Below are 108,577 nucleotides of genomic sequence, written 5' to 3' on the forward strand. Positions count from 1 at the left end.
AAGGAGTGACCAATTGAATGCCTTGCCGCCGCCGCCATAGCCTTCGACGTGGGCGTCGAGCAGGATGGCCTGGGCGCGTGAGTATTGGTGGGCGAATTGTACGAGGTCGAACGCCGGCGCGTGCGCGTCCAGGGGAATGCGGGCCGCGCGCACGAAGGGTCGCCGTCCCGCGCTCGCGGCCTCCTGGCAGGCCTCGGGGCTTTCGTCGCCGTGGAACTGCAGGGTGGCGCCGGGGACCTCGTCGCAGGCGGCCGCCACTTCCGCGGCTTCGGCATTCACGAACAGGAGCACGGGCGTGACGAAGGGAGGCAGGCGGCGCGCGAGCGCGGCGGCCCGCTGCACGGTCACCGCGCGCGGGCTCTTCGGATACATCACGAATCCCACCGCATCGGCCCCGGCCTGAACGGCGGCGTCCAGGTCCTGCTCGCGGGTGATGCCGCAGATCTTGATGCGCGTGCGCGGGGCTGGAGCGTCGCCGCGCCGGCTGTCCGGCAGGGGCGTGTCAGTGGCGGATGAAGGCTTGGGCGAAGACATGGAGGTATGCGGATGGGATGGCTGCAGGCGCATCTTCGGCCCGCCGCGGGGTCGGGCAGCGAAACGGCTCAGCCGCGGGGCGTGCCGTCAGGGCAGCCAATCATACGCAGCGGTGCGATCGGGCAGTCCCCAGGCCGGATCGTAGACCGGGCCGAGAAAGTACAGGCCGTCCGGGGAGAAGGTGGGCGCCGCCGCGTCCCGCGAGCGCGCCTGCAGCACGGCGTGCATCCAGTCCGCCGGGTGCTGTCCCTGGCCGACCGCCACGAGGCATCCCATGATGTTGCGCACCATGTGGTGCAGGAAGGCATTGCCCTCGAACTCGAATCGCCAGTAGCAGGTGGGTACGTCGCCACGGTCGCCCGAGGCCTGGCCTGCCGGCACCCCGCCCGTGCCGCGCTGCGTGATCTCGATGCGGCGCAGCGTCTTGACGGGTGACTTCGCCTGGCATGCGGAGGCGCGGAAGGAGGTGAAGTCGTGTTCGCCAAGCAGGTGCCGTGCCGCGGCGCGCATGGCGTCCCCGTCCAGGGCGTGGAAGACCCAGCCCACCCGTCCCGACTCCACGCTCGGGCGCACGGGCGACTGCAGCAGTACGTAGGCGTACCGGCGGGCCGTGGCGCTGGCGCGCGAATGGAAGGCTTCCGGCACGGGGCGCGCCCATTGCACGGCGATGTCCGGCGGCAGGAAGGTGTTGGTGCCGCGCACCCAGGAGAACGGCGTTCGCTCCAGCGGCGTGTCGAAGTGCACCACCTGCATGAGGCCGTGCACCCCGGCATCCGTGCGCCCGGCGCAGATCGTGGAAACCTCGTGCGTGGCGAAGCGCGCGAGGGCCGCCTCCAGGCGGTCCTGCACGGTCGTCCCACCGGGCTGGCTCTGCCAGCCGCGGTAGGCGGAACCGTTGTAGCTGACGCCCAGCGCCACCCTCATGGCCGCCCGCCCGTGCGCCGGGCCCGCCCGGTCGCGGACTGCCGGGCCATCAGCCCAGTTCGGCCAGCAGGCGCTGTGCCCGGGCCTTGAGCGGGCCCGAGGATTCCGCGATGACTTCTTCGACCAGGGTGCGCGCGCCTTCGGCGTCCCCGATCGCATTGAACTCTTCGGCCAGCGCCAGCTTGGTGGCCAGCGGGTCGTCCGGCAGCCCGGCGGCGTCGCCCATTGCTTCGCCAGGCTCCGTGGCGGCAGGGGCGGTTTCTGCTGCAGCGGTGGACGGCTCCATGCGGCCGGCGGAGGGCGCATCCAGGTCCAGCGACAGATCGCCCAGGTCAAATTCGAGGGGAACGGGGGCGGAAGCGGGCGCGGCCTCCGGCTCCAGCGAGGCGCGGGCCGAGTCTGCCAGCGACAGATCATCCGGGAAGTCCAGTTCCGGAGCCGGTGCGGACTGCGGGGCGGCGCTGCCGGCCATCGGGAGCGGAGAGGTGGGCGACGGATCGAACTCGAGCACCGGCTCCGCGGCCTCTGCAGGCGCCGCTGCGGTGCTGGCCAGAGGGGCCGTCGTGGCTGCAGCCGTCGCCGCTGCGAAGGCGCCGGGCGCCGCGGGCGGCTGGGCGGGCGCTTCGGTCAGGGCATCGTCCGGCAGGTCGAGATCCAGGTCCAGGTCGAGGTCGGGCGGCATCGCTGCCGCGGTGGCTGCCGCTGCCCCGGCTGCCGCTCCGGCGGCAGCGACGCCAGCAGCCGTACGGCCGTCGGTCAGCGTGCTGGGGAATCCTTCGGCGGGCAACGGGTGCGCGTCGTCGTCGTCCAGCACCGGGGGGCGGCCCCCCGGCTGGTACAGCGGATTCTCCGGATCGATGCTGCGGCCGAGGTCTGCGACACGGTTCCAGTCCATGCCTTGCCCGTCGGTCAGCCGGAACACGTCCTGCGCCACGGCGCCGAGCGCCTTGCGGTCCTGGCGCTTGGCGTAGATCTCTGCCAGTTTCACGTGCACCGCGGTACGGTCGGGGCTGTGGCGCAGGGCCTCCTTGAGAATTTCTTCCGCCTGCAGGTCACGGCCGTAGGCCAGATAGACATCGGCTTCGGCCACGGGATCCACGTCGCCGCCCGCGTCGAGCTGGCTGGGCGAGTACGCCATGGACGATGCGCCCGTGGTGAGCTGGCTGCTGGCAGTGTCCACCCGCTGCCCGCCGCTCGCGCCGAAGAAGGAGTCCGGCTGCAGCTTGCTTTCGAGGAAGGAGCTGTCCACCGCATTGCGGTTGCGCCGGTTCTGTACCGTCCGGTAGACGCCGTAGCCCAGCAGCAGTGCCAGCAGGCCGCCGCCGGCCAGCGGCAGCATCGGGTTCTCCAGCAGGGAATCCAGGAATCCGGGCTCTTCCGGCGGCGCGGCCGGGGGAGGCGTTTGCGGGCGTGCAGCCGGAGCGGCCGCGGGCGCTGCAGCGGCCGAGGCTCCGGACGCAGGAGCGCTGGCCGCCGCTGCTGCAGAGGCGGCCGTTTCCTGCGTCGGAGCCGGCGCCGGGGCGGATGCCGTTGCCGAAGCCGCAGGGGCAGCGGCAGCCGGTGCCGCGGAGGGGGCGCTGGCCGCCGGCGCTGGCGCAGGGACCGGCGCGGGCGCGGATGCAGCAGGTGCCGGAGCAGAGGCCGGGGGTGCGCCGACCGGCACGGCGATGCGGCCGGGCTGCGCGGCCGAGGCGGCTGCGGCCGGCGCGGGTGCGCCCGCCGGTGCGGACGCGGTCCCCAGCTTGTTCAGTTCGGAGATGTTCTTGGACAGCTCGGCCATGCGGGCGGAGTCCGCACCGGCCTGCTTGTCGCGTGCCAGCTGCTCCTCGGCGGCGCGCTGGCCGCGCATGGCACCCTTGGAGAGCGTGAGCTTGTCGGGCGCAGCGGTTGCTGCCTTGCGGTCTTCGACCTGCGTCTGCACGCGGCCGCTGGCAGAGCGTTCGGCTGCAGCCACCTCGGCGGAAGGGGCCGCACCCGCGAGGCGGCGACGGAATTCGTTGAAGTCGCGGCTTTGCGCGGCGATGATCTGCCGTGCTTCCGCGGGCGGCGTGGCGCGGGCCTGCGCCTCGCTCGGGATATCCAGCACGGCGCCCGACTTCATGCGGTTCACGTTGCCGCGGATGAAGGCGTCCGGGTTGGCACGCATCATGGCCACCAGCATCTGGTCCAGCGAGACCCCGGCAGGGCGGTAGGCGCCGGCCAGACGGCCGGCCGTGTCGCCGGGGCGCACCACCACGCTCTCGGGAGCTCCCGGGGACGTTGCGGGCGCTGGCGCCGCTGCGGTGGCCGGGCGTTGCGGGCGGGCCGCTGGCGGGGCGGCTGGCGCAGGCGCTGTCGCGGAAGAGGGTGGTGGCACCTCGGCGCGCGGCTGCTGCGCGGGTACTGCCGGGCGGGACGGGGCCGTGGCCTGCGGCACGGGCGAGGGGGCTGCGCCAGCCTGCGCGGTGGCGGTGGGGGCCGGCGCCTCGCGGCGGCTGGCAGGTGGATCGAGCAGCAGGGTGTAGCTGCGCACGAGCTGGCCCGCGTTCCAGCTGGTGTCCAGCACCAGGTCCACGAAGGGGTCGTTGACGGGGCGGCTCGTGGTCAGGCGCAGGGCCATGGAGCCGTCGGCCTTGCGCTGCAGCCGCACCTGCAGGTCGTTGAGGGTGGGAGAGAACTCCAGGCCCTGCGCACGGTAGGTCTGCGCGGAGGCCGGGGCGGCGCGCAGGGATTCCGCTTCGGCGGCCGTGATCTGAGGCAGGTCGATTTCGGCCCGCAGCGGCTCGCCCAGGGCCGACTGGACCGACAGGCGCCCGAGGGAAAGGGCACTGGCATCGGAGGTGTAGAAGCCGGTCGAGACGAGGGCCGCCGCGGCCAGAGCAGATAGTTTCCAACGATGCATGTGTGCCATCAGCCGATCAAGTTTGAGCCTTCGCGAAAAGCGCGGAAGCGGGACGAACCCGGTTCCGCGCCTGCGCGTGAAAATATGTAAAAAGCACCATAGCATCAATGTTTTGCAGTGACAAGCGAGGTACCGGGGCCCCCGCGATCACCTCCACGGGAGGCTCGCGAGAGGCCGTTTTTGCATGTTGCCGTAGGACAACGACTCGTAACAAAGCGTGCGTGAACCCCGTATCCCGGTTACGTCCAGCCCGGGGCGGGAAGGCGCCGCGGTCAGGCGTCCAGCAGGATGCGCAGCATGCGGCGCAGCGGCTCGGCGGCGCCCCACAGCAGCTGGTCGCCGATGGTGAAGGCGCCGATGTAGTCCGGGCCCATGGCAAGCTGGCGGATGCGTCCGACCGGGATGGTCATCGTGCCGGTCACGGCGACGGGGGTCAGGTCCTTGAGCGTCGCCTCGCGGGTGTTCGGCACCACCTTCACCCACTCGTTGTCGGCGGCGATCATGGCCTCGATGTCGGCCACGGGCACGTGCTTCTTCAGCTTGAAGGTCAGGGCCTGGCTGTGGCAGCGCATGGCACCCACGCGCACGCAGAAGCCGTCCACCGGCACGGCCTGGGTGCCGAAGCCTTCGCCCTGGCCGAGGATCTTGTTGGTCTCGGCCATGCCCTTCCACTCTTCCTTCGACATGCCGTTGCCCAGGTCCTTGTCGATCCAGGGAATCAGGCTGCCGCCCAGCGGCACGCCGAAGTTGGCGGTCTCGGCCTCGGAGAGGCTGCGCTGCCTGGCGATGACCTTGCGGTCGATCTCCAGGATGGCGCTCTTCGGATCGTCCAGCAGCGAGCGCACTTCGGCATTCAGCGTGCCGTACTGCGTGAGCAGTTCGCGCATGTGCTGCGCGCCGCCGCCGCTGGCCGCCTGGTAGGTCTGGGTGCTCATCCATTCGACGAGGCCGGCCTTGTACAGCGCGCCCACGCCCATGAGCATGCAGCTGACCGTGCAGTTGCCGCCGATCCAGTTCCTGCCGCCCCTGGCGAGCGAATCCTTGATGACGGGCATGTTGACCGGATCGAGCACGATCACGGCGTCGTCCTTCATGCGCAGCGTGGAGGCGGCATCGATCCAGTGGCCCTTCCAGCCGGCGTCGCGCAGCTTGGTGAAGACTTCCGTGGTGTAGTCGCCGCCCTGGGCGGTGAGGATGATGTCGCAGCGCTTGAGGGCGTTGATGTCGAACGCATCCTGCAGCGTGGTTTCGTTCTTCGCCTGCGCCGGGGCCTTGCCGCCCGCGTTCGAGGTGGAGAAGAAAAGCGGCTCGATGAGGCCGAAATCGCCCTCGGCTTCCATGCGTTCCATCAGGACCGAGCCGACCATGCCGCGCCAGCCGACCAACCCTACCAACTTGCTCATTTCAACGCCCTTTCGGTTTAAGAAAACAGTACCCGACCGGGACTGCTCGCCTGGCTCGTCAGGGCCAGGAAGGGCGCACGACGAACCAGGCTGGATCAGCCCTTAATGGTGGTCGTGGTTTTGGTGGTGATTGCGCGCGTGGCCACGCCTGCCAGGGCGGCAGAGGCGGTGTTCAGGGCGAACGGGCGGGCGGCAAACATGAAGAGCGATTTTAGCGGATGCACGGGGGAGCGGCGTACGCGGAGTTACGCATGCAGGCGGCAGGAGCCCGGTCCGCGTCGCGGCAGCGCCACACGTGGCCGCGCTGTTCACCCTCGCAGGACCGAGATGCCCCCGTCCACCAGCATCGCGGTGCCTGTGACGAAAGACGATGCGTCCGAAGCCAGGTAGAGCGCCGCCTGCGCGATTTCCTCGGGGCGCGCCAGCCGCCGCAGGGCGTGCAGCCGGGCCACCTGGGCCAGGGCCTCGGGGCTGCCGTTCATCTCGCGTGCCATGGGGGTGTCGGTGCCGCCGGGCAGCAGGGCATTGACGCGTATTCCTTCGCCGCCATATTCGGCCGCCAGGGCCTGCGCCAGCCCGATGAGGCCGGACTTGCTGGCTGCGTACGCCGCCACGCCCGCGAACCCGGCGGTGTAGCCGACGAAGGTGGAAGTGAAGATGACGGAGCCGCCGCCGCGCTCCCGCATGGCCGGGATCTGCTGCCGCGCGCCGAGGAATGCGCTGCCGAGATTGGTGTCCAGCGTGTGGCGCCAGTCGTCCGGATGGATGTCGGTCGTGGGGCCGAGGGGCCCGAGCGTGCCGGCGTTGTTGAAGGCGATGTCCAGCCCGCCGAACCGTCCGACCGCCTCCTGCACCAGGGCCTCGGCATATGCCGCATCGCAGACGTCGCCGGCCAGTGCGGTGGCCTGCCCGCCGGCGTCCCGGATCTCCGCCACGAGCCGGTCCAGTTCTGCCTGCCGCCGCGCTCCGGCCACGACGCGTGCGCCCTGCTGCGCGAAGAGCAGGGCGGCAGCCCGGCCGATGCCCGAGCTGGCGCCCGTGACGATGGCGATGCGGTGGTCGAGGGAAGGCATGCTGCGGACTCCGGCGCGGTGGTGGAACATGCACGGAAGTCTGCGCTTGGCTGCGCCGGCCGTCTGGCCGCATCCGGACCCATGATGCGCCGGGCGGCAGCCGAAAAAAAGCGGCCCTTGTGGGCCGCTGGTCGGGAAGTGGAACGGGTAGGTGTCAGCGCGCCAGGGCCTTCACCACCGCATCGCCCATCTGCGCCGTGCCGACCTTGGTCGTGCCCTCGCTCCAGATGTCGGGCGTGCGCAGCCCCTGGGCCAGCACGTTCTGCACGGCGGCTTCGATGCGCTGGGCGGCGGCTTCCTGGTTCAGGCTGAAGCGCAGCATCATCGCGGCCGACAGGATCGTGGCCAGCGGATTGGCCACGCCCTGGCCGGCGATGTCGGGTGCGCTACCGTGGCTGGGCTCGTACAGGCCCTGGTTCTTCGCGTTCAGGCTGGCCGAGGGCAGCATGCCGATCGAGCCGGTGAGCATCGAAGCCTCGTCCGAGAGGATGTCGCCGAACATGTTGCCGGTGACCACCACGTCGAAGGCCTTGGGCGCCTTCACCAGTTGCATGGCGGCGTTGTCCACGTACATGTGCTGCAGCTCCACATCCGGGTATTGCTGGCCCACTTCGGTGACCACGTCCTTCCAGAACTGGAAGGTCTCCAGCACGTTGGCCTTGTCCACGCTCGTGACCTTCTTGCTGCGCTTGCGCGCGGCCTGGAAGGCGACGTGGGCGATGCGCTCGATCTCGGGTTTCGAGTAGCGCATGGTGTCGAAGGCTTCCTCGGCACCGGGGAAGTGGCCGTCCACTGCCGTGCGGCGGCCGCGCGGCTGGCCGAAGTAGATGTCGCCCGTCAGCTCGCGGATGATGAGGATGTCCAGGCCCGCGATCAGCTCGGGCTTGAGGCTGGAGGCGCCCACCAGCTGCTCGTAGCAGATGGCCGGACGGAAGTTGGCGAACAGGCCCAGGTTCTTGCGCAGGCCGAGGATGGCCTGCTCGGGGCGCAGCGGACGGTCGAGCTTGTCGTACTTCCAGTCGCCCACGGCGCCGAACAGCGTGGCGTCGGCCTCCTGGGCGAGCTTCAGCGTGGCCTCGGGCAGGGGATGGCCGTGCGCCTCGTAGGCCGCGCCTCCGACCAGCGCCGACTCCATCTCGAACGGCAGGTCGAGCGCGTCGAGCACTTTCACGGCCTCGGCCACGATTTCCGGTCCGATGCCGTCGCCCGGCAGAACTGCGATTTTCATTGGGATGTCTCTTGGTAGGGAAAAAGGGGGCAGGGAGGGCCGGGGCTCAGCCTGGCATGGTGTGCGCGAGCCACGGCTTGGTGGCGAGCCGCTCGGCCTCGAAGGCGCGGATCTTGTCGGACTGGCGCAGCGTGAGGCCGATGTCGTCGAAGCCGTTGAGCAGGCAGTACTTGCGGAAGGCGTTCACCTCGAACGGGATCTCCTCGCCCTGGGGGCGCACGATGACCTGGCGCTCCAGGTCCACCGTCAGTTCGTAGCCGGGGAAGGCGTGCACCGCGTCGAACAGCTGGGCGACGGTGTCTTCCGGCAGCACGATCGGCAGCAGGCCGTTCTTGAAGCTGTTGTTGAAGAAGATGTCGGCGAAGCTCGGCGCGATGATGGCGCGAAAGCCGTACTGGTCCAGCGCCCAGGGCGCATGCTCGCGGCTCGACCCGCAGCCGAAGTTCTTGCGCGCCAGCAGGATGGAGGCGCCCGCATAGCGCGGCTGGTTCAGCACGAAGTCGGGGTTGGGCTTGCGGGCCGATTCCGGCACGCCGGGCTGGCCCGGCTGGTCCAGGTAGCGCCATTCGTCGAACAGGTTGGGGCCGAAGCCCGTCTTCTTGATCGACTTCAGGAACTGCTTGGGGATGATGGCGTCGGTATCGACGTTTTCGCGGTCCATGGGGGCCACGAGGCCCTTGTGGAGGGTGAATTTCTGCATGGCAGGTGTCCGTTGCGGTTCGGTTCGGATTACTTGGCGGCGCGCTCGATGGCGCTGCCGGCGCGCTGCACGTCCTGGCCCATGCCCTTGACGGTGTTGCAGCCGGCCAGCAGCAGGCCCAGGGCCAGCGCGATCAGGGCGGTGAAGGTTTTCATGGCGGATTCCTGGAAGGGCCGGCGGCGGTCAGGCGAACTTGCGGATGTCCACGAAGTGCCCGTGCACGGCCGCGGCGGCCGCCATGGCGGGGCTGACCAGGTGGGTGCGTCCGCCCGCGCCCTGGCGGCCTTCGAAGTTGCGGTTGCTGGTGGACGCGCAGCGCTCGCCCGGCTCCAGGCGGTCGGCGTTCATGGCCAGGCACATGGAGCAGCCGGGCTCGCGCCACTCGAAGCCCGCGGCCTTGAAGACCTGGTCCAGGCCCTCGCGCTCGGCCTGTTCCTTCACCAGGCCCGAGCCGGGAACCACCATCGCCACCTTGATGTTCCGTGCCACTTTCCGGCCCAGCTTCTTCACCACGGCGGCGGCCTCGCGCATGTCCTCGATGCGGCTGTTGGTGCAGCTGCCGATGAACACCTTGTCCACGAAGATGTCGTTCAGCGGCTTGCCGGGCTCCAGTGCCATGTAGGTGAGCGCACGCTCGATGGCGCTGCGCTTGTTCGGGTCCTTTTCCTTGTCCGGATCGGGCACGCTGGCGTCCACGCCCAGCACCATCTCGGGCGAGGTGCCCCAGGTGACCTGCGGAACGATGTCGGCGCCGTTCAAGGTGACGACGGTGTCGAAATGGGCGTCGGCATCCGAATGCAGCGTCTTCCAGTAGGCGACGGCCTGGTCCCATTCCACGCCGGTGGGGGAGAGCGGCCGGTTCTTCACGTAATCGATGGTCTTGTCGTCCACCGCCACCAGGCCCGCGCGGGCGCCAGCCTCGATGGCCATGTTGCAGACCGTCATGCGGCCTTCCATGCTGAGCGCGCGGATGGCGGGGCCCGCGAACTCGATGGTGTAGCCCGTGCCGCCGGCCGTGCCGATCCTGCCGATGATGGCCAGCACGATGTCCTTGGCCGTCACGCCGGGGGCGACCTGGCCCTCCACGCGGATCAGCATGTTCTTCGCCTTCTTGGCCAGCAGGGTCTGCGTGGCCATCACGTGCTCGACCTCGCTGGTGCCGATGCCGTGCGCCAGGGCACCGAACGCGCCGTGCGTGCTGGTATGGCTGTCGCCGCAGACCACGGTCATGCCGGGCAGGGTGGCGCCGTTCTCGGGACCGATCACGTGCACGATGCCCTGGCGCTTGCTCATGAACGGGAAGAAGGCGGCAGCGCCCACTTCGGCGATGTTCTTGTCCAGCGTGGTGATCTGTTCCTTGCTGATCGGGTCCTCGATGCCGTCGTAGCCGCGCTCCCAGCCGGTGGTGGGCGTGTTGTGGTCGGCCGTGGCGACGATGGAGCTGACGCGCCAGACCTTGCGGCCGGCCTGGCGGATGCCCTCGAACGCCTGCGGGCTGGTCACTTCATGCACCAGGTGGCGGTCGATGTAGAGGATGGCCGTGCCGTCCTCTTCGGTATGGACGACATGCTCGTCCCAGATCTTGTCGTAGAGGGTGCGTCCCATGGTGTGTTCTCTCGTGGGCTGGTTCAGGGTGGGGATGGGTGTGTGGATTCTAGGAAGAGGCCTTGCGTTCCGGCGGCGCCAGATGGTCGGCCAGCAACCGCGCCGTCACGGGCAGGCTGCCGAAGTCGCGCGCGACGAGCCGCAGCGAGCGTTCCGCCCAGGGCTCGTCCAGGGCGACCGGCTGCAGCCGGCCCACGCCGCGCATCAGCGCGAAGGCCCGGTCGGGGAGCAGCCCGATGCCGAGGCCGTTGTCGATCATGCGGCACATGGCGTCCAGGCCCGTGACCTGGATGCGCTGGCGCAGGGGGCGTCCGGCGCGCGCCGCACCGCGCCGCATGGCGAGGCTGATGCTGCTGTTGGCCTGCAGGCCGACGATGTCCCAGTCGAGCACGTCCTCGAACGGGACTGCGGACTGCCCCGCCAGCGGATGCCCCTCGGGCACCACGAGCACCAGCCGGTCGCTGCGGTAGGGGCGGCTCTGCAGTTCCTGCGGCTCGGCGCCGTCGCCGGTATGGCACAGGCCCATGTCGGCCGCGCCTTCGCGCACCGCGTGCAGGATGTCGGGACTCAAATGCTCCTGCAGGTCGATCTTGACCTGGGCGTGTTCCCTGGCGAAGGCCCCGAGATCCTCGGGCAGGAACTGCACGATGGCGGAAATGTTGGCGTGCACCCGCACATGGCCGCGCACACCGTCGGCGTATTCGCTCAGTTCGCCCTGCATGCGCTCCAGCCCGAAAAGCACGGTGCGCGCGTGGTGCAGCAGGCTTTCCCCTGCCGGCGTCAGCGTCACGCCGCGGCTGTGCCGGTACAGCAGCGCGGAGCCCACGGCCGCTTCGAGGTCCGACAGGCGCTTGCTGACCGCGGACGCCGCGATGAATTCCCGCTCTGCGGCGCGCCCGATGCTGCCCAGCTCGCAGACGGCCACGAACAGCTGCAGCGAGGTCAGGTCGATGCGGCGCGCGAAGTGGCGGTCTGGGCTTTTCATGGGGCAGGGTGTTCGGCTTCTTATAAGGAGAAGCCTGGGCGGGATTGTCCTCTGGATGGTGGGGTCTTGCCATCGCGAAACGCGACGTCGCACATCGCGATGGCGGACGCCGGGGGGGCGTGAAAAAGCCGCCCGGCGCGGTGCGCGGGGCGGCCTGCAATGGATGCGCCGGCGATCAGGTGAAGAGATTCTTCAGCCGGTCGGTCCAGCTCTCGCCGCTGGGCGAGTGCTTGGCGCCACCCTTCTTGAGGGATTCGTCCAGCTCGCGCAGCAGCTTGCGCTGGTGTTCCGTGAGCTTGACCGGCGTCTCGACCACGATGTGGCAGTACAGGTCGCCCGGGTAGCTCGAGCGCACGCCCTTGATCCCCTTGCCGCGCAGCCGGAACTGCTTGCCGGCCTGGGTGCCTTCCGGGATGTCGATGGCTGCCTTGCCCTGTAGCGTGGGCACTTCGATCTCGCCGCCCAGGGCCGCGGTGATGAAGCTCACCGGCACCTGGCAATGCAGGTCGTCGCCGTCGCGCTCGAAGATCTCGTGCTTCTTCAGGCGGATCTCGATGTAGAGGTCGCCCGGAGGCCCGCCGTTGGTGCCCGGCTCGCCGTTGCCGACGCTGCGGATGCGCATGCCGTCGTCGATGCCGGCGGGAATCTTCACTTCCAGCGTCTTCTGCTTCTTGACCTTGCCCTGGCCGTGGCAGGTGGCGCATGGCTCGGGAATGATCTTGCCCGTGCCGCGGCAGTGCGGGCAGGTCTGCTGCACGCTGAAGAAGCCCTGGCGCATCTGCACCGTGCCCGTGCCCGAGCAGGTCGTGCAGGTCTTGGCGCTGGTGCCGGGCTTGGCGCCGCTGCCGTGGCAGGTTTCGCAGTTCTCCCAGGACGGGATGCGGATCTGCGCTTCCTTGCCCTTGGCGGCTTCCTCCAGCGTGATCTCCATCGCGTAGCTGAGGTCGTTGCCGCGATAGACCTGCCGCCCGCCGCCGGCACCCCGGCGGCCGCCGAACATGTCGCCGAAGATGTCGCCGAACGCTTCCGCGAAACCGCCGAAGCCTTCCGCACCCGAGCCGCCGGGACCGCGCATGTTGGGATCGACGCCGGCATGGCCGAACTGGTCGTAGGCCGCGCGCTTCTGCGGATCGGAGAGCATCTCGTAGGCCTCCTTGGCCTCCTTGAACTTCTCCTCGGCCGGCTTGGCGGCATCACCCTGGTTGCGGTCCGGGTGGTGCTTCATCGCCAGCTTGCGATAGGCCTTCTTGATCTCTTCGTCCGAGGCGTTCTTGGGAACGCCCAGGACTTCGTAAAAGTCTCTTTTGGACATGGTGTTTCCGGGTCCTGTGGGAACACGAACGCCGCGCAGGCCCTCGGGGGGAAGGGCGCGGCGCGGCGGCTAGGGAAGGCTCGCGCGCCCGGTGGGTGCGCGCGGCGTCGTCAGCCCTTCTTGACTTCCTTCACTTCGGCGTCCACCACGTTGTCGTCGTGCGGTGCGGAGGACGCGCCACCCGCGGAGGATGCGGCCTGGCCAGCGGCCGGGCCGGCTTCCGCACCGGCACCCGCCGCGGCGGCGGCGGCCTGCGCATCGGCGTACATCTTCTCGCCGAGCTTCTGGCTCGCCGCCATCAGGGCGTTGGTCTTTTCCTCGATCGCGGCCTTGTCCTCGCCCTTGAGCGCGGCCTCGAGGTCCTTCACCGCGGCCTCGATCTTCTCCTTCTCGCCGGCCTCGAGCTTGTCGCCGTGCTCGGACAGGCTCTTGGTCACGCTGTGGACCGCGGCCTCGCCCTGGTTGCGGGCCTGCACCAGTTCCAGCTTCTTCTTGTCGTCGGCGGCGTTCAGTTCGGCGTCCTTCACCATCTTCTGGATCTCGTCCTCGGACAGGCCCGAGTTCGCCTTGATGGTGATCTTGTTCTCCTTGCCCGTGCCCTTGTCCTTGGCGCTCACGTGCAGGATGCCGTTGGCGTCGATGTCGAAGGTCACCTCGATCTGCGGCACGCCGCGGCCGGCCGGCGGAATGCCTTCCAGGTTGAACTCGCCCAGCAGCTTGTTGGCGCTGGCGATTTCACGCTCGCCCTGGAACACCTTGATCGTCACCGCCGGCTGGTTGTCGTCGGCCGTGGAGAAGGTCTGTGCGAACTTCGTCGGGATCGTGGTGTTCTTCGTGATCATCTTGGTCATCACGCCACCCAGGGTCTCGATGCCCAGCGACAGCGGGGTCACGTCCAGCAGCAGCACGTCCTTGCGGTCGCCCGAGAGCACCTGGCCCTGGATGGCGGCACCGACGGCCACGGCCTCGTCAGGGTTCACGTCCTTGCGCGGCTCCTTGCCGAAGAATTCCTTGACCTTCTCCTGCACCTTGGGCATGCGGGTCATGCCGCCGACCAGGATCACGTCATGGATGTCCGACACGCTGATGCCGGCGTCCTTGATGGCGGTGCGGCAGGGAGCGATGGTGCGCTCGATCAGCTCTTCCACCAGGCTCTCCAGCTTGGCGCGGGTCAGCTTGATGTTCAGGTGCTTCGGGCCCGACGCGTCGGCCGTGATGTAGGGCAGGTTGATGTCGGTCGCGGCGGAGGAGGACAGCTCGATCTTGGCCTTCTCGGCGGCTTCCTTCAGGCGCTGCAGGGCCAGCACGTCCTTGGACAGGTCCACGCCTTGCTCTTTCTTGAACTCGGCAATGATGTAGTCGATGATGCGCTGGTCGAAGTCCTCGCCGCCCAGGAAAGTGTCGCCGTTGGTGGACAGCACTTCGAACTGCTTTTCGCCATCGACATCGGCGATCTCGATGATGGACACGTCGAACGTGCCGCCGCCCAGGTCATAGACGGCGATCTTGCGGTCGCCCTTTTCCTGCTTGTCGAGGCCGAAGGCCAGCGCCGCAGCCGTCGGCTCGTTGATGATGCGCTTGACGTCCAGGCCCGCGATGCGGCCGGCGTCCTTGGTGGCCTGGCGCTGGGCGTCGTTGAAGTATGCCGGCACCGTGATCACGGCCTCGGTGACGGGCTCGCCCAGGTAGTCCTCGGCGGTCTTCTTCATTTTGCGAAGCACTTCGGCGCTGATCTGCGGCGGGGCCAGCTTGTTGCCGCGCACTTCCACCCAGGCGTCGCCGTTGTCGGCCTTGGCGATCGTGTAGGGCATGAGGTCGATGTCCTTCTGGACCTCCTTTTCCTCGAATTTGCGGCCGATCAGGCGCTTGGCGGCGTAGATGGTGTTCTTGGGGTTCGTCACGGCCTGGCGCTTGGCCGAGGCGCCGACGAGGATCTCGCCGTCTTCCTGGTAGGCGATGATGGACGGGGTGGTGCGGGCGCCTTCGCTGTTCTCGATCACGCGGGTCGTGTTGCCCTCCATGATGGCGACGCAGCTATTCGTGGTGCCCAGGTCGATACCGATGATTTTTCCCATGTTTTTCTCCGCGATTCTTGAAGGATTTGGATAGCCAGTAACTTGTGGATAACTTGTCCGGCTTCAAGCCGTCGGCCCCGGGAATTTCTTTCCGCGGCGCACCGGGCGGCGAGGGCCAGAGGGGCACGTCACTTCGGTGCCGCCACCGTGACGAGGGCCGGGCGCAGCACCCGGTCGGCGATGACGTAGCCTTTCTGCAGCACGGACACGATGGTGTTGGGCTCCTGTTCGGCGGGCACCATGCTGATGGCCTGGTGCTGGTGGGGGTCGAACTTCTCGCCGGCGCCCGGCTGGATCGCCAGGACCTTGTTGCGCTCGAGGGCGGAGGTGAGCTGGCGCAGCGTGGCGTCGGTGCCCTCGCGCAACTGTTCGATCGTGGCGTCCTTGATGGCGAGTGCCGCCGTCAGGCTGTCGGCCACGGGCAGCAGGCTCTCGGCGAAGCTCTCGATGCCGAACTTGCGGGCCTTGGAGACTTCCTCGTCCGCGCGGCGGCGGGCGTTCTCGGCTTCGGCCTTGGCGCGCAGGAACTGGTCGGCGAGGTCGGCGCTCTTGGCCTTGAGCTCGGCCAGTTCGTTCTGCAGGCGGCCCAGCTCGTCCGCCGCATGCGCGGCCATGGTCGCCTCCACGGCTTCGGGGCTGTCGGACGGAGACGCCGTCGTCGCGGCGTTCTGGGGGGCTGGATGCTGTTGATCGGACATGTCGGTTGTTCTGGTGTAGGTGAATGAACGATGGACGCACGGCACCTGGGTGCAAAGGGAGGGATTTCAAGCGAAGTCCCGCCAAATTCCGGCATCTGTTGCCCGGGCGGGGCGCGAAGTGCACATGCCGGCGCAAGGAGTGTACAAGCCGGCGACGCTAGGGCTATAATCGCCGGCTTTGCCTTGCCACACTGCTTCACATGACGCGGCGGGTGGCTCATCCCAGAAGGAGATTACATGCGTCACTACGAAATCATCTTGCTGATCCATCCGGATCAAAGCGAACAGGTTCCAGCCATGCTGGAGCGCTACAAGGGCATGATCACCGCCGGCGGCGGCAAGATCCACCGCGTGGAAGACTGGGGCCGCCGCCAGCTGGCCTACATGATCAACAAGCTCGCCAAGGCCCATTACCTGTGCGTGAACATCGAGGCCGACCAGGCCGTGATGGCTGAACTGGAGCATGCCTTCAAGTTCAACGACGCCGTGCTGCGCCACCTGACCGTGGTGAAGAAGAAGGCCGAGACCGGCGCTTCCTCGATGATGAAGACCGTCGAGCGCGAAGAGGCACGCAAGGCCAGCCAGGCCGAGTTCGCCGCCGCCAACGAGCGCTGATCCGACCGCTTCCCCGGGAGCCGTGGAACCCCGCAACAGCGTGACGCTGACGGCCTGCATCGCGGAGACCAAGCCTCTGCGGTACACCCCGGCCGGTCTGCCCGCCCTGGACCTGAAGCTCGAGCACGGCTCGAAGCAGTCCGAGGCTGGCGTGCAGCGAGACGTTGCGGCGGTCGTGAAGGCGGTGGCCTTCGGCGCATTGGCCGAACGCCTCGCCCGGCAGGCACTGGGCAGCCTCTGGACCTTCCAGGGCTTCCTCGCCACGCCGCGCAACGCCAAGGGTCTGGTGTTCCACATCCAGGACATTCAACAAGATTAATTTTCAAGAGGCTTACAAATGGCCACGTTCAAGAAGTTCAACAAGGACAAGCGTCCGAAGCGCAACACCCAGTCGCTGCTGTTCAAGCGCAAGCGTTTCTGCCGTTTCACGGTCGCCGGCGTCGAAGAGATCGACTACAAGGATGTCGACACGCTGCGTGACTTCATCGCCGAAAACGGCAAGATCATCCCCGCGCGCCTGACCGGCACGCGCGCCATCTACCAGCGTCAGCTGAACACCGCCATCAAGCGCGCGCGCTTCCTGGCCCTGGTGCCCTACAGCGACCAGCACAAGATCTGAGGAGCAAGAGCCATGCAAATCATCCTGCTCGACAAAGTGGTCAACCTCGGCAACCTGGGCGAAATCGTCAAGGTCAAGGACGGCTACGCACGCAACTTCCTGATCCCCTCGGGCCGCGCACGCCGCGCCACCGAAGCCAACAAGGCCGAATTCGAAGCCAAGCGCGTCGAACTCGAAAAGGCTGCAGCCGCCAAGCTGGCTGAAGCCCAGGGCCAGGGCGAAAAGCTCGGCGGCACGACCGTCAAGCTGACGCAGAAGGCTGGCGTGGACGGTCGCCTGTTCGGCTCCGTCACCAACCACGACATCGCCGAAGAGCTGAACAAGCAAGGCTACAAGATCGCCAAGTCGCAGGTCCGCCTGCCGAACGGCCCGATCAAGACCGTGGGCGACTCCACGGTGAGCGTGGCCCTGCACACCGACGTGGTGGTGGAAGTCACCGTGTCCGTGTACGGCGAAACCGCCTGATCGGCCAGAAAGCCGGAGCGCTTTCCACCCCGGCAAAAGCCGCCTCCCGAGGCGGCTTTTGCGTTTTCTGGCGCCGCATCCATGCACCGCCAGCCCACCGGCTGTGAACGGCTTTTCCACAGACTTGTCCACTGACCGACAGTTTCCGGCCCCGCCGCGGTACCGGAAGCGCAAGGATCGATTGCCATGAGTTCCGACTTCCCTCCGCTGCACGAATCCGATTTCGCGTCTGCCGTCCCGGCGGACCAGGAGGTGGCCCGGCTGCGCATGCCACCGCATTCGCTGGAGGCCGAGTCCAGCGTGCTGGGTGGGCTGCTGCTCGACAACATGGCCTGGGACCGTGTGGGCGACCTGCTGGTGGATGGGGATTTCTACCGGCACGAGCACCAGCTCATCTATTCGGCCATCGGCAAGCTGGTGAATGCCAGCAAGCCGGCGGACGTGATCACGGTCTTCGGGGAACTGCAGAGCCTGGGCAAGGCCGAGGAGGTGGGCGGGCTGGCCTATCTCAACAACCTGGCGCAGTACGTTCCCAGCGCCACCAACATCCGCCGCTACGCGGAGATCGTGCGCGAGCGCTCCATCCTGCGCAAGCTGGTCACGGCGAGCGACGAAATTTCCACGACGGCCTTCAATCCGAAGGGAAAGACGGTCGAGAAGATCCTGGACGAGGCCGAATCCAAGATCTTCGCCATCGGCGAGGAGGGCTCGCGCAACAAGCAGGGCTTCCAGTCGCTCGACACCCTCGTGGTGGACCTGCTGGACCAGGTGCAGGAGATGGCGGACAACCCGATGGACGTGACCGGCGTGCCGACGGGTTTCGCCGACCTGGACCGCATGACCTCGGGGCTGCAGGCCGGCGACATGATCGTGCTGGCTGCGCGTCCTTCGATGGGCAAGACCTCGTTCGCCGTGAACATTGCGGAGCACGTGGCGCTCAACGAAGGCCTTCCCGTGGCCATCTTCTCGATGGAAATGGGGGCCGCCCAGCTCGCCGTGCGTATCGTGGGCTCGATCGGCCGCGTGAACCAGGGCAACCTGCGGACCGGCAAGCTGACCGACGAGGAATGGCCGCGCCTGACCGAAGCGATCGAGCGCCTGCGTACCGTGTCGCTGCACATCGACGAAACGCCGGGCCTCACCCCGGGCGAGCTGCGGGCCAACGCCCGCCGCCTGGCCCGCCAGTGCGGAAAGCTCGGCCTGATCGTGGTGGACTACCTGCAGCTCATGAGCGGCTCGGGCGCGGGCAGCGCCGACAACCGGGCGACCGAGCTGGGCGAGATCTCGCGGGGGCTGAAGATGCTGGCCAAGGAACTGCAGTGCCCGGTGATCGCGCTCTCCCAGCTCAACCGCTCGGTGGAGCAGCGCACCGACAAGCGCCCCATGATGTCCGACCTGCGCGAATCGGGCGCCATCGAGCAGGATGCGGACATCATCATGTTCATCTACCGGGATGACTACTACAACAAGGACTCCAAGGAGCCCAACGTGGCCGAGGTCATCATCGGCAAGCAGCGGAACGGCCCGACAGGCACGGTGAAGCTGTTCTTCCAGAAGAACCAGACGCGGTTCGAGAACCTGGCCATGGGGTCGGGCGACGATTTCTGACGCCGGGCAGGGCGGGCCTGCGCCACCCTACGCCCTGGCGACGGTGTAGACCACCATCCCCAGCAGCACCACGCCCAGCACCCCGCAGGCCACCACCAGGCGCTGCGCGCCGGTGCGCAATGCGCTCACGGTGGCGACGAGCTGGGCGTTCTGCTGGGCCAGCTGCTCGATGACTTCCAGGGCCTGGCGTTGCGACTGCTCCAGCGCCTGCACCTGGTCCTCCAGGGCGCCGATGCGCTGCAGGGCCAGTTCCTGGGGCGACGGGGCGGTGGATGCCGCCAGGCGTGCGGCTTCCTCGTCCGCCTGTGCCTGTTCGGCCTCCCGGGCGCTCCGGCTGCGCAGCAGCCCCTTCGCGGCCTTGATGAGCTGCGGAGAGGCCTCGATCACCTTGTCCCATGGGACCAACTGCAGGGCGGTGATCCAGCTGATGGCCATGCGTCAGAGCACTTCGCTGGCGAAATCCGCGAGGCGCGAGCGCTCGCCGCGCGCCAGGGTGATGTGCCCGCTGTGCGGCCAGCCCTTGAAGCGGTCCACCGCGTAGGTGAGGCCGGAGGAGCCTTCGGTCAGGTAGGGCGTGTCGATCTGCGCGAGGTTGCCCATGCAGATGATCTTGGTGCCCGGGCCCGCGCGCGTGATCAGCGTCTTCATCTGCTTGGGCGTCAGGTTCTGCGCCTCGTCGATGATGACGTACTTGTTGAGGAAGGTGCGGCCGCGCATGAAGTTCATGCTCTTGATCTTGATGCGGCTGCGGATCAGCTCGTTGGTGGCCGCGCGGCCCCACTCGCCGGCGTTGCCGCCGTCGCCCTTGGCGAGGAATTCGAGGTTGTCGTCCAGGGCGCCCATCCAGGGGCCCATCTTCTCCTCCTCGGTGCCGGGCAGGAAGCCGATGTCCTCGCCCACGCTCACGGTGGCGCGGGTCATGATGATCTCGGTGTAGCGGCGCTCGTCCAGCACCTGCGTGAGTCCGGCGGCGAGCGCCATCAGGGTCTTGCCGGTGCCGGCCGTGCCGGTGAGCGTGACGAAATCGACCTCCGGGTCCATGAGCAGGTTCATCGCGAAGTTCTGCTCGCGGTTGCGCGTGTTCACGCCCCAGACGGTGTTCTTGGCCGAGCCGTAGTCCTTGAGGGTCTGCAGCACGGCGGTCTTGTCGCGGATCTCGGTCACCCGCGCGAACAGGCTGGGCTCGCCGGGGGCCTCGAAATAGACGAACTGGTTGATCATGAGCTGCGGCACGATCGGCCCGCCGATGCGGTAGTAGGTGTGCGCGCCGCTCTGCCAGCTCTCGACGTTCTTGCCGGTCTTCGTCCAGAAGTCGGCCGGCAGGGCCAGCACGCCGGAGTACAGCAGGTCGCCGTCTTCCAGGGCCTTGTCGTTCTGGTAGTCCTCGGCGGTGAGGCCGAGCGCGCGCGCCTTGACGCGCATGTTGATGTCCTTGGACACCAGAACGACCTCGCGCGGCGCGTACTTGTGGCGCAGCGCTTCCACCACGCCCAGGATCTGGTTGTCGGCCTTGCCGGGGGGCAGGCTGGTGGGCAGCTGGTAGTCCAGCGGTTCGGTCTGGAAGTACAGGCAGCCGCCGGCGGCGCGCTGGCCCGTGGCATCCAGCTTGAGGCCGCGGGCGATGTCGGCACCCTGGGTGGCGGCGAGCTGGTCGAGCGTGCGGCTCGCCTGCCGGCCGTTGCGCGCCACCTCGGTCATGCCCTTCTTGTGGCCGTCGAGTTCCTCCAGCACGATCATGGGCAGGAAGATGTCGTGCTCTTCGAAGCGGAAGAGGCTGGTCGGGTCGTGCAGCAGGACGTTGGTGTCCAGCACGAACATCTTCGTGGGGCCGGTGCCGCGGCCCTTGCGGGGACGGGCTGCTGCCTCGGGCGCGGGTGCGGCCGCGCGGACGGCAGGCAACTCGCGCCGGGCTTCAGGCGCCACGGCCTGGATGGGGGCCGGCGCCGTGGCCGGGGCGGTGCGCCTGGCGGTGCGCCGGGATGCTCCGGGCGCCGTGGCGGGGGGCGCAGCCGTCGGCGCCGGGGCCTGTTCCACGGCGGCAGGCGCCTCGGCAGTGCGTGAGCGGCCCGTGCTGGCGGCGGTAGTGCCGCGGGCGGGTTTCCTGGCTGCCTTGCGTGGCGCGGAGGTATGGCCGTCCGGCAGCACTGCCGGGCTGGCTGTTTCCAGGGATTCCTCGGTCTGCGGATCTTCCATGCGGGATCTGGCGGTGGCGCGGAAGGCATCCGGAGAAAGCAGGGCGGCGCGTTTCGTCGGTGCGGGGGGCAGGGGCATAGTGCGGGCCTTGGGAGGAGGACGGGAGGGAGTCAGAAAGCAAAAAGCCGCCTGGAGACCGAGGCGGCTTTGTGGGGGTGGGGGAGCGTTGCGTCGTGCAGCAGCATTGAAACCATTATGCACGGTTGCCGTGGCACTCCCTGCATGCCGCGCGCAGCGCGGCTGTAGGCGCTTACGCCGCCTTCTTGAGGGCCTTGATGGACTTCACGGCCTTGAGGACCTCGTCCACGTGGCCGGGCACCTTGAGGCCGCGCCATTCCTGGACCAGCACGCCATCGGGGCCGATGAGGAAGGTGCTGCGCTCGATGCCCTTGACCTTCTTGCCGTACATGATCTTGTTCTTGACCACGCCGAACATGTGGCACATCTTCTCTTCGGTATCGGCGATGAGCTCGAAGGGCAGTTCCAGCTTTTCCTTGAAGTCGTCGTGGGACTTCATGTTGTCCCGCGACACGCCGAACACGGCGGCGCCGGCCTGGGCGAAATCCTCGTACTTGTCGCGGAACTGCATGGCCTCGGTGGTGCAGCCGGGGGTGTTGTCCTTGGGGTAGAAGTACAGGATCAGGATCTGGCCGAGGTGCGATGTGTTGGAGACCTTGATGCCACCGGTCGCGTTGGCTTCGAATTCGGGGAGGGGTTTGTTGACAACGATCGCCATGGCACTTCAATCTTTGATGTAGTCGTTGAAAAGCCGGAGGAGTTGTGTGTTATTGCTCTTGGAAGGCCTCCGACCGCAACCCGTAATTTTACCTTGAAACGGACTCTTTCGCGAATCGCAGGTCTGTAACCAAGATCCACGCGCGTTTCACGCCTTGGGTTCCAGCAGCAGCGCGGCGACCACGTGGCGGCCTTCCCCCGCCAGGATGTTGTAGGTCCGGCAGGCGGCCTGGGTGTCCATGGTTTCCAGGCCGATGCGCCGCGCCATGAGGGGCCGAAGCCACGCCGGCGGAGGGAAGCGGTTGCGCTGGCCGCTGCCGAAGATGACCACTTCGGCGTCGAGCTCCGCGAGCAGCGCGAAATGCTCGGCGTTGAGGTCCTCGAAGCGGCTGCATTGCCATTCCCGCCGCTCGCCCCGGGAGCCGATCACCACGCTGCCGGTGAGCTTTTCCCCGTCGACCGCGATCCAGTCCGGGCCGTAGGCGCTGATGGTCTGGGCTTCGGAACGGTCGGGCTGGAATTTCATGGGAGAGGCGCCTTCGGGAGTGCGTTGCGGGCCGGCACGGCACCCGGCGGAGCGGGGCGGGGATCCACCGTGGAACTGTGGTCAAATTATAGGTTTCGCCAGAGGCTGCGCCGCCTGGCGGGGTATCGGAGCGTTCTCCGGCGCCTTACCGTTCACTCTTCCTGGCCCCGCGGCGTGCGCCCCGGGCCTTTCGCATGATGAAGACGATCCACAAGTCCGCGAAGCTGAATAACGTTCTCTACGATGTGCGGGGCCCGATCGTGGATGCGGCCAAGCAGATGGAGGACGAGGGCCAGAAGATCATCAAGCTCAACATCGGCAACCTGGCGCCGTTCGGCTTCGATGCTCCTGAAGAGATCCAGCAGGACATGATCCGCAACCTGCCGAACTCGGCGGGCTATTCGGACAGCAAGGGCATCTTCGCGGCACGCAAGGCCGTGATGCACTACAGCCAGCAGCAGGGCGTGAAGGGCGTGACGCTCGACGACATCTACCTGGGCAATGGCGCGAGCGACCTGATCACCATGGCCACCAACGCGCTGCTCGACGACGGCGACGAACTGCTGGTGCCCGCGCCCGACTATCCGCTCTGGACCGCCGCGGCGAGCCTGTCGGGCGGCCGGCCTGTGCACTATCTCTGCGACGAGGCGAACGGCTGGATGCCGAACCTCGACGACATCCGCGCCAAGATCACCCCCCGCACCAAGGGCCTGGTGGTGATCAACCCGAACAATCCCACGGGCGCTCTCTATTCCGACGAGTTGCTGCGCGCACTGGTGCAGATCGCGCGCGAGCACGGCCTCGTGCTGCTGGCCGACGAGGTGTACGACAAGGTGCTCTACGACGGCGAGCGCCACACGGCCATGGCGAGCCTCTCGACCGACGTGCTCACGCTCACCTTCAATTCGCTTTCCAAGGCCTACCGCTCGTGCGGCTACCGTGCCGGCTGGATGGTGGTGTCGGGCAACAAGGCCGTGGCCCGCGACTACATCGAGGGCATCAACATGCTCGCCAACATCAAGCTGGGCTCCAACGTGCCCGGACAGTGGGCGATCCAGACCGCGCTGGGTGGCTACCAGAGCATCAATGACCTGGTTCGCGAAGGCGGGCGCCTCTGCCGGCAGCGCGACCTGGCCTACGAACTCATCTCGGCGATCCCGGGCGTGAGCTGCGTGAAGCCCAAGGCGGCCCTCTACATGTTCCCTCGCCTCGACCCGGCCATGTACCCGATCGCCGACGACCGCCAGTTCTTCATGGAAGTGCTGCGCGCCACCCGCGTGATGCTGGTGCAGGGATCGGGCTTCAACTATCCCGACCAGCAGCATTTCCGCATCGTGTTCCTCCCGCACGAGGACGACCTGCGCGAGGCCATCGGCCGCCTGGCGGACTTCCTGGCGCTCTACCGCCAGAAGCACGCGGCCGCGTGACGCGCGGCGGCACCCTGTTCCTTCCGAGTTCCAACCATTGCCGGCAGCGCAGCACATACCGCGCCGCGGCACCTTCTGACTGAGATTTCCGACCATGAAACCGATCCAAGTGGGCCTGCTGGGCATTGGCACCGTCGGCAGCGGCGTGTTCAACGTGCTGCGACGCAACCAGGAGGAGATCCGCCGCCGCGCGGGCCGCGGCATCGAGATCGCCATGGTGGCGGACCTCGACGTGGAGCGCGCCCGCTCCGTCGCGGGCAGCAGCGTGCAGGTGGTGAACGACGCGCGCGCCGTGATCGCCAACCCCGACATCGACATCGTCGTGGAGCTGATCGGCGGCTACGGCGTGGCCAAGGCGCTGGTGATGGAAGCCATCGCGGCCGGCAAGCACGTGGTCACGGCCAACAAGGCCCTGCTGGCGGTGCATGGCACGGAGATCTTCGCGGCGGCATCGGCCAAGGGCGTGATGGTGGCCTTCGAGGCCGCGGTGGCCGGCGGCATCCCGATCATCAAGGCGCTGCGCGAGGGCCTGACGGCCAACCGCATCCAGTGGATCGCGGGCATCATCAACGGCACGACGAACTTCATCCTCTCGGAGATGCGCGACAAGGGTCTCGACTTCGACGTGGTGCTCAAGGAGGCGCAGCGACTGGGCTACGCCGAGGCCGACCCGACCTTCGACATCGAGGGCGTGGATGCGGCGCACAAGGCCACGATCATGAGCGCGATCGCCTTCGGCATCCCGGTGCAGTTCGACAAGGCCTACGTGGAAGGCATCACCAAGCTCGCCGCGGCGGACATCCGCTATGCCGAGCAGCTGGGCTACCGCATCAAGCTGCTGGGCATCGCCAAGCGGCGCGAGGGCGGGGTGGAGTTGCGCGTGCACCCGAGCCTGGTGCCGTCCAAGCGGCTGATCGCCAACGTCGAGGGTGCGATGAACGCCGTCGTGGTGCAGGCCGATGCGGTGGGCACCACGCTGTACTACGGCAAGGGCGCGGGCAGCGAGCCCACGGCCAGCGCCGTGATCGCCGACCTGGTGGACATTGCCCGCCTGGCGGCAGCCGACCCTGAACACCGCGTGCCCCACCTGGCCTTCCAGGCGAACACGCTCGACGAGGCGCGCGAGGCGCTGCCCGTGCTGCCCATGGCCGAGGTGGTCACCAGCTACTATCTGCGACTGCGCGTGGCCGACGAGGCCGGCGTTCTGGCCAAGGTGACCGGGCTGCTGGCCGGCGCCGGCATCAGCATCGACGCCGTGCTGCAGCGCGAGGCCGACGAGGTGGGCGGCGAGGGCGCCACGCACACCGACCTGATCATCCTCACGCACGACACGCGCGAGGGTACGATGAACGAAGCGATCGCGCAGATGCAGGCCCTGCCCACGGTGCTGGGGCCGATCGTGCGTGTCCGCAAGGAGGAGCTGAACTGATGCGATACCTCTCCACCCGCGGCCACGCGGACCGCAAGCGCTTCTGCGAGATCCTGCTCGAGGGCCTGGCGCCCGACGGCGGCCTGTACCTGCCCGAGCGCTACCCGCAGATCGACGACGCGGCGCTGACGCGGCTGCGCGCGGCCTACCACGAGCAGGGCTATGCGGAGCTGGCATTCCAGATCCTCTCGCTCTACATCGACGACATTCCGGCGGCCGACCTGAAGCGCCTGTGCGAGAAGACGTACACCGCCGAGGTGTTCGGCACGGGCGAGATCGTGCCGCTGCGCCACCTGGAGAACAGCCTGTGGCTGGAGGCCCTGTCCAACGGCCCCACGCTCGCGTTCAAGGACATGGCGATGCAGCTGCTCGGCAACCTGTTCGAGTACGAGCTGGGCCGGCGCGGCGAGGAACTGAACATCCTGGGCGCGACCAGCGGCGACACGGGCAGCGCGGCCGAGTACGCGATGCGCGGCAAGCGCGGCATCCGCGTGTTCATGACGAGCCCGCACGGCCGCATGAGCGCCTTCCAGCAGGCGCAGATGTTCAGCCTGCAGGACGCGAACATCTTCAACATCGCCATCGAAGGCGTGTTCGACGACTGCCAGGACATCGTCAAGGCCGTGAGCAACGACCTGGAGTTCAAGCGCCGCTTCAAGATCGGCACGGTGAACTCGATCAACTGGGCGCGGCTGCTCGCCCAGGTGGTGTATTACTTCGCGGGCTACGTGCAGGCCACCGAGTCGAACGACCAGAAGGTCAGCTTCACGGTGCCGTCGGGCAACTTCGGCAACGTCTGCGCAGGCCACGTGGCCCGCATGATGGGCCTGCCCATCGACAAGCTCGTGGTGGCGACCAACGAGAACGACGTGCTCGACGAGTTCTTCCGCACGGGCATCTACCGCGTGCGCGGCAGTGCCGACACGCACGAGACTTCCAGCCCGTCGATGGACATCAGCAAGGCCAGCAATTTCGAGCGCTTCGTGTTCGACCTGCTGGGCCACGACGCGCAGGCCACGCGCCAGCTGTTCGGCGAAGCCGTCGTGCGCGAGGGCCGGTTCGACCTGAGCCGCGATCCACGCTTCGCCGAGGCCGCGTCGCGCTATGGGTTCGTGAGCGGGCGCAGCACGCACGCGGACCGCATCGCGACCATCCGCGACACCTTCCAGCGCTTCGGCATCACGATCGACACGCACACCGCCGACGGCGTGAAGGTGGCTCGCGAGCACACCGAGCCGGGCGTGCCCATGCTGGTGCTGGAAACCGCCCTGCCCATCAAGTTCGCCGAGACGATCCGGGAGGCGCTGGGCCATGCGCCCGAGCGCCCCGCGAAGTTCGATGGCATCGAGAGCCTGCCCAAGCGCGTGCAGGTGATGCCGGCCGACGTGGATCTGGTGAAGGCCTATATCACGCGCCACTGCGACGGGACGGCCACGGCGGCCTGACCGCCGGGCATGGCCCGGGTGGCGCGCTTCCGGCCTCGGCACATCCACGGAGGGCATGCATGAAAGTCGTCGGCTTCGCCGGTTTCTCCAACAGTGGCAAGACCACGCTCGTCGAGCGGCTCATTCCGCTCATGCGCGCGTACGGGCTGCGGGTGTCGGTGGTCAAGCATGCCCACCACCGGTTCGACATCGACCAGCCCGGCAAGGACACGTGGCGGCACCGCACGGCGGGCGCCTACGAGGTGGTGGCCTCGTCCGACCTGCGCATGGCGCTCATGCGTGAATACGAACAGCCGGCGGAGCCGGTGGTGCACGACCTGATCGCCCGCCTGGATGCCTCCGTGGACTGGGTGTTCGTCGAAGGCTTCAAGGAGAGCGACCTGCCCAAGATCGAAGTGTGGCGTTCGCCGTCCGGCGACTATCCTGACCAGCCCCTGCGGTTCCCCCACGATCCCCGCATCGTGGCCGTGGCGGCCGATGTGCCGGGCGAGCGCCTGCCGGTGCCGCCCGGCGCGTTGCCGGTCTTTGACGTGAATGCGCCGGCCGTGCTGGCCGACTGGCTGCGCGGCAGCGGCGAGCGCTGCGCGTACCGCGGTGCGGAGGCCCGGGCATGAACGCCGCGGCCACCCCCTCCCGGCCACCGCTCAGGCCCCTGGACGATGCGCTGGCGGAACTGCTCGCGCAGGCCGCCCCGCTTCAAGGCACGGAGGACGTGGACACCTTCGAGGCCGACGGCCGCGTGCTGGCGACCGACGCGATATCTCCGCTGCGGGTGCCGCCGCACGACAACAGCGCCATGGACGGCTATGCCGTGCGCCGGGCGGACGTTGCTGCAGCGGGTGCATCCCTTTCCATCGAACTGCCGGTGTCCCAACGCATCGCGGCGGGCTCCGCGCCGCAGCCGCTGGAGCCGGGCACGGCCGCGCGCATCTTCACGGGCGCGCCCCTGCCCCCCGGCGCGGATGCCGTGTGCATGCAGGAGGACTGCGAGGCGCTCGATGGCGGCGTGCGCGTGCGCATCCGGGCCGTGCCCCAGCCGGGCCAGTGGGTGCGCCGTGCGGGCGAGGACATCGAAACCGGCGCGACGGTGCTCGCGGCCGGTACGCGGCTCACTCCGGCCGCGCTGGGGCTGGCAGCCAGCATCGGCCTGGCCCGGTTGCGCGTGGCACGCCGGCCCCGCATCGCGCTGTTTTCCACGGGCGACGAACTGGTGATGCCGGGCGAGGTGCCGCCGGAGCACATGCCGCCGGGCGCCATCTACAACAGCAACCGCTTCTTCCTGCGTGCGATGCTGCTGCGGCTGGGCTGCGAGGTGTCGGATTTCGGCATCGTGCCCGACCGGCGCGATGCCACGCAGCAGGCGCTGGCCGACGCCGCTGCGGCGCATGACCTGGTGCTCACCAGCGGCGGCGTGTCGGTGGGCGAGGAAGACCATGTGAAGCCCGCCGTGGCCGCGCTCGGGCGCATCGACCTCTGGCAGGTGGCGCTCAAGCCGGGTAAGCCGTTCGCCTATGGCCGCATCGGCGAGCGCGTGCATTTCATGGGACTGCCGGGCAATCCGGTGTCCAGCCTCGCCACCTTCGCGATCCTCGTGCGGCCGTTCCTGCTGCGCCTGCAGGGCGTGCAGGACGTCACGCCGCGCGCCGTGGATGCGAGGGCGAATTTCCACTGGCCGCGGGCCGACAGGCGGCGCGAGTTCCTGCGCGTGCGCCGCGGTGCCGATGGTGGGTTGGAATTGTTCCCGAACCAGGGTTCGGGGGTGCTGACCTCCGCGGCCTGGTGCGATGGACTGGTGGACAACCCGCCGGGCCGCACCATCGCCCGTGGCGACACGGTGCGCTTCATCCCCCTGTCCGACCTGCTCGCATGACCTCCGGCACGACCCCTTCATCCTCTACCGCCGTGACGGTCACCGTGCGTTACTTCGCGTCCATCCGCGAGGCGGTGGGGCAGGGCAGCGAGACCCTGTCCACGCAGGCCGGCACGGTGGGTGCGCTGCGCGATGCGCTGATCGCGCGCGGCGGGCCGTGGGCGGAAAGCCTGGCGCGCGGACGCGCTGTGCGCACGGCACTGGACCAGGTGCTGTGTGCCGAGGACGCCCTGCTGCCGGACGGTGCCGAGGTCGCGTTCTTCCCCCCTGTGACGGGCGGCTGAGTCCGACGTATCAGGCCATGGCCTGGTCCAGCGCCTGCAACTGGCGGGCCTGGGCGCGCGCCGCCTCCTGCAGGCGCAGGGCGAGCGCGGCGGAGGCCGGTGCCATGGGCGCGCGCAGGGCGCCGTCGATCCATCCCTCCGCTGCGAGGAGGGCCTTGACCGGGGCAGGATTGGGCTCCGCGAAGAAGGCCTCGATCAGCGGCAGGAGGGCGCGCCAGAGCTCCCGTGCCCGGCCGAGGTCGCCGCGCTCGATGGCTTCCAGGCATTGCACGAGGCGCGCGGGCTGCCAGTGGGCGCTGGCCGCGATGGCCCCGGCCCCGCCCAGCGCGGCGGTGGTGAAGATATGTGCGTCCTCGCCTGCCAGCACCTGCAGCGCCCCATCGGCGATCAGTGCCTGTGTCTTGGAGGCATTGCCGCCACAGTCCTTGAGGGCCCGGATGTGGGGATGGGCCGCCAGGGTGCGCAGCGTGCCCAGTTCCAGCGTGGCGCCCGTGCGGTACGGAATGTCGTACAGGATGAGCGGCACGGCGCTCGCGTCGGCGATCGCGTGGAACCACTGCAGCAGCCCTTGCTGGGACGGCCGGATGTAGTGCGGCGCGGGCACGAGCAGCCCGGCCAGCGGCAATGCGCCGAGGCGGCGGGCGCGGTGCACCGCGTGGTCCAGGTGGTGGCCCGACAGGCCCATCACCACCGGGAGGCCGCCGGCCGCGTCCAGGATGGTGGCCAGTACCGCGTCCTGCTCTTGCTCGTCCAGCGCCGCGGCTTCACCGGTGGATCCGCAGGCCACGAAGCCCGCGATGCCTTCGCCCCCGAGCCGGCGGACCATCGCGTCCAGCCCGGCATGGTCCACCGCGTCGCCGGACGGGCTGAAGGGCGTCACCAGGGGGATCCACAGGCCGGAGAAATCGCCGCGGGCGCGCTGCGGCCGCGGCATTGAGGGAGGAGACAGCGCTGGGTCGAGGGGCATGCGCCGCAGTGTATCGACGGCGCCGTAAAAGCGTTGTCAATAAGTGCCGTGGCGCGTTTCAAAGTGCGCCCGCCGGGCGTGCAGCCCGTGAGGGGACACACTGCCCGGCGAGGGACAGGTTTCAACGCGAATTGTGAAATGGGTACGTCGGGCTCATGTGGCCGGAAGCATCGCTGTCGCTTCCATCGTCGCTCCGGATGTCGTCGGATATCGGGATGTTGTTCCAGGACGGCTGCGCCGTTGCGGCCTGCCGGGGCGTTTGATAGACCACCTCGGGTTCCGTGAAGGGCTGGGCGCCTTGCAGCTGCTGCCTCAAAGCGTTCAGCCGTGTGTCGAGCCGCTCGACCTGATCTCCCAGCGGCAGGGCTATTGCGATTTCCTCCTGCAGTCGGCGGAGCTCCTCTTGCTGCGCTTGGAAGGCCGGGTCGTTGACCGTCCGGTTCAGCATATCGCTCACCTCGACGTAGGCCTGCTGGAGTTGCGCGGGCGTCTGCTGCGGCTGCGCGCTACGGCGCCGCAAACCGCCCAGCGCTCCTCCACCAGAGAATACGGAGGAGTTGCGCGGGGTCTGCGCCTCTGGTGCAGCTTGCGTGTGCGGGCGGCGAGAAGGGCTGCTGGTGGAGGAGGAGCCTCTGATGCAGTTATTTCCCATGGTGGATATCTCCAAAATCCATGAGGATCGTCCTCCAGTGGCCTGGGCGGTGCTTTGGGTGCGAAGACAGCCTGCCTGGAACGAAAACCCGGACGGCGCACGCCTGTTGGTACTAACCGGAAGACAAAGGCACCTCGGGCAGTTCGGGGCTGCGCCAGTTCAGCAGCTCCGCCAGGCGCAGCGTGATCCACCGTGCCTCGATGAGTGACACGCCGGCACCCGGGGTGCACAGGCCGGCGTGGATGCGCGAGAGGATTTCCGCCTCCGAGGGCGCCTGCACGTGGTAGAGCGTCTGCGCCTGCTCCACGAGGTGGTTGGCAAGGTCCTCGCACAGTTCGTAGCGTTCGCGTATTTCGGCTGCGGGCGCGGTCAGGCGCTGGCGCGCGTCGCTGTAGAGCGCGGTGAAGGAGGGCGGGACGTGGATCTGGTTGTCGTCGTGCATGGGCAGTGCTGGGCAGGGGCGGCCGGCCGCGGTTCAGTCGGGGGTGAAGAGCCGCTCGAAGCGCCGGGCGTCGTCCGCCTGCTCGAAGGTGACCAGCTGCCCCATCTTGTTGTCCTCGCGGCGGCACGCGGCGAACAGGCTGGCCGGGCCGGCCAGGCCGTAGTCCGGCAGGTGGATGAGCGCATACGGATGCGGCACGAAGACCTGGTGTGCATATACGCCGCGGTGCTGGTTGCGCGGCGAAGGGAACAGGACGTAGAGTTCGGTGGTGATGGTCTGCGTGGCCATGGGCGGCCACTGTAGCAAACCGGTCGCGCGGCAGCCGTTCCCGTGGACAATCCGGCCTGGACATCACGCACACGAGCACGAGGAAGACCGCATGGCACGCCAGGACAAGAACGCATGGGCCGCGAAAGTGTTCGCCCTGATCCGGGGCGGGCAGACGCAGGCCGCCATGGCGCAGATCAAGGTCGCGCCCTCGGCGGGCGACGTCGCGCGGCTGCAGGCGTTGCTGTCGGGCGTGCCGTCCGATACCGCGGTGCGCCGCCAGCTCGATGCTTTCATCGAGGAGGAGCGCGCGCTGCTTGCCGCGCCCCGCCTGCACCGGGCGCCGTGATCGCCATGGCCGGGACGCTGTCCTCCCTTCCTCCGGCCTGCGCGGAAGGCTGCGCCCGGGTCTCCATCCAGCCGCAGGACTTCGATGTCTCGGCCGAACTGGCGGCGCTGCGTGCGCAGGACGGACGCGTGGGCGCCGTCTGCTGCTTCGTGGGCACGGTGCGCGACCGCAGCGACGGCGACGCCGTGGCGGCGATGGAGCTGGAGCACTATCCCGGCATGACGGAGAAATCCATCGAGGCCATGGTGGACGAGGCCCTGCGGCGCTTCGACATCTTCGGCGCGCGCGTGGTGCACCGGGTGGGCCTGCTGGCGCCGCAGGACCAGATCGTGCTGGTGGCCGTCACCTCGGCCCACCGCGGGCAGAGCTTCCAGGCCTGCGAATTCCTCATGGACTACCTCAAGACCCAGGCGCCCTTCTGGAAGAAGGAAGCCACTGCGCAGGGTGCGCGCTGGGTGGACGCACGCGTCAGCGACGACGCGGCGCTGGCCCGCTGGGGCATCGTGTCGGGCCACAACGCCTGATCGGCCTGTGCCGGTCGCGACGGCCGGCACGCGAAATCCCTGCGCCGTCTCGCCGTCACGAGTATGGGTGCTCCTCTTTTGGTAGCAAAAATGCTGCGCGTGGGTTGCGTGGGCCGCGCTGGCGGCTTGAAAACTGCGGGCAGGCCCCCCAATTGCCCACTAGTTCCGGAGGACCACAGACCATGCGTCTCGACAAACTCACCACCAAGTTCCAGGAAGCCCTCGGCGATGCGCAATCGCTCGCGCTGGGCAACGACAACGCCTACATCGAACCCGTGCACCTGCTGGCCGCCATGCTGCGGCAGCAGGAGGGCCCGCGCGCGCTGCTGCAGCGCGCCGGCGCCAACGTGTCCGCCCTGCAGACTGCGGCCGAGAACGCCATCAAGCGCCTGCCCCAGGTGCAGGGCCAGGACCAGGTGCAGGTCGGCCCCGAGCTGGGCCGCCTGCTGCAGGCCACCGAGAAGGAAGCGATCAAGCGCGGCGACCAGTTCATCGCGAGCGAGCTCTTCCTGCTCGCGCTCGTGGACGGCAAGGGCGACACTGCCCAGCTGGCGCGCGAGCACGGCCTGACGCGCAAGAGCCTCGAAGCCGCGATCGACGCGGTGCGTGGCGGCGCCCAGGTCAACAGCGCGGAGGCCGAAGGCCAGCGCGAAGCGCTCAAGAAGTACACGCTCGACCTCACCGAGCGCGCCCGGGCCGGCAAGCTCGACCCGGTGATCGGCCGCGACGACGAGATCCGCCGCGCCATCCAGGTGCTGCAGCGCCGCAGCAAGAACAACCCCGTGCTGATCGGCGAGCCCGGCGTGGGCAAGACCGCCATCGTGGAAGGCCTGGCGCAGCGCATCGTCGCGGGCGAGGTGCCCGAGAGCCTGAAGGGCAAGCGCGTGCTGTCGCTGGACATGGCCGCGCTGCTGGCGGGTGCCAAGTACCGCGGCGAGTTCGAGGAGCGGCTCAAGGCCGTGCTCAACGAACTGGCCAAGGACGAGGGCCAGACCATCGTCTTCATCGACGAGCTGCACACCATGGTGGGCGCGGGCAAGGCCGAGGGCGCCATGGACGCGGGCAACATGCTCAAGCCGGCCCTGGCGCGCGGCGAGCTGCACTGCGTGGGCGCGACCACGCTCGACGAGTACCGCAAGTACATCGAGAAGGACGCCGCGCTGGAGCGGCGCTTCCAGAAGATCCTCGTGGGCGAGCCCAGCGTGGAGGCGACCATCGCCATCCTGCGCGGCCTGCAGGAGCGCTACGAACTGCACCACGGCGTGGAGATCACCGATCCGGCCATCGTGGCCGCGGCCGAGCTCTCCCACCGCTACATCACCGACCGCTTCCTGCCCGACAAGGCGATCGACCTCATCGACGAGGCCGCTGCCAAGATCAAGATCGAGATCGACTCCAAGCCCGAGGCCATCGACAAGCTCGACCGCCGTCTGATTCAGTTGCAGATCGAGCGCGAGGCTGTGAAGAAGGAAAAGGACGAAGCCTCGCAGAAGCGCCTGGCGCTGCTGGAGGAGGAGATCGGCAAGCTGCAGAAGGAAATCGCCGACCTGGAGGACATCTGGACCTCCGAGAAGGCGCAGGCCCAGGGCAGCCAGCAGGTCCGCGAGCAGGTCGAGAAGGTGAAGCTGCAGATCGAGGAGCTCAAGCGCAAGGGCGACTTCAACAAGGTCGCGGAACTGCAGTACGGCAAGCTGCCCGACCTGGAGCGCCAGCTCAAGGAAGCCCAGGCCAAGGAAGAGGGCACCGATGGCACCGCCACGCCCAACCGGCTGCTGCGCACCCAGGTGGGCGCGGAGGAGATCGCCGAGGTCGTCAGCCGCGCCACGGGCATCCCTGTCTCGAAGATGATGCAGGGCGAGAAGGACAAGCTGCTGCAGATGGAAGACAAGCTGCACGAGCGCGTCGTGGGCCAGGACGAGGCCATCGCGGCCGTGGCCAACGCCATCCGCCGCTCGCGTTCGGGCCTTGCCGATCCGAACCGGCCGATGGGCTCGTTCCTGTTCCTCGGCCCCACGGGCGTGGGCAAGACCGAGCTGTGCAAGGCGCTGGCGGGCTTCCTGTTCGACAGCGAGGAGCACCTCGTGCGCATCGACATGAGCGAGTTCATGGAAAAGCATTCCGTGGCCCGCCTGATCGGCGCGCCGCCCGGCTACGTGGGCTACGAAGAGGGCGGCTACCTCACCGAGGCCGTGCGCCGCAAGCCCTACAGCGTGCTGCTGCTCGACGAGGTCGAGAAGGCGCACCCGGACGTGTTCAACGTGCTGCTGCAGGTGCTCGACGACGGCCGCCTGACCGATGGCCAGGGCCGTACCGTGGACTTCAAGAACACGGTGATCGTGATGACGAGCAACATCGGCTCGCACCTGATCCAGGCGATGGTCGGCCAGGACGCGGAGGACGTGAAGGAAGCGGTCTGGGGGGAACTCAAGAACCATTTCCGGCCCGAATTCCTCAACCGGATCGACGAAACGGTGGTGTTCCATGCGCTCGACGCGAAGAACATCGAAGCGATCGCACGCATCCAGTTGCAACTCCTGGAAGCGCGTCTGGCGAAAATGGACCTGCACCTGCAGGTGTCCCCCGGCGCGTTGTCCGAGCTGGCCAAGGTGGGATTCGATCCGGTGTTCGGCGCCCGCCCCCTCAAGCGCGCGATCCAGCAGCGCATCGAGAATCCGCTCTCGAAGCTGCTGCTGGAAGGCCGCTATCCGCCCAAGAGCGTGATCCCGGTGAACGTGGATCCCGTACAGGACCCTGGGGTCTTCCATTTCGGCGAAGCGGCTGCGGTGGGGTAAGTTCGATGTCGTGTGAAAGGATGTGCCTTGAATGATTTCCTGGCCGGCGTGATCCGGTGGATCGTGCGCCTCGCGGTCGTGGCCGTGGGGGCGGTGTTTTTCCTGAGCCTGCTCATCGCCGTGGCGCTGCTCGCGGTGGTGTGGGGCGTGCGCTCCCTCTGGGCGCGGCTCACGGGCCAGCCCGCCACGCCGTGGACCATGCGGATGGACCCGCGCGAAGGCTGGAGCACGGTGTACCGCAGCACCGCGCGCTGGTCGGCCGCCGGCCGGCGGGGCCAGGCCGCCGATGGGGAGCCTGGTTCGCTGCGCTCGGCCGAACTGCCGGGTGCGCGCGCCGACGTCGTGGACGTGCAGCCGCGCGACCTGCCCGGCAAGGTGTGATGTGACCGGCCGGCGCCGCCAGGTCAGGCCGGCGCCCCGCCCGCATGGGCTCCCCCTGGCTTTTGGAGACGCCCGTTTACATGGCGTTGCGAGGGCCCTCCCTATGATTGCCGCATGACGCCAGACGACATCCGCCACCACTTTCAACTCCAGCGGCAGGCCAGCCGGGAACAGCCCGAGACGCCGCTGCTGGTGCGGCGGGAACGCCTGCTGCGCATGCGCAAGCTGCTGGACGAGCACGGGCCGGCGCTCGCGGCGGCCGTGCAGGCCGACTTCGGCATCCGCTCGCCGCGCCTGACCGAGGTGGCCGACCTGTTGGTGCTGCGCACCCAGCTCGCTCACACGCTGCGGCACCTGGCGCGCTGGAGCAAGCCACGGCGCGTGCATACCCCGCTGCACCTGCAGCCCGCGCACGCCTTCATCCAGCGCCAGCCGCTGGGCGTGGTGGGGGTGATCGCCCCCTGGAACTACCCCGTGCAGCTCGCGCTCGGGCCTGCCATCTGCGCGCTCGCGGCGGGCAACCGGGTGATGCTCAAGCCCAGCGAACTCACCCCGCATACCTCCGCCCAGCTCGCATCGCTGGTGGCGCAATTCTTCTCGCCCGACGAGTTCTGCGTGGTCCAGGGCGATGCGGCCGTGGCCGCGCTGGTGGCTTCGCTGCCCTTCGATCATCTCGTCTTCACGGGGTCCACGGCGGTGGGGCGCAAGGTGGCGCAGGCCGCCGCCGCGCACCTGACGCCCACCACGCTGGAGCTGGGCGGCAAGTCGCCCTGCATCATCGATGCGGACTGCGACATGCAGGATGCCGCGCTCAAGATCGCGCACGGCAAGCTGTTCAACGCCGGGCAGACCTGCGTGGCGCCCGACTACGTGCTGCTGCCGCGTGGCAGCGAGGGGGCGTTCGCCGAGGCGTACCGCGCCGCCGTGGCGAAGCTGTTCCCGTACTTCGAAGGCAATCCCGACTACGCTTCCATCATCCATTCGCGGCACCTCGCGCGCCTGCGCACCATGCTGCAGCAGGCCCAGACCCAGGGCGCGGAAGTGCACGTGCTCGAACCCGTGCCGGGTTCGCCGCCACCGCCTCCGCAGGGCATCGGCGATGGCGTGGCGCGGCAAATGCCGCCGGTACTGGTGTTCCATGCCACGCTGCAGATGCAGATCATGCAGGAGGAGATCTTCGGGCCGGTGCTGCCCGTGCTCGGCTACGACCGCCTGCAGGACGCCATCGACCACATCAACTCCGGGCCGCGTCCGCTGGCGCTCTACTGGTTCGGCCGCAGCGAGGCGGCGCGCGACGACGTGCTGCGCCGCACCGTGAGCGGCGGCGTCACCGTGAACGACACGCTGCTGCATGTCGCGCACGACAACCTGCCGTTCGGCGGCGTGGGCGACAGCGGCTGGGGGGCCTACCACGGGGAGCACGGATTCCTGCGCTTTTGCCACCAGAAATCCGTGCTGGTGCAGTCCCGCTGGTCGCTCGGCAAGCTGCTGCATCCGCCGTACGGCGCGCGTTTCGACCGGGCTCTCGAGTTGCTGCGGCGCTGGTTCTGACAGCTTTTTCGCCCCGCGGCGGCCCCTGCGCCGAGCACCTTGTGGCGGGCTTTGCGGCCGCCGCCCAAGGGCTCGTACAGGGGTCTGTACCACCCGGGGTCTGGAGCCCGAAAACCAATTGCGCGACAATCGTGGGTTTTGCGTTCCGCACCTCTTTTTTCTTCTTCTGTTCCGTTCGTTCCCAATGTCCAGTATTCAGGCCAGTATTCAGGTCCGTCCCGCCACGCTCCGCGATGCCAAAGCCATCGCCCAGATCCATACGCAGTCCGCGATGGAAGCGTACCGCGGCCTTGTTCCCGACGACCAATTGAAAGCCATGTCTTCGGTCGAGAAACGCCAGGCGTACTGGCGTGAAGCCATCGAGTACTGCGAGCCCCAGGTGCAGGTGGCGGTGGAAGGCGACAAGATCGTCGGCTTCGTCGGTTTCGACCGTTCGCGCGATGCCAAGTCCCGCCCCACCACCGGCGAGATCTGGGCCATCTATGCCGCGCCGTCCCACTGGGACCAGGGCGTGGGCGTGGCCCTCTGGGATGCCGCGCGCGAAGGCCTGCAGCAGGAAGGCTGCACCAACGTGACCGCGTGGGTGCCCATGCGCAACGAGCGCGCGCTGCGCTTCCACGAGCTCGCGGGTTTCAAGCGCGAAATGTCCACCGCCAAGACCGCCGTCATCGGCGGGGTGAAGATCGAGGAAGTGCGCCTGCAGCGCCCCCTCAACTGATCCGCCAGAGCCCTTGCCCGGCATGATCCGCTGGAACCACGGCGGCCAGGACCGCAGCGCGCAATGGCACTCGGAGGCCGGCGCCGCCGTGCCGCGCCGCGTGGTGGTGGCCGACGACACGCTGCCCGCCGATGCGGCCTACCGCATGGCCTGCGAAGGCACGGCGCTGTTGTGGCAGGGGGATTTCCAGAATGCCCGGCACCTGCTGCAGGCGCTGATGCGCCGGGCCGACGGCCGGGGCCGGCCGCGCGGCGGCGCGAAGGGCCGCGGCAAGGCGGCTGCCACGCCGGCCACCGCACCGGCCCAGGCCTTCCACCTGCACCGCCAGGCCCAGGCCCAGCGGGCGCGGGTGCTGGGCATGCTGCTCATTCCCGTGGAAGGCGACCATGGCATCGCGCTGCGGCGTGCACCCGACTGGCGGCCGGCGCTGGCCGAGGCCTGGGGCGTTCCCGACGGTACGCCCCGCGTGGCCTCGCTGCGCGAGCTGCTGGGCCTCGTGGGTGCGCACGAGTGGCGCAAGAAGGGCGTGGAGATTCCCGCCCTGGGGGCGCCGCCGGACAACCGCATTCATCCGCACTACGGGGTGTTCTCGCCCGTGCGCGGCGAATACATCGATCTCGTGGCGCAGGTGCCGCTGCCCGCGGGCGCGGCTGCGCTGGCCTTCGATATCGGCACCGGCACCGGCGTGCTCGCGGCCGTGCTTGCGCGGCGCGGCGTGCGCCGTGTCGTCGCCACCGACCAGGATCCCCGGGCCCTGGCCTGCGCGCAAGAGAACCTGCAGCGCCTGCGCGTGCTGCCGGCCGTGGACATCCTCCAGGCCGATCTCTTTCCCCCGGGCCGTGCGCTCCTGGTGGTGTGCAATCCACCGTGGGTGCCGGCCCGTGCTGCCGCTCCCGTCGAGCGTGCGGTCTATGACGAGGACAGCCGCATGCTGCGAGGCTTCCTCGGCGGCCTGGCAGAGCACCTGGAGCCGGGCGGGGAGGGGTGGCTGATCCTCTCGGACCTGGCGGAGCACCTGGAACTGCGCCCGCGCGCCCAGTTGCTCGGCTGGATCGAGGCTGCGGGCCTGCGGGTGCTGGGCCGGCACGACGTCCGGCCGCGGCACGGGAAAGCCGCCGATGCGTCCGATCCGCTGCATGCGGCGCGAGCGGCGGAGGTCACCTCGCTCTGGCGGCTCGGCGCCGCCTGACGCCCGCCGGGCTTTCCGGCGCGCCGTGTCAGGCCGGCATGGGCAGCAACTGCTCCATGCGCTGGCGCACGATGGCGGCCCGCTCCGGGCCGGCCAGCAGTTCGATTTCTTCCAGCAATGCCTCGCTGACATCCATCATGCTGTCGCGGTCGCGCGCGCCGCGCAGCGCCTCGAGGAAGTTCTGGGCCAGCGCGGGGTTGCGTCTCGCGAACATGCGCTCGCAGATGTCGAACAGGTACATGCGAGCGCCCGCGAGCGAGCGCAGCGCGTTGGACGGTGCGGGCGGGGCTTCCTGCTGGGCCCCGGATGGCGCCTGGCGCGGCACGGCGGCTGCGGGCGGCGTGGCGGCAGGGGACGGGGCTGCCGCACCGCCGGCCTGTGCGAGGTAGCCGTCCGCCAGCAGGCGGGCCACGATGTCCTTGCCGGCGCCGTGGTAGAGCGCTTCCAGCTCGGCCGCGGGCCGGCCGTCGGCCAGCAGCAGCAACGAGCGTTCGCGCAGGCTGAGGGTGCGCACGCCCGGGGAGAGTTCCAGGCGGGCCTTGTCGGTCTTCAAGAGCAGCATGGAGTGTGGAGAGGGCGGGACATTGGCGACAATGGAAGGCTGCATTCCACCGCATTCCGATGACGCCGCGATGACGCGGCCTCCGGTGCGGCGCCCCTGCCCCGATGTCCCATCCTCCCCTGCTGCTGCTCGCCCCCATGGAGGGGCTTCTCGACTTCGTCCTGCGCGACGTGCTGACGCGCGTGGGTGGCGTGGACCGCTGCGTCTCCGAGTTCATCCGCGTGACCGGCACGCTGCTGCCGGACAAGGTGTTCCTGCGCTACATCCCCGAGCTGCGCAACGGCGGGCGCACGGCGGCGGGAGTGCCGGTGCGTGCCCAGTTGCTGGGGTCGGACCCTTCCAGCATGGCCGAGAACGCGGCGCGGCTGGCCGCGCTGGGACCGGAGGGCATCGACCTGAATTTCGGCTGCCCGGCCAATGTGGTGAACCGCCACGGCGGCGGTGCCGCGCTGCTGCGCGAGCCCGAGCGCATTGCTGCCGTGGTGGCCGCGGTGCGCCGCGCGGTGCCGGCGGAGATGCCGGTGTCGGCCAAGATGCGGCTGGGCTACGACGACACCTCGCTGGCCCGGGCGTGCGCCCAGGCGGCGGAGGCCGGCGGAGCCTGCGAACTGGTGGTGCATGCCCGCACCAAGGCCGACGGCTACCGGCCGCCCGCCTACTGGGAACTCGTCGCGCCGCTGCGCGCGGCCGTGCGCATTCCCGTGATCGCGAACGGCGAGATCTGGACGGTGGCGGATGCGATGCGCTGCCGGGCGCTCTCGGGCGGCGATGCCCTGATGCTGGGCCGCGGCATCGTGGCGGACCCGGGCCTGGCCCTCGCCATCCGCGCGGCCGATGCGGGCCGTGCCGATGCCCCTGCGCTTGCCTGGGAGGCGCTGCTGCCGCAGCTGGGCGTGTTCTGGCGCACGGTCTGCGACGACCTGGAGCCGCGCCAGCGCGCGGGGCGGCTCAAGCAATGGCTCAATCTGCTGCGCCGGCGGTTTCCCGAGGCGGAGGCCGCCTACCAGCATGTGCGCACCGTTACCGACCAGCGCACCATCACCGCCTGGGTGGAGGCGCAGACCGGCGGTGCCTGAGGCCCTGCGCGCCGGCAGAGGGCCTGCCTACAGCAGGTGGTCCGGCGCCAGCGGCCCCAGCAGCCGCAGCAGCATCCTCAGGCCCAGGCTGGCGTCGGGTTCGTGCGTGGCGTCCGGCAGTCCGCTGCCCTGCGGGGCCCGCCAGACGAGGCTGCCGTCCGGCAGGCGCTCGACGTGCCAGGCATCCTCCCGCAGGGCGGTCTCGATCTGCGCCGAAGCCATGCGCGACAGGCCGCGGCTCTGGATCAGCAGGGCGATCTCGGTGTTCTGCAGCTGCGAGCGCATGTCCAGGTTCATGGAGCCCACGACGATCAGCCGCCCGTCCAGCACCAGCACCTTGGAGTGGAGCATCGCGCGGGATTTGCCGGTGGCGTTGGCGCCGGAGTCGCCGAACGCGGATTTCACGCCGGCCTGCTCGCTGCGCAGTTCGTAGAGCTCCAGGCCCATCGCCAGCAGTTCCTCGCGGTGCCGCGCGTAGCCCACGTGGGCGATCGGTGCGTCGTTGGAGGCCAGCGAGTTGGTGAGCACGCGGATGCGCACGCCCCGGGCACGGGCTTCCGAGAACGCGCGCTTCATGTCGTCGCCGGGCACGAAGTAGGGCGAGATGACCAGCAGGTCCTGGCGCGCCTGGCCGAGCAGGTGGAGCAGGCCGTCCACGACGGTGTCGCCCGCGGCCGGCGGGGGCGCGGCGGGCACGGCACGGCCGGAGACATCGTCCCGGGACCCCGGTGCGCCGAGCACGTCCAGTGCAGTGCCGGGCGGGGTGCTCCGGGTGTTTGCAGGTTCCCCCTCGGCGGCGATCTTGGCCGGACGGTCCGCGAGGAGGACCGCCGGCGCCCAGACGAAGGCGGCTGCGCCCAGGTCCATCGGCTGCTCGTTCCAGATGCGCGCGCGCTTTTCGGCGGAGGGCCCGCCGGGTGCGGGATGCGGTTCCCCGTCGGGTGGCCGCGGGCCGTCGCCGGCCGGAGCTTGGGCAGGGGCTTCGTCGTCGCCGGGCACCCGGTCGTCGGGAGCGTTGCCGGAGTCGCCCCCGGAGGTGTTGCGCTCCGGATAGCGGTCGAGCGTCTGCTGCCGCAGGCGCTGCAGTTCCTCGCGCGTGATGAGCGACTGCACCGGGTAGGCGCGCGGGTTGTTCCAGTAGGCGTCGAAACTGCGCGACATCTCCGTGACGATGGGGCCGGCGGCGAGCACGTCCAGATCGACGAAGTTGCCGGAGTCGGCCTGCCCGAAGTAGGCGTCGCCCAGGTTGCGCCCGCCGGTCACCCCCATGGTGTTGTCGGCGATGAAGAGCTTGTTGTGCATGCGCTGCTGCACGCGCGAGAAGTCGGTGAGCGACCCCCACAGCCGGCCCACCATGGAGCCGCGCGGGCCGGCGACGGGGTTGAACATGCGCATCTCGATGTTCGGCTGGAATGCCAGGCCCATCACGAGCGCATTGCGCCCGGTGCTGTGGAAGTCGTCGAGCAGCACCCGCACGCGCACTCCCCGCCGCGCCGCCGCGACGACGCCGCGCAGCAGCCGCTCGCTGCTGGCGTCCGCGTGGATGGCGTAGTACTGCAGGTCCAGTGTCTTGCGGGCCGCCTCCACCAGCGCCAGGCGGCTGCCGTAGGCATCCTGCGGCCCGCTCAGCAGCAGGAAGCCCGAGGCATGGCGGCCGCCGGCCGCCTGCCTGCGCTCGTCCACGATGCGCGCGAGCGGGGTGTCCGCCGCGGCCGTGGCGGGCAGGGCACTGGATTCCGGACGCTCCACGTTCTGTGGCAGGCCGCTGCAGGCGGCAGTGGCCAGGGCGAGGGCCAGGATGGCACCCCAGCGCCCGAAGGCAGCGCGGGCGCGCGGAAAAAGGGCGGCGGAGCCGTCGGGCATGGGAATCCTGCGGTGCATGGAGGGCGGGGTGCCCGAGGTATAGCGCGGCCCCTGCCGCCGAGCTGTCGGACAACGCCCCGGCGGTGGCGTCGATCGCCATGGCGTGGCCGAGGCGCCCGCAAGAAACCGTGCTCAGCGGCGGGCGTAGCCGAGGCAGGCCCCCGCGTTGGGCAGCCCCCTGCATTCCCGGATCAGCCGGCGTTCCCGCTGGGCGGGCGTCTCGGCAGAGGACGAGGGCGGGCTGCTGCGCACGCGCGGTGCCTTGGCCCGCGCCCGGGATCGGGCTCCGGCCTGACGCGGGGACGTGGCTGACGGATCGTTGGCGCCCAGGGGAGCCGGCGCGCTGCCGCTGGCCGCGGCCGCGGTGCCCACGGCCAGGACGCCCGCGAGCAGCACCACGGCGGCGCGGGCAGGGTTTTTCTTCGATTGCATGGGAGTTCCTCCGGCTCGACAATGTAACGTTTCGCCGCCCTGACATTCCATGCGCCATACCCTCGCCCACCTCGAAGAATCCAAGATCCGTGAAGTCGCCAATGCCGGGATGGGGCGGCCCGATGTACTCGCATTCTGGTTCGGCGAAAGCGACGAGGCCACCCCGGACGTGGTGAACGAGGCCGCGATCGCCTCGCTGCGTGCCGGCGAAACCTTCTATTCCCACAACCTCGGCCTGCCCGCGCTGCGCGAGGCGATCGCCGCCTACATGGCACGCCTGCACGGCCCGGCCATCGACGCCGGGCGCATCGCCGTCACGTCCGGCGGCGTCAGCGGCCTCATGCTGGCGGTGCAGGCCCTGGTGGACCCGGGCGACGAGGTGGTCGCCGTCACGCCCGTCTGGCCCAACCTCGTGGCGCAGCCGCGCATCCTGGGGGCGCGCCTGCAGTGCCTGCCGCTGCGCCCGCGCGAGGACGGCGCCTGGGCGCTGGACATGGACGCCCTGAAGCGCGCCGTGACGCCGGCCACGCGGCTGCTGGTGGTGAACGCCCCGAACAATCCGACGGGCTGGACGCTGTCGGCGGCCGAGCAGCGCGAGATCCTGGAGCACTGCCGCGCCACGGGCACCTGGATCCTGGCCGACGAGGTCTATGAGCGCCTGTATTACGAACCGACGCCCACCGGCTGCGCGCCGAGCTTCCTCGACCTCGCCGCGCCGCAGGACCGCCTGGTGGTGGTGCACAGCTTCTCCAAGAGCTTCCTGATGACGGGCTGGCGGCTGGGCTGGCTCGTCCTGCCGCCGGCGCTGGCGGCCCACATGGGCAAGCTGATCGAGTTCAACACCTCGTGCGTGAGCGTCTTCACGCAGCGCGGCGGCATCGCGGCGCTGCAGCACGAGGCGGAGATCGTACCGCGCGTCACCGCCCACATGCGCCTGTGCCGCGACACCCTGCTGCCGCTGCTGCAGGCGGTGCCCGGCGTGCATGCCCATGCGGCCAGCGGTGGCATGTACGCCTTCTTCCGCATGGATGGCCACGGCGACGCGACGGCCACCGCCAAGCGCCTCGTGGCGGAGGCAGGCCTGGGCCTGGCGCCCGGCAGTGCCTTCGGCCCGGAAGGGGAGGGCTGGCTGCGCTGGTGCTTCGCCTCGCGCGACCCCGCGCGGCTGGTGGAAGGGGTGGCGCGCCTGCGGAAATGGCTCGAAAAGGCCGGCGCGGTATAATCCGGGGGTTTTGCATGGTGCAAGACGCACGCCGCCGGCCGTTCCAGCCCGCGGCGCAAGTCAAAACCTGGGGCCGCAGCCTTGCCACACGCGAGGCCCGCCGGCTCCGACACTCAAGGAAAAACCAATGATCGCATCCTCCGTCAAGGCCGAAGTCATCAAGGACAACGCCCGCGCCGCCAACGATACCGGCAGCCCCGAAGTGCAGGTGGCCCTGCTCACGGCCCGCATCAACGAGCTGACGCCCCACTTCAAGCAGCACGCCAAGGACCACCACGGCCGCCGCGGCCTGCTGCGCATGGTGAGCCGCCGCCGCAAGCTGCTGGACTACCTCAAGGCCAAGGACGCCGACCGCTACACGGCCCTGATCGCCAAGCTCGGCCTGCGCAAGTAAGCGCATTCGCATGCAGGAACGCCTGGGTTAGCACGCTGACTCAGGCGTTTTCTACTTCGGAGCCGCAATAGCAGAGCGAAGCTGTGTCATTCCAATGGCCCTGGGGCTGCCCGCCCGGGTCCCAGGTCCACTGGAATGGCATCGTGTTCTGAATTGCCCTCCGGCCCCCGCCGGCCTCGCGTGGCCGGCATCCACACCGAAGCACAGGAAACACGCATGTCCATCTTCAACAAAGTCACCAAGTCCTTCCAGTGGGGCGACAAGACCGTCGTCATGGAAACGGGCGAGATCGCCCGCCAGGCCAACGGCGCCGTGCTGGTCGAGATCGACGGCACCGTCATCCTCGCCACCGTGGCGGCCTCCAAGTCGGCCAAGCCCGGCCAGGACTTCTTCCCCCTGACGGTGGACTACATCGAGAAGACGTACGCCGCCGGCAAGATCCCCGGCAGCTTCTTCAAGCGCGAAGCCAAGCCCAGCGAACATGAAACGCTGACCAGCCGCCTGATCGACCGCCCGATCCGCCCGCTGTTCCCCGAAGGCTTCCTGAACGAAGTGCACGTGGTCGTCCACACCGTGTCGCTCAACCCCGAGGTCGATGCCGACATCGCCGCCATGATCGGCGTGAGCGCTGCGCTGGCCATCTCCGGCATCCCGTTCAGCGGCCCCATCGGCGCCGCCCGCGTGGGCTACATCAACGGCGAATACGTGCTGAACCCGGGCCAGACCGCCCGCAAGAATTCGCAGATGGACCTCGTCGTCGCAGGCACCGAAGCCGCCGTGCTGATGGTCGAATCCGAAGCCCAGCAGCTCAGCGAGGAAGTCATGCTGGGTGGCGTGGTGTTCGGCCACGAGCAGGCCAACATCGCCATCAACGCCATCCATGACCTGGTGCGCGAAGCCGGCAAGCCCGTGTGGGACTGGCAGGCGCCCGCCGAAGACGAAGCCTTCGTCGCCAAGGTCAAGGGCCTGGCCGAAGAGAAGCTGCGCGCCGCCTACCAGATCCGCAGCAAGCAGGCCCGCACGCAGGCCCTGCGCGAAGCCAACGCCAGCGTGATGGAAGCCCTCAAGGCCGGCGGCGAGCCCTTCGATGCCGGCAAGGTCGGCGACCTGCTGTTCTCCATCGAATCGAAGATCGTGCGCAGCCAGATCCTGGCCGGCGAGCCCCGCATCGACGGCCGCGACACGCGCACCGTGCGTCCCATCGAGATCCGCAGCTCCGTGCTGCCCCGCACGCACGGCTCCGCGCTGTTCACGCGCGGCGAGACGCAGGCGCTGGTGGTCTCCACGCTGGGCACCGAGCGCGACGCGCAGCGCATCGACGCGCTGGCCGGCGAGTTCGAGGACCGCTTCATGTTCCACTACAACATGCCTCCCTTCGCCACCGGCGAAGTGGGCCGCATGGGCTCCACGAAGCGCCGCGAGATCGGCCACGGCCGCCTGGCCAAGCGCGCGCTCGTCGCCGTGCTGCCGACCAAGGAAGAGTTCCCCTACACGATCCGCGTGGTGTCCGAGATCACCGAGTCCAACGGCTCGTCCTCGATGGCGTCCGTCTGCGGCGGCTGCCTGTCGATGATGGACGCCGGCGTGCCGATGAAGGCCCACGTGGCCGGCATCGCCATGGGCCTGATCAAGGAAGACAACCGCTTCGCGGTGCTGACCGACATCCTGGGCGATGAAGATCACCTGGGCGACATGGACTTCAAGGTGGCCGGCACCACGGCCGGCATCACCGCCCTGCAGATGGACATCAAGATCCAGGGCATCACCAAGGAAATCATGCAGGTCGCCCTGGCCCAGGCCAAGGAAGCCCGCCTGCACATCCTCGGCAAGATGCAGGAAGCGATGGGCGAGGCCAAGACCGAGGTCTCCAGCTTCGCGCCCAAGCTCTACACGATGAAGATCAACCCCGAGAAGATCCGCGACGTGATCGGCAAGGGCGGCGCGGTGATCCGCGCGCTGACGGAAGAGACCGGCACGCAGATCAACATCGACGAAGACGGCACGATCACCATCGCCTCCACCGACAGCGCCAAGGCCGACGAGGCCAAGCGCCGCATCGAGCAGATCACGGCCGAGGTCGAGATCGGCAAGATCTACGAAGGCCCCGTGGTCAAGATCCTGGACTTCGGCGCACTGATCAACCTGCTGCCCGGCAAGGATGGCCTGCTGCACATCAGCCAGATCGCCCACGAGCGCGTGGAAAAGGTGACCGACTACCTGACCGAAGGCCAGGTCGTGAAGGTCAAGGTGCTCGAGACCGACGAGAAGGGCCGCGTGAAGCTGTCCATGCGTGCGCTGCTGGACCGCCCGATGGGCGACAGCGGCCGTCCGGCGCCCGCCGAGCGCGGCGACCGGGGTGATCGCGGCGACCGTGGCGACCGCCCGGAACGCGGCGAGCGCCGCGAGCGCCGCGAACCTGCCGGCGCCGACCAGCAGCAGCAACAGCAGCAATCCACCGGCACGGGCGAGCACTCCGGCCAGATGGATGCCTGAGCTCCAGCGCCGCCTCTGGCGGCGGTGACCGCCGGTCCGGCCCTGGCGCCGGCCCGGCCTTCTTTTTGAAACCTGACATCCCTGGGGATCCAGTATGGCGACCACCATGCGCGCCGTGGAAATCGCGGGCTCCGGCGGCCCGGAAGTACTGCGCCTCGCCGAGCGGCCCGCGCCGCGGCCGGGTGCCGGCGAGCTGCTGATCCGCGTCGCGGCCAGCGGCATCAACCGGCCCGACGTGCTGCAGCGCAAGGGGCACTATGCGCCCCCGCCGGGCGCCTCCGACCTGCCCGGGCTCGAAGTGGCGGGCACCATCGCGGAAGGCGACGAGTCGGCGATGGCCGCGGCCGGCCTGAAGGTGGGCGACCGCGTGTGCGCGCTGGTCGCGGGCGGCGGCTATGCCGAGTGGTGCGTGGCACCCGTCGCGCAGTGCCTGCCCGTGCCGGAGGGCTGGAGCGACGTCGAGGCCGCCTCGCTGCCCGAGACCTTCTTCACGGTGTGGAGCAACGTGTTCGACCGCGGCCGCCTCGCGGCCGGCGAAACCCTGCTGGTGCAGGGCGGCAGCAGCGGCATCGGCGTCACGGCCATCCAGCTCGGCCGCGCTTTCGGCGCCACCGTGATCGTGACGGCGGGCTCGGACGAGAAGTGTCGTACCTGCCTGGAGCTCGGCGCGCACCATGCCATCAACTACAAGACCCAGGACTTCGTGGCCGAGGCCCGGCGCATCACCGATGGCCGTGGCGTGGACGTGGTCCTCGACATGGTGGCGGGTGACTATGTGGCGCGCGAGGTCGAGTGCCTGGCCGAGGATGGCCGCCTGGTCATCATCGCCGTGCAGGGCGGGGTGCAGTCCTCCTTCGATGCAGGGCTCGTGCTGCGCCGCCGCCTCACGGTGACGGGCTCGACGCTGCGCCCCCGCTCGGTCGCTTTCAAGGGCGCCATCGCGGCCGCCCTGCGCGAGCGGGTGTGGCCGCTGCTGGCGGCGCGCACCGTGCGGCCGGTGGTGCACAGCACCTTCCCGGCGGCCGAGGCGTCCCGGGCCCATGCGCTCATGGAATCGAGCCAGCATGCCGGCAAGATCGTTTTGACGTGGACAGCATGACAAAGAAGAAACTCATCGCGGGCAACTGGAAGATGAATGGCTCCCTGGGAGCCAATGCCGCGCTGCTGCAGGCGCTGCGCGGCGGCCTCGAGGCTGGCGCGCACCAGAACGTGGATGTGGCCGTGGCGGTTCCGGCGGCCTACCTCGCGCAGGTGCAGGGCCTGGCCGAAGGTTCGGCCATCGCGCTGGCGGCGCAGGATGTGTCGCGGCACGAGGCGGGTGCCTACACGGGCGAGGTCTCCGCGGCGATGCTGCAGGAATTCGGCGTGCGCTACGTGCTGGTCGGGCATTCCGAGCGCCGCCAGTACCACGGCGAGACCGACGAGCAGGTGGCCGAAAAGGCGCAGCGCGCGCTGGCCGCCGGCATCACGCCGGTGGTGTGCGTGGGCGAGACGCTGGCCGAGCGCGATGCCGGGCAGACCGAAGCCGTGGTCAAGCGCCAGCTGGCCGCGGTCATCCACCTGAACGGCCATTGCATCAGCGAGACCGTGGTGGCCTATGAACCCGTCTGGGCCATCGGCACCGGCCGCACCGCCACGCCCGAGCAGGCGCAGCAGGTGCATGCCGTGCTGCGCGCGCAGCTGGCCGCGGCCAGCGGGCATGCGGACCGCATCCGCCTGCTCTACGGCGGCAGCATGAACGCCGCGAACGCGGCCGCATTGCTGGCCCAGCCCGACATCGACGGCGGCCTCGTGGGCGGCGCATCGCTCAAGGCCCAGGACTTTTTGCAGATCATCGCAGCGGCCGCCTGAACGGCACCGCGCGACCCAACCGGAGTAGAGAAGAAATGAATGTGCTCGTGAATGTGATCCTGGCCGTGCAGATGCTGGCCGCGCTGGCAATGATCGGCCTCGTGCTCATCCAGCACGGCAAGGGTGCCGACATGGGGGCCGCGTTCGGCAGCGGCAGCTCGGGCAGCCTGTTCGGCGCCAGCGGCAGCGCGAACTTCCTGTCGCGTTCGACGGCGGTGCTGGCCGGCGTGTTCTTCGCTGCCACGCTCGCGCTGGCCTATTTCGGCAACGTCCGCCCGGCCGGCGTCGGCAGCGTGCTGGAGACCCCGGCGGCCGCACCTGCCGCCGTGCAGCCCGTGTCGCCTTCGTCCACGCCGGCCGCTCCGGCGTCCGCCGTGCCGCCCGCGGCACCGGCTTCTGGCGCAGCGCAGATCCCGACAAAATAATTGTCGGAAAAGTAACCGATTCATAGAGAGTCGGGTTTTTCCGGAGTAGAATCCCGGATTGTCTGGAAAGCCAAAAAGCCCTTCGGGTTCCTCATGCCATCCAGATGCAGACATCAGCCGTCGTGGTGAAATTGGTAGACACGCTATCTTGAGGGGGTAGTGGCGAAAGCTGTGCGAGTTCGAGTCTCGCCGACGGCACCAACACACAAGCAAGCCCGCCCGGCCATTCCTCATCGCAGGAATGGGGGTGCGGCCCCAGCGGTGAGTACCCCTCCAGATGAACCTCGATCAATACCTCCCCGTTCTTCTGTTCATCCTGGTCGGCATCGGAGTGGGGGTGGTGCCCCTGGTCCTGGGCTACGTGCTGGGTCCCAACCGGCCCGACGCGGCCAAGAATTCCCCCTACGAGTGTGGCTTCGAGGCCTTCGAAGATGCGCGCATGAAGTTCGACGTGCGCTACTACCTCGTCGCCATCCTCTTCATTCTTTTCGATCTGGAAATCGCATTCCTCTTCCCGTGGGCGGTCACGCTGCACGAGGTCGGGGTGACCGGTTTCGTCGCCGTCATCGTCTTCCTGGCCATCCTGGTCGTGGGCTTCGCCTACGAGTGGAAAAAGGGTGCCCTGGATTGGGAATGACGGGGCTTCACAAGGAACGACACGATGATTGAAGGCGTGATGAAGGAAGGCTTCATCACCACGAGCTATGACTCCGTGGTGAACTGGGCCAAGACCGGATCGCTGTGGCCCATGACCTTCGGTCTGGCCTGCTGCGCCGTCGAGATGATGCATGCCGCCGCGGCGCGCTACGACATCGGCCGCTTCGGCGCCGAGGTGTTCCGCGCCAGCCCCCGGCAGTCCGATCTGATGATCGTGGCCGGCACGCTCTGCAACAAGATGGCCCCGGCCCTGCGCAAGGTGTACGACCAGATGTCGGAGCCGCGCTGGGTGATCTCCATGGGCTCCTGCGCCAACGGCGGCGGCTACTACCACTACAGCTACTCGGTGGTGCGCGGCTGTGACCGCATCGTTCCGGTGGACGTGTACGTGCCGGGCTGCCCCCCGACCGCCGAGGCGCTCATCTACGGGATCATCCAGCTCCAGCAGAAGATCCGCCGCACCCATACCATCGCCCGCGTCTGAAGGGTTCTCCAGCATGACAGCCATTGCCATCCGACCCGAGGCTCTGCGGGACGCGGTCGCCGCTGCGCTCGGCGACAAGGCGCGCGACATCGTGCTCGCGCTCGACGAACTCACGGTGACCGTCTCGGCCGCCGACTACCTGGCCGCGATGCAGCTGCTGCGCGATGCGCCCGGCTGCCGGTTCGAGCAGCTCGTGGACCTCTGCGGCATCGACTACTCCACCTATGGCGACGTGGGCACGGAAGGCCCGCGCTATGCCGTGGTGTCGCACCTGCTGTCCGTGAGCCTCAACCAGCGCGTGCGCGTGAAGGTGTTCTGCCCGGACGACGACTTCCCCGTGGTGGCGTCGGTGTCCGGCATCTGGAACTCCGCCAACTGGTACGAGCGCGAGGCCTTCGACCTCTACGGCATCGTTTTCGACGGCCATGACGACCTGCGCCGCATCCTGACCGACTACGGCTTCATCGGCCATCCCTTCCGCAAGGATTTCCCGCTGTCGGGCCACGTCGAGATGCGTTACGACACCGAGGCGCGCCGCGTGGTGTACGAGCCGGTGACGATCGAGCCGCGCGAGATCACGCCCCGCATCATCCGCGAAGAAAAGTATGGAGGCCTGCACTGAGGCGCCCAGCGCATTCAGGTGATCCACGATGGCTGAAATCAAGAACTACTCCCTGAACTTTGGTCCGCAGCACCCGGCCGCGCACGGCGTGCTGCGCCTGGTGCTCGAGCTCGACGGCGAAGTCGTGCAGCGCGCCGACCCCCACATCGGCCTGCTGCACCGCGCCACAGAGAAGCTGGCCGAGCACAAGACCTTCATCCAGTCGCTGCCCTACATGGACCGGCTGGACTATGTCTCGATGATGTGCAACGAGCACGCCTACTGCCTGGCCATCGAGAAGCTGCTGGGCATCGACGTGCCGCTGCGCGCGCAGTACATCCGCGTGATGTTCTCCGAGATCACGCGACTGCTGAACCACCTGATGTGGCTGGGCTCGCACGGAAACGATTGCGGCAGCTCCACGATCCTGATCTACACGTTCCGCGAACGTGAAGACCTGTTCGACATGTACGAGGCGGTGTCGGGCGCGCGCATGCACGCGGCCTACTTCCGTCCGGGCGGCGTCTATCGCGACCTGCCGGACACGATGCCGCAGTACACGGCGAACAAGGTCCGCAACGCCAAGGCGATCGAGGTGCTGAACCAGAACCGCCGCGGCTCGCTGCTGGACTTCATCGACGACTTCACGCAGCGCTTCCCCAAGTGCGTGGACGAATACGAAACGCTGCTGACGGACAACCGCATCTGGAAGCAGCGCACCGTGGACATCGGCATCGTGACGCAGGAGCGCGCGCTGAACCTCGGCATGACCGGCCCCATGCTGCGCGGCTCGGGCATCGCCTGGGACCTGCGCAAGAAGCAGCCCTACGACGCCTACGACCGCGTGGAGTTCGACATCCCCGTGGGCAAGACGGGCGACTGCTACGACCGCTACCTCGTGCGCGTGCAGGAGATGCGCCAGTCCAACCGCATCATCAAGCAGTGCGTGGACTGGCTCCGTGCCAACCCGGGCCCCGTCATCACCGACAACCACAAGGTGGCGCCGCCGTCGCGCGAGTCGATGAAGTCGAACATGGAAGAGCTGATCCACCATTTCAAGCTCTTCACCGAAGGCTTCCGCGTGCCCGAGGGCGAGGCCTATGCCGCCGTCGAGCACCCGAAGGGCGAGTTCGGCATCTACCTCGTGAGCGACGGTGCCAACAAGCCGTACCGGCTCAAGATCCGCGCACCGGGCTTCGCCCACCTCGCGACCCTCGACGAGATGGCGCGCGGGCACATGATCGCCGATGCCGTGGCCATCATTGGCACGATGGATATCGTGTTCGGAGAGATTGACCGATGAGTACCGAAACGAAGCAAGCCGCCGGCGCATCGCCGGTGACCGAGGCGACGCGCGCGCGCTTCGCCCGCGAGGTGGCCAAGTACCCGCCGGAGCAGAAGCAGTCCGCCGTGATGGCCTGCCTGTCCATCGTGCAGCAGGAGCAGGGCTGGGTCAGCGCCGAGAGCGAGGCCGTGATCGCCGAGGTCCTGGGCATGCCCCAGATCGCCGTGCATGAAGTCACGACCTTCTACAACATGTACAACCAGCAGCCGCTGGGCAAGTACAAGCTCAACGTCTGCACCAACCTGCCGTGCCAGCTGCGCGACGGCCAGAAGGCGCTGCACCACCTCGAGAAGAAGCTCGGCATCGCCATGGGCGAGACCACGCCCGACGGGCTGTTCACGCTGCAGCAGTGCGAATGCCTGGGTGCCTGCGCCGACGCGCCCGTGATGCTGGTGAACGACCGCACGATGTGCAGCTTCATGGACAACGAGAAGCTCGACCAGCTCGTGGACGGCCTGCGCCAGGCGGAGGGACAGGCATGACCACCGCAGCACAGATCCTCTCGCAGTTCCAGGCCACGGGCGTCCAGACCTGCTTCCACGACCGCCACATCGAGCCGCAGATCTATGCGGGCCTCGACGGCACGAACTGGAGCATCAAGGACTACGAGGCGCGCGGCGGCTACCAGGCCCTGCGCAAGATCCTGGGCACCGACGGCGGCGAGCCGATGACCCAGGACCAGGTCATCGCCACCGTCAAGGAATCCGGCCTGCGCGGCCGCGGCGGCGCGGGCTTCCCGACGGGCCTGAAGTGGAGCTTCATGCCCCGCTCGTTCCCGGGCCAGAAGTACCTCGTCTGCAACTCCGACGAAGGCGAGCCGGGCACCTGCAAGGACCGCGACATCCTGCAGTTCAACCCGCACATCGTCATCGAGGGCATGATCATCGCGGCCTTCGCGATGGGCATCTCGGTGGGCTACAACTACATCCACGGCGAGATCTTCCAGACCTACGAGCGTTTCGAGGCCGCGCTGGAAGAGGCGCGCGCCGCGGGCTACCTGGGCGACAGGATCCTGGGCAGCAGCTTCAGCTTCCAGCTGCATGCCGCCCACGGCTTCGGTGCCTACATCTGCGGCGAGGAAACCGCGCTGCTGGAATCGCTGGAAGGCAAGAAGGGCCAGCCGCGCTTCAAGCCGCCGTTCCCGGCCAGCTTCGGCCTGTACGGCAAGCCCACCACGATCAACAACACCGAGACCTTCGCGGCGGTGCCCTGGATCATCCGCAACGGCGGCGCGGCCTACCTGGCCTGCGGCAAGCCGAACAACGGCGGCACCAAGATCTTCTCGGTGTCCGGCGACGTGGAGAAGCCCGGCAACTACGAGATCCCGCTGGGCACGCCGTTCAGCAAGCTGCTGGAACTGGCCGGCGGCGTGCGCAAGGGCCGCCAGCTCAAGGCCGTGATCCCGGGCGGTTCGTCCGCCCCGGTGCTGCCCGCGTCCATCATCATGGAATGCACGATGGACTACGACTCCATCGCCAAGGCCGGCTCGATGCTGGGCTCGGGTGCCGTGATCGTCATGGACGACTCTCGCAGCATGGTCGAGAGCCTGCTGCGCCTGTCGTACTTCTATTCGCACGAGTCCTGCGGCCAGTGCACGCCCTGCCGCGAAGGCACGGGCTGGATGTGGCGCGTGATCGACCGCATCCAGCACGGCCAGGGCCGCGAAGGCGACCTGGACCTGCTCAATTCGGTGGCGGACAACATCCAGGGGCGCACCATCTGCGCCCTGGGCGACGCGGCGGCCATGCCGGTGCGCGCGATGATCAAGCACTTCCGTCCGGAATTCGAGGCGCTGATCCGCAACAAGACGAGCCCCCAGGCTCCGGCCTCCGCCTGATCGCGAGAAACGCATATGGTTGAAATCGAACTCGACGGGAAGAAGGTGGAAGTCGCCGAAGGCTGCATGGTGATGCATGCGGCCGAGAAGGCAGGCACCTACATCCCTCATTTCTGCTATCACAAGAAGCTCTCCATCGCCGCCAACTGCCGCATGTGCCTGGTGGACGTGGAGAAGGCTCCCAAGCCGATGCCTGCCTGCGCCACGCCCGTGACGCAGGGCATGATCGTGCGCACCAAGAGCGACAAGGCCATCAAGGCCCAGCAGTCGGTCATGGAGTTCCTGCTGATCAACCACCCGCTGGACTGCCCGATCTGCGACCAGGGCGGCGAGTGCCAGCTGCAGGACCTGGCCGTGGGCTACGGCGGCTCCTCCTCGCGCTACGAGGAAGAAAAGCGCGTGGTCTTCCACAAGGACGTCGGCCCGCTGATCTCCATGGAGGAGATGAGCCGCTGCATCCACTGCACCCGCTGCGTACGCTTCGGCCAGGAAGTGGCCGGCGTGATGGAGCTGGGCATGATCCACCGCGGCGAGCATTCCGAGATCACCACCGTGGTGGGCGATACCGTGGATTCCGAGCTGTCGGGCAACATGATCGACATCTGCCCCGTGGGCGCGCTCACGAGCAAGCCGTTCCGCTACAGCGCCCGCACGTGGGAGCTGTCGCGCCGCAAGTCGGTCAGCCCGCATGATTCCACGGGTGCCAACCTGATCGTCCAGGTGAAGAACCACAAGGTCATGCGCGTCGTCCCGTTCGAGAACGAGGACGTGAACGAGTGCTGGATCGCCGACCGCGACCGCTTCTCGTACGAAGCGTTGAACGGCCCGGACCGCCTCACCAGGCCCATGCTCAAGCAGGGCGGCCAGTGGAAGGAAGTGGACTGGCAGACGGCCCTGGAATACGTGGCCAACGGCCTGCGCGGCATCCAGTCCGAGCACGGTGCCCAGAGCATCGGCGCGCTCGTCAGCCCGCACAGCACGCTGGAAGAGCTGCACCTGGCCACGCTGCTGGTGCGCGGCCTGGGCAGCGACAACATCGACTACCGCCTGCGCAACGCGGAATTCACCGCGGCGGAAGGCGTTCGCTGGCTGGGCATGCCGATCGCGGCGCTGTCCACGCTGCAGTCCGTGCTGGTCGTGGGCTCCAACCTGCGCAAGGAACATCCGCTGTTCGCACAGCGCATCCGCCAGGCGGCCCGCAAGGGCTGCGCCGTGAGCGCGCTGAATGCCGTGGCCCACGACTGGGCCATGCCGATGGCGCAATCCATCGTGGCGCCTGCGGGTGAGTGGGCCTCCGAGCTGGCCGACATCGCCGCCGCCGTGGCCCAGGAGCGCGGCGTGGCCGCGCCCGTGGCCTCCGGCCGTGTGACCGATGCGGCGCTGGCCGTGGCGCGTTCGCTCGCGTCCGGCGAAGGCCGTGCCGTGCTGCTCGGCAATGCCGCGGCCCACCATGCCCAGGCATCGTCGCTGCTGGCGCTGGCCCAGTGGATCGGAGCGCAGACCGGCGCCGTGGTCGGCTACCTGACCGAAGCCGCCAACACCGTCGGCGCGCAGTTCGTGGGGGCGCAGCCCCGGCAGGGCGGGCTCGATGCCGGCCGCATGCTGGCCGGCGGCCTGAAGGCCGCGCTGCTGCTGAACACCGAGCCGGTGCATGATTCCGCCCCGGGTGCCCGCGCCGCACAGGCGCTCGCGCAGGCCGAGATGGTCGTGACGCTGAGCCCGTTCAAGACCAACCTGGAATTCAGCGACGTGCTGCTGCCCATCGCCCCGTTCACCGAAACCTCGGGCAGCTTCGTGAATGCCGAAGGCCGCCTGCAGAGCTTCCACGCCGTGGTCAAGCCGCTGGGCGACGCCCGTCCGGCCTGGAAGGTGCTGCGCGTGCTCGGCAACCTGCTGGGCGTGCAGGGCATCGGCTTCGAGACTTCGCAGGAGGTGCTGGCCCACGCCGTGGGCGCCACCGGGGCCGAACTGCCGACGCACCTGCCGGCCGCGCGCCTTGCCAACACCACGTCCGCGGCACCCGCCGTGCCGGCCGCCGCAGGCACGCCGGAGCCCGTGGTCGCCGCCATCTACCAGCTCGACGGCCTCGTGCGCCGCGCGCCCTCGCTGCAGCTGACGGCCGACGGCCGCCAGGCCGCCGCCACCATCGCCGTGGAAGGAGCCGCAGCATGATCGACGCGCTCTACAACGGCGGGCTGAACCTCGTCGCCCAGTCCTGGTGGACGGGCGCCGTGTGGCCCGTGCTCTGGAACCTGCTCAAAATCGTCGCCATCGTGGCGCCGCTCATGGGCGCGGTGGCCTACCTCACGCTCTGGGAGCGCAAGCTGCTGGGCTTCATGCAGGTGCGCCACGGCCCCAACCGCGTGGGCCCGTTCGGCTTGCTGCAGCCGCTGGCCGACGGCCTGAAGCTGCTCACCAAGGAAATCATCCAGCCCGCGGCGGCCAGCAAGGGCCTGTTCATTCTGGGTCCGGTGATGGCCATCATGCCCGCGCTCGCGGCCTGGGTGGCGATCCCCTTCGGCCCCGACGTGGCGCTGGCCAACGTGAACGCCGGCCTGCTGCTGATCATGGCGATCACCTCGATCGAGGTGTACGGCGTGATCATCGCCGGCTGGGCCTCGAACTCGAAGTACGCCTTCCTGGGCGCGCTGCGCGCGTCGGCCCAGATGGTGAGCTACGAGATCGCCATGGGCTTCTGCTTCCTCGTGGTCATCATGGTCTCGGGCAGCATGAACCTCACGCAGATCGTGCTGAGCCAGGGGCAGGGCACGATGGCGAACGCAGGGCTGTCCTTCCTGTCCTGGAACTGGCTGCCGCTGCTGCCGATCTTCATCGTCTACCTGATCTCCGGCGTCGCCGAGACCAACCGCCACCCGTTCGACGTGGTGGAAGGCGAGGCGGAAATCGTGGCCGGCCACATGGTCGAATACTCGGGCATGGGCTTCGCGATCTTCTTCCTGGCCGAGTACGCCAGCATGTGGCTCGTGTCCATCCTGGGCGTGACCATGTTCCTGGGCGGCTGGCTGTCGCCGGTGGCGGCCCTGGACTTCATCCCGGGCTGGATCTGGCTGGGCCTCAAGACCTTCCTCGTGGTGTCCATGTTCATCTGGATCCGCGCGACCTTCCCGCGCTTCCGGTATGACCAGATCATGCGCCTGGGCTGGAAGATCTTCATTCCGGTCACCCTCGTGTGGCTGCTGATCGTGGGCGCTTGGCTGCTGTCGCCCTGGAACATCTGGAAATAAGCGGGACACCACATCATGGCTGCTGTTGCTGCTGCTACCACATCTTTTTCCTTCAAGGACTTTTTCAAGAGCTTCATGCTCGTGGAACTGGTCAAGGGCATGGCCCTGACCGGCCGCTACGCGTTCCGCCGCAAGGTGACGGTGCAGTTCCCCGAAGAGAAGACTCCGCTGTCGCCGCGCTTCCGCGGGCTGCACGCGCTGCGCCGCTACGAGAACGGCGAGGAGCGCTGCATCGCCTGCAAGCTCTGCGAGGCAGTCTGCCCGGCGCTCGCGATCACGATCGAGTCGGACGTGCGGGCCGATGGCTCGCGCCGCACGACGCGCTACGACATCGACCTCACGAAGTGCATCTTCTGCGGCTTCTGCGAAGAGAGCTGCCCGGTCGATTCGATCGTCGAGACGCAGATCCTGGAATACCACGGCGAGAAGCGGGGCGACCTGTACTTCACCAAGGACATGCTCCTGGCGGTCGGCGACCGCTACGAGGCCGAGATCGCCGCTGCCAAGGCGGCCGACGCCAAGTACCGCTGACCGGCGGCTCCTGAACCACTTTTCACAAGATCCGATTCATGGACGCCAAGACTGGTTTCTTCTATCTGTTCTCGGTCGTGCTGCTGTATGCGGCCTTCCGGGTCATCACCGCGCGCAACCCCGTGCATGCGGTGCTCCACCTGATCCTCGCGTTCTCGCAGGCCGCCGCCATCTGGCTGCTGCTGAAGGCCGAATTCCTGGCCATCGCGCTCGTGCTGGTCTACCTGGGCGCCGTCATGGTGCTGTTCCTGTTCGTCGTGATGATGCTGGACATCCACATCGACACCGTGCGGCAGGGCTTCTGGCGGCACTTCCCGCTCGCGGCCTTCATCGGCGCGCTGATCGCCCTGGAAATGGCGGCGGTGCTGATGGGCGGCTTCCGCGGCATGGATGAACCCAAGGCCGTGGCGGCCATGGTGGACGCTGCCGGCAACGTGGTGCAGTACTCCAACACCAAGGCGCTGGGCAAGCTGCTCTACACCGAATACCTGTACCCGGTGGAAATCGCCGCGGTGATCCTGCTGGTGGCCATGATCGCCGCCATCGCCCTGACCCTGCGCCAGCGCAAGGACACCAAGGTGACCAAGGTCTCGGAGCAGGTGCGCGTGCGCGCCGCCGACCGCGTCGCGCTGGTGAAGGTCGCCGCGACGCAGAAGCCCGCGGAAGAAGCGGCGGCGCCCGCAGCCGCCGAGGAGAAGAAGGCATGACGTTGACCCTGGGCCATTTCCTGTCGCTGGGCGCGATGCTGTTCGCGCTGTCGGTGATCGGCATCTTCCTGAACCGCAAGAACCTCATCGTGCTGCTCATGGCCATCGAGCTGATGCTCCTGGCCGTGAACATGAACTTCGTCGCGTTCTCCCACTACCTGGGCGACATGCACGGGCAGGTGTTCGTGTTCTTCATCCTGACGGTGGCCGCGGCCGAATCCGCCATCGGCCTCGCGATCCTGGTGCTGCTGTTCCGCAACAAGTCCAGCATCGACGCGGAAGATCTCAACACCCTCAAGGGCTGATCCGCCGGTACTTGCAAGGTCTTCAAGAATGAGTCAAACCCTCTCAGCTTCGATGCTCCTCGCGGTGCCGCTGGCGCCGCTGGCGGGCTCCGCGCTCGCCGGCATCCTCGGCACGGCCTTCGGCGGCAACCGCATCGGACGCCGCGCGAGCCACACCCTCACGATCCTCGGCGTGTTCGTCGCGTTCGTGCTCTCGGCCCTGACGTTCAAGAGCGTGGCGCTCGACGGCGCCCGCTTCAACGAGACGCTCTACACCTGGATGGTGGTGGGCGGCCTCAAGATGGAAGTCGGCTTCCTCATCGACACGCTCACCGCCATGATGATGTGCGTGGTGACCTTCGTGTCGCTGATGGTGCACATCTACACCATCGGCTACATGGAAGAGGACGACGGCTACAACCGCTTCTTCTCGTACATCTCGCTGTTCACGTTCTCGATGCTCATGCTGGTCATGAGCAACAACCTGCTGCAGCTGTTCTTCGGCTGGGAAGCGGTGGGCCTCGTGTCGTACCTGCTGATCGGCTTCTGGTTCAACAAGCCCACGGCCATCTTCGCCAACATGAAGGCGTTCCTCGTGAACCGCGTCGGCGACTTCGGCTTCATCCTGGGCATCGGCCTGATCGCCGCCTATACCGGCACGCTGAACTACGGCGAGATCTTCGCCAAGTCGGGCGAACTGGGCACCATCGGCTTCCCGGGCACCAACTGGATGCTCATCACCGTGATCTGCATCTGCCTGTTCATCGGCGCGATGGGCAAGAGCGCGCAGTTCCCGCTGCACGTGTGGCTGCCCGACTCGATGGAAGGCCCGACCCCGATCTCCGCGCTGATCCACGCGGCCACCATGGTGACCGCCGGCATCTTCATGGTGTCGCGCATGTCGCCGCTGTTCGAACTGTCGGACACGGCCCTCAACTTCATCCTGGTGATCGGTGCCATCACGGCCCTGTTCATGGGCTTCCTGGGCATGATCCAGAACGACATCAAGCGTGTCGTGGCCTATTCCACGCTGTCGCAGCTGGGCTACATGACCGTGGCGCTGGGCGCCTCCGCCTACTCGGTGGCCGTGTTCCACCTGATGACCCACGCGTTCTTCAAGGCGCTGCTGTTCCTCGGCGCGGGTTCGGTGATCATGGGCATGCACCACAACCAGGACATCCGCTGGATGGGCGCCGTGCGCAAGTACATGCCCATCACCTGGATCACCTCGCTGCTGGGCTCCCTGGCGCTGATCGGCATGCCGCTGTTCTCGGGCTTCTATTCCAAGGACAGCATCATCGAGGCCGTGCATGCCAGCACGCTGCCGGCCGCAGGCTTCGCGCACTTCGCCGTGCTGGCCGGCGTGTTCGTCACCGCGTTCTATTCGTTCCGCATGTACTTCCTGGTCTTCCACGGCAAGGAGCGCTACGACCAGAACCCGGATGCGCACCACGACGACCACCATGCGCACGATGACCATGGCCATGGCCACGATGCCAAGCCGCACGAGTCGCCCTGGGTGGTGACGGTGCCCTTGGTGCTGCTGGCGATCCCCTCGGTGGTGATCGGCTTCCTGGCCATCCAGCCCATGCTGTTCGGCGACTTCTTCAAGGACGTGATCTTCGTGGACGCCGCCAGGCACCCCGCGATGGCCGAGCTGGCCGAGATGTTCCACGGCCCGGTGGCGATGGCCCTGCACGGCCTGCAGGCTGCCCCGTTCTGGCTGGCCCTGGCCGGCGTCGCGCTCTCCTACTACATGTACATGGTGAACCCGGCCCTGCCGGCCGCGATCAAGCGCACCTGCATGCCGATCTACACCCTGTTCGAGAACAAGTACTACCTCGACTGGATCAACGAGAACATCATCGCCCGCGGTGCCCGCGCACTGGGCACGGGCCTGTGGAAGGGCGGCGACCAGGCCGTGATCGACGGCGCCGTGGTGAACGGTTCCTGGAAGCTCGTCGGCTGGGTCGCCGGCATCGTGCGCTGGGTGCAGTCGGGCTACATCTACCACTATGCGCTGGTCATGATCCTGGGCGTGTTCGGGCTCATGACGTACTTCGTGTGGCTCAACAAGTAGAGGAACAAGAAAAATGGGTTTGTTGAGTCTTGCCATCTGGACGCCGATCGCCTTCGGTGCCCTGCTGCTGGCCTTCGGGCGCGACGATCAGGCGCGCGCCGTCCGCTGGATCGCGCTGATCGGCTCGCTGATCGGCCTCGCCGTGACGCTGCCGCTGCTCAGCGGTTTCGACAACGGCACGGCCGCCGCGCAGTTCGTCGAGAAGCTGCTCTGGATCGAGCGCTTCAACGTGCACTACCACCTGGGCCTGGACGGCATCTCGTTCTGGTTCGTGCCGCTGACGGCCTTCATCACGGTGATCGTGGTGATCGCGTCGTGGGAGTCGATCACCGAGCGCGTGAACCAGTACATGGGCGCGTTCCTGATCCTCTCGGGCCTCATGATCGGCGTGTTCAGCGCCCTCGACGGCCTGCTGTTCTACGTGTTCTTCGAGGCCACGCTGATCCCGATGTACCTCATCATCGGCATCTGGGGCGGCCCGAACAAGATCTACGCGGCGTTCAAGTTCTTCCTCTACACGCTGCTCGGCTCGCTGCTGATGCTGATCGCGCTGGTGTACCTGTACAACCAGTCCGGCGGCAGCTTCGACATCGCCACCTGGCACCAGCTGCCGCTGTCGGCCCGCGCGCAGACGCTGCTGTTCTTCGCCTTCTTCGCGGCCTTTGCCGTGAAGGTGCCGATGTGGCCGGTGCACACCTGGCTGCCGGACGTGCACGTGGAGGCGCCCACGGGCGGCTCCGCCGTGCTGGCGGCGATCATGCTGAAGCTGGGCGCCTACGGCTTCCTGCGCTTCTCGATGCCCATCGCTCCTGATGCCGCACGCCACTGGGCGTGGCTGATGATCGCGCTGTCGCTGATCGCGGTGATCTACGTGGGCCTCGTGGCCATGGTGCAGAAGGACATGAAGAAGCTGGTGGCGTATTCGTCCGTGGCGCACATGGGCTTCGTGACGCTGGGCTTCTTCATCTTCAACGACCTGGGCGTCTCGGGCGGCCTGGTGCAGATGATCGCCCACGGCTTCGTGTCGGGCGCGATGTTCCTCTCGATCGGCGTGCTGTACGACCGCGTGCACTCGCGGGAGATCGCGGCCTACGGCGGCGTGGTGAACACCATGCCCAAGTTCGCGGCCTTCGCGCTGCTGTTCGCGATGGCCAACTGCGGCCTTCCGGGCACCGCCGGCTTCGTGGGCGAGTGGATGGTGATCCTGGGCGCCGTGAAGGCGAACTTCTGGATCGGTCTCCTGGCCGCCACCGCGCTGATCTTCGGCGCCGCCTACACGCTGTGGATGTTCAAGCGCGTCTATCTCGGCCCGGTGGGCAACGACAACGTGCGCGGCCTGCTGGACATCAGCGCCCGCGAATTCCTGGTGCTTGGCGTGCTCGCCGTGGCCGTGCTGTACATGGGCCTGTATCCGCGCCCCTTCACCGACGTGATGGACGTGTCGGTGGCCGAGCTGCTCAAGCACGTGGCGCAGACCAAGCTCCATTGAACCGACTGACAACGAGAGACCGAGATGATTGACAACATCAGCTGGCTGGCGGTGTACCCGGAGATCGTGCTCCTGGTGATGGCCTGCGTGATCGCCCTGGTGGACCTGGGCGTGACGAGCCCCCGTCGCACCGGCACCTACGTGCTCACCATGCTCACCCTGGCCGTGGTGGCCGTGCTGCAGGGCATGTACGCGAGCAGCGGCAACACGTTCTACGGCTTCGGCAACATGGTGGTGAGCGACGCCATGGGCAACTGGCTCAAGTGCTTCGCGACCATCGCGGTGATGGTGACGCTGGTCTATGGCCGGCCCTACGCCGCGGACCGCGGCATGCTGCGCGGCGGCGAGCTGTTCACCCTGTCGATGTTCATGCTGCTGGGCGTGTTCGTCATGGTGTCGGGCAACAACTTCCTGGTGATCTACCTGGGCCTGGAACTGCTCACGCTCTCCAGCTACGCGCTGGTGGCGCTGCGCCGCGACCACACGACCGCCACCGAAGCCGCCATGAAGTACTTCGTGCTCGGCGCGATGGCGAGCGGCTTCCTGCTCTACGGCCTCTCGATGCTGTACGGTGCCACCGGCTCGCTCGACATCGGCCAGGTCTTCAAGGCCGTGAATTCGGGCCAGATCCGCCACCAGGTGCTGGTGTTCGGCCTCGTGTTCGTCGTGGCCGGCCTCGCTTTCAAGATCGGCGCCGTGCCGTTCCACATGTGGATTCCGGACGTATACCAGGGTGCCCCGACGGCAGTGACGGTCATCATCGGCAGCGCGCCCAAGCTGGCCGCCTTCGCGATCATGATCCGCCTGCTGGTGGACGGCCTGCTGCCGCTGGCCATCGACTGGCAGCAGATGCTGGCCGTGCTGGCGGTCGGCTCGCTGCTCGTGGGCAACCTGGCGGCCATCGCGCAGACCAACCTGAAGCGCATGCTGGCGTACTCGACCATCGCCCAGATGGGCTTCGTGCTGCTGGGCCTGCTGTCGGGCGTGATCAACGGCAACGTGGATGCGAACGCGGTCGAGAATGCCTACAGCTCGGCGATGTTCTACATCCTGACCTACGTGCTGACCACGCTGGCGAGCTTCGGCATCATCCTGTTGCTGGCGCGCGAAGGTTTCGAAAGCGAAGAGATCTCCGACCTGGCCGGCCTGAACCAGCGCAGCCCGCTCTATGCCGGCGTGATGGCCATCTGCCTGTTCTCGCTGGCGGGCATCCCGCCGATGGTGGGCTTCTATGCCAAGCTGGCGGTGCTGCAGGCGCTGGTGGCTTCCGGCCAGGCTCCCTACATCGCGCTGGCCGTGTTCGCCGTGGTGATGTCGCTGATCGGCGCGTTCTACTACCTGCGCGTCGTGAAGGTGATGTACTTCGACGCACCGCTGACGGCCACCAGCGTCTCGGCCCCGCTCGACGTGCGCATGGTGCTCACGCTGAACGGTGCGCTCGTGCTGATCCTCGGCCTGGTGCCGGGCGGCCTGATGGCCCTCTGCGCCGACGCCGTGGTGCGCGCTCTGGCCACCTGACCTGAACGAACGGTCCACCGCTTTTCCCGGCCCGCCGTCGCTTCGATGCACGGCGCGCAGGAGGGAAGGGCGGTGATCCCCACGGATTCGCTCCCTTGTCGTCCTCCGCATCCATCTGGCTGGTGATCGTGGTGGCCTTCGTCGCTGCCAACCTGCCGTTCTGCAACCAGCGCTGGCTGGTGGTGGGGCCCCGCGCGGCCGCGGCCAAGCCGCTGGCGGCACGCCTGGGCGAACTGGTGCTGTGCTACTTCCTGGTGGGGGCGCTCGCGCTGCTGCTGGAGCGCCGTGCCGGCCAGATCGCTCCCCAGGGCTGGGAGTTCTATGCGATCACGGCCGCGCTGTTCGCGACGCTGGCGTTCCCGGGTTTCGTCTACCGCTACCTGCTGCGCCGGCGCGGGTGAGCCCGGCCACGCTCCACACCCTCAGCGCCATGGATGCCGCGGAGTCTCCAGAATGAAAGTGCTGGATCTGCACTGCGAGCACGACCATGCCTTCGAAGGCTGGTTCGCTTCCGAAGACGATTTCCAGGACCAGCTCGCGCGCGGGCTGCTGGAGTGCCCGATGTGCGGCAGCCGCGGGGTCCGCAAGGTGCTGAGCGCGCCACGGCTGAATCTGCGCTCCGCCGCGGCCGAGCCGCCGAAGCGGCAAACTGGCATCGCGGGCACCGGCGCTGCGGGTGCCGCGCCTTCTCCTGCGTCGCCGGCATCGCCGTCTCGGGCGATCGCGCCCCACGAACTGCAGGCTGCCTGGCTGCGCATGGCGCGCCAGGTGATGGCGAATACCGAAGACGTCGGCCCGCGCTTCGCCGAGGAAGCGCGCCGCATCCACCACGGCGAGGCCGAGGAGCGACCGATCCGCGGCCAGGCGAGCGTGAAGGACACGGTGCAGCTGCTGGAAGAAGGCATCGCCGTGCTGCCGCTGCCCCTGCCGGCGGCCGCGAAGGAAACGCTGCAGTAGCCTGCCGCGCCGCTGGGGACTGCCCCTCTGCCGCTGCCTCCGGTGTCTGCCTATGCCGCTGGTGGCGGTGCCTCTGGCAGGTGGCCGGATGGCAGGTCATCCGGGCTTCCGACCCCTTGCCTCGTCAGGCCGCGAACTGCAGCGCGGCCAGGCGCGCATAGGCTCCGCCTTGCCGCAGCAGTTCCGCATGCCGGCCCTGTTCGATCACGCGGCCGTGCTCCAGGACGGCGATGCGGTCCGCATTCTGGACGGTGGCCAGCCGGTGGGCGATCACCAGGGTGGTGCGGCGCCGGCCCTGGGGGTGCAGCGCGGCATCGAGGGCAGCCTGCACCATGCGTTCGCTTTCGGCGTCGAGCGCGCTGGTGGCCTCGTCGAGCAGCAGCAGCGGTGCGTCCTTGAGCAGCGCGCGGGCGATCGCGATGCGCTGGCGCTGTCCGCCCGACAGGCGCACGCCGCGCTCGCCCAGGAAAGTGCCGTAGCCCTCGGGCAGGGCAGCGAGGAAGTCGTGGGCGAAGGCGGCGCGCGCGGCGGCTTCCACTTCGGCGTCGGTCGCGTCGGGGCGGCCGTAGCGGATGTTCTCGCGCGCGGAGGCGGAGAAGACGACGGCGTCCTGCGGCACCACGGCGATGCGTGAGCGGAAATCCCCGAGCGCCAGCGTGCGCAGGTCGCGCCCGTCCAGCAGGATGCGTCCGCCGGATGCGCCGCCGTCCACGTCGTAGAACCGCTGCAGCAGCTGGAACACCGTCGTCTTGCCGGCGCCGCTCGCACCCACCAGCGCCACGGTTTCGCCGGGCGCGATGCGCAGGTCGAACCCGTCCAGCGCCGCCTGCGCCGGGCGCGAGGGATAGTGGAAACGCACCTGATCGAAATCCACCCGCAGGCCCTGGCCGGCGGGCACGAACGGCACTGCGTCCGGCGGCGAGGCGATCGCCGCGGGCGCGGCCAGCAGTTCCATCAGCCGCTCGGTGGCGCCGGCCGCGCGCAGCAGGTCGCCGTAGACTTCGCCGAGCACCGCCACGGCGCCGGCGAGCAGCATGACGTAGATTACGGTCTCGCCGAGCTGCCCGGCCGACATGTCGCCCGAGAGCACCGCCTGCGTGCCGCGGTACAGGCCCCAGAGCAGCAGGGCGGCGTTGGTGACGATGACGAACGCCACCAGCGCCGCGCGCGCCCGGCTGCGGCGCACGGCCGCTTCGAAGGCGTTGGCGGTGGCCGCGCGGAAGCGGTCGCTCTCGCGCGCCTCGGCCGTGTGGCTCTGCACCACCGGGACCGCATTCAGCACCTCGCCGGCCAGCGCGCTCGCATCGGCCACGCGATCCTGGCTGTCGCGCGACAGCCGGCGCACGCGGCGCCCGATCCAGGCCGTGGGCGCCACGACGGCGACGATGCCCAGCAGGACCACGGCCATCAGCCGCGGATGGCTCCAGACCAGCATGCCGAGCGCCCCGATGCCCATCACCGCGTTGCGCAGGCCCATGGAGAGGGACGATCCCACGACGGTCTGCACCAGCGTGGTGTCGGTAGTGAGGCGCGAGAGCACCTCGCCCGTCTGCGTGGTCTCGAAGAATGCCGGGCTCTGCTGCAGCACGCGTGCATAGACGGCGTTGCGCAGATCGGCCGTGACGCGTTCGCCGAGCCAGCTGACGAGGTAGAAGCGCGCGGCCGAGAACACCCCGAGCGCCACCGCCACGAGGAACAGCAGGCCGAAGTGCTCGCGCAGCGCCAGCGCCTGGGCGCCGCGGTCGCCGGGCACGAGGCCGCCGTCGATCAGCGCCCGCAGCGCCATGGGGAAGGCGAGCGTCGCGCCGGCCGCGAGCACCAGGAACACGAGCGCGAGGGCGATGCGCCCGGCATAGGGCCGCAGAAAGGGCAGCAGTCCGGCCAGCGCACGGGGCGGAACGCGGGGGGGATTTCCCGGAGGGGGGGCCTCGGGGCGTGCGTCGGCAGGGGCGGAAGACATCGTGCGGCCAGTGTAGGCGGGTCGCCGGAAACCGGTGCCGGACGGGTATTGTCCATCCTGTGAATGCTATTGTTTAAGGAGCATCGGGTGGAGGGCTGGAAACGCTCTGCAGGCGGAAGCGGGGCCTTCGGGCGCGCAGTTGCCGCACGTTGGCGGCACCCCGGCAGGCCTGTCTCCCGGCGGGGTCGGGCAGGTGCGGGGGGTGTTTGCTTAGGCGTTTATACATAGGCATTTGTCCCAGTTCCTGGCGTTCAGGGGGGCGGCATACGATGCGCCGCAAGCCCCTTGACCGCGGCAGCTGCCGACCCTTCCCGGGCGGCGTGCCGAGGGACCACTCCACAGGAAGCGGCAACCTGCCCCATGAGCGACGACGTCATTCTCGAAACCCGCCATCTCACCAAGGAATTCAAGGGCTTCACCGCGGTCAGCGATGTGAACCTGTCGGTGCGCCGCGGTTCCATCCATGCGTTGATCGGCCCCAATGGCGCTGGCAAGACCACCTGCTTCAACCTGCTGACCAAGTTCCTGGAGCCCACGTCCGGCACCATCACCTTCAACGGCGCGGACATCACCCGCGAGGCGCCCGCGCAGATCGCCCGGCGCGGGGTGATCCGCTCCTTCCAGATCTCGGCCGTGTTCCCGCACCTGACGCTCACCGAGAACGTGCGGCTCGGCCTGCAGCGCCGGCTGGGCACGTCGTTCCATTTCTGGAAAAGCGAGCGCAGCCTGGCGCACCTCGACAGCCGGGCGCGCGAACTGCTCGCGGAAGTGGGCCTCGCCGACCTGGCCGACGAGGTCACCGTCAACCTGCCCTACGGCCGCAAGCGCGCGCTGGAGATCGCCACGACGCTCGCGATGGAGCCCGAACTGATGCTGCTCGACGAGCCCACGCAGGGCATGGGCCACGAGGATGTGGACCGCGTCACGCAGCTCATCAAGAAGGTGTCGGCCGGCCGCACGATCCTCATGGTCGAGCACAACATGAAAGTCATCTCCACCATCGCGGACCGCATCACGGTGCTGCAGCGCGGGGCCGTTCTGGCCGAGGGGCCGTACGAGGAGGTCTCGCGCAACCCGCAGGTCATGGAGGCCTACATGGGCACGACCGACGGCCAGCTTCAGGGAGCCCACTGATGGCCGCCCCCGCTCTCGAAATCCGCGGCCTGGAGGCCTGGTACGGCGAATCGCACGTGTTGCACGGCGTGGACATGGTCGTGCAGCCCGGCGAGGTGGTCACGCTGCTGGGCCGCAACGGCGCGGGCCGCACCTCCACGCTGCGTGCGGTGATGGGCCTGACGGGCGCGCGCAAGGGATCGGTGAAGATCAACGGACAGGAAACCATCCAGATGCCCACGCACCGCATCGCGCACCTGGGCGTGGGCTACTGCCCCGAGGAGCGCGGCATCTTCTCCAGCCTGTCCTGCGAGGAGAACCTGCTGCTGCCGCCCGTGCTCAAGACCGGCCGCGCCGGCATGCCGCTGGACGAGATCTATGCGATGTTCCCCAACCTCGCGGAGCGCCGCCACAGCCAGGGCACGCGCCTGTCGGGCGGGGAGCAGCAGATGCTGGCCGTGGCGCGCATCCTGCGCACGGGTGCCCAGTTGCTGCTGCTCGACGAGATCTCGGAAGGGCTCGCGCCCGTGATCGTGCAGGCCCTGGCACGCATGATCACCACGCTGCGCCAGAAGGGCTACACGGTGGTGATGGTGGAGCAGAACTTCCGCTTCGCCGCGCCGCTCGCCGACCGCTTCTACGTGATGGAGCACGGCAGCATCGCCCTGCAGTTCGGCGCCGACGAGCTGGAGCAGCGCATGCCCGTGCTGAACGAATTGCTGGGCGTGTGAGCCGCCGGCCCTGCCTGCTCCGCGCCGAACCCGACCCGAACGACCACCCAGCCTCAGGAGACGACGACATGAAGAAACACCCACGCACCACCGCGACCTTCAGAACCCTCGCCGTGGCGCTCGGCCTCGCGGGCCTGTGCGCCGCCCCGGCCGTGCAGGCGCAGGACGGCAAGGTGAAGATCGGCTTCATTACCGACATGTCGAGCCTGTATGCGGACGTGGAGGGCAAGAACGGCGCGGTGGCGATCCAGATGGCGATCGACGACTTCGGCGGCAAGGTGCTGGGCATGCCGATCGAGCTGATCTCCGCCGACCACCAGAACAAGGCCGACATCGCGGCCAGCAAGGCGCGCGAGTGGATCGACACGCAGGGCCTGACGATGCTCTTCGGCGGCACCAACTCGGGCACGGCGCTGGCCATGGCCAAGGTGGCGCAGGAGAAGAAGCGCGTCTTCATCGTGAACGGGGCGGGCACATCGGCGCTGACCAACGAGCAGTGCAGCCCCTACACCGTGCAGTACGCCTACGACACCGTGGCGCTGGCCAAGGGCACGGGCGGCGCCGTGGTGCAGCAGGGCGGCAAGGACTGGTTCTTCCTGACGGCCGACTATGCCTTCGGCGCCGCGCTGGAGGCCGACACGGCCAAGGTGGTGAAGGAAAAGGGCGGCCGCGTGCTGGGCAGCGTGAAGCATCCGCTCAATGCGTCGGACTTCTCCTCGTTCCTGCTGCAGGCGCAGAACTCCAAGGCGCAGATCCTGGGCCTGGCGAATGCGGGCGGCGACACCATCAACGCGATCAAGGCAGCGCGTGAATTCGGCATCAACAAGAGCATGAAGATGGCGGGCCTGCTGGTGTTCCTCACCGACATCCACAGCCTGGGCCTGAAGAACACGGAAGGCCTGTTGCTCACCACCAGCTGGGACTGGAACCTCGACGACAAGACGCGCGCCTTCGGCCGCAAGTTCTTCGCCAAGACCAAGCGCATGCCCACCGACATCCAGGCGGCCGACTACTCGGCCACGATGAACTACCTGAAGGCCGTGCAGGCGGCCAACAGCACCGATGCCGACAAGGTGATGGAAAAGCTCAAGTCCACGCCCATCGACGATTTCTACGCCAAGGGCAGCATCCGCCCGGACGGCCGCTTCGCGCACGACATGTACCTGATGCAGGTGAAGTCGCCCGCCGAATCCAAGGAGCCGTGGGACTACTACAAGGTGGTCGCCAAGCTCCCCGCCGACCAGGTGTGGACCACCAAGGCCGAGAGCAAGTGCGCGCTCTGGAAGTGACGCGCCGCGCCTGACAGCCGCTTTCCCGCGATGGACGAACGACAACAGAAGGAGACAAGGACCATGGCATACGGAATCACGCAACTGGCACTGGCGCTCGGCGCCGCAGGGCTCTTGGCGGCCTCGGCCGCGCACGCGCAGCAGGACGCGCCGGTGAAGATCGGCTTCATCACCGACATGTCGAGCCTGTATGCCGACGTGGAGGGGAAGAACGGCGCCGTGGCGATCCAGATGGCGATCGACGATTTCGGCGGCAAGGTGCTCGGCCGTCCGATCGAACTGCTCACGGCGGACCACCAGAACAAGGCGGACATCGCGGCCAGCAAGGCACGCGAATGGATCGACACGCAGGGCCTGACCATGGTCTTCGGCGGCACCAACTCGGGCACGGCGCTGGCCATGGCCAAGGTGGCGCAGGAGAAGAAGCGCGTCTTCATCAACAACGGCGCGGCCACCTCGGCGCTGACCAACGAGCAGTGCAGCCCCTACACCGTCCATTACGCCTACGACACCGTGGCCCTGGCCAAGGGCACGGGCGCGGCCATCGTGGACGCGGGCGGCAAGAGCTGGTTCTTCCTCACGGCCGATTACGCGTTCGGCCATGCGCTGGAGGCCGACACCTCCCGCGTGGTGAAGGAAAAGGGCGGCACCGTGGTCGGCTCCGTACGGCACCCGCTCAATGCGTCGGACTTCTCGTCCTTCCTGCTGCAGGCGCAGAACTCCAAGGCGCAGATCCTGGGCCTGGCGAACGCGGGCGGCGACACCATCAACTCGATCAAGGCCGCCAAGGAGTTCGGCATCGGCAAGAACATGAAGCTCGCCGGCCTGCTGATCTTCTTCAGCGACATCCACAGCCTGGGCCTGAAGACCACGGAGGGCCTGCAGTTCACCACCAGCTGGTACTGGGACCTGAACGACGAGACCCGCAAGTTCGCCGACCGCTTCATGGAAAAGACCAAGCGCCGTCCGACCGAGATCCAGGCGGCCGACTACTCGGCCACCATGAACTACCTCAAGGCCGTGGAAGCCGCCAAGAGCATCGAGGCCGACCAGGTGATGGAGGCCTGGCGCGGCATGAAGATGGACGACTTCTTCAACAGCGGCACGCTGCGCCCGGATGGCCGCTACGTGCACGACATGTACCTCATGCAGGTGAAGACGCCCGCGGAATCCAAGGGCACCTGGGACTACTACAAGCTCGTGAAGAAGCTGCCGGGCGACCAGGTCTTCGCCACCAAGGCCGAAAGCAAGTGCGCGCTCTGGAAGTGATCCGCATTGCCTGAGCGCCATCTATAAGCATCCCCCTAGCCGCCTCCCATGGAAATCTTCGGTGTCTCCCTGCCGGCCCTGCTGAGCCAGCTCCTGCTGGGGCTGGTCAACGGCTCGTTCTACGCCATCCTCAGCCTGGGGCTGGCGGTGATCTTCGGCCTGCTGAACGTCATCAACTTCGCGCATGGCGCGCTGTTCATGCTGGGGGCGCTGCTCACCTGGATGGCGGGTTCGTATTTCGGCATCAACTACTGGGTGATGCTGATCGCGGCGCCGCTCGTCGTCGGCCTCTTCGGCGTGGCGATCGAGCGGCTGCTGCTGCGCTGGATCTACAAGCTCGACCACCTCTACGGCCTGCTGCTCACGCTGGGGCTCACGCTGTTGATCGAAGGCGTGTTCCGCTCCATCTACGGTGTATCGGGCCTGGGGTACGACACGCCCGAGCTGCTGGAAGGCGCCACCAATCTGGGCTTCATGATCCTGCCCAACTACCGCGCGTGGGTGGTGGTGGCGTCCATCGTGGTCTGTGTCGGCACGTGGTATGTCATCGAGAAGACCAAGCTCGGCGCCTACCTGCGCGCCGGCACCGAGAACCCGCGCCTGGTGGAGGCCTTCGGCATCAACGTGCCGGTGATGATCACGCTCACCTACGCCTTCGGTGCGGCGCTGGCCGCCTTCGCGGGCGTGCTGGCCGCGCCGGTGTACCAGGTCACGCCGCTCATGGGCCAGAACCTCATCATCGTGGTGTTCGCGGTGGTGGTGATCGGCGGCATGGGCTCGATCATGGGTTCCATCCTCACGGGGCTGGGCCTGGGCGTCGTCGAAGGCTTCACCAAGGTGTTCTATCCCGAGGCATCGTCCACCGTGGTGTTCGTCATCATGGTGGTGGTGCTGCTCATCCGCCCCGCCGGCCTGTTCGGCAAGGAAAAGTGACCAGGACGGGGCCGCGCACATGCACCACAAGAATCTCGCCACCTTCGGCTACGGCCTGCTGCTGCTGGGCCTGATCGCCGCGCCGTTCCTCGGCGCCTATCCCGTCTTCGTGATGAAGCTGCTGTGCTTCGCACTGTTCGCTTCCGCCTTCAACCTGCTGCTGGGCTACACGGGACTGCTGTCCTTCGGCCATGCGGCCTTCCTGGGCGGCGCGGCCTACGTCACCGGCCACGCGATCAAGGTCTGGGGCCTCACGCCCGAGATCGGGCTGCTGCTGGGCACGGCCGGCGGGGCGCTGCTGGGCCTGCTGTTCGGCTGGCTGGCCATTCGCCGCCAGGGCATCTATTTCTCGATGATCACGCTGGCGCTCGCGCAGATGCTGTTCTTCGCCTGCCTGCAGGCACCGTTCACGGGCGGCGAGGACGGCCTGCAGGGCGTGCCGCGCGGCAAGCTGTTCGGCGTGCTCGACCTGTCCAGCGACGTGACGATGTACTACGTGGCACTGGCCGTGGTGGTGGCCGCCTTCCTGCTGATCGTGCGCACCATCCATTCGCCCTTCGGCCAGGTGCTCAAGGGCATCAAGGAGAACGAGCCGCGCGCCATCTCGCTGGGCTACGACACGCAGCGCTTCAAGCTGCTGGCCTTCGTGATCTCCGCCGCCATCGCGGGGCTGGCCGGCTCGCTCAAGACGCTGGTGCTGGGTTTCGCCACGCTGTCGGACGTGCACTGGACGGCCTCGGGCCAGGTGATCCTGATGACGCTCGTGGGCGGCCTGGGCACGCTGTCCGGCCCGCTGGTCGGCTCCGCCGTGGTGGTGCTGCTGGAGAACAAGATCGGCGAATTCGGCAACCTGCTCGCGTCCCTCACGGGCGTGGACTGGTTCCGCACGCTGGGCGAATCGGTGACCATCGTCACCGGCCTGATCTTCGTGGTCTGCGTGCTGGCATTCCGCCGCGGGATCATGGGCGAGATCATCGCAAGAATTAGGAAAACCCCCTGAGTCGCCTTCGGCGCCTTCTCCCAAGGGGGACGCCGCCGGTGGCCCGGCAAAGCCGGTTCCACGGCGTCTGCTGGCGTGGCCTGCTCCGCGGCCATCCGATAGGTGCGGCTCTGATTATTCAGAGTCCGTGAACATGGCTTGCATCTGATGGCCCGAGAGGTCCGGGTTTTTCACCAGCCGCATCACAGGCGCAGCGCGCCCGCGTAGCCGGTGAGTTCCAGGTAGCCGCGGCCCACCTCGCTGCCGGAAGCGTCGCGCAGCACGCTCAGGCCCTCCCAGTAGATCGCGCCGGTGGAGCCGCGGCTGTCCAGTTCCTGGTCGTCGGCCATGGCATCGACCTCGAAGCGGCCGGCGGGCGTGTCGATGCGCCAGGCCACGGGATAGCGCGTGCCGGTGCGCGGACTGGTCCAGTGCCGCAGGGGCGTGAAGGCCATGGCCTCCGCCTGCTCGAAGACCTGCAGCGGGGCGTTCGCACCTGCGCGGAACGAGCCGCTGGCCCAGAGCGCGCTGCCGTCCCGGCGGCGCAGCCGGAAGGCGGTGAGGGCGCCGCCGTTCGCCAGGTTCATGCCGATCCAGTCCCAGCCCACGGCCTCGGGGTGCATCAGGGCCTCGCTCCATTCGTGGTCCAGCCAGGCGCGTGCCGTGCGGGGGGCGGCGCTGCCGTCCGCGCCGATCGCAAGGCGCCTGCCCGGCAGCGCGATCGTGCCGCGCACCGCCAGCTGGGGCTGGCTGTAGTAGTAGCTCGCCTGCTCCGGCTGCGGCCCCTTGCGCGACAGGCCCTGGCGGCCCTGCAAGATCAGGGGCTGGGTGCTGTCGAACTCCAGTTCCAGGGTGAAGCGTTCCGCCGGAATGCGGGCCGCGTACCGGCTGCCACCGTCCGCCGTGCCGCTGCGGGCCAGCGACCAGTCCCCGATCCGGATGGACGTGTCGGATTCCTGCGCCTGCGCCACGCCGAAGCCCGCGCGCGCGATGCGCTGGTCGTGCAGCAACCGGCCGCTGCGCACGTCGGTGAGCGCGGCATGCGCGAACAGCAACTGGTGGGCCGCGAAGGCGGAGCGCAGCGTGCGGGTCTCGTCCACCCGGGAGCGGAAGAAGGTGATCTGGAAGCCCCAGTCCTGGCCGTCCGCATGGGCGTGCCCGGTGATGTACCACCACTCGGTGCGCAGGTCCGGGTGGCTGCCGTGGTCGCGCGGAAACGCCAGAGTACGCGCGGGCAGCGCGTGTGCCGGCCAGGGCATCCACGCGCTGGCGGACGCGGCGCCGACCGCTGCGGCGAGGCAGGCGCGGCGCGTGGGGCGACCCGGCATGGTCAGGCGTCCATGCTGGCCTGGATGCCGGCGCGCGCGGCCGCGCAGTCGCCGATGGTGCCGGCCACCCAGGCCTCGTCGAAGTAGGTGGGCAGGTAGCGTTCGCCCGAGTCGCACAGCAGCGACAGCAGCGAGCCCCGTTCGCCGCGCTTGCGCATGCCGCTGGCCAGGCGCAGCATGGCCGCGAAGTTGGTGCCCGTGGAGGGGCCGACGCGCCGTCCGAGCAATTGCGAGAGCACCTGCATCGCCGCGACCGAATCGGTATCCGCCACTTCCTCCATGTGGTCCACGAGCGTGCGGATGAAACTCGGCTCCACGCGCGGGCGGCCGATGCCCTCGATGCGCGAGCCTGCCGCCGTGAGCGTGCCGTCACCCGAGCGCCAGTAGGCGCTGAACACCGAGCCGGCCGGATCGGCCACGCAGACCTGCGTCGCGTACTGCTGGTAGCGGATGTAGCGGCCGATGGTGGCGCTCGTGCCCCCCGTGCCGGCACCGACCACGATCCAGCGCGGCACGGGGTGGCGCTCGCGCTGCATCTGCACGAACATGCTCTCGGCGATGTTGTTGTTGTTGCCGCGCCAGTCCGTGGCCCGTTCGGCATAGGTGAACTGGTCCATGTAGTGCCCCCCGGTGTCGGCCGCGATCGCCCGTGCCGCGTCGTACACCTCGGCGGGGCTGTCCACGAAGTGGCAGCGGCCGCCGTGGAACTCGATCTGCGCCACCTTTTCCACCGAAGTGCGGCGCGGCATCACCGCCACGAAAGGCAGGCCCAGCAGCCGCGCGAAATACGCCTCGCTCACCGCCGTGGAGCCGCTGGAGGATTCGACGATGGTCGAGCCTTCGTGCACCCAGCCGTTGCACAGCGCGTAGAGGAACAGCGAACGCGCGAGCCGGTGCTTCAGGCTGCCCGTGGGGTGGGTGGACTCGTCCTTCAGGTAGAGGTCGATGCCGTGGGCCGCATAGGCCGGCAGATTGAGCGGAATGAGGTGCGTGTCGGCGCTGCGGTGGTAGTCGGCCTCGATGCGGGCAATGGCCTGGTGCAGCCAGCCGCCGGGCGCGACGCCGGAGGAGGGAAGAGCGGTCATGCGGGAAGTATCGCAGGCGCGGGTGCCGCGGAGCGTGCCGCAGCGCATCCTGCTCTACAGCCCGAAGAAGGGCTGGTTGGCCTCGATGCGCGCGGCCTCGGAATGCGGGAAATGCCGCTCGCGCAGCAGCTTCTGCAGCGCCTCGCGGCCCTGTTCGAAGGCCTGTACGTAAAACGCGCTCACGGCGAGTTCGTCGAGCGAGCGCCATGCATAGACGCCGGCATCCACGAACAGGATGTCGGCCGGCCGCGGCATGCGCGCCGCCTGCTGGGCGTAGAGGTGGGCCAGCGCGAACTCCGACCGCAGCCGGTGGTAGCGGGCCAGTTCGCACAGGGGCTCCGCGCGCGCGGGCCGCTGCGCGTAGGCCGCGAGATAGGCGTCGCGCACCTCGTGCGGCGGGGCTTCCAGGCGTTCGGTGAGCACGGCGACCTGGAAGGCCGCGAACCAGCATTCCTCGTCCCAGCCGCCCATCGCCGCGCGCCGGCGGTAGGCGTCCCGCGACGCCTGCAGCCGGCCCGCGTCCCGCAGGCTCTGGGCCAGGTAGAACGCATAGCGCGTGTTGCCGGGCTCGTCCCGCAGCGCCTGTTCGAGCACGGCGATGTCGCGCAGGTAGGTCTGCGGATCGCGGGCACGGGCGCCGTCGTGGGATACATCGATCACCGGGCCGGGCAGCGGCTGCCAGGGTGCGTGCGCGGGCGCGGCCAGGAACTCGTGCAGCACGCCTTCCCAGCGCCAGGGCACGCGCGCGGCGACCATGGCATTGCGCAGGTACTCGCAGTCGCCCATGCGGCAGGTGAACATGTACCCGTCCGCGGACAGCGTGGGCCAGGTGAATCCCCCGGGCACGCGCAACTGCTCGTCCGCATCGATGAAGAGCACGTAGTCCGCCTGCGGCCTGGCGAGCTCCAGCGCCTCGTTGCGGTTGTGAGCGAAATCCTTCCAGGGCCGCTCGTGCAGGTTGCCGGGCACGCCCTGCAGGAAATCGCGGACGATGTCCTGCGTGCCGTCCGTGGAGCCCGTGTCCACGATCACCCAGTGGTCGATGAAGGGCCGCACGGAAGCGAGGCACCGGGTGATCACCGGTGCCTCGTTCTTCACGATCATGTTGAGGCAGATGCGGGGGCGGTTCACGACATCCGGGGGCGGTTGGGCATTTTCCCGCCTGCGCGAAAGCAGCGCGCTGTTTCGCGCCACCGTTGCATTATTGGCAGTACGCCTCCGCCGTGATGCTCACTGCGGATGAGCAGGAGTACGAACATTTCCATTGGTTGTTCGCGCTCTTGTAGGTTTGGGTCAGCAGGTTCACCAGAGGGTCGGCGGTGCGGCACCCTCCCGAGACCGCGTTGCCCACGCTGCAGGTGGCCGTTACTTCCTTGAGTCCGCTGCTGCCGCAGGTATCGTTCACCGAAGCCGTGCTCAGTGCTCCCACGCTTCCCGTCGGGCCCGTGGCCCCGGTCGCGCCGGGATCGCCTGTCGCGCCTGTAGGGCCGGTGGCACCGGTGGGACCTGTCGCTCCAGTGTTGCCCTGGACACCCTGGACGCCCTGGATGCCTTGCGGACCCTGCGTGCCCTGGGGCCCCGTCACACCCGTGGCGCCGGTCGGGCCGGTCACCCCGGTGGCTCCCTCCGCACCCGTGGCGCCCGTCGGGCCGGTCGGTCCCGTGGCTCCGGTAGCACCCGTGGCGCCTGTCGGGCCCGTAGCGCCGGTGGCGCCGGTTCCGGAAGGGCCGGTGGCACCGGTCACCCCGGTGGCGCCCGTCGGGCCGGCCGCGCCGGTGGCGCCGGTCACACCTGTGGCGCCGGCAGGGCCGGTCGCCCCGGTGGGACCCATGGGACCCGTGGCTCCCGTCGCGCCGCCGCCCACGCCGGGAGCGCACTTGGTGAGCTGCCCCGTGCCCGCGTCATAGCAGGTCAGGTTGTTGCTCGTGCCGGTCGAGGACAGGCCGGGAATGTAGACCTCTCCCGTGCCCTGCACGCGCAGCCGCTCCTGGCTGCCGCCCTTGACGACGAAGCCGCCGCCGGCAGGGGGCGTGACGGTCACGTCCGCGGCGAGCGCGCCTGCGGCATGCAGGGCGATGACGGAGCACAGCGTGGTGGCGGCCCAATGACGGCCCGGGCGTTTTTTCGGCATGGTGGAACCCTCTCTCTACTGGATCTTTGGATGTCTTGGATGCGCACGCGGCGCTCCCGACAGGTACCGTGCCCGGGCAACGGTGCTTCGCCCGGGAAGGGTATTCAGCCTGCGCGGTGCGGGTGCGGTACCGGTTTGCGGCGTTGTTTCCAGACCATGAGCGCGCCCATCAGAAGGGACAGCAGCATCAGGCCGTATTCACTGAGCGTGGGAATCGAGGTCACTGCCGTCGCTGCGGCCCCGATCTGCACCGTGGGCGGCACGCTGGCGAAATTGCGGGTGACGGTCGCATTCGGTCCCAGGTTGACCACGGCCGTGCCGCTGGCGGCCGTGAGCTGGACCGGCTGCGCCTGGGTGCCCTGGATCGTGAGCGAGCCCAGCACCGTGATGTTGGCGCCTGCGGGCAGGACGAAGTTACGGCCCGTCGTGCTCTGCAGCACAAGGTTCTGCACGACGATGTTCCCGCTGATCTGGGACGTGTTGCCCGGGTCGCATCCGTCGCGCAGCACGAGGGTGTTGTTGCCCGTGTTCACCGGGCCCGTGGCGATGAGGTCTCCGCCCACCGAGATGGTGCCGCCGGAGCCGGTCACGTTGGAGCCGGAGGCAAACGTTGCGGAAGAGTCCACCGACAACGTGCCGCCGCTGAGGTTCAGCGTGCCCTGCATGTCCAGCGAGGTGCAGGCGATGTCCACGGTACCGCCTGGAGGCACGTCGAGCGATGAGCCCGGCGGGACCACCCATTGGGCCGCGGCGGGTGCGCAGAGGGTGACGGCGAGCGCGGCGCCGGCCAGCCAGCGCAGGGTGTGACGAAACATGGAATCTCCTCTGCAACCTGCAGGGACGGCGCGAGCGGCCCTGCGGATGCGGTGAATGTAGTAATCGTTGGTCAGCTTCGGTGGTGTTGAAAGCACCTTGTGCATGGGGCGTCCTCCCCGGAACCCCAATAGCTATTCGCAATAGCTTGGATTGTGCGTGAAATTAAAAAAAATGCATCAGAAGGCAAGGAAATTTTTTGCTTACCAATCCTCCCTCAGGGCGAGTTCTGCGTGGCGGGATGCAGACGAGTAGCACGCAAGCCACGCCGCCACCGTTCCCGTGGCGACCACGGCGCAGCTGAGCAGCGCAAGGCGCGCCGCGGGAATGTGCATCTCCATCGTCCAGTGGAAGCTTTGCGGGTTCACCACGTGGACGAGCACGGCCGAGACGGCACAGCCGAGCGCCAGGCCCGCGACGGCCCCGACGGCGGTCCAGGCCGCGCCTTCGCCCGCCACCACCCCGAGGATCTGCGGGCGCGTCAGGCCCAGGTGCGACAGCAGGCCCAGTTCCTTGCGCCGCGCGAGCACCTGTGCCGAGAAGCTCGCGGCGATGCCGAACAGCCCGATGCCGATGGCCACGGCCTGCAGCCAGTAGGTCACGGCGAAGCTGCGGTCGAAGAGCGCGAGAGAGCGTTCCCGGATCGCCTGTGCGGTGCTGAACTCGATGGCGGGCTCCCCGCCCGCACGCAGCGCCTGCGGCAGCCGGTCCGTGATGGCGGACCGCAGCGCGGCCTCGTCCACGCCCGCCACGGGCCATATCGCCAGGTCGTCGATGCCGGCATCGCCCGTGAGTCGGATGTAGTCGCGGCGCTCCATGGCCACCGCGCCGAACTGGCGCACATAGTCGCGCCATATGCCCGCGACGAAGAACTCGGCCGCGGGCTGTCCGGCGCCCCGCGCGCGCAGGGCCATGGCCCGGGACAGCGCCGGCCAGTGGGTGCCCGGCTTCACCCCGTACAGGTCGGCCAGTGCTTCGCTCACGTACACCGCGATACGGCCTGGAGGCACGGGCAGCGGTGCATCGCGCAGCGGCAGTGTCTGCGCCGCGCCGCGCCCGAAGGACCGGGCCAGCAGCGCCACGGCGGGACGTGAGGGATCCAGCAGCAGGCTGCCGATGCGCAGCGCCTCGGCCCGCTCCACACCGGGCAGCCGCGCCACGGTGTCGTCCCACCCCGGCGGAAAGGGCGCGTCGCCGCCGCCCCCGCCGGCACCCGTCGCACGCAGGTACAGCGGCGCGGGCAGCGCGGTATCCAGCCATTGCAGCACCGAGCCGCGGAAGCTGGCCACCATCACCGTCAATGCCACGGACAGGGCCAGGCTGGCCACCACGCCGCCGACCGCCACGGCCGCCATGCCGTGCATCCGCCGCGCACGCTCCACGGCGAGCATAGACAACGGGCGGCGGCCCGCCCAGGGGGCCAGCAGGCTCAGCAGCCCGTGCACCAGCACCGGCAGCAGGCCGATGCCGCCCACCAGCAGCAGCGCGACCGACGCATACGCACCGAGCGGCAGCCCCGCTACCGGCGGCGCGAATGCCAGCGCACATCCTGCTGCGGCGCACAGCGCGGGCAGTGCCAGCCGGGGCTGCATGTCGGAGGCCGTGCCGGCCCCCTTGAGCGCGACGGCCGGCGCCAGCCGTTCCGCCGAGCGCGCGGGCCACCAGCCCCCCGCCAGCGCGGCGGCGGTCCCCAGCGCCGCGTACAGCAATGCGGCGCCGGCATTCCACTGCAGCGAGGGGCGCACGCCCTCGAAGTACCCTCCGCCCAGGTCGCCACCCATGGCGCGCAGTGCCAGCGCTGCCAGGCCCGTGCCGAGCGCGATGCCGGCCACGCTGCCGGCGGCTCCCAGGGCCGCGGACTCGGCCAGCACCAGGGCCCGCCGCATGCGTGGCGTGGCGCCGAGCACCCCCAGCAGCGCGAATTGCGGACTGCGGCGCGCCACGCTCAGCGCCAGTACGGAAAACACCAGGTAGCCTCCGGTGAAGAGCGCGACCAGGGCCAGCACCGTCAGGTTCACCCGGTAGGCGCGGGACAGGTCGTCCGTGCGCCGGGCCGTGTCCTGCGGCCGCACGATGGCGATGCCCGCTGCGTCGGCCGCCTCCAGGCCCGCGGCCTGCAGCATCTGCGGCAGCGCTGCCTGGAAATCCTCCACGCGCCGCCCGGGCTGCAACTGCACGTCGATGCGGCTCAGGCGGCCCGCACGGCCGAAGAAATCCTGCGCCGCGCCGATGTCCATCACCGCCAGCGGCGGCCCGGCGGCCGCCACTGTCCCGGCCACCCGGGCAGCATGCCCGGCCAGGCCCTGGCGCAAGGTGACCGGGCTGCCGCGGTCGGCCCGCAGCCCCAGGGCCTGCATCGCGGCTGCATTGAGGAACAGCGTGTCCGGTGACAGGATGGCGAGCCGGTCCGCGTCCGGGAAGGGTCGCGGGGCGAGCTCCGGCGCCATGGCGCCGAGCAGGAGTGCATCCGCGGCCACCACGCGCAGCGCCACCGGGCTGCGTCCGGGGGCGGAGGCCTGCACGGACACCTCCAGCACGGGGCCCGCCCGTGCCACGAGGGCATGGGTGGCCACGGGGCCGTACAGCGCCTCCGGCAGGTCGCCCTGCGCCGCGCGCAGTTGCAGGTCGGGCTGGCCGCCCGCCGCGCGCACGGCCTGGCTGAATTCCGAGAGCGCGGAGGCATGGATCACATGCACCGCGAAGGCCAGGGCGACGCCCAGCATGACGGAGACCATGGCCACCGCGGTGCGCCAGGGATGGCGGCGCAGTTCCTGCCAGGAAAAGGTGCGGAGCAAGGCGAGCATGGAGCGATTGTGGCGCCGCCGTCACGGCCCGTGCGTGGAGGCCGCACGGGGTCTTGAAGCGCTTGGCCGCAGGCCTATATGGGCATTGCGGCCGGCATGCCGGCACGTCTTCCAACCCCGATGTTCGACACGACGAAGGAGCTCATCATGAATTCACTCGTGACCCGTGGCGGTCTTCTGGACGAATTTTTCAAGGACTTCGCACCCGGTTTCTACGTGCGCCCGCTGCACGGCGACGGCCTGCCCACGCCGCAGCAGATCAAGGTGGACGTGAAGGAAAACGACGGCGGCTATACCGTGCACGCCGAGATTCCCGGCGTGCCCAAGGAAGACATCCATGTCTCGCTCGACGGCAACGTCGTGAGCCTGCGCGCCGAGGTGCGGCAGCATGACCAGCAGACCGAAGGCGACAAGGTGCTGCGCTCGGAGCGCTATTACGGCGCGGTGGCCCGCTCGTTCCAGCTGCCGGCCGAGATCGACGCGCAGGAGGCGAAGGCGAAATACGACCACGGCGTGCTCACCCTGACGCTGCCCAAGAAGCGCGGCGCCGGCGGCCAGCGGCTCGCGATCGAATAGGGTGGGCCAGGGCGGCTCAGCCGGCCGCGATGCCCTCCGGCCGGATGCCGCCCGCCGTCAGGCGCAGCGTGCGGTCGGCGCGCTGCGCCGCGGCCCGCGAATGGGTGACGAGCACCATCGCGGCCCCGTGGTCGCGCGTCTGCGCGACGAGCAGGTCCATCACCCGTTCCGCGGTGGCCGGGTCCAGGTTGCCGGTGGGCTCGTCGGCCAGCAGCAGGCCCGGGCCGTGCACCAGCGCGCGCGCGATGGCCACGCGCTGCAGCTGGCCGCCGCTCAACTGCTGCGGCAGCCGCGCGCCCAGGCCCTGCAGGCCCACCGCCTCCAGCATGCGGTCCACCCGCGCCGGGTCGCTGCGGCCCAGCAGCATCAGCGGCAGTGCCACGTTCTGCGCCACATCCAGGTGCGGAAGCACGTGGAACGCCTGGAACACGAAACCCACGTGCACGCGCCGCCACCGGGCGCGCTCCGCATCGTCCATCGTGCCCAGGTCGGCCGCGCCATGGCGCACGCTGCCGGCCTGCCAATGGTCCAGTCCGGCCAGGCAGTTGAGCAGCGTGGATTTGCCCACGCCGGATTCGCCGACGATGGCGATGAATTCCCCGGGCTGCACGGCCAGATCGACGTCGCGGAACACGGGCGTGCCGGTGCCGTAATGGCGCGTCAGCCCGGCCGCCTGCAGCAGCGGCATGCCGGCAGAGGCCGCGCCGGCGTGGGCCGTCATGCCTGCACCCCCAGCGCATCGAGCGCGGCCGCCACCCAGCGGTCCGTGGCGCCGGGTGCATCGCAGGCGATCGCATGGCGCCACGGCATCGCGCGCAGCCAGGTGATCTGCCGCTTGGCGAGCTGCCGGGTGGCGGCGATGCCGCGCTCGCGCAACTCCGCCAGCGGCAGCCGGCCGGTGCGCGCTTCTTCGTCCAGCGCCTCCCAGGCCTGGCGGTAGCCCACGCAGCGCATCGATGGCAGGTCCGGATGCAGGTCGCGGCGCGCGCGCAGGCGCCGCACTTCGTCCACGAAGCCCTCGTCCAGCATGGCGTCGAAGCGTCGGGCGATGCGTTCGTGCAGCCAGGCACGGTCCTGGGGCTCCAGCGAAAAAAGCGGCATGGGCCCGTGCCCCGCGTCCGCAGCATGCCCGAACGGGGCAGCGCGGGTGTGGAAGCTCGACAGCGGGCGCCCGGACACGTGCCAGACTTCCAGCGCCCGCTGGATGCGCTGGCTGTCGCCGGGCGCGAGCCGGGCTGCCGTCTGCGGGTCCACGCGGGCCAGTTCCGCATGCAGGGCCGGCCAGCCTTCGGCCGCGGCCTGTGCTTCCAGCCGGGCCCGCACGGCGGCGTCGGCCGGCGGCATGTCGTCGATACCGTCCCACAGCGCCTTGAAGTACAGCATCGTGCCCCCCACCAGCAGCGGCAGGGCGCCGCGCGCCTGGATCGCGCGCACGAGCCGCTGCGCGTCGGCCACGAATTCGGCCGCGCTGTAGGGCTGCAGCGGATCGCGGATGTCGATCAGGTGGTGCGGCACGGCCGCCTGCTCGGCGGCCGTCGGCTTGGCCGTGCCGATGTCCATGCCGCGGTACACCAGTGCCGAATCCACGCTCACGATTTCCACGGGGCGGTGCGGCGCGAGCGCGCGGGCCAGCGCCAGCGCCCCGGCCGTCTTGCCCGATGCGGTGGGGCCTGCCAGCGCGATGCAGGCAGGAAGGGCCGGAGCGGCCGCTCCGCGGGGCAGGTGGGGTGCCGGTGCACCGGCGGCCGGCAGGGAAGGGGGAGTGGACATGATCCCCCGGAGCGTACCAGCGCGCAGTGCCTGCCCGTGGCCGGCAGGTCAGCCCGGCATGGCGGCGCGGACGGCCTCGGCGGCCTGGCCCTGCCAGGGCGTGGTCGGCCGGCCGATGAGCCGTGCCAGCTGGCCGCTGCCGTCGAAAAGCGCTCCCTGTGCCGCCGCGGCATCGGACTGGGCCAGGATGGCTGCGAACGGCGCGGGCAGGCCGGCACCTTCCAGGATCCTGGCGTATTCCGTTTCGGGAAGATCGCGGTAGGGGATGGACCGGCCCGACGCGCGGGAAATTTCCGCCGCCAGTTCCGCCAGCGTATAGGCGCTGTCGCCCGCCAGTTCATGCACCTTGCCGGCCTGGTCCGGCGCCTGCAGCACCGCGGCGGCCGCTTCGGCATAGTCCGCCCGGGCTGCCGACGCGATGCGGCCGTCGCCCGCGCTGCCCAGCAGCACTCCGTGCTGCAGCGCGGCGCCCACCCCGGCCAGATAGTTCTCGGTGTACCAGCCATTGCGCAGCAGCACGTGGGGCACGCCGGATTCCCGCAGCAGCGCCTCGGTGTCCCGGTGCTCGCGCGCCAGTTCCAGGGCCGAGGTCTCCGCGTGCAGCACGCTGGTGTAGGCCAGCAGTTCCACGCCCGCGCGCCGCGCGGCATCGATGACGGTGCGGTGCTGCGCCGTCCGTTGCCCCACTTCGCTGCTGGAGACCAGCAGCAGCCGGCGCACGCCCCGCAGGGCCGCATCCCAGCCGGCGGGCGCGGCATAGTCGGCCTGCCGCACCACGACCCCGCGTTCGGCGAGGTCCTGCACCTTGGCGGGGGTGCGCACCAGCGCCACGATGTCCCGGGCGGGAACCGTGCGCAGCAGGGTGTCGATGACGAGGCGGCCGAGCTGGCCGGAGGCTCCGGTGATGGCGATCATGTCGTGTTCCTTGTGATGAATGGACGAAGACGCGACAATAACCATCAAGCAAACTTTTCGTAAGTACCTACAAAAAGGTAAGTGATGGACCAGCGCGCCGCCTTTCCCATCCCCGTTCAAGTCCCTGTTTCCGCCGACACAGCCCTGGAACCGTCGCACCCGCCGCCGCCGGCGTGTGGTGCCTTAGCGTCCCTTCCCATAGCCGAACTGATGCGCCGGGGCGACGTGCTGTCGCCGGACTGCCCCGCGCGCGAGATCCTGCAGCACGTCACGAGCCGCTGGGGGGTGCTGGTGCTGGTGGCGCTCGACGACCGCACGCTGCGGTTCAGCGAACTGCGGCGCAAGGTGGGCGGCGTGAGCGAGCGCATGCTGGCGCAGACGCTGCAGGTGCTGGAGCGGGACTGCTTCGTGGAGCGCAAGGCCTATCCTGTCGTGCCGCCGCACGTCGAGTACCGCCTGACGCCTCTGGGGCGAGAGGTCGGCCGGCACGTGCAGGCCCTGGCCGACTGGATCGGCGGCCACCTGCCGGAGATCATGGCGGCACGGGGCGCCGCCGCGGCCGCAGTAGGCTGACCCCCCGTAACCCTGCCGGGCCTGGCCCGGTCAGGCCGCGGAACTGGCTCCCGACGCCCGTTGTGCCGGCGCGCGCGCGGGCACCGGCCCGGCGGGGATCCGGAACAGGTCCGCCAGCGCCTCGCGGTACTGTGCCTCGCCCACGCTGTTGGTGCTGTGGTGGGTGCCGCCCTCCACCAGGACGAAGCGCTTGGGCCCCTGGGCCGCTTCATAAAGCCGCCTGCCCAGGGAGGGCGGAATCAGGCTGTCGTCACTGCCATGCACCACGAGCAGCGGCGAGCCGATGTGCGCCACCTTGCGGATCGACTCGAAACGCTGCGTGATGAGGCCCGAGATGGGGAGCCACCCCCACTTGAACGTGGCCACCACCTCGGGAATGTTGGTGAACGTTCCCTCCACGATGGTGCCCTGTTCGTCCGGCACCATGGCGGCCAGGTCGATGGCGATCGCACCGCCCAGCGAATGGCCGAAGATGTAGCGCGGCGCCCGGGGCTCCCGCGTGGCGAGCCAGTCCCATGCCGCCCTGGCGTCTTCGAGGGCCGTCGCCTCGGAGGGCAGTGCCGGGCTGCTGCGCCCGAACCCGCGGTAGTCCACCGCCAGCACCGAGAAGCCCATGTCGTTCATGCGCCTGATGCGGCCTGCGGAGCCGGAAACGTTCCAGCGCGCGCCGTGCAGGTACAGGAGCACCGGGGCGTTGGCGCGGTCCGAGGGCATCCAGAGGCCATGCAGCTTCTCCGCCTTGCCCGTGGCGCGCGAATCGAACGCGATCCACACGTCCTGCATGTCGTCCGTGGACTGCGCGCCTCCCCAGGCCCGGTCGCTGGGCTGGAAGATCCATTCGCGCTGTTTCGCATCGAGGGTGGCGCAGCCCGCCGTCACTGCGAGGGCGAGCGCGATGGAGGAGAAGAGGGGCCAGCGTTTCATCGAAATGAACAGATTCCGGTCGGGTGGGAAAGTTCGTCGGGCCCGTGCGGGCTGCAGGACATGCTGCAAGAAACGCACCATGGTTCCCCGGGTTGACGGGCCGAACCCTGGAATTACCCTGTCCGGGACCCGCTGATCCGGGTTGACCGTGCGTCCGGCTGCGGGCGCGGCGGTGTCACGGGGCTGTCATGCGGCACCGACAGAGTGCGCGCGGGCGCATACCGTCCATTCACAAGGGAGAAGAGACTCATGACGACGCAACGAATCGCGCGCGGCCCGCTGTTCACCGGCCGGTTGGCCCTGGCAGCCGCCGCATGCGCAACCCTGTCCGCCTGCGGTGGCAACGGCGGCAGCATCCATTCCACCCTCGACGGCTCCAAGGCCCTGGTGATCGGCCACCGCGGCGCCGCCGGCTACCTGCCCGACCATACGCTCGAAGGCTACCGCCGCGGCATCGAGCTGGGTGCCGACTTCATCGAGCCCGACCTGGTGGCCACCAAGGATGGCGTGCTCATTGCCCGCCACGAGCCCAACATCACCGGCACGACCGATGTATCGCAGCGCCCCGAGTTCGCCAGCCGCAAGACCCGCAGGATGGTGGACGGCGTGCAGGAGGAGGGCTGGTTCGCCTCCGATTTCACGCTGGCCGAGATCAAGACCCTGCGTGCCATCCAGCCCCTGGCCGACCGCGACCAGTCCTTCAATGGCCGCTTCCAGATCCCCACGCTCACCGAGGTGCTGGACCTCGCCCGCACCGAAGGAGCGAAGGCGGCCCGCACCGTGGGCGTCTATATCGAGACCAAGCACCCCACCTACCACGCCAACCTGAACCTGAAGCTCGAGGACCGGCTGCTCGACACGCTCGCACAGTACGGCTACACCAAGGCGGCCTCGCCGGTCATGGTGCAGTCCTTCGAGGTGTCCAACCTCAGGTACCTGCGCACGAAGACCCAGGTGCGCCTCGTGCAGCTCGTGGATGGCAACGACGTGAAACCCGACGGCAGCATCGATCTGACCGCGCCCTACGACAAGCCCTACGATTTCGCGGTGGCCGGCGACCGCCGCACCTTCGCCAGCCTGCTCACGCCCGAGGGGCTGCGCGAGGTCAGGACCTATGCGGACGGCATCGGCCCCTGGAAGCCCTACCTGATCCCGACGCGGCTGCAGGACGCCAACAACGACGGCAAGCCGGACGACCTCAACGGCGATGGCGTCATCGACGAGCGCGACCGCATCGTGATGTCGCCCACCCGCGTGGTGTCCGATGCCCATGCGGCCGGCCTGTTCGTGCATCCCTACACGTTCCGCAGCGAGGCCAAGCGGCTCGCCTCCGATTACAAGGGCGATCCTGCGGCCGAATACCGCCAGTTCTTCCGTCTCGGCGTGGACGGCGTGTTCTCGGACTTTCCCGACCAGGCCAGGGCTGCGCGCGACAACTGATCCAGGCGCGGGCGGATCAGCGCCCGCGCAGGAACAGCGCGTCCAGCTCGCGCATCGACAGCTGCCGCCACGTAGGCCGGCCATGGTTGCACTGGTCGGAGCGTTCCGTCACTTCCATCTGGCGCAGCAGCGCGTTCATTTCATCGAGCGTGAGCCGCCGGTGCGCGCGCACGGCGCCATGGCAGGCCATGGTGCCGAGGATCTCGTTGCGGGCCCGCTGCACCACGGTGGTGGCATCGTGCGCCGCCAGTTCCGCGAGCACGCTGCGTGCCAATTCCACCGCATCGCCCTGGGCGAGCGACGTGGGCACGGCGCGCACTGCCAGCGTGCGGGGCGAGAAAGGCGAGACTTCGAGGCCGAGCATGTCGAGCGTGTCGGCATGGGCTTCCGCCGTGGCCACTTCCTCGGGCGTGGCGGCGAACGTCGCCGGAATCAGCAGCGGCTGGCTCGCGATGCGCTCGCTGGCGTCCACCTGGGCCTTGAGGCGCTCGTACACGATGCGCTCGTGCGCCGCATGCATGTCCACGATCACCATGCCCTGGGCGTTCTCGGCCAGGATGTACACGCCGTGGATCTGGGCCACCGCGCGCCCCAGCGGCCAGACTTCCGGCCCGGCACCGGCGGGAGCCTCGGCCTGCGCAGAAGCGTCGGGCGCTGCCACGAAGCTGCCTGCGCCGTCCGGGGCCCCTCCCTGCGGGACTGCGGGCGTGTCCGTGGCCGGGAGGGCACCGGGCGCCATGACATAGGCGGCGGGAGCCTCCTGCACCGTGGCGGTTGCCCCTGGCACCGAGGGGGAGGGCAGCGGCGCATGCGGCCCGGACGGCTGCGCGAAGGCTGCCGCGGCGCCATCCGGCCGTGCGGAAGGCGTGGTGTCCTTGCGGCCCCAGAGTGCTTCCAGGTCGGTGACCCGGTGCCCGGGGCGGGCATCGAAATGCATCGCAGCCTGCCGGGGCAGGGCGGGCTGCGGCATGCGGGCAGCGGCGGCCGCGGGCGAATCCGGGGAGGGCCCGCCTGCTTCGGCAGCGCCTTGCGCGGCAACCGCCAGCGCCTGCGCTCGCGGGGCCGCCAGGGCGTTTTCCACCGCATGCCGCACGGCCTGGTGGACTTCGCGGCTGTCGCGGAAGCGCACCTCGATCTTGGTGGGGTGCACGTTCACGTCCACCCGCATCGGATCGATCGCCACATAGAGCGCATACACCGGCTGCTTCTGCCCGTGCAGCACGTCCTCGTAGGCACTGCGCGCCGCATGCGTGAGCACCTTGTCGCGCACGAACCGGCCGTTGACGTAGCAGAACTGCTGGTCGGCACGCGAGCGTGCGGCGTCCGGCAGCCCGGCCCTCCCGGTGACGGTCACCGGCCCGGAGCGGTGTCGCACGGCGATGGACTCGGCCAGGAAGTCCTCGCCCAGCACGTCGGACAGCCGGCGCGCCAGCGCATCTTCCAGCGCGGCATCGTCCACAGCGCCATCCACCGAGGCCGCAGGGGCGGCCAGCGTTGCGCGCCATTGTTCGACCAGCTTGCCGTCGTGCCAGATCGCGAAGCCGACATCCGGACGGGCCAGCGCATGGCGGCGCACGGCCTCGATGCAGTGCGCCAGCTCCGTCGCATCGGTCTTGAGGAACTTGCGCCGCGCGGGTGTGGAGAAGAACAGTTCCTTCACCTCCACGGTGGTGCCGCGGCTGCGTGCCGCGGGGCGCAACTCGCCGCTGCGCGCATCGAGCAGGAAGGCCGTGGGCTGCTCCTCGGTCCGCGACAGCAGTGCCATCTCCGAGACCGATGCGATGGCGGCCAGCGCCTCGCCCCGGAAGCCCATGGTCGCCACCGACTCCAGATCGTGCAGGTTGGTGATCTTGCTGGTCGCATGGCGGCGCAGTGCCACCGGCAATTCCTCGGGCGGGATGCCGCAGCCGTCGTCCTCCACCGCGATCAGGCGGACGCCGCCCGCCAGCAGCCGTACGGTGACCTGCCGGGCGCCGGCATCCAGCGCGTTGTCCACGAGTTCACGCACGGCCGACGCGGGCCGCTCCACCACCTCGCCGGCGGCGATCTGGCTGATCAGTTCGTCCGGAAGATCGCGGATCGGGCGGCGCGGGGGGGCTGGCTCTGGGGTCATCGGGCGGCATTGTAGGCAGTGCGGTTAGAGTTACGCGCCGCGCCGCCGGGTGCCCGCTTCCCTCGCGGGGCGAAAGCACCTGCCCGGGCGCACCGACCCCTTTTCCGCTCTGCCGCTCCTGAAGGATCCGCCTTGGAAGCCATCCAGTTCCTCATCGATTTCATCCTGCACGTGGACAAGCACATCGCGGCCTTCGTGGCCGCGTACGGCCCCTGGGTCTATGCGCTGCTCTTCGCCATCGTGTTCGTGGAAACGGGCGTCGTCGTCATGCCCTTCCTGCCCGGCGATTCCCTGCTCTTCATCGTGGGCGCGCTGTGCGGCGCCGGGCTGATGAGCTTTCCCATTGCCTGCGCCGTGCTGCTGGTGGCGGCCGTGCTCGGGGACCAGTGCAACTACACCATCGGACGGTATTTCGGGCCCAAGGTGTTCCAGTGGCCGGACTCGCGGTGGTTCAACCGCCGGGCCTTCGAGCAGGCCCATGCGTTCTATGAGCGCTATGGCGGCATCACCATCGTGCTGGCGCGCTTCATGCCGTTCATCCGCACCTTCGCCCCGTTCGTGGCAGGCGTGGCCGAAATGCACCGCGGCAAGTTCACCGCCTACAACGTGGGCGGCGCCCTGCTGTGGGTGCTGGGCATCTGCACGGCGGGCTACTTCTTCGGCAACTTCCCCTGGGTGCAGGCCAACCTCGACAAGATCATCTGGGCGCTGATCCTGGTGCCGGGCCTGATCGCGATCTTCGGTGCCTGGCGTGCGGGCCGCCGGCAGGCCGCCTGAGACGGAAAGCGCGGCCGCGCATCGGCGCTGACCGCGCTGCCTAGCGCAGCGTGCGCTCCAGCCACCGCAGCAGGTGGTGGTTGACGGCCTCGGGGTTGTCCAGGTTCGAGAGATGGCCTGCGGCCGGCACGAGCACGGCATCGCAGCCCAGCGAGTGCGCCAGGTCCTGCATCCCGCGGGGCGGGCAGGCGGTATCGCCGTCGCCGCACATCATCAGCGTGGTGGCCGGGTCCAGCGCCGCCAGCCGGCCTGGCGCATCGCGGCGCGCCAGCAGGAGCCGGCCCAGCGGGACGACCGAGTCGCGCAGCCGGTCGGTGGGCATCGACGCCAGGCAGCGGGCGAACGCCGCCGGATGCGCAGCATCCATGTCCGTGCCGGCGCGGAAGAAGAGCGGAACGATGGCCCGCGCCAGTGGCGGGGTGACACGCCCTGCGGCCTCGATCGCGTCGAGCAGGCCCGCGTAGTGGCGGTGCGTTGCTTCGGGTTCCGCTCCGAGACGGGAGCCCATGAGCACCAGGCTGCGCACCCGCCCGGGCGCCAGCAGTGCCAGTTCAGCGCCCCACAGGCCGCCGGCCGAAAGGCCGACCACGGCGAAATTGTCGATCTGCAAGGCATCGAGCAAGGACAGCATGTGACCGGCCAGTGCCTGCAGGTCGTGCGTGCCGCGCGGCAGGGGGCCGGACGCTCCGTGGCCCCAGAGGTCCGGTGCGATCACGCGGTAGCAGCGCGAAAGGGCGTGGATCTGGGGTTCCCACATCGTGGAGTTCCACAGATAGCTGTGGCCCAGCAGGACGGCGGGCCCTCTGCCGCGGTCCTGGTAGCGAAGGTGGCTGCCTCCCGCGGCAGGCAGCCGCAGGACCTGTTCCTCCGCGAATGCGCTGAAGTCATCGCCGGCCATCGGAAGGGCCGCCGTCGCCGGGCCCGTCCCCCGGAACCGCAGTGCCGGCCGCCGCGGTTGGCCACCCTCGGCGCAGGGCGATATTCCGGTGCGCGGCGGGTGGGGAAATCGGGCCATGGACAGCGACCTTCCTCTGCAAAAAGGGACCGCTGAATGCTAGCCGCTGCTAGCTTTATCAGTTATTAGAGTATTTGTGAATAACGATAAATATCTTTTATGCATCGAGAAAGCCAGGCCGAGGCGCTTTCGCGATGCCCATGAACAAAGCCGCTCGCGCGGCAGTTGCCATGCGAGCGGCTTGTGGTGCGGAGCGGCGCAGGCCGCTTCCGCGAAGGTTCCGAACGGCGTACCTGCGTTCAGCGGCGGCGCTGGTCTCGGTCTTCGCCCAGTTCGTGGCCGATGAGCGCACCGGCTGCTGCGCCACCCACGGTGGCTGCGGTGCCGCCGACCGCGCTGCCCAGCACACCGCCAGCCACGGCGCCCACGCCGGTGCCGATCTGTGCGTTGGACGGATTGGAAGAGCATCCTGCCAGGCCCAGTGCGGCGACGCAGGCGGCGGCGGAGAGGAGATGGCGGTAGTTCATGGTGTGCTCCTTGTGTGGAATTGCAGGCTCAGGGAATGTCCTTCTACCCATGTCCACACTATCGCTCCGCTCGATCCAGGCGTGTGTAAGCAGCTCCAACCGCAGGTTGTAGGACGTTACTGTCCGGCCCGCGGCCTCATTCGGGGACCAGGCAGAGCGTGAGCAGCAGCGAGGCATCGGTCAGCCCGCGCAGTGAGTGGACCGCATGGGCCTCCAGGTGGACCAGGTCGCCCGCGCGCAGCAGGCTGGCGCCCGAAGCGGTGTGCAGTTCCACTTCTCCCTCGATGCACTGGATCGTGAACTCCCCGGGCACCTCGTGCTGGCGAAGCTCCTTGCCGGCGGGCAGAACAGCCCGTATCACTTCGAGTTGCGCGGCCTTGATGATGGCCGAGGTGGCGGTTCCCGCCAGCGCGGCACCGAGCGGGCGGACGCTGACGACTTCGGCGGAACGTGCATGCTGCAAAGCCATGGAAAACTCCTCTGGCCCCGGTGCGGGGCGTTTCGTCGTGGGGTGCATGGAACTGTGGCCCAGCCAGCGCCGCAAGGCAATGCCTGCATGCCCGGGCAGGCCTGCGGGTACCGGCCGGCCCGGGGCCATGTGGTCAGACGGACCGGCTGCGTGCGAGTGGCGGATTCTTCGCGAAGTAGCGGGTGATGCCGCGCATCAGCGCATCCGCCAGCTGCTGCTGGTAGGCCGCCGTGCGGAGCTTGGCCTCTTCTTCCGGATTGCTGATGAAGGCGGTCTCCACCAGCACGCTGGGTATGTCCGGCGCCTTCAGCACGGCGAACCCGGCCTGCTCCACCCGTGGCTTGTGGAGTTTGGCCATGCTGCCGATCTCGCCCAGCAGCACGCTGCCGAGCTTGAGGCTGTCGTTGATCTGCGCCGTGGTGCTCATGTCGAGCAGGGCGCTCTGCACGTGCCTGTCCTGGCTGCGCACGTTCAGCCCGCCGACCAGGTCCGACTGGTTTTCCTTGTTGGCCAGCCACCGCGCGGCCGTGCTGGACGCACCGCTCTGGCTGAGCGCGAAGACACTCGCGCCGCGGGCGGCCGGCGTGGTGAAGGCGTCGGCATGGATGCTGACGAACAGGTCCGCCTGCACGCGCCGTGCCTTTTCCACCCGCACGCCCAGCGGCACGAAGAAGTCCGCGTCGCGGGTCATGAAGGCGCGCATCGGGTTGCCCCCGACGGTCGTGGCGTTGATCCGGTCGCGCAGCAGGAACGCGACCTTGAGGACCACGTCCTTCTCGCGTGTTCCGCCCGGACCGGTGGCGCCCGGGTCTTCTCCACCATGGCCTGGATCGAGGGCGACGATGATGAGCCGGTCGGTGGCCCGGGCAATGGCCGGGGCGGCCAGCGCCGCACCGCTGCCCGCATGCGGCGGCGCGGGCGCGGCCGCCACTGCCGGGGGCGCGGCAGCCGGTGCACCGGACGGCGTGGCCACCGGCGCGGTGGGGCCGGGCGATGCCGCGGGCAGGCCGCCCGGCGCCGCGGGAGCGGCTTTTCCCGGTTGGTTGTGCTGTGCGATCAGGTCGCCGAGCGGGTCACCGGCCGTGCCCGGCCGCGCCGCGGCGATGTTGGGCAGCGGGGCCGGCGCGGCGGCGGTGCCCGCGGAGGCGGCGCCCGGTGCCGCGTCCCGCAGCCGCTCGGCGATCAGGGTCTCCAGCGGATCCTCGGGTTCGGCGGGATAGAGGTCGAAGACCAGCCGGTGCCGGTAGGCGGCGATCGGCGGCAGGGTGAAGACCTGGGGCAGCGCGGCGCGCTTGAGATCCACCACCAGCCGCACGACGCCCGGGGCGTTCTGGCCGACGCGGATGCCGGCGATGTTGGGGTCGTCCGGCTTCACCTTCGCGACCAGTTCGCGCAGTTCGGGATTCAGGTCGATGCCCTCGATGTCCACCGCCAGCCGCGGAGGAGTGGCCACGAAGAACTGCTTCGCGGTGAGCTGCTGGTCCGATTCGATGGTCACGCGGGAGTAGTCCTGCGCCGGCCATACGCGCACCGCGACGATGCCCGCGCCGCGGGCGATCTGCGCGGCCCCGAGCAGGAGCACCAGGGATCCGGCACGCAGCAGCCGGCGCCGCGACGGGCCATGCGCCAGGGGCGAGGGAGCGGCGGGCGGATGGGAGGGGGGGAAGGCGTCTTCGCTCATTCTGCGGGAAGTGCTTGCACCAGGGTGCGGCCGAGGGGGGTGCCGGCGCGCAGCAGGACCAGCCGGGCCAGGCCGTCGCCATCGTACGCGCCATTGGAGGGAGAGGATGCTTCGATCTGTAGGACCAGGTCGGCCGCGGGCAGCAATCCCGCGGCTTTCTCGGGCCATTCGGCGAGCTTCAGGCCGGGGCCCGCGAAGATGTCGCGAAAGCCTGCGTCCTCCCACTCGCGGGGATCGCCGAAGCGGTAGAAGTCGAAATGCCACGCCGGCCCGGTGGCGGTGTCGTGCGGTTCCACCACGGCGTAGGTCGGGCTCTTGATCCGGCCCTGCACGCCCAGGGCCCGCAGCAGGTGCCGCACGAAGGTGGTCTTGCCCGCGCCCAGGTCGCCGTGCAGGTTGATGAAAGCATTCGCCAGCACGGGCTGCGCGGCGAGCGCGCGCGCGAAGGCCGCGGTGTCGTCCTCGCTCCGCCATACCCTTTGCAGGGTGTCGGTTCCGGAGGGGCTTTCTACAATCCCGGGGTGATGTCGTGCAGCAGTCAACTCGTTCCTCAAATGCAAGGCTGGGCCCGCGAACTGGGATTTTCCCAAATTGGCGTCGCCGGCGTGGATTTGTCATCGGCGGAGCCGGGGTTGATGCAATGGCTGGCCCAAGGGTTCCATGGAGACATGCACTACATGCAATCCCATGGGCTCAAGCGTGCCCGGCCGGCGGAACTGGTGCCCGGCACCGTGAGCGTGATCACCGTGCGCATGGACTACCTGCCGCGGCAGACCCTGGAGCGCACCGCGGAGCACGAGGGTTCGCCAGCGGGGTGGCAGGCGGCCGAACTGGCGCGGCTGGACAGGCCCCGCGAAGGCATCGTGTCCGTCTATGCGCGGGGACGGGACTACCACAAGGTGCTGCGCGCCCGGCTGCAGAAGCTCGCGGACCGCATCGCCGGCGTGGTGGGGCCCTTCGGGCACCGCGTGTTCACCGACTCCGCGCCCGTGCTGGAGGCCGAACTCGCCCGGCGCAGCGGCCAGGGCTGGCGCGGCAAGCACACGCTGGTGCTGCACCGCGAAGCCGGCTCCATGTTCTTTCTGGGCGAGATCTACGTCGATCTGCCCCTGCCGCCCAGCGAGCCCGTGAGCGCGCATTGCGGTTCCTGCCAGGCCTGCATCGATGTCTGCCCGACGGGTGCCATCGTCGCGCCGCAGCGCGTGGATGCGCGGCGCTGCATCTCCTATCTCACCATCGAGCATTCAGGGCCCATTCCGGAAGCGCTCCGGCCCCTCGTGGGCAACCGCGTCTATGGCTGCGACGATTGCCAGCTCGCCTGCCCGTGGAACAAGTTCGCCCAGCCCGCGCAGGTGCCCGATTTCGACGAACGCCCCGGGCTCTCGGGGCGCCCGCTGGCCGAGTGGTTCGCCTGGGACGAGAGCACGTTCCTGCGCATGACCGAAGGCGGGCCGATCCGCCGCATCGGGCATGAGCGCTGGCTGCGCAACGTGGCCGTGGCGCTGGGCAACGCGCTGCGCGCCACCGGCGACCCGGCCCTGCGGGCCGCCCTGGCATCCCGCGCGGATGATCCGAGCCCCCTGGTGCGCGAGCACGTGGCGTGGGCCCTGGCGCAGGCCACCGCAGGACTGCCGGAGCCGCCGCCCGCATGAGCGGACAGCGCAGCGCTCAGGGCGCGAGCCAGCCCAGCGCGAGCGGCAGGCTGAGCACGCCCAGCACGGTGGACAGCGTCACCAGGCCTGCCACATAGGGCCCGTTGTAGCCCATGCGCGCGGCCAGCACGTAGCAGGTGGACGCCGTGGGCAGTGCCGAGAAGGCCATCAGCACCGTCGTCTGCACGGTGTCGAGCCGGAACCAGCGTGCCAGCAGGCAGGCCGCCACCGGCTGCACGAGGTGCCGTATGGCGAGCACCGAGGCCGACAGCAGCGTGCTGCGCGTGAGCAGGCCGAGTTGCATGCCGGCGCCCGCCGACATCAGCCCCAGGGCGATCGACGCGGCACCGACGCGGTTCACCGAGGGCTCCATCCATCCGGGAATGCGCAGGCCCAGCAGGTTCGCGGCCAGCCCGGAAGCCGTCGCCAGGATCAGCGGATTGCGTGCCAGCTCCTTCAGGAAGCCGTGGCTGCCCGCGCGCGCCATGGGCCACACGGCCGCCACGTTGAAGATCGGCACGCAGACCCCGATCAGCACGGCAATGAGCTGCAGGCCCTGCGCGCCCGCCAGCCGCTCGGCCAGCGCCAGCCCGATGAACGAATTGAAGCGGAACGCCACCTGCGCGCTGGCGGCGTGGTCGCGCGCGTCGATGCGGCCCGACAGTCCCGGAAGCTTCGGCAGCGCGTAGGCCAGGCCGATGCCGCAGAACCCCGTGAGCACCCCCGCGCCGATCAGGCCCGAGGTTTCGACCACATGGATCGGGTTTTTCACGATCGACTGGAAAAGCAGCACCGGAAAGAGCAGGTAGTACACCAGGCTCTCGACGGGCTGCCAGACCGACCGGTTGAGGGCCGTGTAGCGGCAGATCAGGTATCCGAAGAGGATGAGGGAGAAATCCGGGAAGAGAAGCTGCGCGTAGTTCACCGCCCGCAGGATACCCGGCGCCCGCGCCGGCGGGTGCCGTGGCATGGAAATGCCGGCACGCCGGGGCGCGTCCCCGCCTGGAAAGGTCGCGTCAGTCCTTGGACTTGAACACGCGGGCGCCGTCCGCGATGGCTTCCAGCACCTTCTTCAGGCCCCGGTTGACCGGCTTGTCCTGGCGCAGGATGAAGGCCAGCGTGCGCCGCAGCTTCGGTTCGAGCGGGCGCATTTCCAGGTCCTTGTGCCTGCCCGGGCCGGTCACCGCCATGCGCGGCAGCACGGCGCAGCCCAGGCCCGCCGCGACCATGGCCTTGATGGCCTCCACGCTGTCGAACTCCATGACGGGCGGGCGCAGCGGGCCGGTGCCCTGGCGCAGCCACTCGTCCACCAGCGTGCGGGTCGTGGTCCCGGTGCCGAGCTTCACCATCGGCTGCTCGCCGAGCATCTCCGCGGTCACGGCGTCGGGCCACTGGCAGGTGCCACGGCGGCAGATGGCCACGAAATCGTCCTCCAGCACGGGCGTCGAGGCGATCGCGCGGGAGTTGACGGGCAGGGTGACGAGGGCGACATCAATGATGTTGCCTTCGATCTGGCGCACGTAGTCCTCCGTATTGCCGGTGCTCACGACGATCTGCAGCGACGGATAGCGCTTGCGCAGGTCGCGCAGCACCGCCGGCAGGAAGTAGAGGCAGGGCGTGAGGCCCGTGCCCAGGCGCACCGTGCCCGACACCCCGGCGGCATGGAAGGTCGCCGCGCTCACCGCGTTGGCCACCGCGGTCGCGACATGCGGTACCTGGGCGAGCAGGTCGCTGCCGGCGGGCGTGGCGCTCACGCGCCTTCCCACGCGTTCCACCAGCCGCACGGACAGTGCGCGCTCCAGCTTCTTGACCTGGACACTGACGGCGGGCTGGGTGAGACCCAGGCGTTCGGCCGCCGCAGAAAAACTCCCCAGCTCGAGCACCAGTGCGAAGGTGCGGAGCTGCTCTAGATCGATGGTTGTTTCCAAAATGATTTTTATGTTTCGTATAAGAAAGAAAAACTTCTCTTATGGAAGCCTCGGAAAGAAGATTGAAGCAGAAAGTCAGCCCATCCGCACAACAAGATTGTTTCCAGTGTCGCAGTGCCACCGCTCCCTGCCCGATGGGCATTCACGTACCCCTCCACACAGGGCTGGGCGCCAGCATCTCGTGTCGATCGACGACTGGTCGCGCGGGGATATCGAGAACCTGCTGGACGTGACGGAGGACATCCGCCGCCATCCGGGCGAATTCGCCTACAGCCTCGCGGGCTCGCTGGTCTGCACCGCGTTCTTCGAGCCCAGCACCCGCACCCGCCTGAGCTTCGAGGCGGCCGCGCACCGGCTGGGCGCGAAGGTGCTGAGCATGGGCGACATGCAGACCACCCGCATGGGCCTGGGCGAGAGCGCTTCCGACACCCTGCGCATGGCGGGCTACTACGCGGACTTGGTCGTGGCGCGGCACGCGCAGGACGGCATGGTGGAGCGCATGGCGCAGGCGCTCGACGTACCCGTGGTGAACGCGGGCGAAGGCCTGCACCGCCATCCGACGCAGACCCTGATCGACCTCTTCACCATGCGCAAGCACTTCGGCACCCTGGACGGCCTGCGCGTGGGCATCTGCGGGGGGCTGCGGTATTCCCGGGCGGCCAAGTCGCTGCTCGCCGGGCTGCGCGCCTTCCGCGACGTGCGGGTGCATGTGGTGGATGCGGTAGGCGACACCGAGGCGGCGCAGGCGCAATGCGACCCGCTGGCGCAGGTGGCGGGGACGGGCGCCCAGGAGCACGCCTGCGTGGCCGACATGCTGGGCCAGGTGGATGTGCTCTATGTCGTGCGCGTGCAGCGCGAGCAGTATCGCGAAGAGGCTTCCCACGGCGTGCAGCTGGATCGCTGCCGCGTCGATCGCCGCCTGCTGCAGGGCCTGCGGGGCGACCTGATGGTGATGCACTGCCTGCCTCGCGGCGCAGAACTCCCCGAAGACGTGGACGACACGCCCTTCAACCACTACTTCCGGCAGGCCGCCAATGGCGTGGCCGTGCGCATGGCGGTACTCCAGCGCTACCTGGGCCGGTTCCGCCTGACGACGGCAGCCCTGATGGGCGACCGGCTCCTGGACATCGCCCCCCCATCTTCCGCCAACAGGTCCGTCGCATGGTGATGCTATGGAGCGCCGCCCTCGCGGGCGTGGGCGGCATTGTCGGGATCGTCGCCGTCACGGTGGGCGGAGGCGTCACGCTCGGCGTGCCACTGCTGCTGCTGCTGGGCCATCCCGCCGCCACCGCGATCGCCACGGTCAAGTTCGCGCTGATCGGTTCCTTCGCCACGGGAGCGCTGGTGCATCGCCAGGACCAGCGCTCCGAGGTGGTCGTGCCCTGGTTGCTCTGGCCACTGTGCGTGGCAGGCTCTGTCACGGGTTCCCTGCTCGCCACCGGCATGGACGAGCGCCTGCTCAAGTTCCTCGTCGTCGCGCTCATGGCGGGTGTCCTCTGGATCACCTACCGCACCGACCTGTCGGCCAAAGGTGTCGCGCCGGGGGCGGGGGGCGCGCGCATGTCGGCCGGGGGCGTGGCCACCGTGTTCGCGCTGTGCGTGTATTCCGGGTTCTTTGGCGCGGGCTTCGGCACCTTCCTCATCTTCGCGCTCATGCATTTCTTCGGGCTCAGCTTCGTGCAGAGCGCCTCGGTCATGACGCGCATCAACCTGCTGGTCGTGGGCGCCTCGGTGAGTACCTTCGCCAGCAAGGGCGTGATCGACTTCCAGCTGGGCATTCCGCTGCTGCTGGGATGCGCGGTGGGCGGAATGATGGGCGCCTGGACCGCCAAGACCCTGTCGCCGCACCGCATGAAGGCGATGTTCCTGGTCTTCTCCATGCTGCTGGGCTCCAAACTTCTCTGGGACGCCATGGTTCCTGCCTGAAACCGGGCAACGCCCGAGACTGTCGCGCTCCGCTCCTCGGGGGAGTGCGCCATCCACCACCGATGCGGCAAAGATCACGATGGTGAGGGTAATTCCTCACCAGGGGTGATGCTGCGTGCAACGATGCTCTTGTCTTCCCCGCGCGGGGATGTACATCGTTTTCACGCAGTTACAAAAGGGATTGCCATGCATCGTCGAAACTGGTTCGGATTCGTGCTTCTTGCTGCCGCGGGCGGTGCCTGGGCCCAGGCCTATCCCTCCAAGCCCATCCGTCTGGTCGTGCCCTTTGCGCCGGGTGGCACCACCGACATCATCGCGCGCGTGATAGCCGACCCCCTGTCTCGCGCGCTGGGGCAGCCGGTGGTGGTGGAAAACAAGGCCGGCGGCGGTGGCATCGTCGGCGCGTCCGACACGGCCAAGGCGGCTCCGGACGGCTATTCGCTGGGCATCGCCACCGTATCCACCACGGCCGCCAACCCCGCGATCAACCCGCGCACGCCCTATAACCCGCTGACGGATTTCACGCCGATCATCAACATCGCCGCCACGCCGAACATCATCGCGGTGAATCCCAATTTCCCCGCCAAGGATTACCAGGGCTTCCTCGCGGAGGTCAAGAAGGTGCCGGGCAAGTATTCCTATTCTTCCTCCGGCACCGGTGGCATCGGCCATCTGCAGATGGAGCTCTACAAGAGCCTGACGCAGGTCTTCGTCACGCACATTCCCTACCGCGGCGCCGGGCCGGCGCTCAACGACACCGTGGCCGGCCAGGTGCCGATCATCTTCGACAACCTGCCGTCCACGCTGCCCTTCATCAAGGAGAACCGCCTGGTGCCCATCGTCGTGGCCGCGCCGCAGCGCGTGGCCGCGCTGCCCAATGTCCCGACCTTCAAGGAAATCGGCCTGGAGCCGGTGAACCGGATGGCCTACTACGGCATCCTCGGCCCGAAGGGCCTGCCGCGCGATGTGGTGGACAAGGTCAATGCGGGTGTGCGCAAGGCGCTGGAGGACCCGGCCGTGCGCAAGCGCATCGAGGACACGGGTTCGCTGATCGTCGGCAACACGCCCGAGCAGTTCGCCGAGCAGATCAAGGCGGAGTTCGATGTGTACAAGACGGTGGTGCAGAAGCAGAAGCTCTCGCTCGAATGACCCACGGGCCGGCCGCCCGGACGGGCGGTACCGGCGCCGGTGCGCGTGTTAACTTCGCGCCCCATGACCCTTTCGCCCGGCAGCCAGGCTGCCATCGATGCATTCATCGACGCCCTGTGGCTCGAAGACGGCCTCTCGCGCAATACGCTGGCGGCCTACCGCCGCGATCTCGCACTGTATGCGCAGTGGCTCGGGCAGCACATTCCCGATACCGCGGGCGCGCTGGACGCCACGGCCGAGCACCATCTGAAGGCCTATTTCGCGGCGCGCCACGCGCAAACGCGCGCCACGTCGGCCAACCGCCGGTTGACCGTGTTGCGGCGGTATTTCCAGTGGGCGCTGCGCGAGCGCCGCATCGCCGCCGATCCCACCGTGCGCCTGCAGGCGGCGCGGCAACCGCTGCGGGTGCCCAAGACCCTGTCGGCCGCGCAGGTCGAGGCCCTCCTGCAGGCCCCCGATACGTCCACCTCCCTGGGCCTGCGCGACCGCGCGATGCTGGAGCTCATGTATGCCAGCGGCCTGCGTGTGACCGAGCTCGTCACCCTGAAGACCTACCACGCCGGCCTGGCCGAGGGCGTGCTGCGGGTGATGGGCAAGGGCGGCAAGGAGCGCCTCGTGCCCTTCGGGGAGGTCGCGGCGCAATGGATGCAGCGGTACCTGGGTGAGGCCCGCGCGGACATCCTGGCAGGGCAGCAGACCGACGACCTGTTCGTGACCCGGCGCGGTGCCGGCATGACGCGCGCCATGTTCTGGGTGGTCGTGAAGAAACATGCCCAGGCGGCCGGGATCACCGTGCCGCTGTCGCCGCACACGCTGCGCCATGCCTTCGCCACGCACCTGCTCAACCACGGCGCGGACCTGCGGGTGGTCCAGCTGCTGTTGGGGCATGCGGACATTTCCACCACCACGATCTACACCCACGTGGCGCGGGAGCGGCTCAAGGCGCTGCATGCCCAGCACCATCCCCGGGGCTGAGGGCCGGTCCGCGCCCGGCGGCGAGCACAATCGCCGCTGCGTTCCGCATCCCTTCCCGTCTTTTTTCGTGTTTCCTGAAACGGTGGTTCCGATGATCGATTCGTTGTCGCGCAGGCGCGCGCTCCTTTTGTGTGCCTCGGCCCCGCTGGCCGCGGCTGCCCTGGCCCCGGCCCGTGGGCTGGCGCAGGGTTCCATGGCGGACTGGCCTGGCTCCCGGCCCATCCGCATCATCGTGGCCTACCCGGCCGGCGGTGTGAGCGACGTCGTGGCGCGCGCCCTCGGAGACCGGCTCTCGGCGCAACTGGGTACGCCCGTCATCGTGGACAACAAGGCGGGGGCGGGTGGCGCCATCGCCATGGATGCGGTAGCCAAGGCCCCCGCGGACGGCCATACGCTGGGCTTTTCGTCGATCAGCCCGCTGGTGCTGAGCCCGCACCTGGGCCGGTTGCCGTTCGATCCCGTCCGTGACATCGCCCCCGTGGCCAGCGTGATGGTGTCACCGGTGCTCCTGCTGGCCACGCCTGCCTGCACCGCCCGGGATTTCCCCGCATTGGTCGCGCAGGCCAAGGCGCGGCCCGGGGAGGTGCGCTGGGCGACCTCGGGGCAGGCGTCCCTCGGCCACATCATGCTCGAGCAGATCATGCAGGCGTCCGGGGCGAAGATCACGCACGTGCCCTACAAGGGCGGCGGCCAGCAGCTCAACGATGCGCTGAGTGGCCAGTTCGAGATCCTCTCCACCAACGCGGGTCCGGCGGTCGCCCAGCACATCCAGGGCGGCAAGCTGCGCGCCCTCGCCGTGGGGTCGCCGCAGCGCGTGGATGGCCTGCCCGGCACGCCCACCCTGGCCGAGCTGGGGATGCCGGCGGCCAACCTGAGCTCGCAGTTCGGCATCTTCGCGCCGGGCAAGACGCCGGCCGCGATCCTGGAGCGGCTCAATGCCGAGATCAACAAGGCCCTGGCATGGCCGGAACTGCGCGCCAGGCTGGTGGCGACGGGCAATGTGCCCCTGGGCGGTGCGTCCGCGGACTTCGCGCGGGAGATCGCCCGGGAATCCCAGGGCAATGCCGCGATCATCCGCGCGGCCCGCATCCAGCTCGACTGAGAGCGGCTGGTCAGCCCTCGCCCAGGCTTTCGGCCCAGGTCAGGGCCTGCAGGTGGGCCCAGTTGACCTGGCGGTTCGAGAGGTGCAGCGCCTCGGCGGCCCGGGCGAAGGCCACCTCGTCGCCGCTTTCGCAGGCCTTGGTGAGTTCGAGGAACGGAGCGAACACGCCGGTGTTGTGCAGCAGCGCATCGACCACCGGCTGCGGCAGGGCCACCGATTCGAGGGCCTTTTCCAGCGGTACGCCGAGCATGGTGTCCAGCAGGGAGAACACGCCCACCACGAAGGCGTTGTCGCACTCCTCGGGAGGCAGCAGTTCGGCGGCGAGCAGTTCCATCAGGCGTCCGCGCACGACGGCCGTCTGGCCCACCGCCGGGGGGGAGCCACCGGCGCGCGAGGTGGTCATCAGCAGCGCCGCCCAGCGGAAGAGCTTCTTGAGGCCGAGGATCATGACCGCGTGGCGGAACGAGGTGATCTCGCACGACAGTCCGAAGCCCGAGGAGTTGATGAAGCGCAGCAGGTTGAAGGACAGCGTGGGGTCCTTCTTGAGCAGGTCTTCGATCTCGGCCGTGCTGGCCTGCTTGCGCACCAGGTTGATGAGCTGGATGATCGTGGCCTGCGAGGGCCGGATGGTCTGGGCCTTCACGAGCGCGGGCTTGGCGAACCAGAAACCCTGGAACAGCTTCACGCCGAGTGCCGCCATGCGCTCGTGCTGCTCGGCGGTCTCCACCTTCTCGGCCACCAGCGTGGCCTGGCTGTTGGCGCGGGCGAATTTCACGAGCGGCTCGGCCAGTTCGGGCCGGAAGGCCTGCATGTCGAGCTTCACGAAGGCAGCCATCCGCAGCCAGCTGCCGTAGTTGCGGCGCAGCACGTTCTGGCTGAAGGCGAGGCGGAAGCCCCGGGTCCGCAGGGCTTCGAGGGTGGACAGGCGGCCTTCGATCTCCTCCACGGTGGCCGTCTCCGGCAGGGTGGGGACTTCCAGCACCACCTTCTCGGGGTGGATGAGTTCCAGGTGCCCGCCTGCAAGGCTTTCGTGCGTGCAGTTGATGAAGACCGTCTTCTTGCCCACCAGGGCCTCGGTGCCCGCGTAGGAGAGTGCATTGAACAGAAGCGCCGCGTCGCTGGCGGCGGTGTGCGCGTCGGAGGCGGTGGAGCGGTCGAAGAGCTCGTAGCCGAAGACGGCGCGGTGCTCGTCCACGATGGCCTGGCGCGCGATGATGGCCAGGTTGCCATCGTCCATCGGCGCGCCTTCCTGGGGCTGGGTGGGCTCGAAAGCGGGTGCGTTTTCGTTATTGCTCGACATGGGCGTGAAGAGAAGGTATGACCGGGCGGGTGGGGCCTTGGCAGGCTGCCACCTTACCACCAAGGACGGCACCTGCAAGCCGGTACCCCGCCGGCCGGCATGCGCGGGAGCATGAGCGGAGCGGCACGGCGGCTGGCAGCGGCATCGCGGCTCAGTCCGTCATCTGGTCGGCCCAGGCCAGGGCCTGCAGGTGGGCCCAGTTGATCTGCTGGCTGGTGAGGTGCAGCGTGGTGGCGGCCTGGTCGAAGAGGGCGTCGTCGCTCGACTCGCAGGCTTCGGCGAGGCGCAGCAGTTCTCCGAGCACGCCTTCGCGGCGCAGCAGGGCGGCGGCCACGGAGTCGGGCACGTGCAGCAGCCCGACCGCGGACTCCATGGGCATGCTGAGCATCACGTCCAGCATCGAGAAGATGCCCACCACGAAGGCCTGGTCGGCCTCTTCCTGGGACAGCGTTTCCTGGGCGACCAGTTCCATCAGCCGCCCGCGGACCACGGCGGTGTGGCCCACGGCCGCGGGAATGCCGCCGATCCGCGACGCGGTCAGCAGCAGCGCGGCCCAGCGGAAGAGCTTCTTGAGGCCCATCAGCATGACCGCCTGGCGGAACGAGGTGATTTCGCGGGTCAGGCCGAAGCCGGACGAATTGATGAGCCGCATCAGGTTGAAGGCCAGGCCCGCATCCTTCTTGAGGACTTCCTCGATCTCGTCGGTGCTGGCCTGCTGGCGCACGAGGTTGATGAGGTGGAGGATGTTGGTCTGCGATGGCGTCAGGAGCTTGGCCTCGACCACCGAGGGGCGCGAGAACCAGAAGCCCTGGAAGAGCTGCACGCCCATGCTGGACGCCATGTCGTACTGCTGGGCGGTCTCCACCTTTTCCGCGATGAGTTCGGCGCGCGAATGGCGGCCGGCGTACTTGACGAGCACGGCCAGCTGGTCGGGCGCCAGCAGCGAGAGATCGAGCTTGATGTAGTCGGCCAGCGGCAGCCAGGGGGCGTAGGCGGACTCCAGCACCGTGTGGTTGAAGGCCAGGTGGAACCCCCGCTCGCGCAGTGCCTGCAGGATCGGCAGGCGGGTTCCGACCTCGGCTGCGGCCGCATGGCCGAGCGGCGGGATCTCCAGCACCACCTTGTCCGGGTCCACCAGTTCGAGGTGGCCGCCCGCCAGGCTTTCGTGCGTGCAATTGACGAAGATGAGCTTCTTGCCCACCAGCTCTTCGGTGCCCGCGTGCGACAGGGCCGTGAAGACCAGGAAGACGTCGGTGGCCGCGGTATGCGCCACGCCCGCGCGCGAACGGTTGAACAGCTCGTAGCCGATCACGGAGTGCTGGCCGTTGACGATCGCCTGCCGGGCGATCATGGCGCCCGGCGCGGTGCCGGCCGGTCCCTGAGGGGTCATGGTGGGTGGGTTGGGATGCATGCCGGATGCGTGGACGAAAGCCGCCCCGCGGCATGCGGTGCGGGCGGGACCATTGTAGAAAATTCCCCGTATCCCCGGTTGTTCCCCGTCATTCGGACTGCAGCCAGAGCAGTTCCGCTTCGCTGAAGCCCGCCTGGCGGCGGGCGGCTTCGTTGAACGGGGGCTTCAGGCGCGGCGCTTCGTAGCGCCGTACGAGTTCGCCGTAGTGGCTTTCCGGGTCGAGCCCGCCGCGAGCGCACAGCCATCGGTACCAGTGGTTGCCGATGGCCACGTGGCCGACTTCCTCCCGCAGGATGACGTCGAGGATGGCGACGGCCGCCAGTGCGTCGGGCGTGCCCACCTGCGTGAGCTTGCGCTGGATCAGCGGCGTGGCATCGAGCCCGCGGGCTTCCAGCGTGCGGGGCACCAGTGCCATCCGCGCCACGATGTCGTGTGCGGTCTTCTCGCACATGGTCCACAGCCCCTGGTGGGCGGGAAAGTCGCCGTAGTCGTGGCCCATGTCCCGCAGGTGGGCGCGCAGCATCCGGAAGTGGGAGGCTTCCTCCGCGGCCACGCGCAGCCAGTCCCGGTAATAGTCCGGCGGCATGCCGGAAAAGCGCCAGACGGCATCGAGCGCCAGGTTGATCGCGTTGAATTCGATGTGGGCGATGGCGTGCAGCAGCACGGCCCGGCCGAGCGGCGTGGCGGGCGAGCGCCGGGCGACCTCCGTGTGGTGCCGCAGTTCCGGGCGGGCAGGGCGTCCGGGCAGTCCCTCCGGTGCCGGCGGCGCGGGGGCGTGCGGGTCCAGGGAATGGTCCGCGGCCGAGGCGTGCAACTCCAGCGCCCGGGCCGCCTTGTCCTCGGGATCGGTCAGGCACAGGACCTGCAGGGCACGGTGTCGAAGCTCCATACCTACAATTCTAGGTTTCCGCCCCCATGTGGAAGACCTGGGCGGCGCAGACCGATGCACAGGAGACAGACGATGGCGCTTTACGAACTCGACGGCATGACCCCCCGCGTGGCCGAATCGGCCTGGGTCGCGGGCAGCGCGGAGGTGATGGGCAACGTGGTGCTCGGCGAGGATGCCAGCATCTGGTTCGGCGCGGTGCTGCGCGGCGACAACGAGACACTTGCCATCGGCGCGGGCAGCAACGTGCAGGACGGCAGCGTGCTGCACTCCGACCCGGGCCAGCCGCTGACGCTGGGCGAGCGCGTGACGGTCGGCCACAAGGTCGTGCTGCATGGCTGCACCGTGGGCGACGAGTCGCTCATCGGCATCGGCGCCGTGGTGCTCAATGGTGCGAAGATCGGCCGCAACTGCCTCGTCGGCGCGGGCGCGCTGGTCACGGAAGGCAAGGAATTCCCGGACGGCTCGATGATACTGGGCAGTCCGGCCAAGGCCGTGAGGCAGCTCACGCCGGAACAGATCGAAGGCCTGCGCAGGAGCGCACAGGTCTATATCGCCAATGCCCGGCGTTTCCGGGCGGGGCTGCACCGCACGGGTTGAACCCCGGCGTCCGCAGCCCATTTGACAGCAGATGCAGAAAGACTCCAGGGTGTCAGAACTCCACAAGTTCCTCTTCGATGGCCTGCCGGTGCGCGGCATGATCGTCCGGCTCACGGATGCCTGGACCGAGATCCTCGCCCGCCGCTCCGGCAACAGCGCCACGGGCGCCTACCCGCCCGAAGTGCGCGAGCTGCTGGGCGAGATGGCGGCAGCCGGTGTGCTCATGCAGTCCAACATCAAGTTCAACGGTGCGCTGGTCCTGCAGGTCTTCGGCCACGGCCCGGTCAAGCTGGCCGTGGCCGAGGTGCAATCCGACCTCGGGCTGCGCGCCACTGCATCCATCCAGGGCGAGGTACCCGTGGGGGCGCGGCTGTCCGACATGGTGAATGCCGGGGGCGGCGGGCGCTGCGCGATCACGCTCGACCCGAAGGACCGGCTGCCGGGCCAGCAGCCGTACCAGGGCGTGGTGCCGCTGCATGGCGACCGGCACGAGAAGCTGGAAAAGCTCAGCGATGTGCTGCAGCACTACATGCTGCAGTCCGAGCAGCTCGACACCACGCTGGTGCTCGCGGCGGACGACAAGGTGGCGGCCGGCCTGCTCATCCAGCGCATGCCCATCAAGGGGGAAGGCAACCTCGCCGGCACCGAGCTCAGCCATAGCGAGAACGAGGACCAGATCGGCCGCAACGAGGACTACAACCGCATCGCCACGCTGGCCGCGAGCCTCACGCGCGAGGAACTGCTGTCGCTGGACGTGGACACCGTGCTGCGCCGCCTCTTCTGGGAGGAAAAGCTGCTGCGCTTCGTGCCGAAGGAAGGGGTGGACGGCCCGCGCTTCGCCTGCACCTGCAGCCGGGAGCGCGTCAGCTCCATGCTGCGCAGCCTGGGGCCTGAAGAGGCCGAGAGCATCCTCTCCGAGCGCGGGGAGATCGAGGTGGCCTGCGAGTACTGCGGACAGCAATACCGGTTCGATGCGGTGGACGCCGCACAGATCTTCACCAGCGCCGCGGAACTGGCCCCGGGAACGAAGGCGGTTCAGTAGGGGCGCTGCGGTCGCCGCTCAGCCCGCAGCCGTAGGGGTGAGCAGGCGCTGGAACAGCCGGTGTTCGCATTCCGGGTCGCTGCATTTCTCGCACGACCATGCGAGCGCAGGCCGTGCAGCGCCCGGAGGCCGGAGGCGTTCCGGCGTGGCAGCGCCTCCCAGCAGGAGTGCGTGCCGCAGCCGTGCATCGGCATTCCCGTAGAACACATGGTGGCCCCAGCCCAGGGCCTGCAGCAGGCCCCGCAGGGCCGCGTCATGGGTTTCCTGGCGACGGGCTTCGCCCGGGGGCAGCATGTCCAGCCCCATCAGCCAGGCCTGCGTGCAGCCGCTCTCGCGCAGTGCCTGCAAGGCCCCGGGGGCGTCGCAGGGATCCAGTCCCGCCAGCACGAGGCGTATCCGCGCAGCCGGCCAGGCCGCATGCTCCCGCACTGCGGCCACCAGCGCCGCGGCGCCCGTGCCCGGCGCGCCCAGCACGGCAATGTGCGTGACGGTCGTCGGGGCGGGGGCTTGCATGTCGGTGGCGGGAAGGCGCTCAGCGGGGCGCCACGTGCACATAGACCTCGTTGGGCTTGACCATGCCCAGTTCGCTGCGCGCCTTCTCCTCGACCATGTCGAGACCATCGCGCAGGTCGCTCACTTCCGAAGCCAGTCGCTCGTTCTCCTGGCGGGCGCGGTCGTTGGCCTGTTTCTGCGCCGCGATCCGTTCCTTCATCTCCTGCACGTGGCCGATGCTGCCGCGGCCCGTCCAGAGCTGCGTCTGGACGGCCACGAGCAGGAGCAGCAGCACCAGGGGAACGATACGGGGATTCATGGTGCGCTGGCGCTGCGGGAACGTGGATCGGAAGGGCGCGGGGCCGGTACGGAACCGGGTTCAGCCCGGGTCAGCGCAGGTTGTAGAACGCAGCGCGGCCGGGGTAGTGGGCGATGTCGCC

108 protein-coding genes and 1 tRNA gene (2 of these 109 only partly in view) are annotated in these 108,577 nt (G+C 68.9%); 60 read left to right on the forward strand and 49 right to left on the reverse strand.

Annotation, left to right across the window (positions count from 1 at the left end; all coding sequences use genetic code 11):
- The 13 genes from ACGHC0_RS06270 to grpE all read right to left on the reverse strand — a co-directional run.
- Nucleotides 1-534 carry the 5' portion of a phosphoribosylanthranilate isomerase gene (locus tag ACGHC0_RS06270; protein WP_415267704.1) on the reverse strand. The gene continues 237 nt to the left of window position 1, outside the view, so the window shows 534 of its 771 coding nt (coding positions 1-534); it begins with the start codon at nt 532-534; its stop codon lies beyond the left edge, outside the window.
- Between the two features lie 87 nt (nt 535-621).
- Nucleotides 622-1,458, reverse strand: a complete 837-nt coding sequence (truA, locus tag ACGHC0_RS06275; protein ID WP_368354471.1) for a tRNA pseudouridine(38-40) synthase TruA — start codon at nt 1,456-1,458, stop codon at nt 622-624.
- Between the two features lie 49 nt (nt 1,459-1,507).
- Nucleotides 1,508-4,348, reverse strand: a complete 2,841-nt coding sequence (locus ACGHC0_RS06280; RefSeq protein WP_415267705.1) for a FimV/HubP family polar landmark protein — start codon at nt 4,346-4,348, stop codon at nt 1,508-1,510.
- Between the two features lie 263 nt (nt 4,349-4,611).
- Entirely contained in the window at nt 4,612-5,742 is a 1,131-nt protein-coding gene (asd, locus tag ACGHC0_RS06285; protein WP_368354472.1) for an aspartate-semialdehyde dehydrogenase, read from the reverse strand.
- A gap of 308 nt (nt 5,743-6,050) precedes the next feature.
- On the reverse strand, nt 6,051-6,815 hold the full coding sequence (locus ACGHC0_RS06290) for an SDR family oxidoreductase (RefSeq protein ID WP_368354473.1): 765 nt from the start codon (nt 6,813-6,815) through the stop codon (nt 6,051-6,053).
- A gap of 154 nt (nt 6,816-6,969) precedes the next feature.
- On the reverse strand, nt 6,970-8,043 hold the full coding sequence (gene leuB / locus ACGHC0_RS06295) for a 3-isopropylmalate dehydrogenase (protein ID WP_368354474.1): 1,074 nt from the start codon (nt 8,041-8,043) through the stop codon (nt 6,970-6,972).
- A 46-nt stretch (nt 8,044-8,089) separates the two neighbouring features.
- Nucleotides 8,090-8,743 (reverse strand): 3-isopropylmalate dehydratase small subunit, encoded by a 654-nt coding sequence (gene leuD, locus ACGHC0_RS06300; protein WP_368354475.1) that lies wholly within the window; start codon nt 8,741-8,743, stop codon nt 8,090-8,092.
- Nucleotides 8,744-8,772: 29 nt separating this feature from the next.
- Nucleotides 8,773-8,898: an entericidin A/B family lipoprotein gene (locus ACGHC0_RS06305; RefSeq protein ID WP_368354476.1), complete on the reverse strand. Its 126-nt coding sequence runs from the start codon at nt 8,896-8,898 to the stop codon at nt 8,773-8,775.
- Between the two features lie 28 nt (nt 8,899-8,926).
- On the reverse strand, nt 8,927-10,348 hold the full coding sequence (leuC, locus tag ACGHC0_RS06310) for a 3-isopropylmalate dehydratase large subunit (RefSeq protein ID WP_368354477.1): 1,422 nt from the start codon (nt 10,346-10,348) through the stop codon (nt 8,927-8,929).
- 49 nt (nt 10,349-10,397) lie between these two features.
- A complete protein-coding gene (locus ACGHC0_RS06315; protein ID WP_415267706.1) occupies nt 10,398-11,333 on the reverse strand; it encodes a LysR family transcriptional regulator in 936 nt (311 codons plus the stop codon).
- Nucleotides 11,334-11,508: 175 nt separating this feature from the next.
- Nucleotides 11,509-12,645, reverse strand: a complete 1,137-nt coding sequence (gene dnaJ / locus ACGHC0_RS06320) for a molecular chaperone DnaJ (RefSeq protein ID WP_415267707.1) — start codon at nt 12,643-12,645, stop codon at nt 11,509-11,511.
- Between the two features lie 110 nt (nt 12,646-12,755).
- Nucleotides 12,756-14,720 carry a molecular chaperone DnaK gene (dnaK, locus tag ACGHC0_RS06325; RefSeq protein WP_368354480.1) on the reverse strand — a complete coding sequence of 655 codons (1,965 nt, stop codon included), beginning with the start codon at nt 14,718-14,720 and terminating at the stop codon, nt 12,756-12,758.
- A gap of 128 nt (nt 14,721-14,848) precedes the next feature.
- Nucleotides 14,849-15,418, reverse strand: a complete 570-nt coding sequence (gene grpE, locus ACGHC0_RS06330; RefSeq protein ID WP_415267708.1) for a nucleotide exchange factor GrpE — start codon at nt 15,416-15,418, stop codon at nt 14,849-14,851.
- 237 nt (nt 15,419-15,655) lie between these two features.
- On the opposite strand from grpE, the gene rpsF reads away from it, so the two are divergent.
- The 5 genes from rpsF to dnaB all read left to right on the forward strand — a co-directional run bounded on the left by rpsF (nt 15,656) and on the right by dnaB (nt 18,725).
- On the forward strand, nt 15,656-16,033 hold the full coding sequence (gene rpsF, locus ACGHC0_RS06335) for a 30S ribosomal protein S6 (RefSeq protein ID WP_011794371.1): 378 nt from the start codon (nt 15,656-15,658) through the stop codon (nt 16,031-16,033).
- A gap of 22 nt (nt 16,034-16,055) precedes the next feature.
- Entirely contained in the window at nt 16,056-16,352 is a 297-nt protein-coding gene (gene priB / locus ACGHC0_RS06340; RefSeq protein WP_368354482.1) for a primosomal replication protein N, read from the forward strand.
- Between the two features lie 18 nt (nt 16,353-16,370).
- The gene (gene rpsR / locus ACGHC0_RS06345; protein WP_011794373.1) at nt 16,371-16,652 is read left to right on the forward strand and encodes a 30S ribosomal protein S18; all 282 of its coding nucleotides are present in this window, start codon (nt 16,371-16,373) and stop codon (nt 16,650-16,652) included.
- A 12-nt stretch (nt 16,653-16,664) separates the two neighbouring features.
- Complete coding sequence (gene rplI, locus ACGHC0_RS06350; protein WP_415267709.1) at nt 16,665-17,117, forward strand: 50S ribosomal protein L9; 453 nt, start codon at nt 16,665-16,667, stop codon at nt 17,115-17,117.
- Nucleotides 17,118-17,303: 186 nt separating this feature from the next.
- Nucleotides 17,304-18,725: a replicative DNA helicase gene (gene dnaB, locus ACGHC0_RS06355; protein ID WP_415267710.1), complete on the forward strand. Its 1,422-nt coding sequence runs from the start codon at nt 17,304-17,306 to the stop codon at nt 18,723-18,725.
- Nucleotides 18,726-18,752: 27 nt separating this feature from the next.
- On the opposite strand, the gene ACGHC0_RS06360 is transcribed toward dnaB, so the two are convergent.
- The 4 genes from ACGHC0_RS06360 to ACGHC0_RS06375 all read right to left on the reverse strand — a co-directional run bounded on the left by ACGHC0_RS06360 (nt 18,753) and on the right by ACGHC0_RS06375 (nt 22,179).
- Nucleotides 18,753-19,160, reverse strand: a complete 408-nt coding sequence (locus ACGHC0_RS06360; RefSeq protein WP_368354484.1) for a hypothetical protein — start codon at nt 19,158-19,160, stop codon at nt 18,753-18,755.
- Between the two features lie 3 nt (nt 19,161-19,163).
- Nucleotides 19,164-20,996 carry a PhoH family protein gene (locus tag ACGHC0_RS06365; protein ID WP_415267711.1) on the reverse strand — a complete coding sequence of 611 codons (1,833 nt, stop codon included), beginning with the start codon at nt 20,994-20,996 and terminating at the stop codon, nt 19,164-19,166.
- Nucleotides 20,997-21,168: 172 nt separating this feature from the next.
- A complete protein-coding gene (locus ACGHC0_RS06370; protein WP_011794378.1) occupies nt 21,169-21,654 on the reverse strand; it encodes a peroxiredoxin in 486 nt (161 codons plus the stop codon).
- 147 nt (nt 21,655-21,801) lie between these two features.
- The gene (locus tag ACGHC0_RS06375) at nt 21,802-22,179 is read right to left on the reverse strand and encodes an Mth938-like domain-containing protein (RefSeq protein ID WP_415267712.1); all 378 of its coding nucleotides are present in this window, start codon (nt 22,177-22,179) and stop codon (nt 21,802-21,804) included.
- A 197-nt stretch (nt 22,180-22,376) separates the two neighbouring features.
- Here ACGHC0_RS06375 and ACGHC0_RS06380 point away from each other — a divergent pair, with 197 nt between their 5' ends.
- From ACGHC0_RS06380 to ACGHC0_RS06405, 6 genes are all read left to right on the forward strand, one after another.
- Nucleotides 22,377-23,606, forward strand: a complete 1,230-nt coding sequence (locus ACGHC0_RS06380; RefSeq protein WP_415268387.1) for a pyridoxal phosphate-dependent aminotransferase — start codon at nt 22,377-22,379, stop codon at nt 23,604-23,606.
- Between the two features lie 94 nt (nt 23,607-23,700).
- Complete coding sequence (locus ACGHC0_RS06385) at nt 23,701-25,035, forward strand: homoserine dehydrogenase (protein ID WP_368354486.1); 1,335 nt, start codon at nt 23,701-23,703, stop codon at nt 25,033-25,035.
- Entirely contained in the window at nt 25,035-26,480 is a 1,446-nt protein-coding gene (gene thrC / locus ACGHC0_RS06390) for a threonine synthase (RefSeq protein WP_415267713.1), read from the forward strand. The genes ACGHC0_RS06385 and thrC overlap by 1 nt, the downstream gene beginning before the upstream one ends.
- Nucleotides 26,481-26,539: 59 nt before the next feature.
- Entirely contained in the window at nt 26,540-27,094 is a 555-nt protein-coding gene (mobB, locus tag ACGHC0_RS06395; protein ID WP_415267714.1) for a molybdopterin-guanine dinucleotide biosynthesis protein B, read from the forward strand.
- A complete protein-coding gene (gene glp, locus ACGHC0_RS06400) occupies nt 27,091-28,350 on the forward strand; it encodes a gephyrin-like molybdotransferase Glp (protein ID WP_415267715.1) in 1,260 nt (419 codons plus the stop codon). Before mobB ends, glp begins: the two co-directional genes overlap by 4 nt.
- Nucleotides 28,347-28,634 carry a MoaD/ThiS family protein gene (locus tag ACGHC0_RS06405; RefSeq protein WP_415267716.1) on the forward strand — a complete coding sequence of 96 codons (288 nt, stop codon included), beginning with the start codon at nt 28,347-28,349 and terminating at the stop codon, nt 28,632-28,634. Before glp ends, ACGHC0_RS06405 begins: the two co-directional genes overlap by 4 nt.
- Before the next feature lie 10 nt (nt 28,635-28,644).
- Here the strand turns inward: ACGHC0_RS06405 and dapA are convergent, their stop codons facing one another.
- The 4 genes from dapA to ACGHC0_RS06425 form a co-directional block, all read right to left on the reverse strand.
- Nucleotides 28,645-29,568 carry a 4-hydroxy-tetrahydrodipicolinate synthase gene (gene dapA / locus ACGHC0_RS06410; protein ID WP_368355594.1) on the reverse strand — a complete coding sequence of 308 codons (924 nt, stop codon included), beginning with the start codon at nt 29,566-29,568 and terminating at the stop codon, nt 28,645-28,647.
- A gap of 154 nt (nt 29,569-29,722) precedes the next feature.
- Nucleotides 29,723-30,253, reverse strand: coding sequence for a hypothetical protein (locus tag ACGHC0_RS06415; RefSeq protein ID WP_415267717.1), 531 nt, complete (start codon nt 30,251-30,253; stop codon nt 29,723-29,725).
- Nucleotides 30,254-30,365: 112 nt separating this feature from the next.
- Nucleotides 30,366-30,695 (reverse strand): hypothetical protein, encoded by a 330-nt coding sequence (locus tag ACGHC0_RS06420; RefSeq protein WP_368354492.1) that lies wholly within the window; start codon nt 30,693-30,695, stop codon nt 30,366-30,368.
- Nucleotides 30,696-30,728: 33 nt separating this feature from the next.
- Nucleotides 30,729-30,983, reverse strand: a complete 255-nt coding sequence (locus ACGHC0_RS06425) for a hypothetical protein (RefSeq protein WP_011794389.1) — start codon at nt 30,981-30,983, stop codon at nt 30,729-30,731.
- Between the two features lie 91 nt (nt 30,984-31,074).
- Here ACGHC0_RS06425 and ACGHC0_RS06430 point away from each other — a divergent pair, with 91 nt between their 5' ends.
- From ACGHC0_RS06430 to ACGHC0_RS06460, 7 genes are all read left to right on the forward strand, one after another.
- Nucleotides 31,075-31,311 (forward strand): hypothetical protein, encoded by a 237-nt coding sequence (locus tag ACGHC0_RS06430; RefSeq protein ID WP_415267718.1) that lies wholly within the window; start codon nt 31,075-31,077, stop codon nt 31,309-31,311.
- A 5-nt stretch (nt 31,312-31,316) separates the two neighbouring features.
- Complete coding sequence (locus ACGHC0_RS06435; protein WP_368355595.1) at nt 31,317-31,835, forward strand: molybdenum cofactor biosynthesis protein MoaE; 519 nt, start codon at nt 31,317-31,319, stop codon at nt 31,833-31,835.
- A gap of 182 nt (nt 31,836-32,017) precedes the next feature.
- Nucleotides 32,018-34,627 (forward strand): ATP-dependent chaperone ClpB, encoded by a 2,610-nt coding sequence (clpB, locus tag ACGHC0_RS06440; protein WP_368354493.1) that lies wholly within the window; start codon nt 32,018-32,020, stop codon nt 34,625-34,627.
- Nucleotides 34,628-34,654: 27 nt separating this feature from the next.
- Nucleotides 34,655-35,008 carry a hypothetical protein gene (locus ACGHC0_RS06445; protein ID WP_019703741.1) on the forward strand — a complete coding sequence of 118 codons (354 nt, stop codon included), beginning with the start codon at nt 34,655-34,657 and terminating at the stop codon, nt 35,006-35,008.
- 114 nt (nt 35,009-35,122) lie between these two features.
- Nucleotides 35,123-36,559, forward strand: a complete 1,437-nt coding sequence (locus ACGHC0_RS06450; RefSeq protein ID WP_415267719.1) for a coniferyl aldehyde dehydrogenase — start codon at nt 35,123-35,125, stop codon at nt 36,557-36,559.
- 184 nt (nt 36,560-36,743) lie between these two features.
- The gene (locus ACGHC0_RS06455) at nt 36,744-37,277 is read left to right on the forward strand and encodes a GNAT family N-acetyltransferase (protein ID WP_013593723.1); all 534 of its coding nucleotides are present in this window, start codon (nt 36,744-36,746) and stop codon (nt 37,275-37,277) included.
- 22 nt (nt 37,278-37,299) lie between these two features.
- Nucleotides 37,300-38,466, forward strand: a complete 1,167-nt coding sequence (locus ACGHC0_RS06460; RefSeq protein ID WP_415267720.1) for a methyltransferase — start codon at nt 37,300-37,302, stop codon at nt 38,464-38,466.
- A gap of 28 nt (nt 38,467-38,494) precedes the next feature.
- On the opposite strand, the gene ACGHC0_RS06465 is transcribed toward ACGHC0_RS06460, so the two are convergent.
- Nucleotides 38,495-39,028: a hypothetical protein gene (locus ACGHC0_RS06465; protein ID WP_415267721.1), complete on the reverse strand. Its 534-nt coding sequence runs from the start codon at nt 39,026-39,028 to the stop codon at nt 38,495-38,497.
- 104 nt (nt 39,029-39,132) lie between these two features.
- Between ACGHC0_RS06465 and ACGHC0_RS06470 the strand changes: the two genes are divergently transcribed.
- A complete protein-coding gene (locus ACGHC0_RS06470) occupies nt 39,133-40,104 on the forward strand; it encodes a tRNA dihydrouridine synthase (RefSeq protein WP_415267722.1) in 972 nt (323 codons plus the stop codon).
- Nucleotides 40,105-40,131: 27 nt separating this feature from the next.
- On the opposite strand, the gene ACGHC0_RS06475 is transcribed toward ACGHC0_RS06470, so the two are convergent.
- Together ACGHC0_RS06475 and ACGHC0_RS06480 are read right to left on the reverse strand one after the other, a co-directional pair.
- Complete coding sequence (locus tag ACGHC0_RS06475) at nt 40,132-41,967, reverse strand: phospholipase D family protein (RefSeq protein ID WP_415267723.1); 1,836 nt, start codon at nt 41,965-41,967, stop codon at nt 40,132-40,134.
- Between the two features lie 132 nt (nt 41,968-42,099).
- Entirely contained in the window at nt 42,100-42,399 is a 300-nt protein-coding gene (locus ACGHC0_RS06480) for a hypothetical protein (protein ID WP_368354499.1), read from the reverse strand.
- 49 nt (nt 42,400-42,448) lie between these two features.
- Here ACGHC0_RS06480 and ACGHC0_RS06485 point away from each other — a divergent pair, with 49 nt between their 5' ends.
- The 23 genes from ACGHC0_RS06485 to ACGHC0_RS06595 all read left to right on the forward strand — a co-directional run bounded on the left by ACGHC0_RS06485 (nt 42,449) and on the right by ACGHC0_RS06595 (nt 64,519).
- Entirely contained in the window at nt 42,449-43,621 is a 1,173-nt protein-coding gene (locus ACGHC0_RS06485) for a pyridoxal phosphate-dependent aminotransferase (RefSeq protein WP_368354500.1), read from the forward strand.
- A 127-nt stretch (nt 43,622-43,748) separates the two neighbouring features.
- Nucleotides 43,749-44,015 (forward strand): 30S ribosomal protein S15, encoded by a 267-nt coding sequence (rpsO, locus tag ACGHC0_RS06490; RefSeq protein WP_011794401.1) that lies wholly within the window; start codon nt 43,749-43,751, stop codon nt 44,013-44,015.
- Nucleotides 44,016-44,231: 216 nt separating this feature from the next.
- Nucleotides 44,232-46,508, forward strand: coding sequence for a polyribonucleotide nucleotidyltransferase (pnp, locus tag ACGHC0_RS06495; RefSeq protein WP_368354501.1), 2,277 nt, complete (start codon nt 44,232-44,234; stop codon nt 46,506-46,508).
- A 94-nt stretch (nt 46,509-46,602) separates the two neighbouring features.
- On the forward strand, nt 46,603-47,607 hold the full coding sequence (locus tag ACGHC0_RS06500) for an NAD(P)H-quinone oxidoreductase (RefSeq protein WP_368354502.1): 1,005 nt from the start codon (nt 46,603-46,605) through the stop codon (nt 47,605-47,607).
- Complete coding sequence (gene tpiA / locus ACGHC0_RS06505; protein WP_368354503.1) at nt 47,604-48,359, forward strand: triose-phosphate isomerase; 756 nt, start codon at nt 47,604-47,606, stop codon at nt 48,357-48,359. The genes ACGHC0_RS06500 and tpiA overlap by 4 nt, the downstream gene beginning before the upstream one ends.
- Nucleotides 48,360-48,394: 35 nt before the next feature.
- Nucleotides 48,395-48,784 (forward strand): preprotein translocase subunit SecG, encoded by a 390-nt coding sequence (secG, locus tag ACGHC0_RS06510; RefSeq protein ID WP_107158978.1) that lies wholly within the window; start codon nt 48,395-48,397, stop codon nt 48,782-48,784.
- Between the two features lie 116 nt (nt 48,785-48,900).
- Nucleotides 48,901-48,985: transfer RNA gene (locus ACGHC0_RS06515), tRNA-Leu, on the forward strand.
- A gap of 76 nt (nt 48,986-49,061) precedes the next feature.
- Nucleotides 49,062-49,421 (forward strand): NADH-quinone oxidoreductase subunit A, encoded by a 360-nt coding sequence (locus ACGHC0_RS06520; protein ID WP_013593734.1) that lies wholly within the window; start codon nt 49,062-49,064, stop codon nt 49,419-49,421.
- 24 nt (nt 49,422-49,445) lie between these two features.
- Entirely contained in the window at nt 49,446-49,925 is a 480-nt protein-coding gene (locus ACGHC0_RS06525) for a NuoB/complex I 20 kDa subunit family protein (protein ID WP_011794407.1), read from the forward strand.
- Nucleotides 49,926-49,938: 13 nt separating this feature from the next.
- The gene (locus ACGHC0_RS06530) at nt 49,939-50,547 is read left to right on the forward strand and encodes an NADH-quinone oxidoreductase subunit C (protein WP_415267724.1); all 609 of its coding nucleotides are present in this window, start codon (nt 49,939-49,941) and stop codon (nt 50,545-50,547) included.
- Nucleotides 50,548-50,575: 28 nt separating this feature from the next.
- Nucleotides 50,576-51,829, forward strand: a complete 1,254-nt coding sequence (locus ACGHC0_RS06535; RefSeq protein WP_368354505.1) for an NADH-quinone oxidoreductase subunit D — start codon at nt 50,576-50,578, stop codon at nt 51,827-51,829.
- Nucleotides 51,826-52,353 (forward strand): NADH-quinone oxidoreductase subunit NuoE, encoded by a 528-nt coding sequence (gene nuoE / locus ACGHC0_RS06540; RefSeq protein WP_368354506.1) that lies wholly within the window; start codon nt 51,826-51,828, stop codon nt 52,351-52,353. The genes ACGHC0_RS06535 and nuoE overlap by 4 nt, the downstream gene beginning before the upstream one ends.
- The gene (nuoF, locus tag ACGHC0_RS06545; RefSeq protein WP_415267725.1) at nt 52,350-53,708 is read left to right on the forward strand and encodes an NADH-quinone oxidoreductase subunit NuoF; all 1,359 of its coding nucleotides are present in this window, start codon (nt 52,350-52,352) and stop codon (nt 53,706-53,708) included. Before nuoE ends, nuoF begins: the two co-directional genes overlap by 4 nt.
- Before the next feature lie 15 nt (nt 53,709-53,723).
- Nucleotides 53,724-55,880, forward strand: coding sequence for an NADH-quinone oxidoreductase subunit NuoG (gene nuoG / locus ACGHC0_RS06550; RefSeq protein ID WP_415267726.1), 2,157 nt, complete (start codon nt 53,724-53,726; stop codon nt 55,878-55,880).
- Nucleotides 55,877-56,953, forward strand: a complete 1,077-nt coding sequence (nuoH, locus tag ACGHC0_RS06555) for an NADH-quinone oxidoreductase subunit NuoH (protein ID WP_368354509.1) — start codon at nt 55,877-55,879, stop codon at nt 56,951-56,953. Before nuoG ends, nuoH begins: the two co-directional genes overlap by 4 nt.
- 15 nt (nt 56,954-56,968) lie before the next feature.
- A complete protein-coding gene (gene nuoI, locus ACGHC0_RS06560) occupies nt 56,969-57,484 on the forward strand; it encodes an NADH-quinone oxidoreductase subunit NuoI (RefSeq protein WP_011794414.1) in 516 nt (171 codons plus the stop codon).
- Nucleotides 57,485-57,522: 38 nt separating this feature from the next.
- Entirely contained in the window at nt 57,523-58,191 is a 669-nt protein-coding gene (locus ACGHC0_RS06565) for an NADH-quinone oxidoreductase subunit J (protein WP_013593741.1), read from the forward strand.
- The gene (gene nuoK / locus ACGHC0_RS06570; protein ID WP_011794416.1) at nt 58,188-58,496 is read left to right on the forward strand and encodes an NADH-quinone oxidoreductase subunit NuoK; all 309 of its coding nucleotides are present in this window, start codon (nt 58,188-58,190) and stop codon (nt 58,494-58,496) included. Before ACGHC0_RS06565 ends, nuoK begins: the two co-directional genes overlap by 4 nt.
- Before the next feature lie 28 nt (nt 58,497-58,524).
- On the forward strand, nt 58,525-60,555 hold the full coding sequence (gene nuoL / locus ACGHC0_RS06575) for an NADH-quinone oxidoreductase subunit L (protein ID WP_415267727.1): 2,031 nt from the start codon (nt 58,525-58,527) through the stop codon (nt 60,553-60,555).
- Nucleotides 60,556-60,568: 13 nt separating this feature from the next.
- Nucleotides 60,569-62,044, forward strand: coding sequence for an NADH-quinone oxidoreductase subunit M (locus ACGHC0_RS06580; RefSeq protein WP_368354511.1), 1,476 nt, complete (start codon nt 60,569-60,571; stop codon nt 62,042-62,044).
- A gap of 24 nt (nt 62,045-62,068) precedes the next feature.
- Entirely contained in the window at nt 62,069-63,562 is a 1,494-nt protein-coding gene (gene nuoN, locus ACGHC0_RS06585; RefSeq protein ID WP_415267728.1) for an NADH-quinone oxidoreductase subunit NuoN, read from the forward strand.
- A 95-nt stretch (nt 63,563-63,657) separates the two neighbouring features.
- Nucleotides 63,658-63,963, forward strand: coding sequence for a DUF2818 family protein (locus tag ACGHC0_RS06590; protein ID WP_415267729.1), 306 nt, complete (start codon nt 63,658-63,660; stop codon nt 63,961-63,963).
- Between the two features lie 52 nt (nt 63,964-64,015).
- Nucleotides 64,016-64,519 (forward strand): DUF1178 family protein, encoded by a 504-nt coding sequence (locus ACGHC0_RS06595; RefSeq protein WP_415267730.1) that lies wholly within the window; start codon nt 64,016-64,018, stop codon nt 64,517-64,519.
- Nucleotides 64,520-64,643: 124 nt separating this feature from the next.
- On the opposite strand, the gene ACGHC0_RS06600 is transcribed toward ACGHC0_RS06595, so the two are convergent.
- Nucleotides 64,644-66,479: an ABC transporter transmembrane domain-containing protein gene (locus ACGHC0_RS06600; protein ID WP_415267731.1), complete on the reverse strand. Its 1,836-nt coding sequence runs from the start codon at nt 66,477-66,479 to the stop codon at nt 64,644-64,646.
- A 360-nt stretch (nt 66,480-66,839) separates the two neighbouring features.
- On the opposite strand from ACGHC0_RS06600, the gene ACGHC0_RS06605 reads away from it, so the two are divergent.
- The 6 genes from ACGHC0_RS06605 (at nt 66,840) to ACGHC0_RS06630 (ending at nt 72,814) form a co-directional block, all read left to right on the forward strand.
- Nucleotides 66,840-67,613: an ABC transporter ATP-binding protein gene (locus ACGHC0_RS06605; protein ID WP_013593748.1), complete on the forward strand. Its 774-nt coding sequence runs from the start codon at nt 66,840-66,842 to the stop codon at nt 67,611-67,613.
- Nucleotides 67,613-68,323, forward strand: a complete 711-nt coding sequence (locus ACGHC0_RS06610) for an ABC transporter ATP-binding protein (protein ID WP_368354515.1) — start codon at nt 67,613-67,615, stop codon at nt 68,321-68,323. Before ACGHC0_RS06605 ends, ACGHC0_RS06610 begins: the two co-directional genes overlap by 1 nt.
- 68 nt (nt 68,324-68,391) lie before the next feature.
- Nucleotides 68,392-69,612 carry an ABC transporter substrate-binding protein gene (locus ACGHC0_RS06615; protein ID WP_415267732.1) on the forward strand — a complete coding sequence of 407 codons (1,221 nt, stop codon included), beginning with the start codon at nt 68,392-68,394 and terminating at the stop codon, nt 69,610-69,612.
- 63 nt (nt 69,613-69,675) lie between these two features.
- Complete coding sequence (locus ACGHC0_RS06620) at nt 69,676-70,881, forward strand: ABC transporter substrate-binding protein (protein WP_415267733.1); 1,206 nt, start codon at nt 69,676-69,678, stop codon at nt 70,879-70,881.
- Nucleotides 70,882-70,929: 48 nt separating this feature from the next.
- Complete coding sequence (locus tag ACGHC0_RS06625) at nt 70,930-71,814, forward strand: branched-chain amino acid ABC transporter permease (RefSeq protein WP_368354518.1); 885 nt, start codon at nt 70,930-70,932, stop codon at nt 71,812-71,814.
- 19 nt (nt 71,815-71,833) lie between these two features.
- The gene (locus ACGHC0_RS06630; RefSeq protein ID WP_368354519.1) at nt 71,834-72,814 is read left to right on the forward strand and encodes a branched-chain amino acid ABC transporter permease; all 981 of its coding nucleotides are present in this window, start codon (nt 71,834-71,836) and stop codon (nt 72,812-72,814) included.
- 182 nt (nt 72,815-72,996) lie between these two features.
- Here ACGHC0_RS06630 and ACGHC0_RS06635 read toward each other — a convergent pair whose 3' ends face one another.
- The 6 genes from ACGHC0_RS06635 to ACGHC0_RS06660 all read right to left on the reverse strand — a co-directional run bounded on the left by ACGHC0_RS06635 (nt 72,997) and on the right by ACGHC0_RS06660 (nt 80,954).
- On the reverse strand, nt 72,997-74,121 hold the full coding sequence (locus ACGHC0_RS06635) for a lipocalin-like domain-containing protein (protein WP_415267734.1): 1,125 nt from the start codon (nt 74,119-74,121) through the stop codon (nt 72,997-72,999).
- 2 nt (nt 74,122-74,123) lie between these two features.
- Nucleotides 74,124-75,206: a PLP-dependent cysteine synthase family protein gene (locus ACGHC0_RS06640; protein WP_415267735.1), complete on the reverse strand. Its 1,083-nt coding sequence runs from the start codon at nt 75,204-75,206 to the stop codon at nt 74,124-74,126.
- Nucleotides 75,207-75,260: 54 nt separating this feature from the next.
- Nucleotides 75,261-76,310, reverse strand: a complete 1,050-nt coding sequence (locus tag ACGHC0_RS06645) for a glycosyltransferase (protein ID WP_415268388.1) — start codon at nt 76,308-76,310, stop codon at nt 75,261-75,263.
- Between the two features lie 97 nt (nt 76,311-76,407).
- On the reverse strand, nt 76,408-77,337 hold the full coding sequence (locus ACGHC0_RS06650) for a collagen-like protein (RefSeq protein ID WP_415267736.1): 930 nt from the start codon (nt 77,335-77,337) through the stop codon (nt 76,408-76,410).
- Nucleotides 77,338-77,441: 104 nt separating this feature from the next.
- Nucleotides 77,442-78,152 (reverse strand): IPTL-CTERM sorting domain-containing protein, encoded by a 711-nt coding sequence (locus tag ACGHC0_RS06655; protein WP_415267737.1) that lies wholly within the window; start codon nt 78,150-78,152, stop codon nt 77,442-77,444.
- Between the two features lie 201 nt (nt 78,153-78,353).
- Nucleotides 78,354-80,954: an FtsX-like permease family protein gene (locus ACGHC0_RS06660; RefSeq protein WP_415267738.1), complete on the reverse strand. Its 2,601-nt coding sequence runs from the start codon at nt 80,952-80,954 to the stop codon at nt 78,354-78,356.
- A 147-nt stretch (nt 80,955-81,101) separates the two neighbouring features.
- Here ACGHC0_RS06660 and ACGHC0_RS06665 point away from each other — a divergent pair, with 147 nt between their 5' ends.
- Complete coding sequence (locus tag ACGHC0_RS06665; protein ID WP_415267739.1) at nt 81,102-81,530, forward strand: Hsp20/alpha crystallin family protein; 429 nt, start codon at nt 81,102-81,104, stop codon at nt 81,528-81,530.
- A 16-nt stretch (nt 81,531-81,546) separates the two neighbouring features.
- Here ACGHC0_RS06665 and ACGHC0_RS06670 read toward each other — a convergent pair whose 3' ends face one another.
- The 3 genes from ACGHC0_RS06670 to ACGHC0_RS06680 are packed head-to-tail and all read right to left on the reverse strand — an operon-like array spanning nt 81,547 to nt 84,215.
- On the reverse strand, nt 81,547-82,251 hold the full coding sequence (locus tag ACGHC0_RS06670; protein ID WP_415267740.1) for an ABC transporter ATP-binding protein: 705 nt from the start codon (nt 82,249-82,251) through the stop codon (nt 81,547-81,549).
- Nucleotides 82,248-83,300, reverse strand: a complete 1,053-nt coding sequence (gene miaA / locus ACGHC0_RS06675) for a tRNA (adenosine(37)-N6)-dimethylallyltransferase MiaA (RefSeq protein WP_415267741.1) — start codon at nt 83,298-83,300, stop codon at nt 82,248-82,250. Before miaA ends, ACGHC0_RS06670 begins: the two co-directional genes overlap by 4 nt.
- A 48-nt stretch (nt 83,301-83,348) precedes the next feature.
- Entirely contained in the window at nt 83,349-84,215 is an 867-nt protein-coding gene (locus tag ACGHC0_RS06680) for an SDR family oxidoreductase (protein WP_415267742.1), read from the reverse strand.
- A gap of 84 nt (nt 84,216-84,299) precedes the next feature.
- On the opposite strand from ACGHC0_RS06680, the gene ACGHC0_RS06685 reads away from it, so the two are divergent.
- Nucleotides 84,300-84,788: a winged helix-turn-helix transcriptional regulator gene (locus ACGHC0_RS06685; protein WP_415267743.1), complete on the forward strand. Its 489-nt coding sequence runs from the start codon at nt 84,300-84,302 to the stop codon at nt 84,786-84,788.
- A 30-nt stretch (nt 84,789-84,818) separates the two neighbouring features.
- Here the strand turns inward: ACGHC0_RS06685 and ACGHC0_RS06690 are convergent, their stop codons facing one another.
- The gene (locus ACGHC0_RS06690) at nt 84,819-85,712 is read right to left on the reverse strand and encodes an alpha/beta hydrolase (protein WP_368354529.1); all 894 of its coding nucleotides are present in this window, start codon (nt 85,710-85,712) and stop codon (nt 84,819-84,821) included.
- Nucleotides 85,713-85,961: 249 nt separating this feature from the next.
- Between ACGHC0_RS06690 and ACGHC0_RS06695 the strand changes: the two genes are divergently transcribed.
- Nucleotides 85,962-87,152, forward strand: coding sequence for a glycerophosphodiester phosphodiesterase (locus ACGHC0_RS06695; RefSeq protein ID WP_415267744.1), 1,191 nt, complete (start codon nt 85,962-85,964; stop codon nt 87,150-87,152).
- A gap of 16 nt (nt 87,153-87,168) precedes the next feature.
- Here the strand turns inward: ACGHC0_RS06695 and mutL are convergent, their stop codons facing one another.
- Nucleotides 87,169-89,265, reverse strand: coding sequence for a DNA mismatch repair endonuclease MutL (mutL, locus tag ACGHC0_RS06700; protein WP_415267745.1), 2,097 nt, complete (start codon nt 89,263-89,265; stop codon nt 87,169-87,171).
- A gap of 132 nt (nt 89,266-89,397) precedes the next feature.
- Between mutL and ACGHC0_RS06705 the strand changes: the two genes are divergently transcribed.
- Nucleotides 89,398-90,042, forward strand: a complete 645-nt coding sequence (locus ACGHC0_RS06705; protein WP_107132410.1) for a DedA family protein — start codon at nt 89,398-89,400, stop codon at nt 90,040-90,042.
- Between the two features lie 40 nt (nt 90,043-90,082).
- Here the strand turns inward: ACGHC0_RS06705 and ACGHC0_RS06710 are convergent, their stop codons facing one another.
- The 5 genes from ACGHC0_RS06710 to tsaE form a co-directional block, all read right to left on the reverse strand.
- Entirely contained in the window at nt 90,083-90,940 is an 858-nt protein-coding gene (locus ACGHC0_RS06710; RefSeq protein ID WP_415267746.1) for an alpha/beta fold hydrolase, read from the reverse strand.
- Between the two features lie 356 nt (nt 90,941-91,296).
- Nucleotides 91,297-91,524, reverse strand: a complete 228-nt coding sequence (locus ACGHC0_RS06715; protein ID WP_013593771.1) for a glycine zipper domain-containing protein — start codon at nt 91,522-91,524, stop codon at nt 91,297-91,299.
- A gap of 136 nt (nt 91,525-91,660) precedes the next feature.
- Complete coding sequence (locus tag ACGHC0_RS06720; protein ID WP_415267747.1) at nt 91,661-91,993, reverse strand: cupin; 333 nt, start codon at nt 91,991-91,993, stop codon at nt 91,661-91,663.
- A 133-nt stretch (nt 91,994-92,126) separates the two neighbouring features.
- On the reverse strand, nt 92,127-93,674 hold the full coding sequence (locus ACGHC0_RS06725) for an N-acetylmuramoyl-L-alanine amidase (RefSeq protein ID WP_415267748.1): 1,548 nt from the start codon (nt 93,672-93,674) through the stop codon (nt 92,127-92,129).
- Nucleotides 93,671-94,216: a tRNA (adenosine(37)-N6)-threonylcarbamoyltransferase complex ATPase subunit type 1 TsaE gene (gene tsaE / locus ACGHC0_RS06730; protein WP_415267749.1), complete on the reverse strand. Its 546-nt coding sequence runs from the start codon at nt 94,214-94,216 to the stop codon at nt 93,671-93,673. Before tsaE ends, ACGHC0_RS06725 begins: the two co-directional genes overlap by 4 nt.
- A gap of 12 nt (nt 94,217-94,228) precedes the next feature.
- Between tsaE and queG the strand changes: the two genes are divergently transcribed.
- Nucleotides 94,229-95,326, forward strand: a complete 1,098-nt coding sequence (gene queG, locus ACGHC0_RS06735; protein WP_368354537.1) for a tRNA epoxyqueuosine(34) reductase QueG — start codon at nt 94,229-94,231, stop codon at nt 95,324-95,326.
- A 16-nt stretch (nt 95,327-95,342) separates the two neighbouring features.
- Here queG and ACGHC0_RS06740 read toward each other — a convergent pair whose 3' ends face one another.
- Together ACGHC0_RS06740 and ACGHC0_RS06745 are read right to left on the reverse strand one after the other, a co-directional pair.
- Complete coding sequence (locus ACGHC0_RS06740) at nt 95,343-96,296, reverse strand: AEC family transporter (protein WP_368354538.1); 954 nt, start codon at nt 96,294-96,296, stop codon at nt 95,343-95,345.
- Between the two features lie 46 nt (nt 96,297-96,342).
- On the reverse strand, nt 96,343-97,254 hold the full coding sequence (locus ACGHC0_RS06745; protein ID WP_368354539.1) for a LysR family transcriptional regulator: 912 nt from the start codon (nt 97,252-97,254) through the stop codon (nt 96,343-96,345).
- Nucleotides 97,255-97,435: 181 nt separating this feature from the next.
- Between ACGHC0_RS06745 and pyrB the strand changes: the two genes are divergently transcribed.
- The 5 genes from pyrB (at nt 97,436) to ACGHC0_RS06770 (ending at nt 102,406) form a co-directional block, all read left to right on the forward strand.
- Entirely contained in the window at nt 97,436-98,422 is a 987-nt protein-coding gene (gene pyrB, locus ACGHC0_RS06750) for an aspartate carbamoyltransferase (RefSeq protein ID WP_368354540.1), read from the forward strand.
- Nucleotides 98,416-99,180, forward strand: a complete 765-nt coding sequence (locus ACGHC0_RS06755; RefSeq protein ID WP_415267750.1) for a sulfite exporter TauE/SafE family protein — start codon at nt 98,416-98,418, stop codon at nt 99,178-99,180. Before pyrB ends, ACGHC0_RS06755 begins: the two co-directional genes overlap by 7 nt.
- 186 nt (nt 99,181-99,366) lie before the next feature.
- Nucleotides 99,367-100,329 (forward strand): tripartite tricarboxylate transporter substrate binding protein BugE, encoded by a 963-nt coding sequence (locus tag ACGHC0_RS06760; RefSeq protein ID WP_368354542.1) that lies wholly within the window; start codon nt 99,367-99,369, stop codon nt 100,327-100,329.
- Nucleotides 100,330-100,392: 63 nt separating this feature from the next.
- A complete protein-coding gene (xerD, locus tag ACGHC0_RS06765; RefSeq protein WP_368354543.1) occupies nt 100,393-101,304 on the forward strand; it encodes a site-specific tyrosine recombinase XerD in 912 nt (303 codons plus the stop codon).
- Nucleotides 101,305-101,395: 91 nt separating this feature from the next.
- A complete protein-coding gene (locus ACGHC0_RS06770) occupies nt 101,396-102,406 on the forward strand; it encodes a Bug family tripartite tricarboxylate transporter substrate binding protein (protein WP_415267751.1) in 1,011 nt (336 codons plus the stop codon).
- A gap of 10 nt (nt 102,407-102,416) precedes the next feature.
- Here ACGHC0_RS06770 and ACGHC0_RS06775 read toward each other — a convergent pair whose 3' ends face one another.
- The 3 genes from ACGHC0_RS06775 to ACGHC0_RS06785 form a co-directional block, all read right to left on the reverse strand.
- Nucleotides 102,417-103,706, reverse strand: coding sequence for an EAL and HDOD domain-containing protein (locus ACGHC0_RS06775; RefSeq protein WP_415267752.1), 1,290 nt, complete (start codon nt 103,704-103,706; stop codon nt 102,417-102,419).
- A gap of 151 nt (nt 103,707-103,857) precedes the next feature.
- Nucleotides 103,858-105,096, reverse strand: coding sequence for an EAL and HDOD domain-containing protein (locus ACGHC0_RS06780; protein ID WP_368354546.1), 1,239 nt, complete (start codon nt 105,094-105,096; stop codon nt 103,858-103,860).
- Between the two features lie 109 nt (nt 105,097-105,205).
- Nucleotides 105,206-106,006 (reverse strand): ferritin-like domain-containing protein, encoded by an 801-nt coding sequence (locus ACGHC0_RS06785; RefSeq protein WP_368354547.1) that lies wholly within the window; start codon nt 106,004-106,006, stop codon nt 105,206-105,208.
- 72 nt (nt 106,007-106,078) lie between these two features.
- On the opposite strand from ACGHC0_RS06785, the gene ACGHC0_RS06790 reads away from it, so the two are divergent.
- Together ACGHC0_RS06790 and ACGHC0_RS06795 are read left to right on the forward strand one after the other, a co-directional pair.
- The gene (locus tag ACGHC0_RS06790; protein WP_013593786.1) at nt 106,079-106,603 is read left to right on the forward strand and encodes a gamma carbonic anhydrase family protein; all 525 of its coding nucleotides are present in this window, start codon (nt 106,079-106,081) and stop codon (nt 106,601-106,603) included.
- A 31-nt stretch (nt 106,604-106,634) separates the two neighbouring features.
- Nucleotides 106,635-107,645: an Hsp33 family molecular chaperone HslO gene (locus ACGHC0_RS06795; RefSeq protein WP_415267753.1), complete on the forward strand. Its 1,011-nt coding sequence runs from the start codon at nt 106,635-106,637 to the stop codon at nt 107,643-107,645.
- A gap of 18 nt (nt 107,646-107,663) precedes the next feature.
- On the opposite strand, the gene ACGHC0_RS06800 is transcribed toward ACGHC0_RS06795, so the two are convergent.
- From ACGHC0_RS06800 to eno, 3 genes are all read right to left on the reverse strand, one after another.
- Nucleotides 107,664-108,158, reverse strand: coding sequence for a hypothetical protein (locus ACGHC0_RS06800; protein ID WP_368354548.1), 495 nt, complete (start codon nt 108,156-108,158; stop codon nt 107,664-107,666).
- A gap of 19 nt (nt 108,159-108,177) precedes the next feature.
- Complete coding sequence (locus ACGHC0_RS06805) at nt 108,178-108,456, reverse strand: septum formation initiator family protein (protein WP_013593789.1); 279 nt, start codon at nt 108,454-108,456, stop codon at nt 108,178-108,180.
- A 70-nt stretch (nt 108,457-108,526) separates the two neighbouring features.
- Nucleotides 108,527-108,577, reverse strand: partial view of a phosphopyruvate hydratase gene (gene eno, locus ACGHC0_RS06810; RefSeq protein WP_368354549.1) — the final stretch only. Its footprint extends 1,236 nt past the window's final position; 51 of the gene's 1,287 nt are visible here — the last part of the coding sequence; its start codon lies off the right edge, out of view — the gene reads right to left on this strand; its stop codon occupies nt 108,527-108,529.

The sequence above is a fragment of the Acidovorax sacchari genome, assembly GCF_042847045.1.
In the GTDB taxonomy this organism is placed as follows: domain Bacteria; phylum Pseudomonadota; class Gammaproteobacteria; order Burkholderiales; family Burkholderiaceae_C; genus Paracidovorax; species Paracidovorax sacchari.

What these genes read in the sequence shown, in the direction of transcription:
- truA (WP_368354471.1), bottom strand. Translation starts at nt 1,458, where the DNA reads ATGAGGGTGGCGCTGGGCGTCAGCTACAACGGTTCCGCCTACCGCGGC.
- ACGHC0_RS06280 (WP_415267705.1), bottom strand. Translation starts at nt 4,348, where the DNA reads ATGGCACACATGCATCGTTGGAAACTATCTGCTCTGGCCGCGGCGGCC.
- asd (WP_368354472.1), bottom strand. Translation starts at nt 5,742, where the DNA reads ATGAGCAAGTTGGTAGGGTTGGTCGGCTGGCGCGGCATGGTCGGCTCG.
- ACGHC0_RS06290 (WP_368354473.1), bottom strand. Translation starts at nt 6,815, where the DNA reads ATGCCTTCCCTCGACCACCGCATCGCCATCGTCACGGGCGCCAGCTCG.
- leuB (WP_368354474.1), bottom strand. Translation starts at nt 8,043, where the DNA reads ATGAAAATCGCAGTTCTGCCGGGCGACGGCATCGGACCGGAAATCGTG.
- leuD (WP_368354475.1), bottom strand. Translation starts at nt 8,743, where the DNA reads ATGCAGAAATTCACCCTCCACAAGGGCCTCGTGGCCCCCATGGACCGC.
- ACGHC0_RS06305 (WP_368354476.1), bottom strand. Translation starts at nt 8,898, where the DNA reads ATGAAAACCTTCACCGCCCTGATCGCGCTGGCCCTGGGCCTGCTGCTG.
- leuC (WP_368354477.1), bottom strand. Translation starts at nt 10,348, where the DNA reads ATGGGACGCACCCTCTACGACAAGATCTGGGACGAGCATGTCGTCCAT.
- ACGHC0_RS06315 (WP_415267706.1), bottom strand. Translation starts at nt 11,333, where the DNA reads ATGAAAAGCCCAGACCGCCACTTCGCGCGCCGCATCGACCTGACCTCG.
- dnaJ (WP_415267707.1), bottom strand. Translation starts at nt 12,645, where the DNA reads ATGTCCAAAAGAGACTTTTACGAAGTCCTGGGCGTTCCCAAGAACGCC.
- dnaK (WP_368354480.1), bottom strand. Translation starts at nt 14,720, where the DNA reads ATGGGAAAAATCATCGGTATCGACCTGGGCACCACGAATAGCTGCGTC.
- grpE (WP_415267708.1), bottom strand. Translation starts at nt 15,418, where the DNA reads ATGTCCGATCAACAGCATCCAGCCCCCCAGAACGCCGCGACGACGGCG.
- rpsF (WP_011794371.1), top strand. Translation starts at nt 15,656, where the DNA reads ATGCGTCACTACGAAATCATCTTGCTGATCCATCCGGATCAAAGCGAA.
- rpsR (WP_011794373.1), top strand. Translation starts at nt 16,371, where the DNA reads ATGGCCACGTTCAAGAAGTTCAACAAGGACAAGCGTCCGAAGCGCAAC.
- rplI (WP_415267709.1), top strand. Translation starts at nt 16,665, where the DNA reads ATGCAAATCATCCTGCTCGACAAAGTGGTCAACCTCGGCAACCTGGGC.
- dnaB (WP_415267710.1), top strand. Translation starts at nt 17,304, where the DNA reads ATGAGTTCCGACTTCCCTCCGCTGCACGAATCCGATTTCGCGTCTGCC.
- ACGHC0_RS06360 (WP_368354484.1), bottom strand. Translation starts at nt 19,160, where the DNA reads ATGGCCATCAGCTGGATCACCGCCCTGCAGTTGGTCCCATGGGACAAG.
- ACGHC0_RS06365 (WP_415267711.1), bottom strand. Translation starts at nt 20,996, where the DNA reads ATGCCCCTGCCCCCCGCACCGACGAAACGCGCCGCCCTGCTTTCTCCG.
- ACGHC0_RS06370 (WP_011794378.1), bottom strand. Translation starts at nt 21,654, where the DNA reads ATGGCGATCGTTGTCAACAAACCCCTCCCCGAATTCGAAGCCAACGCG.
- ACGHC0_RS06375 (WP_415267712.1), bottom strand. Translation starts at nt 22,179, where the DNA reads ATGAAATTCCAGCCCGACCGTTCCGAAGCCCAGACCATCAGCGCCTAC.
- ACGHC0_RS06380 (WP_415268387.1), top strand. Translation starts at nt 22,377, where the DNA reads ATGAAGACGATCCACAAGTCCGCGAAGCTGAATAACGTTCTCTACGAT.
- ACGHC0_RS06385 (WP_368354486.1), top strand. Translation starts at nt 23,701, where the DNA reads ATGAAACCGATCCAAGTGGGCCTGCTGGGCATTGGCACCGTCGGCAGC.
- thrC (WP_415267713.1), top strand. Translation starts at nt 25,035, where the DNA reads ATGCGATACCTCTCCACCCGCGGCCACGCGGACCGCAAGCGCTTCTGC.
- mobB (WP_415267714.1), top strand. Translation starts at nt 26,540, where the DNA reads ATGAAAGTCGTCGGCTTCGCCGGTTTCTCCAACAGTGGCAAGACCACG.
- glp (WP_415267715.1), top strand. Translation starts at nt 27,091, where the DNA reads ATGAACGCCGCGGCCACCCCCTCCCGGCCACCGCTCAGGCCCCTGGAC.
- ACGHC0_RS06405 (WP_415267716.1), top strand. Translation starts at nt 28,347, where the DNA reads ATGACCTCCGGCACGACCCCTTCATCCTCTACCGCCGTGACGGTCACC.
- dapA (WP_368355594.1), bottom strand. Translation starts at nt 29,568, where the DNA reads ATGCCGCGGCCGCAGCGCGCCCGCGGCGATTTCTCCGGCCTGTGGATC.
- ACGHC0_RS06415 (WP_415267717.1), bottom strand. Translation starts at nt 30,253, where the DNA reads ATGGGAAATAACTGCATCAGAGGCTCCTCCTCCACCAGCAGCCCTTCT.
- ACGHC0_RS06420 (WP_368354492.1), bottom strand. Translation starts at nt 30,695, where the DNA reads ATGCACGACGACAACCAGATCCACGTCCCGCCCTCCTTCACCGCGCTC.
- ACGHC0_RS06425 (WP_011794389.1), bottom strand. Translation starts at nt 30,983, where the DNA reads ATGGCCACGCAGACCATCACCACCGAACTCTACGTCCTGTTCCCTTCG.
- ACGHC0_RS06430 (WP_415267718.1), top strand. Translation starts at nt 31,075, where the DNA reads ATGGCACGCCAGGACAAGAACGCATGGGCCGCGAAAGTGTTCGCCCTG.
- ACGHC0_RS06435 (WP_368355595.1), top strand. Translation starts at nt 31,317, where the DNA reads ATGGCCGGGACGCTGTCCTCCCTTCCTCCGGCCTGCGCGGAAGGCTGC.
- clpB (WP_368354493.1), top strand. Translation starts at nt 32,018, where the DNA reads ATGCGTCTCGACAAACTCACCACCAAGTTCCAGGAAGCCCTCGGCGAT.
- ACGHC0_RS06450 (WP_415267719.1), top strand. Translation starts at nt 35,123, where the DNA reads ATGACGCCAGACGACATCCGCCACCACTTTCAACTCCAGCGGCAGGCC.
- ACGHC0_RS06455 (WP_013593723.1), top strand. Translation starts at nt 36,744, where the DNA reads ATGTCCAGTATTCAGGCCAGTATTCAGGTCCGTCCCGCCACGCTCCGC.
- ACGHC0_RS06460 (WP_415267720.1), top strand. Translation starts at nt 37,300, where the DNA reads ATGATCCGCTGGAACCACGGCGGCCAGGACCGCAGCGCGCAATGGCAC.
- ACGHC0_RS06465 (WP_415267721.1), bottom strand. Translation starts at nt 39,028, where the DNA reads ATGCTGCTCTTGAAGACCGACAAGGCCCGCCTGGAACTCTCCCCGGGC.
- ACGHC0_RS06470 (WP_415267722.1), top strand. Translation starts at nt 39,133, where the DNA reads ATGTCCCATCCTCCCCTGCTGCTGCTCGCCCCCATGGAGGGGCTTCTC.
- ACGHC0_RS06475 (WP_415267723.1), bottom strand. Translation starts at nt 41,967, where the DNA reads ATGCCCGACGGCTCCGCCGCCCTTTTTCCGCGCGCCCGCGCTGCCTTC.
- ACGHC0_RS06480 (WP_368354499.1), bottom strand. Translation starts at nt 42,399, where the DNA reads ATGCAATCGAAGAAAAACCCTGCCCGCGCCGCCGTGGTGCTGCTCGCG.
- ACGHC0_RS06485 (WP_368354500.1), top strand. Translation starts at nt 42,449, where the DNA reads ATGCGCCATACCCTCGCCCACCTCGAAGAATCCAAGATCCGTGAAGTC.
- rpsO (WP_011794401.1), top strand. Translation starts at nt 43,749, where the DNA reads ATGATCGCATCCTCCGTCAAGGCCGAAGTCATCAAGGACAACGCCCGC.
- pnp (WP_368354501.1), top strand. Translation starts at nt 44,232, where the DNA reads ATGTCCATCTTCAACAAAGTCACCAAGTCCTTCCAGTGGGGCGACAAG.
- ACGHC0_RS06500 (WP_368354502.1), top strand. Translation starts at nt 46,603, where the DNA reads ATGGCGACCACCATGCGCGCCGTGGAAATCGCGGGCTCCGGCGGCCCG.
- tpiA (WP_368354503.1), top strand. Translation starts at nt 47,604, where the DNA reads ATGACAAAGAAGAAACTCATCGCGGGCAACTGGAAGATGAATGGCTCC.
- secG (WP_107158978.1), top strand. Translation starts at nt 48,395, where the DNA reads ATGAATGTGCTCGTGAATGTGATCCTGGCCGTGCAGATGCTGGCCGCG.
- ACGHC0_RS06520 (WP_013593734.1), top strand. Translation starts at nt 49,062, where the DNA reads ATGAACCTCGATCAATACCTCCCCGTTCTTCTGTTCATCCTGGTCGGC.
- ACGHC0_RS06525 (WP_011794407.1), top strand. Translation starts at nt 49,446, where the DNA reads ATGATTGAAGGCGTGATGAAGGAAGGCTTCATCACCACGAGCTATGAC.
- ACGHC0_RS06530 (WP_415267724.1), top strand. Translation starts at nt 49,939, where the DNA reads ATGACAGCCATTGCCATCCGACCCGAGGCTCTGCGGGACGCGGTCGCC.
- ACGHC0_RS06535 (WP_368354505.1), top strand. Translation starts at nt 50,576, where the DNA reads ATGGCTGAAATCAAGAACTACTCCCTGAACTTTGGTCCGCAGCACCCG.
- nuoE (WP_368354506.1), top strand. Translation starts at nt 51,826, where the DNA reads ATGAGTACCGAAACGAAGCAAGCCGCCGGCGCATCGCCGGTGACCGAG.
- nuoF (WP_415267725.1), top strand. Translation starts at nt 52,350, where the DNA reads ATGACCACCGCAGCACAGATCCTCTCGCAGTTCCAGGCCACGGGCGTC.
- nuoG (WP_415267726.1), top strand. Translation starts at nt 53,724, where the DNA reads ATGGTTGAAATCGAACTCGACGGGAAGAAGGTGGAAGTCGCCGAAGGC.
- nuoH (WP_368354509.1), top strand. Translation starts at nt 55,877, where the DNA reads ATGATCGACGCGCTCTACAACGGCGGGCTGAACCTCGTCGCCCAGTCC.
- nuoI (WP_011794414.1), top strand. Translation starts at nt 56,969, where the DNA reads ATGGCTGCTGTTGCTGCTGCTACCACATCTTTTTCCTTCAAGGACTTT.
- ACGHC0_RS06565 (WP_013593741.1), top strand. Translation starts at nt 57,523, where the DNA reads ATGGACGCCAAGACTGGTTTCTTCTATCTGTTCTCGGTCGTGCTGCTG.
- nuoK (WP_011794416.1), top strand. Translation starts at nt 58,188, where the DNA reads ATGACGTTGACCCTGGGCCATTTCCTGTCGCTGGGCGCGATGCTGTTC.
- nuoL (WP_415267727.1), top strand. Translation starts at nt 58,525, where the DNA reads ATGAGTCAAACCCTCTCAGCTTCGATGCTCCTCGCGGTGCCGCTGGCG.
- ACGHC0_RS06580 (WP_368354511.1), top strand. Translation starts at nt 60,569, where the DNA reads ATGGGTTTGTTGAGTCTTGCCATCTGGACGCCGATCGCCTTCGGTGCC.
- nuoN (WP_415267728.1), top strand. Translation starts at nt 62,069, where the DNA reads ATGATTGACAACATCAGCTGGCTGGCGGTGTACCCGGAGATCGTGCTC.
- ACGHC0_RS06595 (WP_415267730.1), top strand. Translation starts at nt 64,016, where the DNA reads ATGAAAGTGCTGGATCTGCACTGCGAGCACGACCATGCCTTCGAAGGC.
- ACGHC0_RS06600 (WP_415267731.1), bottom strand. Translation starts at nt 66,479, where the DNA reads ATGTCTTCCGCCCCTGCCGACGCACGCCCCGAGGCCCCCCCTCCGGGA.
- ACGHC0_RS06605 (WP_013593748.1), top strand. Translation starts at nt 66,840, where the DNA reads ATGAGCGACGACGTCATTCTCGAAACCCGCCATCTCACCAAGGAATTC.
- ACGHC0_RS06610 (WP_368354515.1), top strand. Translation starts at nt 67,613, where the DNA reads ATGGCCGCCCCCGCTCTCGAAATCCGCGGCCTGGAGGCCTGGTACGGC.
- ACGHC0_RS06615 (WP_415267732.1), top strand. Translation starts at nt 68,392, where the DNA reads ATGAAGAAACACCCACGCACCACCGCGACCTTCAGAACCCTCGCCGTG.
- ACGHC0_RS06620 (WP_415267733.1), top strand. Translation starts at nt 69,676, where the DNA reads ATGGCATACGGAATCACGCAACTGGCACTGGCGCTCGGCGCCGCAGGG.
- ACGHC0_RS06625 (WP_368354518.1), top strand. Translation starts at nt 70,930, where the DNA reads ATGGAAATCTTCGGTGTCTCCCTGCCGGCCCTGCTGAGCCAGCTCCTG.
- ACGHC0_RS06630 (WP_368354519.1), top strand. Translation starts at nt 71,834, where the DNA reads ATGCACCACAAGAATCTCGCCACCTTCGGCTACGGCCTGCTGCTGCTG.
- ACGHC0_RS06635 (WP_415267734.1), bottom strand. Translation starts at nt 74,121, where the DNA reads ATGCCGGGTCGCCCCACGCGCCGCGCCTGCCTCGCCGCAGCGGTCGGC.
- ACGHC0_RS06640 (WP_415267735.1), bottom strand. Translation starts at nt 75,206, where the DNA reads ATGACCGCTCTTCCCTCCTCCGGCGTCGCGCCCGGCGGCTGGCTGCAC.
- ACGHC0_RS06645 (WP_415268388.1), bottom strand. Translation starts at nt 76,310, where the DNA reads ATGATCGTGAAGAACGAGGCACCGGTGATCACCCGGTGCCTCGCTTCC.
- ACGHC0_RS06650 (WP_415267736.1), bottom strand. Translation starts at nt 77,337, where the DNA reads ATGCCGAAAAAACGCCCGGGCCGTCATTGGGCCGCCACCACGCTGTGC.
- ACGHC0_RS06655 (WP_415267737.1), bottom strand. Translation starts at nt 78,152, where the DNA reads ATGTTTCGTCACACCCTGCGCTGGCTGGCCGGCGCCGCGCTCGCCGTC.
- ACGHC0_RS06660 (WP_415267738.1), bottom strand. Translation starts at nt 80,954, where the DNA reads ATGCTCGCCTTGCTCCGCACCTTTTCCTGGCAGGAACTGCGCCGCCAT.
- ACGHC0_RS06665 (WP_415267739.1), top strand. Translation starts at nt 81,102, where the DNA reads ATGAATTCACTCGTGACCCGTGGCGGTCTTCTGGACGAATTTTTCAAG.
- ACGHC0_RS06670 (WP_415267740.1), bottom strand. Translation starts at nt 82,251, where the DNA reads ATGACGGCCCACGCCGGCGCGGCCTCTGCCGGCATGCCGCTGCTGCAG.
- miaA (WP_415267741.1), bottom strand. Translation starts at nt 83,300, where the DNA reads ATGTCCACTCCCCCTTCCCTGCCGGCCGCCGGTGCACCGGCACCCCAC.
- ACGHC0_RS06680 (WP_415267742.1), bottom strand. Translation starts at nt 84,215, where the DNA reads ATGATCGCCATCACCGGAGCCTCCGGCCAGCTCGGCCGCCTCGTCATC.
- ACGHC0_RS06685 (WP_415267743.1), top strand. Translation starts at nt 84,300, where the DNA reads ATGGACCAGCGCGCCGCCTTTCCCATCCCCGTTCAAGTCCCTGTTTCC.
- ACGHC0_RS06690 (WP_368354529.1), bottom strand. Translation starts at nt 85,712, where the DNA reads ATGAAACGCTGGCCCCTCTTCTCCTCCATCGCGCTCGCCCTCGCAGTG.
- ACGHC0_RS06695 (WP_415267744.1), top strand. Translation starts at nt 85,962, where the DNA reads ATGACGACGCAACGAATCGCGCGCGGCCCGCTGTTCACCGGCCGGTTG.
- mutL (WP_415267745.1), bottom strand. Translation starts at nt 89,265, where the DNA reads ATGACCCCAGAGCCAGCCCCCCCGCGCCGCCCGATCCGCGATCTTCCG.
- ACGHC0_RS06710 (WP_415267746.1), bottom strand. Translation starts at nt 90,940, where the DNA reads ATGGCCGGCGATGACTTCAGCGCATTCGCGGAGGAACAGGTCCTGCGG.
- ACGHC0_RS06715 (WP_013593771.1), bottom strand. Translation starts at nt 91,524, where the DNA reads ATGAACTACCGCCATCTCCTCTCCGCCGCCGCCTGCGTCGCCGCACTG.
- ACGHC0_RS06720 (WP_415267747.1), bottom strand. Translation starts at nt 91,993, where the DNA reads ATGGCTTTGCAGCATGCACGTTCCGCCGAAGTCGTCAGCGTCCGCCCG.
- ACGHC0_RS06725 (WP_415267748.1), bottom strand. Translation starts at nt 93,674, where the DNA reads ATGAGCGAAGACGCCTTCCCCCCCTCCCATCCGCCCGCCGCTCCCTCG.
- queG (WP_368354537.1), top strand. Translation starts at nt 94,229, where the DNA reads ATGCAAGGCTGGGCCCGCGAACTGGGATTTTCCCAAATTGGCGTCGCC.
- ACGHC0_RS06740 (WP_368354538.1), bottom strand. Translation starts at nt 96,296, where the DNA reads ATGCCACGGCACCCGCCGGCGCGGGCGCCGGGTATCCTGCGGGCGGTG.
- ACGHC0_RS06755 (WP_415267750.1), top strand. Translation starts at nt 98,416, where the DNA reads ATGGTGATGCTATGGAGCGCCGCCCTCGCGGGCGTGGGCGGCATTGTC.
- ACGHC0_RS06760 (WP_368354542.1), top strand. Translation starts at nt 99,367, where the DNA reads ATGCATCGTCGAAACTGGTTCGGATTCGTGCTTCTTGCTGCCGCGGGC.
- xerD (WP_368354543.1), top strand. Translation starts at nt 100,393, where the DNA reads ATGACCCTTTCGCCCGGCAGCCAGGCTGCCATCGATGCATTCATCGAC.
- ACGHC0_RS06770 (WP_415267751.1), top strand. Translation starts at nt 101,396, where the DNA reads ATGATCGATTCGTTGTCGCGCAGGCGCGCGCTCCTTTTGTGTGCCTCG.
- ACGHC0_RS06775 (WP_415267752.1), bottom strand. Translation starts at nt 103,706, where the DNA reads ATGTCGAGCAATAACGAAAACGCACCCGCTTTCGAGCCCACCCAGCCC.
- ACGHC0_RS06780 (WP_368354546.1), bottom strand. Translation starts at nt 105,096, where the DNA reads ATGACCCCTCAGGGACCGGCCGGCACCGCGCCGGGCGCCATGATCGCC.
- ACGHC0_RS06785 (WP_368354547.1), bottom strand. Translation starts at nt 106,006, where the DNA reads ATGGAGCTTCGACACCGTGCCCTGCAGGTCCTGTGCCTGACCGATCCC.
- ACGHC0_RS06790 (WP_013593786.1), top strand. Translation starts at nt 106,079, where the DNA reads ATGGCGCTTTACGAACTCGACGGCATGACCCCCCGCGTGGCCGAATCG.
- ACGHC0_RS06795 (WP_415267753.1), top strand. Translation starts at nt 106,635, where the DNA reads ATGCAGAAAGACTCCAGGGTGTCAGAACTCCACAAGTTCCTCTTCGAT.
- ACGHC0_RS06800 (WP_368354548.1), bottom strand. Translation starts at nt 108,158, where the DNA reads ATGCAAGCCCCCGCCCCGACGACCGTCACGCACATTGCCGTGCTGGGC.
- ACGHC0_RS06805 (WP_013593789.1), bottom strand. Translation starts at nt 108,456, where the DNA reads ATGAATCCCCGTATCGTTCCCCTGGTGCTGCTGCTCCTGCTCGTGGCC.